This is a genomic window from Candidatus Thiothrix sulfatifontis (genome assembly GCA_022828425.1).
Lineage (GTDB): Bacteria > Pseudomonadota > Gammaproteobacteria > Thiotrichales > Thiotrichaceae > Thiothrix > Thiothrix sulfatifontis.
This window is the reverse complement of sequence record CP094685.1, coordinates 2,179,606-2,294,948: the sequence shown is the minus strand read 5'-3', so window position 1 is coordinate 2,294,948 and position 115,343 is coordinate 2,179,606. Positions and strand designations below refer to the sequence as shown.

77 protein-coding genes and 1 tRNA gene (2 of these 78 only partly in view) are annotated in these 115,343 nt (G+C 51.0%); 25 read left to right on the top strand and 53 right to left on the bottom strand.

What is annotated here, in order from left to right; all coding sequences use genetic code 11:
- Positions 1 to 60 precede the first annotated feature (60 nt).
- Positions 61 to 516, top strand: coding sequence for an RNA polymerase-binding protein DksA (gene dksA, locus L3K52_11545; GenBank protein ID UOG90832.1), 456 nt, complete (start codon positions 61 to 63; stop codon positions 514 to 516).
- Positions 517 to 528: 12 nt separating this feature from the next.
- A complete protein-coding gene (gene gluQRS / locus L3K52_11540; protein ID UOG90831.1) occupies positions 529 to 1,323 on the top strand; it encodes a tRNA glutamyl-Q(34) synthetase GluQRS in 795 nt (264 codons plus the stop codon).
- On the opposite strand, the gene L3K52_11535 is transcribed toward gluQRS, so the two are convergent.
- From L3K52_11535 to wrbA, 4 genes are read right to left on the bottom strand one after another with little or no spacing between them, the layout of a single operon-like run.
- A complete protein-coding gene (locus L3K52_11535; protein ID UOG90830.1) occupies positions 1,311 to 1,604 on the bottom strand; it encodes a 4a-hydroxytetrahydrobiopterin dehydratase in 294 nt (97 codons plus the stop codon). The genes gluQRS and L3K52_11535 overlap by 13 nt on opposite strands.
- On the bottom strand, positions 1,597 to 2,082 hold the full coding sequence (gene ispF, locus L3K52_11530) for a 2-C-methyl-D-erythritol 2,4-cyclodiphosphate synthase (protein UOG93999.1): 486 nt from the start codon (positions 2,080 to 2,082) through the stop codon (positions 1,597 to 1,599). The genes L3K52_11535 and ispF overlap by 8 nt, the downstream gene beginning before the upstream one ends.
- Complete coding sequence (locus L3K52_11525; GenBank protein ID UOG90829.1) at positions 2,079 to 2,441, bottom strand: DUF2069 domain-containing protein; 363 nt, start codon at positions 2,439 to 2,441, stop codon at positions 2,079 to 2,081. The genes ispF and L3K52_11525 overlap by 4 nt, the downstream gene beginning before the upstream one ends.
- Positions 2,438 to 3,025, bottom strand: coding sequence for an NAD(P)H:quinone oxidoreductase (wrbA, locus tag L3K52_11520; protein ID UOG90828.1), 588 nt, complete (start codon positions 3,023 to 3,025; stop codon positions 2,438 to 2,440). The genes L3K52_11525 and wrbA overlap by 4 nt, the downstream gene beginning before the upstream one ends.
- A gap of 225 nt (positions 3,026 to 3,250) precedes the next feature.
- Here wrbA and L3K52_11515 point away from each other — a divergent pair, with 225 nt between their 5' ends.
- Positions 3,251 to 15,154: a right-handed parallel beta-helix repeat-containing protein gene (locus L3K52_11515; protein UOG90827.1), complete on the top strand. Its 11,904-nt coding sequence runs from the start codon at positions 3,251 to 3,253 to the stop codon at positions 15,152 to 15,154.
- A 71-nt stretch (positions 15,155 to 15,225) separates the two neighbouring features.
- Here the strand turns inward: L3K52_11515 and L3K52_11510 are convergent, their stop codons facing one another.
- Both L3K52_11510 and L3K52_11505 read right to left on the bottom strand, forming a co-directional pair.
- Positions 15,226 to 16,566 carry a DUF1566 domain-containing protein gene (locus L3K52_11510; protein ID UOG90826.1) on the bottom strand — a complete coding sequence of 447 codons (1,341 nt, stop codon included), beginning with the start codon at positions 16,564 to 16,566 and terminating at the stop codon, positions 15,226 to 15,228.
- 41 nt (positions 16,567 to 16,607) lie between these two features.
- Complete coding sequence (locus L3K52_11505; GenBank protein ID UOG90825.1) at positions 16,608 to 17,915, bottom strand: DUF1566 domain-containing protein; 1,308 nt, start codon at positions 17,913 to 17,915, stop codon at positions 16,608 to 16,610.
- 179 nt (positions 17,916 to 18,094) lie between these two features.
- On the opposite strand from L3K52_11505, the gene metG reads away from it, so the two are divergent.
- Both metG and L3K52_11495 read left to right on the top strand, forming a co-directional pair.
- Positions 18,095 to 20,152, top strand: coding sequence for a methionine--tRNA ligase (gene metG, locus L3K52_11500; protein UOG90824.1), 2,058 nt, complete (start codon positions 18,095 to 18,097; stop codon positions 20,150 to 20,152).
- A 25-nt stretch (positions 20,153 to 20,177) separates the two neighbouring features.
- Positions 20,178 to 22,439 carry a DUF349 domain-containing protein gene (locus L3K52_11495; GenBank protein ID UOG90823.1) on the top strand — a complete coding sequence of 754 codons (2,262 nt, stop codon included), beginning with the start codon at positions 20,178 to 20,180 and terminating at the stop codon, positions 22,437 to 22,439.
- On the opposite strand, the gene L3K52_11490 is transcribed toward L3K52_11495, so the two are convergent.
- The 6 genes from L3K52_11490 to L3K52_11465 all read right to left on the bottom strand — a co-directional run bounded on the left by L3K52_11490 (position 22,408) and on the right by L3K52_11465 (position 28,925).
- The gene (locus L3K52_11490; GenBank protein ID UOG90822.1) at positions 22,408 to 23,328 is read right to left on the bottom strand and encodes a recombination-associated protein RdgC; all 921 of its coding nucleotides are present in this window, start codon (positions 23,326 to 23,328) and stop codon (positions 22,408 to 22,410) included. The two genes, L3K52_11495 and L3K52_11490, sit on opposite strands and share 32 nt — an antisense overlap.
- A 58-nt stretch (positions 23,329 to 23,386) precedes the next feature.
- Positions 23,387 to 24,529, bottom strand: a complete 1,143-nt coding sequence (locus L3K52_11485; GenBank protein ID UOG90821.1) for a DUF1501 domain-containing protein — start codon at positions 24,527 to 24,529, stop codon at positions 23,387 to 23,389.
- A 25-nt stretch (positions 24,530 to 24,554) separates the two neighbouring features.
- Positions 24,555 to 25,844, bottom strand: coding sequence for a DUF1800 domain-containing protein (locus L3K52_11480; GenBank protein ID UOG90820.1), 1,290 nt, complete (start codon positions 25,842 to 25,844; stop codon positions 24,555 to 24,557).
- A gap of 90 nt (positions 25,845 to 25,934) precedes the next feature.
- Positions 25,935 to 26,954 (bottom strand): hypothetical protein, encoded by a 1,020-nt coding sequence (locus tag L3K52_11475; GenBank protein ID UOG90819.1) that lies wholly within the window; start codon positions 26,952 to 26,954, stop codon positions 25,935 to 25,937.
- Between the two features lie 9 nt (positions 26,955 to 26,963).
- A complete protein-coding gene (locus L3K52_11470; protein UOG90818.1) occupies positions 26,964 to 28,049 on the bottom strand; it encodes a homoserine O-succinyltransferase in 1,086 nt (361 codons plus the stop codon).
- Positions 28,050 to 28,076: 27 nt separating this feature from the next.
- Positions 28,077 to 28,925 carry an ATPase gene (locus L3K52_11465; protein ID UOG90817.1) on the bottom strand — a complete coding sequence of 283 codons (849 nt, stop codon included), beginning with the start codon at positions 28,923 to 28,925 and terminating at the stop codon, positions 28,077 to 28,079.
- A 133-nt stretch (positions 28,926 to 29,058) separates the two neighbouring features.
- Here L3K52_11465 and L3K52_11460 point away from each other — a divergent pair, with 133 nt between their 5' ends.
- The 4 genes from L3K52_11460 to L3K52_11445 all read left to right on the top strand — a co-directional run bounded on the left by L3K52_11460 (position 29,059) and on the right by L3K52_11445 (position 35,728).
- Positions 29,059 to 29,382: a hypothetical protein gene (locus tag L3K52_11460; GenBank protein UOG90816.1), complete on the top strand. Its 324-nt coding sequence runs from the start codon at positions 29,059 to 29,061 to the stop codon at positions 29,380 to 29,382.
- Positions 29,369 to 29,890, top strand: coding sequence for a hypothetical protein (locus L3K52_11455; protein UOG90815.1), 522 nt, complete (start codon positions 29,369 to 29,371; stop codon positions 29,888 to 29,890). Before L3K52_11460 ends, L3K52_11455 begins: the two co-directional genes overlap by 14 nt.
- A gap of 14 nt (positions 29,891 to 29,904) precedes the next feature.
- Positions 29,905 to 30,936, top strand: coding sequence for a tRNA dihydrouridine synthase DusB (gene dusB, locus L3K52_11450; protein ID UOG90814.1), 1,032 nt, complete (start codon positions 29,905 to 29,907; stop codon positions 30,934 to 30,936).
- 196 nt (positions 30,937 to 31,132) lie between these two features.
- On the top strand, positions 31,133 to 35,728 hold the full coding sequence (locus tag L3K52_11445) for an AAA domain-containing protein (GenBank protein ID UOG90813.1): 4,596 nt from the start codon (positions 31,133 to 31,135) through the stop codon (positions 35,726 to 35,728).
- 10 nt (positions 35,729 to 35,738) lie between these two features.
- On the opposite strand, the gene L3K52_11440 is transcribed toward L3K52_11445, so the two are convergent.
- Positions 35,739 to 38,501 carry a 2-oxoglutarate dehydrogenase E1 component gene (locus L3K52_11440; protein UOG90812.1) on the bottom strand — a complete coding sequence of 921 codons (2,763 nt, stop codon included), beginning with the start codon at positions 38,499 to 38,501 and terminating at the stop codon, positions 35,739 to 35,741.
- A gap of 101 nt (positions 38,502 to 38,602) precedes the next feature.
- Between L3K52_11440 and L3K52_11435 the strand changes: the two genes are divergently transcribed.
- The 3 genes from L3K52_11435 to hflD all read left to right on the top strand — a co-directional run bounded on the left by L3K52_11435 (position 38,603) and on the right by hflD (position 40,871).
- Positions 38,603 to 39,061 (top strand): NUDIX hydrolase, encoded by a 459-nt coding sequence (locus L3K52_11435; GenBank protein UOG90811.1) that lies wholly within the window; start codon positions 38,603 to 38,605, stop codon positions 39,059 to 39,061.
- Complete coding sequence (mnmA, locus tag L3K52_11430) at positions 39,054 to 40,166, top strand: tRNA 2-thiouridine(34) synthase MnmA (GenBank protein ID UOG90810.1); 1,113 nt, start codon at positions 39,054 to 39,056, stop codon at positions 40,164 to 40,166. The genes L3K52_11435 and mnmA overlap by 8 nt, the downstream gene beginning before the upstream one ends.
- A 72-nt stretch (positions 40,167 to 40,238) precedes the next feature.
- Positions 40,239 to 40,871, top strand: a complete 633-nt coding sequence (hflD, locus tag L3K52_11425) for a high frequency lysogenization protein HflD (protein UOG90809.1) — start codon at positions 40,239 to 40,241, stop codon at positions 40,869 to 40,871.
- Here the strand turns inward: hflD and pyrF are convergent.
- From pyrF to aroA, 6 genes are all read right to left on the bottom strand, one after another.
- Positions 40,868 to 41,560: an orotidine-5'-phosphate decarboxylase gene (gene pyrF, locus L3K52_11420; protein ID UOG90808.1), complete on the bottom strand. Its 693-nt coding sequence runs from the start codon at positions 41,558 to 41,560 to the stop codon at positions 40,868 to 40,870. The genes hflD and pyrF overlap by 4 nt on opposite strands.
- Positions 41,561 to 41,577: 17 nt before the next feature.
- Positions 41,578 to 42,729: a hypothetical protein gene (locus L3K52_11415; GenBank protein ID UOG90807.1), complete on the bottom strand. Its 1,152-nt coding sequence runs from the start codon at positions 42,727 to 42,729 to the stop codon at positions 41,578 to 41,580.
- Positions 42,730 to 42,793: 64 nt separating this feature from the next.
- Entirely contained in the window at positions 42,794 to 43,099 is a 306-nt protein-coding gene (locus L3K52_11410; GenBank protein UOG90806.1) for an integration host factor subunit beta, read from the bottom strand.
- Between the two features lie 140 nt (positions 43,100 to 43,239).
- Positions 43,240 to 44,907, bottom strand: a complete 1,668-nt coding sequence (gene rpsA, locus L3K52_11405; GenBank protein ID UOG90805.1) for a 30S ribosomal protein S1 — start codon at positions 44,905 to 44,907, stop codon at positions 43,240 to 43,242.
- Between the two features lie 124 nt (positions 44,908 to 45,031).
- A complete protein-coding gene (gene cmk, locus L3K52_11400) occupies positions 45,032 to 45,685 on the bottom strand; it encodes a (d)CMP kinase (GenBank protein ID UOG90804.1) in 654 nt (217 codons plus the stop codon).
- Positions 45,682 to 47,004, bottom strand: a complete 1,323-nt coding sequence (gene aroA / locus L3K52_11395; protein ID UOG90803.1) for a 3-phosphoshikimate 1-carboxyvinyltransferase — start codon at positions 47,002 to 47,004, stop codon at positions 45,682 to 45,684. The genes cmk and aroA overlap by 4 nt, the downstream gene beginning before the upstream one ends.
- A gap of 155 nt (positions 47,005 to 47,159) precedes the next feature.
- Between aroA and L3K52_11390 the strand changes: the two genes are divergently transcribed.
- Positions 47,160 to 48,098 (top strand): lysophospholipase, encoded by a 939-nt coding sequence (locus L3K52_11390; protein ID UOG90802.1) that lies wholly within the window; start codon positions 47,160 to 47,162, stop codon positions 48,096 to 48,098.
- 23 nt (positions 48,099 to 48,121) lie between these two features.
- On the opposite strand, the gene L3K52_11385 is transcribed toward L3K52_11390, so the two are convergent.
- The 8 genes from L3K52_11385 to L3K52_11350 all read right to left on the bottom strand — a co-directional run bounded on the left by L3K52_11385 (position 48,122) and on the right by L3K52_11350 (position 54,734).
- Positions 48,122 to 48,985: a prephenate dehydrogenase/arogenate dehydrogenase family protein gene (locus L3K52_11385; protein ID UOG90801.1), complete on the bottom strand. Its 864-nt coding sequence runs from the start codon at positions 48,983 to 48,985 to the stop codon at positions 48,122 to 48,124.
- Positions 48,982 to 50,112: a histidinol-phosphate transaminase gene (hisC, locus tag L3K52_11380; GenBank protein UOG90800.1), complete on the bottom strand. Its 1,131-nt coding sequence runs from the start codon at positions 50,110 to 50,112 to the stop codon at positions 48,982 to 48,984. Before hisC ends, L3K52_11385 begins: the two co-directional genes overlap by 4 nt.
- Positions 50,113 to 50,198: 86 nt before the next feature.
- On the bottom strand, positions 50,199 to 51,545 hold the full coding sequence (locus L3K52_11375; protein ID UOG90799.1) for a DEAD/DEAH box helicase: 1,347 nt from the start codon (positions 51,543 to 51,545) through the stop codon (positions 50,199 to 50,201).
- A gap of 7 nt (positions 51,546 to 51,552) precedes the next feature.
- On the bottom strand, positions 51,553 to 52,038 hold the full coding sequence (locus L3K52_11370) for a CYTH domain-containing protein (protein ID UOG90798.1): 486 nt from the start codon (positions 52,036 to 52,038) through the stop codon (positions 51,553 to 51,555).
- On the bottom strand, positions 52,038 to 53,003 hold the full coding sequence (locus L3K52_11365; GenBank protein UOG93998.1) for a ketoacyl-ACP synthase III: 966 nt from the start codon (positions 53,001 to 53,003) through the stop codon (positions 52,038 to 52,040). Before L3K52_11365 ends, L3K52_11370 begins: the two co-directional genes overlap by 1 nt.
- Positions 53,003 to 54,031 carry a phosphate acyltransferase PlsX gene (plsX, locus tag L3K52_11360; protein ID UOG90797.1) on the bottom strand — a complete coding sequence of 343 codons (1,029 nt, stop codon included), beginning with the start codon at positions 54,029 to 54,031 and terminating at the stop codon, positions 53,003 to 53,005. The genes L3K52_11365 and plsX overlap by 1 nt, the downstream gene beginning before the upstream one ends.
- A gap of 85 nt (positions 54,032 to 54,116) precedes the next feature.
- Entirely contained in the window at positions 54,117 to 54,311 is a 195-nt protein-coding gene (rpmF, locus tag L3K52_11355; GenBank protein ID UOG90796.1) for a 50S ribosomal protein L32, read from the bottom strand.
- Between the two features lie 6 nt (positions 54,312 to 54,317).
- The gene (locus L3K52_11350) at positions 54,318 to 54,734 is read right to left on the bottom strand and encodes a DUF177 domain-containing protein (GenBank protein ID UOG90795.1); all 417 of its coding nucleotides are present in this window, start codon (positions 54,732 to 54,734) and stop codon (positions 54,318 to 54,320) included.
- Positions 54,735 to 54,937: 203 nt separating this feature from the next.
- Between L3K52_11350 and L3K52_11345 the strand changes: the two genes are divergently transcribed.
- Positions 54,938 to 55,525: a Maf family nucleotide pyrophosphatase gene (locus tag L3K52_11345; GenBank protein UOG90794.1), complete on the top strand. Its 588-nt coding sequence runs from the start codon at positions 54,938 to 54,940 to the stop codon at positions 55,523 to 55,525.
- Here the strand turns inward: L3K52_11345 and aroE are convergent.
- The 5 genes from aroE to gnd all read right to left on the bottom strand — a co-directional run bounded on the left by aroE (position 55,511) and on the right by gnd (position 61,006).
- Complete coding sequence (gene aroE, locus L3K52_11340; protein ID UOG90793.1) at positions 55,511 to 56,338, bottom strand: shikimate dehydrogenase; 828 nt, start codon at positions 56,336 to 56,338, stop codon at positions 55,511 to 55,513. The two genes, L3K52_11345 and aroE, sit on opposite strands and share 15 nt — an antisense overlap.
- The gene (hemB, locus tag L3K52_11335) at positions 56,331 to 57,338 is read right to left on the bottom strand and encodes a porphobilinogen synthase (GenBank protein UOG90792.1); all 1,008 of its coding nucleotides are present in this window, start codon (positions 57,336 to 57,338) and stop codon (positions 56,331 to 56,333) included. Before hemB ends, aroE begins: the two co-directional genes overlap by 8 nt.
- Positions 57,339 to 57,399: 61 nt before the next feature.
- On the bottom strand, positions 57,400 to 58,050 hold the full coding sequence (pgl, locus tag L3K52_11330; protein UOG90791.1) for a 6-phosphogluconolactonase: 651 nt from the start codon (positions 58,048 to 58,050) through the stop codon (positions 57,400 to 57,402).
- Complete coding sequence (gene zwf / locus L3K52_11325) at positions 58,050 to 59,549, bottom strand: glucose-6-phosphate dehydrogenase (protein ID UOG90790.1); 1,500 nt, start codon at positions 59,547 to 59,549, stop codon at positions 58,050 to 58,052. The genes pgl and zwf overlap by 1 nt, the downstream gene beginning before the upstream one ends.
- Positions 59,546 to 61,006: a decarboxylating NADP(+)-dependent phosphogluconate dehydrogenase gene (gene gnd / locus L3K52_11320; GenBank protein UOG90789.1), complete on the bottom strand. Its 1,461-nt coding sequence runs from the start codon at positions 61,004 to 61,006 to the stop codon at positions 59,546 to 59,548. Before gnd ends, zwf begins: the two co-directional genes overlap by 4 nt.
- A 157-nt stretch (positions 61,007 to 61,163) precedes the next feature.
- Here gnd and L3K52_11315 point away from each other — a divergent pair, with 157 nt between their 5' ends.
- Positions 61,164 to 62,708: an ATP-binding protein gene (locus L3K52_11315; protein ID UOG90788.1), complete on the top strand. Its 1,545-nt coding sequence runs from the start codon at positions 61,164 to 61,166 to the stop codon at positions 62,706 to 62,708.
- A gap of 13 nt (positions 62,709 to 62,721) precedes the next feature.
- Here L3K52_11315 and L3K52_11310 read toward each other — a convergent pair whose 3' ends face one another.
- From L3K52_11310 to L3K52_11300, 3 genes are read right to left on the bottom strand one after another with little or no spacing between them, the layout of a single operon-like run.
- The gene (locus L3K52_11310) at positions 62,722 to 66,798 is read right to left on the bottom strand and encodes a carboxypeptidase regulatory-like domain-containing protein (protein ID UOG90787.1); all 4,077 of its coding nucleotides are present in this window, start codon (positions 66,796 to 66,798) and stop codon (positions 62,722 to 62,724) included.
- Between the two features lie 36 nt (positions 66,799 to 66,834).
- Positions 66,835 to 67,986 (bottom strand): S-layer homology domain-containing protein, encoded by a 1,152-nt coding sequence (locus tag L3K52_11305; GenBank protein UOG90786.1) that lies wholly within the window; start codon positions 67,984 to 67,986, stop codon positions 66,835 to 66,837.
- A 5-nt stretch (positions 67,987 to 67,991) separates the two neighbouring features.
- The gene (locus L3K52_11300) at positions 67,992 to 69,710 is read right to left on the bottom strand and encodes an S-layer homology domain-containing protein (protein ID UOG90785.1); all 1,719 of its coding nucleotides are present in this window, start codon (positions 69,708 to 69,710) and stop codon (positions 67,992 to 67,994) included.
- A gap of 149 nt (positions 69,711 to 69,859) precedes the next feature.
- Between L3K52_11300 and L3K52_11295 the strand changes: the two genes are divergently transcribed.
- The gene (locus L3K52_11295; protein ID UOG90784.1) at positions 69,860 to 70,510 is read left to right on the top strand and encodes a helix-turn-helix domain-containing protein; all 651 of its coding nucleotides are present in this window, start codon (positions 69,860 to 69,862) and stop codon (positions 70,508 to 70,510) included.
- 9 nt (positions 70,511 to 70,519) lie between these two features.
- Here the strand turns inward: L3K52_11295 and L3K52_11290 are convergent, their stop codons facing one another.
- From L3K52_11290 to L3K52_11275, 4 genes are all read right to left on the bottom strand, one after another.
- Complete coding sequence (locus tag L3K52_11290) at positions 70,520 to 73,000, bottom strand: S8 family serine peptidase (GenBank protein ID UOG90783.1); 2,481 nt, start codon at positions 72,998 to 73,000, stop codon at positions 70,520 to 70,522.
- Positions 73,001 to 73,086: 86 nt separating this feature from the next.
- On the bottom strand, positions 73,087 to 76,335 hold the full coding sequence (locus tag L3K52_11285; protein ID UOG90782.1) for a M12 family metallo-peptidase: 3,249 nt from the start codon (positions 76,333 to 76,335) through the stop codon (positions 73,087 to 73,089).
- 113 nt (positions 76,336 to 76,448) lie between these two features.
- Positions 76,449 to 81,023 (bottom strand): cellulase family glycosylhydrolase, encoded by a 4,575-nt coding sequence (locus tag L3K52_11280; protein ID UOG90781.1) that lies wholly within the window; start codon positions 81,021 to 81,023, stop codon positions 76,449 to 76,451.
- A gap of 54 nt (positions 81,024 to 81,077) precedes the next feature.
- A complete protein-coding gene (locus tag L3K52_11275) occupies positions 81,078 to 85,091 on the bottom strand; it encodes a hypothetical protein (protein ID UOG90780.1) in 4,014 nt (1,337 codons plus the stop codon).
- A gap of 396 nt (positions 85,092 to 85,487) precedes the next feature.
- Between L3K52_11275 and L3K52_11270 the strand changes: the two genes are divergently transcribed.
- A complete protein-coding gene (locus L3K52_11270) occupies positions 85,488 to 85,736 on the top strand; it encodes a prevent-host-death family protein (GenBank protein ID UOG90779.1) in 249 nt (82 codons plus the stop codon).
- On the top strand, positions 85,733 to 86,113 hold the full coding sequence (locus L3K52_11265) for a type II toxin-antitoxin system death-on-curing family toxin (protein UOG90778.1): 381 nt from the start codon (positions 85,733 to 85,735) through the stop codon (positions 86,111 to 86,113). Before L3K52_11270 ends, L3K52_11265 begins: the two co-directional genes overlap by 4 nt.
- Positions 86,114 to 86,204: 91 nt before the next feature.
- On the opposite strand, the gene L3K52_11260 is transcribed toward L3K52_11265, so the two are convergent.
- From L3K52_11260 to hrcA, 8 genes are all read right to left on the bottom strand, one after another.
- Positions 86,205 to 86,390 carry a hypothetical protein gene (locus L3K52_11260; protein ID UOG90777.1) on the bottom strand — a complete coding sequence of 62 codons (186 nt, stop codon included), beginning with the start codon at positions 86,388 to 86,390 and terminating at the stop codon, positions 86,205 to 86,207.
- Between the two features lie 82 nt (positions 86,391 to 86,472).
- Positions 86,473 to 86,850, bottom strand: coding sequence for a hypothetical protein (locus tag L3K52_11255; GenBank protein ID UOG90776.1), 378 nt, complete (start codon positions 86,848 to 86,850; stop codon positions 86,473 to 86,475).
- A 163-nt stretch (positions 86,851 to 87,013) separates the two neighbouring features.
- Positions 87,014 to 87,577: a DUF1566 domain-containing protein gene (locus tag L3K52_11250; GenBank protein ID UOG90775.1), complete on the bottom strand. Its 564-nt coding sequence runs from the start codon at positions 87,575 to 87,577 to the stop codon at positions 87,014 to 87,016.
- A 29-nt stretch (positions 87,578 to 87,606) separates the two neighbouring features.
- Positions 87,607 to 90,258, bottom strand: coding sequence for a DUF1566 domain-containing protein (locus tag L3K52_11245; protein ID UOG90774.1), 2,652 nt, complete (start codon positions 90,256 to 90,258; stop codon positions 87,607 to 87,609).
- A gap of 71 nt (positions 90,259 to 90,329) precedes the next feature.
- Positions 90,330 to 94,232 carry a glycoside hydrolase family 9 protein gene (locus tag L3K52_11240; protein ID UOG90773.1) on the bottom strand — a complete coding sequence of 1,301 codons (3,903 nt, stop codon included), beginning with the start codon at positions 94,230 to 94,232 and terminating at the stop codon, positions 90,330 to 90,332.
- Positions 94,233 to 94,247: 15 nt separating this feature from the next.
- Positions 94,248 to 102,218: a hypothetical protein gene (locus L3K52_11235; GenBank protein ID UOG90772.1), complete on the bottom strand. Its 7,971-nt coding sequence runs from the start codon at positions 102,216 to 102,218 to the stop codon at positions 94,248 to 94,250.
- A gap of 117 nt (positions 102,219 to 102,335) precedes the next feature.
- Entirely contained in the window at positions 102,336 to 102,971 is a 636-nt protein-coding gene (locus L3K52_11230) for a hypothetical protein (GenBank protein ID UOG90771.1), read from the bottom strand.
- A gap of 20 nt (positions 102,972 to 102,991) precedes the next feature.
- Positions 102,992 to 104,050 carry a heat-inducible transcriptional repressor HrcA gene (gene hrcA, locus L3K52_11225; GenBank protein ID UOG90770.1) on the bottom strand — a complete coding sequence of 353 codons (1,059 nt, stop codon included), beginning with the start codon at positions 104,048 to 104,050 and terminating at the stop codon, positions 102,992 to 102,994.
- A gap of 104 nt (positions 104,051 to 104,154) precedes the next feature.
- On the opposite strand from hrcA, the gene L3K52_11220 reads away from it, so the two are divergent.
- Both L3K52_11220 and recN read left to right on the top strand, forming a co-directional pair.
- Complete coding sequence (locus L3K52_11220; GenBank protein ID UOG90769.1) at positions 104,155 to 105,021, top strand: NAD(+) kinase; 867 nt, start codon at positions 104,155 to 104,157, stop codon at positions 105,019 to 105,021.
- 3 nt (positions 105,022 to 105,024) lie between these two features.
- Positions 105,025 to 106,695, top strand: a complete 1,671-nt coding sequence (gene recN / locus L3K52_11215; protein ID UOG90768.1) for a DNA repair protein RecN — start codon at positions 105,025 to 105,027, stop codon at positions 106,693 to 106,695.
- Here recN and L3K52_11210 read toward each other — a convergent pair.
- Entirely contained in the window at positions 106,679 to 107,644 is a 966-nt protein-coding gene (locus L3K52_11210) for a DUF523 and DUF1722 domain-containing protein (protein ID UOG90767.1), read from the bottom strand. The genes recN and L3K52_11210 overlap by 17 nt on opposite strands.
- Positions 107,644 to 108,216, bottom strand: coding sequence for a redoxin domain-containing protein (locus tag L3K52_11205; GenBank protein UOG90766.1), 573 nt, complete (start codon positions 108,214 to 108,216; stop codon positions 107,644 to 107,646). The genes L3K52_11210 and L3K52_11205 overlap by 1 nt, the downstream gene beginning before the upstream one ends.
- 161 nt (positions 108,217 to 108,377) lie before the next feature.
- On the opposite strand from L3K52_11205, the gene L3K52_11200 reads away from it, so the two are divergent.
- The 3 genes from L3K52_11200 (at position 108,378) to L3K52_11190 (ending at position 110,720) form a co-directional block, all read left to right on the top strand.
- Entirely contained in the window at positions 108,378 to 109,418 is a 1,041-nt protein-coding gene (locus L3K52_11200) for an agmatine deiminase family protein (GenBank protein ID UOG90765.1), read from the top strand.
- Positions 109,415 to 110,302, top strand: coding sequence for a carbon-nitrogen hydrolase (locus L3K52_11195; protein ID UOG90764.1), 888 nt, complete (start codon positions 109,415 to 109,417; stop codon positions 110,300 to 110,302). The genes L3K52_11200 and L3K52_11195 overlap by 4 nt, the downstream gene beginning before the upstream one ends.
- A gap of 145 nt (positions 110,303 to 110,447) precedes the next feature.
- A complete protein-coding gene (locus L3K52_11190; GenBank protein ID UOG90763.1) occupies positions 110,448 to 110,720 on the top strand; it encodes a hypothetical protein in 273 nt (90 codons plus the stop codon).
- 59 nt (positions 110,721 to 110,779) lie between these two features.
- Here L3K52_11190 and L3K52_11185 read toward each other — a convergent pair whose 3' ends face one another.
- Complete coding sequence (locus L3K52_11185) at positions 110,780 to 111,955, bottom strand: pyridoxal phosphate-dependent aminotransferase (GenBank protein UOG90762.1); 1,176 nt, start codon at positions 111,953 to 111,955, stop codon at positions 110,780 to 110,782.
- A 95-nt stretch (positions 111,956 to 112,050) separates the two neighbouring features.
- Positions 112,051 to 113,220, bottom strand: coding sequence for a lytic murein transglycosylase (locus tag L3K52_11180; GenBank protein UOG90761.1), 1,170 nt, complete (start codon positions 113,218 to 113,220; stop codon positions 112,051 to 112,053).
- Between the two features lie 148 nt (positions 113,221 to 113,368).
- On the opposite strand from L3K52_11180, the gene L3K52_11175 reads away from it, so the two are divergent.
- Positions 113,369 to 113,455 (top strand) — tRNA-Leu (locus L3K52_11175).
- A 1-nt stretch (position 113,456) separates the two neighbouring features.
- Here the strand turns inward: L3K52_11175 and L3K52_11170 are convergent.
- Positions 113,457 to 114,323, bottom strand: a complete 867-nt coding sequence (locus L3K52_11170; protein UOG90760.1) for a PfkB family carbohydrate kinase — start codon at positions 114,321 to 114,323, stop codon at positions 113,457 to 113,459.
- A gap of 85 nt (positions 114,324 to 114,408) precedes the next feature.
- Here L3K52_11170 and L3K52_11165 point away from each other — a divergent pair, with 85 nt between their 5' ends.
- Positions 114,409 to 115,343, top strand: the 5' portion of a protein-coding gene (locus L3K52_11165; GenBank protein UOG90759.1) for a serine protease. It continues 10 nt past the right edge of the window; 935 of the gene's 945 nt are visible here — the first part of the coding sequence; its start codon is at positions 114,409 to 114,411; its stop codon lies beyond the right edge, outside the window.
- A protein-coding gene (locus tag L3K52_11160) for a hypothetical protein (GenBank protein UOG90758.1) crosses the window boundary here: on the bottom strand, positions 115,328 to 115,343 show its end. The gene runs 1,352 nt beyond the window's last position; 16 of the gene's 1,368 nt are visible here — the last part of the coding sequence; its start codon lies beyond the right edge, outside the window; it ends in the stop codon at positions 115,328 to 115,330. The two genes, L3K52_11165 and L3K52_11160, sit on opposite strands and share 26 nt — an antisense overlap.

Sequence of the window (115,343 nt, the reverse complement as noted above, 5' to 3'; positions counted from 1 at the left end):
AACGCAAAACGTTTCTACAACAAAATAGCTGATCATCGCCACTCACTGTTGGAGATAACAATGGCAACTGATAATGTAAACTACCTGAGCAGAAAAGCCGCTCTACCCGTCGACGGTATCGAACCCTACACCCCCGAACCCGGCGAAGAGTACATGAACGAAAAGCAACTGGCACATTTTCGTCATATTTTGGTCGCATGGAAAAAATCCCTGATGGAAGAAGTGGATCGCACTGTCGATCACATGAAAGAAGATGCCACTAACTTTTCCGACCCAGCCGACCGCGCCACTCAGGAAGAAGAATTCGCGCTGGAACTGCGTGCCCGTGACCGTGAACGCAAATTGATTCGTAAAATCGAGAAAACCATCACACGACTGGATGATGATGACTACGGTTACTGCGATGCCTGCGGGGTTGAAATCGGCTTGCAGCGTTTAGAAGTCCGCCCGACCGCCGAACTTTGCATCGACTGCAAAACCACGCAAGAAATCAAGGAAAAGCAAATGGCGGTCTGAGGACACCCAGCCTTGCTTACCGTTGGCAGGTTTGCCCCATCCCCTACCGGCCCATTGCATTTTGGCTCTCTGGTCGCCGCAACCGCCAGTTATCTGGCGGCACGGCAAGCCCAAGGGCGTTGGCTGCTACGTATCGAAGACCTTGACAAGCCACGTGAACAGCCGGGCGCAACCAACAGCATTATTCAAACCTTGGATGCCTACGGCTTTGAATGGGATGGTGACATTCTTTACCAAAGTCAGCGCCAAGATGCTTACCGCGCAGCACTCGCGCGTTTAGGAACGCACACTTATTCCTGCACCCGTTCGCGCAAAGGCTTGCCAACGTTGCCCGCTATCCGCGTGCGCACACCGGATTATCCCATTTGTTTCCATGATGGCATTCAAGGCAATTATTGTCAGTGCCTAAGCCGTGACGTGGGTGATTTTGTACTGCTACGCGCTGATGGCCTGTTTGCTTATCAATTAGCGGTGGTGGTCGATGATGCTTTTCAGGGGGTGACTCAAGTGGTGCGCGGTGTCGATTTACTGGATAACACTCCCCGGCAAATCTGGTTGCAACAATTGTTGCAGTTACCGCAACCGCATTACGCACACGTACCGTTAGTATTAAATGAATTCGGGCAAAAACTGAGCAAACAGAACCTTGCACCTGCACTGAATACTAGCGAACGCTTGCAAACTCTGGTTACAGCGCTACGCTTTCTCAAACAACCCTGCCCCGACGCGCACGAATTCTCACACCTTAGCGCGTGCTGGGACTGGGCGATTAAACACTGGGATATAAGCCGGTGTCAGACCGGATAGCCCGCTAAACGGTTGATGGTTTGCGCCAATTCAATATCGCGGTGAGTAATGCCACCTGCGTCGTGGGTGGTAAGGCTGATGGCTAAGGTTTTGTACACATTGCACCACTCCGGGTGATGGTTCATGCGTTCCGCCACCAGCGCCACTTGTGACATAAAACCAAAGGCTTCGACAAAATCGGCAAAATTCAGCACGCGGTGTAATTTATTGTCGCGCAATACCCAACCCGGCAAACCTTCCAAAATTACCGTCAGCGCTTCATTGTCTAATTTTTCAATCATGGTTTACTGCTCCTAATAACACCACGGCATGAGCGGCGATGCCCTCTTTGCGGCCGGTGAACCCTAATTTTTCGGTAGTAGTGGCTTTCACATTGACTTGCCCCAATGCACAGCCGAGATCTGCCGCAAGGTGTTCGCGCATGGTCAAAATGTGCGGCGCCATTTTAGGCGATTGCGCAATGATCGTGCTATCCAGATTGATCACGCCATAGCCTTGACTGCGCACCAAGCCAACTACATGCCGCAATAAAATGCGGCTGTCAATATTGGCGTATTCGGCGGCGGTATCCGGGAAATGTTGCCCAATGTCCCCCAAAGCGACGGCTCCCAGCAAGGCATCGCAAATCGCGTGCAATAATACATCGCCATCCGAATGCGCTTTAAACGCGTGCGTATGCGGAATTTTAACACCGCCCAGCACCAGATGATCGCCGCTGGTGAAAGCGTGTACATCGTAACCGTGTCCAATGCGCATTATGCCGCGTCACCTTTATTGCGTTTACCGAGGATTTTAGCCGTCATGAACGCCCCCGCGTACAAACCAACACTGAGGAAAATCAACGCATAGCCGTAAGCGCGTTCCTGTGGGTCTAATACCACCCAAATCCCCAGCAGCAGATACAGCAACGACATTAACACGGCGAATACATGCGTTTGCACATTGCCCTGCAAAATACCACGCACCAACAATACCAACGGCGCAATTAACAGCGGTATTTCTAACCATAATGGTACGTGTTGCACACCAGCCAGCAGGCTATTCCACACCACGATCAAACCGATTAAACCCAACAAGCTAAATAAAGTCAGATTGCGCCACAGGGGAAGTTTATTCATAGTTGGTGTGCCAGTTGTGCCAGACGCTTGCCGAGGGCAAAACACAGGCGTTTTTCTTCATCCGTCAGCGGGCGATTGCTGTCACTGCCGGAAACGTGCGTCGCGCCATACGGTGTGCCACCGCTCTGAGTGCTAATCAAATCCGATTCAGAATACGGCAAGCCGGTGATCAACATGCCGTGGTGCAAGAGCGGTAACATCATCGACAACAATGTGCTCTCTTGGCCGCCATGCAAGCTGGAGGTGGAAGTGAAAACGCCAGCAGGTTTGCCAATGAGTGTACCCGACAACCAGAGGCTGCTGGTTTTTTCGAGGAAATATTTCAGCGGTGCCGCCATATTGCCGAAACGTCCAGGGCTGCCTAGCGCCAGTGCATCGCACTGCTTCAAATCATCCAACGTCACGTAGGGCGCTCCACTGGCGGGAATGGTATCCGCGACCGCTTCGCACACTTCGGAAATTTCCGGCACCGTGCGCAACATCGCTTGGACATCGGCGACACTTTCTACACCGCGTGCCATCTGTTGCGCCATGCTGGAAACGCCACCGTGACGGCTGTAATACAAAATCAGGACAGTTTTCATAAGCGTGTCAGTACCTTTGCCATTTGCTCTGCAATCTAGCGGGATGCGGGCTTGGGTGCAAGTAGGTATGCAAGAAACACTATTACGGCTCAAAGATGCGCCAAACGCCACCATCATTATTGATTAAAGTTATGATGGTGCTAAAATAATTATAATCAATAATAAAAATTACGTTAGAAAAACCAATTAAAGCCGAAAAATCATAATGATAACGGAACTAGAATAATGAATACTTCAATGCCTGAATGCCGCCATGCCAATGGATCGCTTGGTTTTTCCTTACAAATTTTGTTTGCGTTATTGTTACTGACGGTGCTGACAGGGCAAGCATTTGCCGCCAACTGTACCGCGACTTACACGCAAACCAACACGGGCGGTAGCAACAATTACACCCTAACGTCGGGGCAATCACTCAAAATCGCCAGCGGTACGTATACCGGCACGGTAGAATTCGGCAGCGGTGCCAGCATTTGTGTGGAAACAGGAGCGACGTTCGCAGGCAGCCTTAATAACCCTGCTGGTACGCTGACTAATTACGGCACTACTACCTTGGCGGGAGCTGCATTCAACGCTGGTACAGTCATTGACAACTCCGGCACATTCACTTTCACCGGCAACCCGAATACTAACGGCGCAACCACGTTCCACAATCGAGCCAATGCGACCATGAGTGCCCCGACCTTTCAATTGGGCAGTAATTCCACTTTCACTAACGATGGCATCGTCAACGCAACAGGGGATCTCAATACCACGCTTGGCACTATCCTGACCAACAATTACCGCATAGAGGTGGATGGCAATTTCAATCCAGATGGTACGTTCACTAATAATGGGCGGGCATATGCCAAAAACTTCATCAACATGAATTCCAGTGCGACCATTATCAATAATTGCACACTTGTGTCTTATAACGGGTTTAACAGCAACAACCCGAACGTGACCAATAACGGAACGATCCTGATCACCAAACCCAACAACAAGTGGCAGCATAATGGTTCGGGGGTATTCCGTAACGGCTCGAATGCCAAGGTTGCGGGTTACGATTTCATCAATAGTGCTACCGTTACGGGTAGTGGAGCCATGATCTTCTCTGGCTCAACCACTAATCAGGGAGCTTTCACGGGTAATAGCGCTAGCGACAAAATTAATTTTTACGATGAAACACAGACAGGTTCACAGTTTTTTGACTTTCAAAATACCGCACCGACCAATACTGTGCGTACAATATTTACCCGCCCGACAGAACTGGATGCACCGACCACCTGTACCGCCAGTTACAAAGCGTTTGCGAATCCGTCGACGACCGGCACCATCAGCGGCACGGTTTACACCGATAGCAACACTAACAATGCTTTTGATTCCGCCACCGAATCCGGCATTGGTTCCATTACCGTTTCTTTGCTGAATAACGCGACGGGTGTCACTATTGCCATCACCAGCACCGCAGCCGATGGTTCTTACAGTTTCGGCGACTTAGACCCCGCCCTTACTTACAAAATTAGCGCAGACACCACCGATGCCGACCTGCCAGTAGGCGCAACCATTGGCACAAGCAACCCCTTAGCAAGCGTTACCGTGGCAGCAAACAGCACAACTGCCAACCAGAATTTTGGGTTTGATGCCCCGGCAACTGGCGTTTGCCCAGCCGGTATGTATGTCGCGACTCAATCAGGAAACGCTGTCAACGCTACCAGCACCGGCGCTGTGAACAACACCACAGCAGCAATCGGCGCACTAGCAAGCAGCGGCGCTAGTGCTACCACATCCAATTCAGCCAAACTGAATGGCGCTGGCGGAACCTTGATACTCGACTTGGGAACGACGATTCCCGGCGGTAGCAGCGTTTCATTGTCCATGGCGCGTACCAAGTCCTCATCCCGTGCGGCTGTCAGCACTTCTTTGAATAATTCCAGTTATTCCGCAGTCTCAACATTGAGCAGTGCATCCACTTCCAACGGCGTTCTGGCTTACAAGGCATACACCATCCCTGCGGGTGGCGCCCGCTATATCCGTCTGGTTTACAGCGGGTCAGCCATGTGGGTGAATGGCGTGTCCTACACACAGGTTTGCCAGACTTACGGGGCTATCAGCGGCACAGTTTACACTGACAGCAATACCAACAATGCCTTGGATGCCGCAGAAACCAAGTTACCCAATATCGCCGTTAGGGTATACAACAGCGCTAAAACCACGCTGCTGAAAACAGCAACCACGAATGCCAGCGGTGTTTACACAGCTCCGGGGCTGACGGTAGGCACTTATCAGGTGGAGGTGGAGACCACCGATGCCGACCTGCCATCCGGTTCCAGTATTGGCACGACCAATCCATTAGCCAGCGTTACCGTGGCAGCAAACAGCGTAACGGCTGACCAGAACTTTGGCTTTGATCAGTCCGCACCTGTGTTGGCCTGTTCGCCGCCACCGCCAACCACCACCGGCATCAACGCCAGCATTACTTGGAACCACAACCCGTATACGCCATCCAGCCAAGTGCTGGGCGGTCATCCTGTCCCTGCGATTTTAAACACCGGCTTGATAGCATCGGCTGCTAACGAAATGAGTTCCAATCTGACCACTGGCCCGACAGATTGGGAGTTATATACAGAAGCCGCCACTGTACCCTCAACCCTGGCACAAGCCATCAGTGGCAACAAATATTTCCAATACAGCTTTACCACGCAAGCGTCCTTGACCAGCGAACACATCCTCTACGGTGTGGCAATGTCAACGTTAGCGCCAACCAATACTTGGCAGCACAGCGGCAAGTACAAGATGCAAATTCAGCTTGATGATAATCCGGCGTTCACTTCGCCTGCCATCGTCAAGAACATGATTCAAATTGATGAGGATAATCCAACAGTGGGGGGGAATGTAAGCGAAGGCCCTCTGTATGAAAATTTCTACATCAGCCACTATGATTTGGATACGCCGGTCAACTTATCATCTAACAAAACGTATTATTTACGTTTCTACCTTTATGATGTTGCCAAAGCCGGGGTCGCTAACGGCGTTGCCAACCGCATCATCTTTGATGACTTGCTGCTTAAAACCATGGACTGCGACGCAAGCCCCACCACCTTGCTAAGTGTCAGCGATGCGGTAGTAAAAGAAGGCAATAGCGGCCTCAGTTACCTGAATTTCCCGGTGCAATTGAGTGCTGCGGCACCAGCCGGAGGCGTCAGTTTCAACTACACCACCACGGATGGCACGGCAACCCTAGCCAATAACGACTATCAAGCAAAAACGGGTACGCTGACCATTCCAATCGGTGCCAATGGCAGCGTCATTTCCGTGCCAGTAGTCGGCGATACCACGGTTGAGCCGAATGAAAAAATCAGCCTGAATATCACCAATGTGATCAATGCCCAATACATGAACGGCTCATACCCGCAACCACCGCAAGGCAGCATTATTGACGACGACGCAGTTGGCGCTTGTAATGCCAGCAGCGGTCACTTTGGGGGCATTGTTTTCCAAGACTATAACCAGAATGGTACCCGTGAAAGCGGTGAAGTAGGGCTTGCTGGCATTACGGTGACTGCCTACAACAGCAGCAATACCGCTGCGACCACCACAACTGATGCTGACGGCTGGTACAAGTTCACGGGATTAACCAATGGTGCGTCATACCGATTGGAATTCACCAACTTGTCCGCTGGAATTGAAGTGGGCACTTCTGGCACAAATGCCAATAGTAACGCGCGATTTGTCACGGTTAATGCCACCTGTGATGCAAATCTTGGCGTTTATAACCCTGTGGATTATTGCCAAGCTGACCCGAAATTGCTGACGGCTCGCTATATCAACGGTGACAATTTAGCCAGCGGCACGAACATGGCAGGTAGCTTTGCTGCACTGCTGTCTTTTAATTACAATGATTCCGGTATCGCCCCGCCGACGTTAAAGCAGGATGCACTGGGATCGCAAGTAGGCAGTATCTGGGGCTTGGCCTACAACCGCCACAACAAGAAAGCTTTTGCAGCGGCGATGCTCAGGCGTCATGTTGGCCTCGGCCCGCTGGGAATCGGCGGCCTGTATGTCGTCAATTACTCCGGTACAAACCCGGTCGTCAGCAATTTCCTCAACTTAGATGCACTCCCCGGAATTGATGTTGGCTCAATTGGCAGCAATAGCGACCGCAACTTGCCGGGCGACCCTTATTCGCCCAGCCATGACCCGACCATGTTCGACAAAGTGGGTAAGGAAGGTTTAGGTGACATTGAGTTATCAGACGATGGCAACACGCTCTATGTCAGCAACTTGTATTCACGCAAAATCATCAAAGTTGACCTGACCGCTTATAATGCCAATGGCACGGTTCCGACCACTGCCAGCGAAATTAGCTTGCCTGCGGTCAGTTGCACCAAGGGAGTGGCACGCCCCTTTGCGCTGAAATATTACCGAGGCAAATTGCACGCGGGCATCACCTGTACGGGTGAAAATGGTGGCAGCAGCGCTGATCTGAAAGCCTCCATCCACGCCTATGACGGCACAAACTGGACGGAAAAGCTAAACGTTCCGCTGAATTACCCAAGGTGGCACGCTGACCACATGCGAGCGTCTGAATACTCACGGTACAATATTCCATGGGTTAGCAGCCTGTCGGCATTGACGTTGGGCGATCATGGCTCGGCTGACTGGGCGGATGATGCGCAACTCATGCTTAGTGGCATTGAATTTGATACCAATGGCGACATGCTGCTCGGCTTCATTGACCGTACTGGCCTGCAATTTGGGCAATACAATTACGGTACCGATACCAGTTCTACACGTTTCTACGGCGTGTTCTCCAACGGCGAATTGCTGAAGGCCAGTTACAATGCCACCACGGGCGCTTACACCCTGGAAAATGCGGGTACGGCTAACGGTATTGCTGGTGAAGGGGTAAAAACTGGCACTGACCCTGCTTGGCCTTACGCTGGCCCTGGCGGAGGTGAGTTTTATGGCGGTGAAAAATTTGTGGGGCATACCGAAAACGCATTCGGTGCCTTAGCACTTATACCGGGTAAGCAAGAAGTTGCCCTGAACGCAATGAACCCGTTCAATATCACTACCGGCGGCACGATTTGGTTAAACAACCAGACCGGAACCCGTACCAGCGGCGCCCAGCTTTACGGCGAAGACAACCGTTTCCTCGGTAAAGCGGTAGGGCTTGGCGACCTAGAGGTGCTGTGTGACCCTGCTCCCACCGAAATCGGCAATCGCGTGTGGTTGGATGCAGATAAAGATGGTTTGCAAGACGCAGGCGAAGCAGGCATCGCCAATATCAATGTCACGCTGACTTGCGGCACGGATAACGCTACGGCTGCAACCAATGCCCAAGGCGAATACTACTTCTCAAACAAAGCAGGCGGCAATGCCACCTTTATGGGCAGCGGTGAAAGCTGTAGCTTGAGCGTCAGCAATACGCAAGCAAGCCTCAGCACCTACAGCTTAACCACGCAGAACGCTGATGGTAAAACAGACAACAATAGCCAAACCGACATCCGCGATTCCGATGCTGCGGTCAGTGGCAGCAATGCCACCATCAGTTTTACCCTCGGCAACGCAGGGCAAAATAACCACGGGTTAGACTTCGGGTATCAAGCGAATACCAGCACAGAGCCACCCGCATCATGGACAAGTCAGCGCATCATTAACGACTGCCACGGCACTTCCTCCTACAACCCCAATGGCGCAGACGGCGCAGAAAATGCGCCATGCCAAAGCTACTCACAGGATATTTACGAAAACTGGGATTCGCTTGTTGCAGGTGCAGGCGACACCGACATTGAGCAGTGCCGCTTGGGTTACTACGATGGCACTGAACAATATTATTTCTTTGCATGGCAATTCCGTGAAAACTGGAACTATGACAATACCGGGGAAAGCCGTGAGTATCATTTGGAACTGGATACTGACCATGATTCAGCTTCACCAGAAACACCCGCGCGTAGTGATTTACTGATCCGGGTACAACCGCGCAGCACTTATCAAGGCAATACGTGGCACGCTGTTGGCAATGACGATGCCATCATTTACAAGGATACTAACAATGATGTGGGTTGTGCGAATCCGGGGAAAAAAGACACCACAGGTTGCTCCACAGGATATGAAGCTGACTATCCCATCAACCAAGGGGATGCGTTTGTTCGCATTTTAAACGGGCAGGTGGAATTGGCTATCAAGGCGGGTGTTGTCGACGGGCTGAATAATGTCAAAGCACGCTGCTATGCTTCACAAACTAGCACTCTTTCCAAAGACAAACTGGATTGGCACGATCAAAATGATGCATCGGACTTGAGCAGCCATACTTTTGATTCGACAGGTTTTGCGGAAGTAGGGCCAAATGTAAGCAATAAAAGTATTTCCGGCAAAGTGTTTGAAGACAAAAACTACGGTGGCGGCGCAGGTCGCCCATTCGGTACGGCGGGTACAGCAGGCGTCCGTGGTGCAACCGTGGAATTGCGCGATGCCAGCAATGCCGTACTTGGAAGCACAACGACAGCCACGGACGGCAGTTACACGTTCACCAACATTCCTGGCGGCAACTACAGCGTGCAAGTTGTTGCTACCAGCGTCAATTCCACCCGCATTGGTTCTAACGGCACGGAACTGGGGGTCATGACCTACCGCACCAACGGCATCGCAGCAGGTGAAACAACCAACGGTGTTGGCGGGCAAGCCGTGCAACCCGTGACAGTGGCAGCCAGCAACCTCAGCGGGGTGGATTTCGGCTTCAACTTCGATACCATCGTGAATGCCAATGACAGCGGGCAAGGTTCATTGCGCCAATTCATCCTCAACGCTAACCTGTTTGATGACGCCAGCTCGCTGGTACAACAAGGGCGCACCGCAGGCAAAGAAAACGCCATTTTCGAGCTGTCCACCAGCGACCCGAACTACAATGCCACCCACCAATACTGGAGCATTGCCGTACAAAGCGAGCTACCCTTCGTATACGATAATATTATCATTGATGCCTCAACCCAACCGACGCGAACAACTGCGCCCGGTTTCACTTTCGCCAACCGCCCAGTCATTGAACTGAATGGCATTAACGCCGGGCAAGGGGTTAGAGGGCTTACATTGAATGGTGGCAACGAAGGTAGTACGGTCAGATACCTCGCGATTAACCGCTTTAAGGGCGCAGGTCTTAAGGTGTATACATCTAAAAACAATCTGATCGAAGCCAACAACATCGGTACTGACCCAATGGGTTCTGCCACTAACATGGGCAACGGCGAATACGGTATCTACGTGATCAGTCCAGCGGGACTCAGCACCATCAGGAATAACATCATTGCCCACAATGCCAAGCATGGTATTACCGTGTGGAACTATAATAACGAGGGTACAACAACCGCCGCCACGATTTCGGGTAACAACATCTATGCTAACGGTGGATTAGGTATCGACCTCGGCATTAGTGATGCCAATAGTGGCGTGACAATCAACGATGCTAACGACACGGATACGGGCGCGAATAGCTTGCTCAACTTCCCTGTTCTCGCGAATGTATCCGCTTCGGGTGGCAACCTCACCCTCAAAGGGTGTGCGCCTGCGGGAGCAACCATTGAGCTGTTTGAAGCCGATGTCAGTGCTGGCGGTAAAGCGACACCCGGCGACAATAAACTGGGTAAAACCAAGGACTACGGCGAAGGCCAAATCTACCTCACCAAGGCAGTAGAAGGCAGTGCAGCCGACACGGATACTGCCAACTGTGCATTGGCAACCGATGTCGACGGCAACACCCAAACCGGCATGAAAGCGTTCAGTATCACGGTGCCCGCCCCTGTTGGTTTGGTTGAAGGGGATCGATTGACCGCAACAGCAACCGTTACAAATGTTGGTACCTCTGAGTTTTCACCTGTATACGCTTACAGCGCAGGTTGTTCATTGATGGTCACTGTTACAGCAGATACCGACACCCCCGCTAACAATTCCGGTTCATTGCGGGATGCGATTGAATGCGCAAACACCACACCGGAAGCTGACACCATCACGTTCAATATCCCGAACACGCAACCCGGCTACACCAACCCTGACGGCATTGCCAGCAATGGCGATGAATACTGGTCGATTCAACCGACCACACCATTGCCGGGCATCACCACCCCATTGGTGATTGATGGCTCGACGCAACCGGGCACTACTTGCCCGCAACCAAGGGTTGAAATTGATGGCAGTTCCGCCGGTGCAGAGGCTGACGGTATTGGTCTGTATGCCTCGAACAGCACCATTAAAGGCTTGATCATTAACGATTTCAGCCGTTACGGTATTCGCCTGTCACGCTTCCCAATCACCTTCCCAGTCGGTAATACCTTGCAAACCAATAACAGCGTGCAATGCAGTTACATCGGGGTAAATGCCAGCGGTTTGGTGGCAAAGCCAAACCTACAAGGTGGTATTGCCGCTGAAGGTGACAGCATGAAGATCGGCGGGACAACTGCTGCTGAGCGCAACATTATTTCCGGTAACGGTGCGTTTGGTATCTATTTCTACGGCGGTGGTTCCACCAATGGCACGGTACAAGGCAACTACATCGGGGTGGGAGCCAATGGAACCACCGCCATTGGCAATCAAGGCTTCGGTATCGGTTATTACAATACCGATGGTGGCGGGTTAATCGGCGGTACGGCAGGCATCACCGTTAATGGGGCATGTACTGGTACGTGCAACCTTATTGCCCACAATACCAGCGCAGGCATCGGCTTCTTCTATACCGGCCCCGCCGGGCGCAATGTACGCATCAGTGGCAACGCCATCCATTCCAACGGTGGCATCGGCATTGACCTGGAGCGGAGCAGTGACCCGTGGGTCTTGGATGGGGTCAACCCGAATGATGCCGGTGACAGTGATTCAGCCTATGCCCCGAATGGCCTGCAAAACTATCCCATCCTGAACTACGCCAACCTTAGCGGCGCTACCACGGATATTTCCGGCACGCTGAACAGTATTGCCAATGCGACGTTCACGTTGGAATTCTTTGCCAACACCACTGCGGATGCCACAGGTTACGGGGAAGGTGAGCGTTATCTCGGCAATACGACCGTTACCACCGACGGCAGCGGCAATGCGACATTCACGGCCTCCTTACCAGCCGTTGACAGCGGCACCTACATCACGGCAACAGCCACGGATGCAGGTAACAACACGTCTGAGTTCTCAACGGCTATTGCAGCGGCTGTCCTGAAGGATATTGCTGGTAAAATCTACGAAGACGTGAATTACGGCGGCGGCAACGGGCGTGCTTTCAATGCAGCAACGGCTGGCATGACGGGCATCAATGGTGCCAGTATTGAACTGCGTGACTCCAGCAATAATGTGTTCGCCACCACCACGTCGACAGCCGACGGTAGCTATACCTTCACTAATATTCCAGTGGGTGCATACAGTGTGCAAGTGGTGAATGCCAGCGTGCGCTCGACCCGCTCCGGTTCAAACGGTTCGGAACGCGGGGTGATCACCTACCGTACTGACGGCGTGAACAATGTGAGTACCGCGAGTACGGCATTCAGCCAAGCCATTACGTTAAGTAATGCCAACCTCAGCAATGTCAACTTCGGCTTCAACTTCGACACCGTAACCAATACCAACGACAGCGGCGCGGGTTCACTCCGTCAGTTCTTGCTGAACGCCAATCTGTTGGGGGGTGATGCGACACTGGCACAAGTCGGACGCACCGCAGGCAAAGAAAACGCCATTTTAGAAATGTCCACCAGCGATCCAAATTACGCCACAGGTTACTGGAGCATTCCGCTACAAAGCGCTCTACCCAACATTACCGGGCCAATTGTGCTGGACGGCTCAGCGCCATCCGGTTCCAACGGCAACCCCATCTTGGAGTTGAAAGGCACCAACGCTGGTAGCGCCAACGGTTTGACCCTGAGCAATGGCGCAAGCCGCAGCATTATCCGCGAACTGGCAATCAACGGTTTTGCGGGTGCTGGCATCCAGCTCGACAGTTCCCGCAACAATATCCTGCAAGGCAACCACATCGGCGCAACGCCGACGGGTACAGCACGTGCCAATGGCGGCGCTGGCATCCTATTAACTGGTGACAGCCCCAGCGATAACCAAATCGGTGGCGTCAGTAATGGCGCAGGCAACCTGATTGCCAATAACGGCGGAGACGGCATTGCGGTGGGGGGGTTCATGGCCGCTCGCAACAGCATTCTTGGTAATAGCATTTACGCGAATACTGGGTTAGGCATTGATTTGATCGGTGGTGTGGAGAACAGCGCCGGTGTAACCGCCAACGATATTGGTGATGCGGACAATGGCCCCAACAACCTGCTCAATTACCCAGATGTCAAAGTGAACTCCTTCGGTGCTAATGGTACCAAGATTGTGACCTATGACTTCAACTTGGATGTGGCGGCAGGTGATTACCGTCTCGAATTCTTCACCAGTGCCGCCAAAGATGCATCCGGCAATGGCGAAGGCCAAACCTTGATTGGCAGCAAAGACCTCAGTCACCCCGGCACTGGCAGCTTGAATTTCAAAGGCACGCTCAACAGTACCGTCACCGTGGCGCAAGGTGCTTACATCAGCGTTACGCTGACACAGAAAATTGACGCAAGCACGTATGGTTCCACCTCGGAGTTTTCCGGCATAAAAGATGGCATTAGCATCCAAGTCTGTGACAGCCTGATTGATGACACGACCAGTGGTGCCGATATGGTCATTGACGAAACCAATATAACGACAGTGATCAAGTTATTGGAAGCCAAAGATGCCAACGGCAACCCGATCACTTACGTCGTCAGTGGCGGTAGCGACGGTAATTTCTTCACGATTACCAACCCGGCTCCCGGTGCGACCTTAGACTGTGCAACGGTTAAGTTTGTGATCAACAGTGTCATCATTGTCAAATCGGCTGGTGACACTGAAATTGACACCCGTGCAGAGCTGCCACCGAGTTTGACCTTGCCACCCGGCAATTACGAATCACCGATGGATAGCGATAAAGATAACGTCTATGACTTGGAAATCACGGCAACCACCGTGGATGGTGCAAAATACGTGCGCGATGTCAGCGTGCGGGTAATGAATACCAATGAAGCGCCTACGATCACTTCAACCACCAGTCTGAGCGTGACCGAAGACACCAGTAAAACGGTATTGACAGTGGCAGCGCAAGATTCCGATGCCAATGACAAATTGAACTACCGTATCAGCGGCGGCGCAGACGGTGCCCATTTTGAAATAGAACCCAGCACCGGCTTATTGCGTTTCCGCGTTATGCCTGATTATGACGCGCCGATGGATGCTAACCGCGATAACGTTTACGAAGTGGAGATTGCCGTTACCGATACCGGCGGTTTAAGCAGCAGTAAACTGTTCAAAGTGAGTGTCGTCAACAACACCGCAGATGATGGTGTGACGGTGAGCGTGCGTGCCATGTTACAAGGTGCTTATGATAGCAAAACGGCATTGATGGTAGACACCTTGAATACCTTAGGCTTATTGCCCAATACACAACCGTATCAGGCGGATCCATTTAAATACGCGGGTACGGAAACACTCAGCACGGTGGTTCAAGAAATGGCGGGCAACGATGCGGTCGTCGATTGGATACTGGTTGAATTGCGTACTGGTCTTGATACCGTGGCAGCCAGCCGAGCGCTGATTCTGCAACGGGATGGCGATGTCGTGGATTCGCAAACCGGCTCTAACCTGTTGCACTTTGCCAAGGTTAAAGCCGGTAACTACTACGTGAGTGTGCGTCACCGCAATCATCTCGGCATGGTAAGCGCCAGCCCTATCAGCTTGAGTAGCACCGCGAAAGCGCTTAATTTCGCTTCAAACGCCATGGTGGTCAGCGGCGATGAAACCCGCATTATTACTGGCACGGTAGCACTAATGTGGGCTGGCGATATTAATGTAAGCAACACCTTAAGCGCTAATGGCCCGAACAATGATGTTACCAGCCTGCTAGGGCGCGTGATTACTGCTGGCGATAATACGCAAAGCAATACCAACCATATCCTAACCGGCTATATCAGCACCGACATCAACTTTGATGGCAAAACGCTGTTTACCGGGCCGGGCAATGACACCACGCTGTTGGTGGGTAATATCCTGCTGCACCCGCTCAATAATGGTTTCGCGGCAAACTACATTGTGAAAGGTGGGTTGCAATAAGCCATACGCCATAAGAAAGGGCGTCCTGTGTAAAACAGGACGCCCCCTAGCGCGTTAAAAGCTCAATATATTTAGAAACTACTAATCAGTCGGGTATAACAAATCCAATTATTAGTCGGATAAGTCGACAGACCATCTGGCACTTCGCCGTAATGACGCAATGCCACCATACTGCCACCGCGTGGGTTATCAGCACTGATTGGTAAACCGTAATCGACACCTTGGTAATTACACTCAATGCGCCCATCGGCACTTTGATTCACGGGAGTTCCCGGTGCGTACCCACAATCCGTTGCAGTTCTCGCCAAATTCTCAGAACAGTAAGCTGCCTTATTAGCTTGACTGACCGTATCCGGGAAAAATTTCAAGTCAATGTTGGGACGTTGCCCATTGTCATTCACTTGGACTAGGTTCAACAGCTCCTCCATGGTTGGCAAACGCCATTGCGATCTGCCACACAAGCCACCGGAATCATTCACTGCATTTACATAACTGTAGGCGTCACAATTGCCAAGCACCTGACACAATATTGCGCCAGTGCTGTCCCTAGTGCTGGCATAACCAGCCGAATTGTGGAAATGCCGGTAGCGCCAGTCACTATCACGTAGCCCGTTATCGTTCGTTTTGGATTCCCACACTTTCCCGGTAGCATTTTCCTTAACACACGCCCATGACGGAGCAGAAGCAGGCAGCACATTGCCTGCACTGTCAAGCTTCGTATAGCGTTTGGAAGCCTCTGCCAATTTAACTTCAGCCCTGACTTGTTCCGCCGCTTTTTGCGTAGCATCCCGCGCTTGTTCTGCCGCCGTTCGTGCCGCTTTCACACTAAGTGCTGCCGCTTGCACTTGCTGTAACAACGCCTGAATGCCTTCGAGTGTTGTCGCAATGCTGGCATCGCTTACAGCCGTCGTGACTAAGGCATTCTGTGCCAGCGCTTGATCCGCTGCTTGTTTAGCCTGATCCGCAAATGCCTGTGTTTCGGCTAATGCGCCAGCCGCCTCTGGGTAACTTGAGCCTTCCTGTTTAGCAAGCAATAACGAATAGCCCGCAATCGAATTAGCCGATTGTGTTGCTTTGGTGTCGGTTTCCACTTGAACAGCAATATCTTTGATTTGTTGACGAGCCATCACCATATTGGCTTGGCGATCCTCTTCTGCCTTAGCGTCAGCAGCCGCTTTATCGGCTGCTGCTTTAGTAAGTGCTGCCGCTGTTGCAGCATCCGCCGCTGCTTTATCGGCGGCGGCCTGTGCTGCAATCGCGGCTTGCGCCGCCAATTCTTCTGCGGAAGGCCCGCTGCTGCCACCACAAGCAGTGAGCAATGAAGACATTACAATGCCCGCCAATAGTAACTGCCCTTGTTTTGCAGCCGTGCTTTTATTAAGCGTATGAACGTTAATTTTGTTCATATTCATGATTCATGACCTATAAATGAGTAATGTAGAGTTAGCCTAAATTAACGAGAACTCACCATACGGGTGTAACAAATCCAGTTAGATGCATTACCAGGGTTGTCCACCAAACCATCTTTGATTTCCCCGTAATAACGCAAAGGAATCAAAATACTGTTTTCCAAGTTTTCCTTGGTTTGGATACCGTTTAATAACGGCAAGCCATAATCAACACCTTGGTAGTTGTGTTCGGCATCAGCCCCCGTGTTGGTATTCATCGCGCAATAAGCAGCAACATAGGGTTTATAGACAATATCGGGGAAAACTTCCTGATTAATATGCGGGGGTGTACCGCCCCCATTGATTTGCGCAATACTGCCCAGCTCACTTTTCAACGGAATACGCCAGGAATTTCTGCCACATAATCCCGCACCATTCACCGCATTCATGTAAGAATAAGCATCACACGTATCCAACCCACGGCATAATACTTGACCTGTCGTATCCACTGTATTGCCATAACCACCATAGTTATGCATGTGACGGTAACGCCAATCTTTATCCCGGAAACTGCCATCATCGGTTTTGGTCTCCCAAACCAAGCCGGTCTGCTTGTCTTTCAAGCAAGACCATGACGTTGCAGTAAGTGGTAATTCATTACCGCTGACGTCCAATTTGGCGTAACGTCTGGCAGCTTCCGCAAGTTTAACGCCAGCACTGACTTCTGCTGCTGCTTTTTGCGTCGCATCACGTGCTTTTTCCGCAGCGACACGGGCTTCTTTGGTACTGAGCGCTGCATTTTTAGCTTGTTCGGCAAACGCTGTCACTTCTGCAAGGCTTAGGGCAGTTTCCGCATTGGTTGCCGCTGCCGTCGCCAAAGCTTTCTGTTTCAGTGCTTGCTCAACAGCCTGCTTGGCTTGATCAGCAAATGCTTGTGTTTCGGCTAATGCTTCAGCGACTTCTGGGTAAGCAGCGCCCTGCTGTTTGGCTTGTAATAGCGCGTATCCGGCACTAGAACTGGCTGTCTGTGCTGCTTTGGTATCGGTTTCTACCTGCTTTACACTGTCTTGAGTTTCTTTACGCGCTGCTGTTAGCGCAGCTTGGCGCTCCTCCTCTGCCTTGGCATCTGCCGCCGCTTTATCGGCTGCGGCCTGAGCCAATGCTGCCGCTGCTGCTGCATCAGCCGCTGCTTTATTCGCTGCTACTTGGGCAGCAAGCGCCGCTTGAGCAGCCAACTCTTCTGCGGAAGGCCCGCTACTGCCACCACAAGCGGTGAGCAATGATGACATGACGATGCCCGCTAAAAGTAACTGCCCTTGTTTAGCGATAGAGGTTTTATTGAACGTATGAACGCTGACACTGTTCATATTCATGGTTTATTACCTATAAGTGGTTAATTGGGGTTTATGGTTTCAATCAAATATTATATGGTAACTATCACTAAAATATTCATTGAATTTACTAATGGTAGTGTTTCGATGCCAACCAGTGGCACAAACCCCCACAACCTGCTACTTTATCGCGTCTCTATTAGAAGCCTTTAAAGACAGCCATGCAGCCAAGAAAAATCCTCATCACCAGTGCCCTGCCCTACGCCAATGGCCCGATTCATATTGGTCACATGGTCGAATACATCCAGACGGATATTTGGGCGCGTTTTCAACGTTTGCGCGGCAATGAATGTTACTACGTGTGCGCGGATGACACGCACGGCACACCGATCATGCTGCGTGCGCAACAAGAAGGCATTACCCCGGAACAACTGATTGCCCGCATCGGCGCGGAACATCAGCGTGATTTTGCTGGCTTTCGCGTCGGTTTCGACAATTACTACACCACGCACTCTGACGAAAACCGCCACTTCGCCGAATTCATCTACAAAGCGGCGCGTGACAACGGGCATATTGAAAAACGCACCATTCGCCAAGCTTACGATGCGCAAGCGAACATGTTCCTGCCCGACCGTTTCATTAAAGGCGAATGCCCACGTTGTGGCGCGGCGGATCAATACGGCGATAACTGCGAAGCCTGCGGTGCGACTTATTCCCCGACAGATTTGAAAAACGCGGTGTCGGCCATTTCAGGCACGACGCCGATTGAAAAAGAAACCGAACACTATTTCTTTAAGCTGGGGCATTTTGAAACCTTCCTGCGCGAATTTCTTGCCAGTGGCGCGGTACAAAAAGAAATAGCCAATAAGCAAATGGAGTGGTTTGAGTCGGATCAAGGCTTGAGCGATTGGGATGTTTCTCGCGACGCACCTTACTGGGGCTTTAAAATTCCCGACACTGATGACAAATATTTTTACGTGTGGCTGGATGCGCCGATTGGTTATTTAGCCAGCTTCAAAAACCTGTGTGAACGCACCGGACTGGATTTTGATAGCTTCTGGAAACCCGATTCTACCGCCGAGGTGTATCACTTCATCGGTAAAGACATCGCCTATTTCCACACGCTGTTTTGGCCTGCGCTGTTGCATGGCGCGGGTTTCCGCACCCCCAGCGCAGTGCATTGCCACGGCTTTCTGACCGTGAATGGCGCGAAAATGTCCAAATCACGCGGTACATTTATCCAAGCCGAAAGCTACCTCAAGCATTTGAACCCGGAATGGTTACGCTACTATTTCGCCAGCAAACTCAGCAATGGCGTGGATGACATTGACCTTAACCTCGAAGATTTCGTGGCACGGGTCAACAGCGATTTAGTCGGCAAAGTGGTTAATATTGCTTCACGCTGCGCCGGTTTCATCAACAAGCGCTTTGACAACAAACTGGCTGATACGCTGCCTGACAGCGCTTTATATCAGGAGTTTAGCGATGCCTCTGAACGTATCGCCGAACTTTACGAAACCCGCCGCTACGGTCAGGCGATGCGCGAAATCATGGGCTTGGCTGACAAGGCCAACCAATACGTTGACGAACAAAAGCCGTGGGTACTCGCCAAAGACCCAGAACGCCTTGCTGACGTGCAAAACGTTTGCACCCAAGGCATCAATATGTTCCGGGCGATTGTGAGCTACCTCAAGCCAGTTCTCCCACAATTGGCGGTTGACGCAGAAAGCTTCCTCAATGCGGGTGAACTGACTTGGGCAAGCGTTGCAACGCCACTGACTGGCGGCCAAATCACCACATTCAAAGCCCTGATGACCCGTGTTGAACCGGCAATGGTCGAAGCCATGCTCGAAGACAATGCTTCGGCTACGCTCAGCAACCAAACAGATAACCGCTCCCTGAGCGAAGCCGAAGGGAACAGTACTCAACACCTGACCAACGACCCGATCAGCGCCACGATTGACTACGACGATTTCGCCAAAATCGACTTACGCATTACCAAAATCGTCAAAGCCGAACACGTCAAAGGCGCTGATAAGCTGGTACAATTGACCCTTGATCTGGGCGGCGAAACCCGCAACGTGTTTGCCGGGATAAAATCCGCTTACGACCCCGCCGATCTGGAAGGTCGTTACACCGTGATGGTCGCCAACCTTGCCCCCCGTAAAATGCGCTTTGGCGTATCCGAGGGCATGGTGTTGGCAGCAGGCCCCGGCGGTAAAGATTTATTCATCCTGACACCTGACAAGGGTGCAGAACCCGGAATGCGCGTAAAGTAACGCCAACAATAAGACGAAGAATAGTATGTTAGGGAAGTTCTTTAAACCAAAATGGCAACACGCTGATGCCAGTGTCCGCGTAAAATCACTGGCGAGCCTTGCCGGTGACAGCATGGAATTGATCAAGATTGCCCAAAGCGATCCTGACAGTGATGTACGCATGGAAGCCATTACCCGTTTGCACCACATTCCGACCTTGGTGCAAATGGGTCACACAGCGGGTTCGATTGGTGAACGCGCCCGCCAACGTGTCATTGGTTTGGCGGCGACTGATCACCGCCACGACCATTTACTGACGGAAGTCTTTGCTTGGCTACAGAATCCCGCGCTCCTCCGCAGCATTGCGCGTGATTCGATGCGGGGCGTTAAATTGCGTCACCAAGCCATCGCCAAGCTGGACGACCAAGAATTATTGTTCTCCATTGCCAGTAACGACACCTCCAAAGAGATTCAATACAGCGCTGCTGCTCAAATTCATGACTTGGCGCAACTTCAAGCCTTGGAAAAGCTGCACGGCAAAAACAACAAACGCCTGCGTCAATTGCTCAAAGAACGCGAAGACATTGTGCAACATCAGCACAAACAACAAGCCGACATCGACGCACTCTGTGCCGAAGCCGAAACCCTCGGCAACACCCAACGCTGGGCGCAAGAAAAAACCCGCGTCAAAGTACTGGAACAACGTTGGCAAAAAATCAGCAAAACCGCCAATGAAGCCCAACAACAACGCTTCCAACAAGCATTAACCGATTTTCAACAACGCCTGCAAACCTGGGAAACCGAACACACCCAGCAACAACAATTGCAAGCCCAACAAGCCGCTGAACAAGCGCGTTTAGCTGCCGAAGCCCAACAGCAAGCCGAGGCCGCCGCACAAGCCCAACAAGAGCGTCTCGAACAAGAACAGCAACGCGAAGCCGCCGCCCGCAAGAACCGCCAGCAACAACAAGCTCAACAAGAGCAAACCCTAACCGACTTACACCACAGCTTGAAAACACTGGAAGCTTACTTAGAAGCCGAACAATACGGCGAAGCCGTTGAAGTGCATAAAACCCTCAGAGAAAATCTCAAACAGGCCACGCACATCCCCGGCAAAGACCAAGCCTTTTTCCAACGCCGTCTGCAAGCACTCGCCCCCTTTCTGCGGGAAATTCAAGACTGGCGGCGTTGGGGTACGGATCAAGTACGCAAACAATTGATCGAAACAGCGGAACACCTGCGCACTGATGCGGAACTTGACCCACAAGAACGTGCCAAGAAAATCCATTCCTTACGGGAAGAATGGCGCAAGCTGTCCCAGCTCGAACCGGGGCAACAACACACGCTGTGGAAAACCTTTGACAGCAACGCCACCGCCGCTTACGAACCCAGCAAACAATACTTTGCAGAACAAGCGCAACAACGCGCCACGCACCTCGAACAACGCAACACCATTTGCGTCCAACTCGAAGCCTTACATGCCGAGACCGACTGGGGAAATCCCGATTGGCGGGCGCTACAAATCGCGCTCAACGATTCCCGCAAACATTGGAAAGCCGCTGGAACTGTCAGCCACAAAGATTGGAAAAACGTCAATGACCGCTTCAATGCAGCGATGGATGCGCTAGAAGCTCACTTTAAAGCCGAACGCGCCCGCAACTGGCAGGAACGCAGCCAACTGGTCGAACAAGCCAAAGCCCTGCTGGACTCCCCCAACACCGCACAAGCCATTGAGCAAGCCAAAATGCTGCAAACCCAATGGCAGATTAGCCTCAGTTCGCGCCCTTCCGACGAACAACGTTTGTGGAAACAATTCCGTGAACCGATCGACACCCTGTTTGCGCGTGCGCGTGAAGAACGCCAGCAACAACAGCAAGAACGTGATGCGCAATTAGCAGAAACCACCCGTCAGTCTGAAGAACAGCGTCAACGCGAATTGGCACGTCAGCAGCAACAACGCGCCGACTTGGAAGCCCTTGCTGCCCAATCCGCGCAACACAAACAAGCGGACACCAGCGCTGATGCGCAAATTGAAAACCGCAACACAGGTGAATTATTGTGCTTGCAACTGGAAATTCTGTTAGCGCTGGAAAGTCCTGCCGAATTCCAAGCCACGCGCCTCAAATACCAAGTCGCGCAACTCTCAGAAACCATGCGCAGTCGCAAAGAAACCGCGCAACCCAGTGCTCATGCGTTACCTGTTTTAAAACAGTGGTATGCTTTGGGGGGAATGCCCGCGACTGCCCTTGCCAGTCAGACAGCGCGGATCGAGAAAATTAAGCAGGCTCTGGTTCAGGTTCTGCCGTAAAACATTGCATCAAATCGGCTAACATCAGCGTCACTTCACCCGTCATCAGGGTGAATTCGATGTCCAGCTTTTCAGCACGCGATTGCGGGTCGGCATCCTTAAGGTTGTCGGCCAGCACATCCAAAAAGCGTACCTGACGTACCCCTAAATCTTCGGTCAAAACAAAACTGATCTTGTCTGCCCAGATTAAAGCGAGTTTGGATACCGTTTTGCCTGCGGCTAAATTGGCTTGCACTTCCTCCGCCATCAGTTCATGACGTTTAAACGTTGCCACACTTTTTGCTTCGCCCGTCCCTTTTAATTCGCACGCTTCACCTAAAACAAAGGGCGCTGGCAAGGTGTGATCATCCGCCAGCCATTGCGTCATTAGCACTGCCGGACTCCTGTCGGTTTTCGGGGGAGCAACGGGCAAACTGCCCAAAGTATTGCGCAGTAAATGGGTTAAGCGTTCCGCTGGCGTGTTGGACGAGCTGTTAATAATCATCCAGCCATTGGGTAAATCCAGCCAGGCATCCATTTTTTTGGTGCGGGTGAAGGCTTTGGGCAGCAATTCAAATTCGATCTCATCGCGCAAATCTTGTTTTTCGCGCTTACCGATTTTGCGGGCTTCTTTTTCTTCGATGTCGGCAACTAAAGTATCGAGTTCTTCACGCACCACCGAAGCCGGGAGCAGCTTTTCCTGATGCGCCAATGTCAGCAGCATACAGCCGTTAGTCGCCAATACCAGTTGCTCATTGTTGCGCCCAAACGGTGATACCCAACCGCTGGCTTCGCGCAATTCATTGCCGCAGCCCAGAAAGGGTTTGCTTTCAAGGGCTTCGTGTAGCGCTTCGGGCGTGAGATCGAAATCACTGCTCAAACGCAGCAGGTACAGATTCTTGAACCACATGGCAATGCCTTTCTATGCTAATGAGAAAGGCGCGATTATGCCGGAAAGCGCTTCAGACTTAAACAAACGGCAGCGTACCAAACTTAGCCCACGGGCTGGCTTGCCCCAACCAACGTTGGGATACCGTGCCATAGACGGCGCGGAAATCGACCGTATGTTGCACATTGCCATCGCCATCCAAACGGCTAAGATCGGGTGCATCGCCGTAAATACCGCCACGTACCTTGCCGCCCATGACCAATTGCACCGACGCCGTGCCGTGGTCAGTACCTTTGCCGTGGTTTTCTTGCACACGCCGCCCGAATTCGGAATACGTCATCAGCATGACATCGTTCCAGCGCCCGCCGCGTTGCATGGCTTGCGCAAACGAATCCAGCGCCCCAGCGAGTTGATGCAGTAAATTACTCTGTACCGCCATTTGGTTGCTGTGGGTATCAAAACCGTCCAGCGTGACCATGTATACGGCTGCATCGACGCCGGTCAAAATCATCTTGGCAACCGCTTCCAATTCACGCCCTAATTTGCCGGTAGAAAAATTGACACCTAAGGCCATTGGGCGTTGCAATTTAGTGCTTAACTGTTCACCCGCTGCATACAGTTGGTGATGCACATTGGTGATATGCGCCAGCACCGAATTGGTACGCACCGGCTGAATGTCTTCCAGCAGGTTGATTTGACTCAGGAAAGACTGCGGGCTTTGCATCGCAATGGTATTGCAGTTTTTTCCGTTCATCGGCCCGCTGCTGTCACCGATCGCAATGCCGTGCAAACCGGGCTTACAACCGGGTAATAATGAACCTAACCAACCCGTTTCAGCGTATTGACTGGCGTCCACCGCTGTTTCCCAAATATCGCTGGAACGAAAATGCGACAAGGTGCTGTGCGGATAACCCACCCCTTGTACCCACGCCATATTGCCTTTATCCCACCAGGGTTTGAGTGCTTTCAGGTAAGGGTTCAAGCTCTGTGCTTCACCAATGTCGATGAGTTGATGCTTAGGTACTGCAATCGTGGGGCGATGTTGATAATACAGCGGGTCATTGTGAGGAATCAGGGTATTCAACCCATCATTGCCCCCAGCCAGTTTGACTAACACCACAACCCGTTGTTGTGGGCGGGCAGGCACTGCCAATACTTCCGCAGGCAAAGCAGTCAACCAAGGCAGCAAGGCAGCCATTCCCATAAATTCGCGACGGTTCATGTAATCAACATCCGCATAAAGAGTATCAGGACACTTGAAACGCTGGATCAAGCAGCAACGCTCGCACTAAGCGCAGCGCTCCCGGCGCTTGCGGTAGCGGTTTCAAGGGTTTAACGGGTAATAACCATTCGACCAATTGCTCGGCGGGTACATCGGGGAGTTTTACCCCATTGGCGACTTTTTCGTTTAAATTACCGCGTGACAATTTGGAAAGGTAAGCGTTGCGTACCAGTAAGGTTTGGGTACTGATCCAATGTTCCCCCCCCGCCCAGCCTTTAACGTTGGGCGGGTCGAATAATTCCTGCCCCAACAGGCGGCACAGATTCAGCATTTCTTGAGTGGATTCGCGGGGATAAGGCAACATGCGTACCGTGCCAAGCACCAATTCCACCGGCGATTTCACCAAAGTGCCACGGTTTACGCTTGCCCAAAATGCTTCACTGTTCAATACCGTGCGCATTAAGCCTTTGATGTCGTAATTCGATTGCCGTAATTGTTGCGCCCAAGTACCAATCAGCGCTGGGTCGGGGCGATTGCTGACAAACGCCAACCAGAATTTTTCCGTCAAGCGTTCCGCCGTGCGGGGGTGTGCCAGCAACAACTTAACAATATCATCGCCTTTGAAATGCCCGGTTTTGCCCAAAAAGGTCACTGCCCCCTCGGTGTGTTCGTCAGTGCGAATCACAAATTTGCCGGTTTGGTAATCAACGCGCCAGCCGGTAAATGCTTGTGTTGCCGCTTTTACATCGGTTTCACGGTAATGCCCACGTCCGATGGTGAATAATTCTAACAATTCGCGGGCAAAATTTTCATTGGGCTGATTTTTGTTATTTTGATGCCCATCCAAGTACATCAGCATGGCGGGATCACGCGCAATCGCTTGCAGCAATTCCGCAAAACTTCCCAGTGCGTAACGGCGAAATAACAAGTTTTGTTGGTATAACAAACTGGGTTGCAGCGTTTTTTGAATGGAAGAGGTGAAGTGATTGTGCCAAAACAAGGTCATGCGTTCGAGAAATGGCGTTTTGGTGGTCAACATCTGTTCCACCCACCACGCCTGCAAGCCTTTACCCTCATGCTGTGAGATAGCCCACGCGGAATTGCGACTTTTCATATCGTTCAAACGCATCGGTTCTAACTTCAACCAAGGCGTCATCGCCGGAGCAGGTTTCAATGCCTCAGGTGTTGGGTGCAACACTAACTCGACCGCATCTTGAGTAGAGCGTCCTTCCAAGTATTTAATAGCATCCCACTCTGCGCCTAAGCCAGTACGTGATACCAAATGTACCGCATCTTTAAAAGCAAGCAATCCCATAACCTTACTGCGCTAGAAATAATATTAATAATAACGTAACTGAGTAGTAAGTTTAGACCAAATTTTAATCTTAGCAGCAGATTAATAAGATCATTTTACAAGCTTTATGCCGCTAAGCGAAACGAAAAAAGCGATAAACGATACTAGTGAGGCCAAAATACTGATGAATAATTCAGCCGTTTTACGTAGCACCCGCACTGTACCCAACGCACTTTTCCCCAGAAACTTCATGATACCTTTGGTGTTGGTGCCGTATTTTAGGCTGATTTTTTCCAAACGGATTAAATCTTCACCATTTTCCACGTATTTCAATACATGCACAACATCAGCGGTAGAACTGGCCTTACGAATGTTATTCACCTGTTCTGCCGTTTGTTGAAGCGCCCGCGTTGCTTGCGGGTTATAAGCTTTTAATGCGGCTTTGCTGATGCCATCCAGATTTTTTTCGGCGCGCGCTGCCAATAGAAACCCTTTATAGTCGAACACGTCTGAACCCTGCCTGAGCAGAAAACGCTGAAATCCCGGCGTCAGCTTACCCGCACGTGCCGCCAATTTTGTGGTAGAAATACCACCTTTCGCGGGTGAAGCCGCCCCCGCACTCGCCACCGTCGCGGCAGTCAAGCCAACCCCGACCCCTGCCAAGGTGACAATCAGTTCATTAACCGGCTCACCCTTGGCATACAATTGATATTGCCCCCATAAATCGCGGGCATCACCCACCACGGTAAAATCGGCGGTGATTGCACCCGCCACGCCTGCACCACTGCTGGCTTCACCCTCGACAAAACCACTGGCAAAATCATTAACGGTACGACGGGCGGTATTGAGTGGCGATTCCAAACGCTGCAATTCCACCTCAAACTCAGCGGGATCCACTGCGTAACCAAAAGTGTGGGCAAGGCTTAAATACATTCGCGCATCGGTGGGATTATTATTGGCAATGGCTTCCTGCACTTGTTGACGCACGTCTTCCGCGCTGACTTGGTGCAACATCAATTGCGCCACGTCTGCCGCCATTTCGTCGTATTGCCAATAATCCAGCAATGCCTTCAAACTGCCGACTAATAGCACTAATGACACCAGTAAAACGGTAAAATTCCAAATTTTCATTATCTTAGTCTAGCGCATTCCCAGCGTTTGACGTAAGCCTAAGGGGTCATTGGGGTCGACACCTTCCATAAATGGCTTACGGCGGTCGTTATTGGTGATTTGGTAAACCTTGCCGATCCAATTGCTGTAAAACACTTTTGCAGTATCGCGCCAAGTATTGTGCAACATCGGCAACAATAAGGTTTCGGGGAAATCCGGCAAGGGTTTGCCTTGGCGTTTGGCTGCTTCTTGTGCCAGCCGGTATTCGGTGAGAATCGCTTTGGCTTTGGGGCGCAAATAATTTTCGGGGAATGGCGGGTAATCCTCCCGCGCCCCGTCAAACCAACGCAGGGTTTCGCGGCGGTATTCTTTGAGCAAACTCACCTGATCGTATTCTGGGTGCGCTTGCAAAAAAATCATGCGGAACAGATCAGGGCTGACCGCCATGTGCACGCCCGCCTCCTGACTTTCCACCAATATTTGTACGCCCACAGCTTCCAGTTCCGCCCGATCAATCTGATTGAAACGCGAGTGCGGCACGTCAAAGCGCGTATTCAAATCATTCACCAGCGGGTGTTCCGGCATGGTCACGGCATGGCTGTACACGCCCCAACGCTTGAATCCCAGCGGGCGGCGGCGGATTCCCCACAAATGTTGCACCAGCGCATGGCTTGCCAAACACGAACACAACGTAGACGTGACATTTTCCTGCGCCCAGGCCACTACCTCGCACAAACCCTCCCAAAACGGTTCGTCTTCCAGATGTTGCGCGGCAGGGTTTGCGCCGGTAATGATCAGCGCATCCAAACCTTGTTCGCGCAAATCGGCAAACTTTTCGTAGTATTGGTCGAGGTAAGCTTGCGCTTTGGCACTGCGCGGCAAACTTTCCAGCGTGAACGGGTGAATGTGAAATTGCGCAATCAGATTCGATTCACCCACCAGCCGGAAAAACTGGCGTTCGGTCGCTGCCAACGCTGCATCCGGCATCATATTGAGGAAACCGATATGCAGCTCGCGAATATCCTGATTGAAGGCGTAATCTTCGCTCAGGACTGTTTGACCTTCTTGACGCAAGCGTTCAAACGTTGGCAATGCAGTGTGTGCAACTAATGGCATAGGAATCCCTCCCCGTACCTAACAACTTCAAGCATGACGCGCAATCGCCATTTCAATCAAGGCATTGAAATCGGCTTCATCACGCACTTGCGCGGCTTCTTCCGACGTAACCGTGTAGCCGTAGTCGTGTGCAATCGCTTCGTAACGCGGCAAACGCGAATGGAACAAGCGCGGGAATACCCAGCGGGTGAAATCGTCGGGGATCATTTCGGCGGCGTATTGCAGCCCTTGTTCTTGCAGGTATACCGCCAAATGTTCGCGCAGAAAATTCGGGCGGTAATACAACGGCTTCGGGTCACTACGTGCGCGGTCGATGAGCTTTTGCTCTTCGTCTTTCGTGGTGACTTTGATGTACAGAATCAGGGTGTTTTCCGCCAACAAATCAAACACGCTCGGTTCTTCCAACTCGCACAAGCTACCGCCTGCGTCATTAACGAAGTGCGAATAGCCGTAGATTGTTTGGGCTTTGCGGATAAATTCCGGCACATCACGCATCGCTGCAATTTCAGCTTCGCGGTATTGCGCTTGGCGTTGAATGAACGCATCCAGTGGCACGCCGCCGAGTTCGGGATTGCCTAATTTTCCAACGAATGACAGCACAGGCCCCAAATCATTCACGCGAATATTGTTGCGAATGTAGATCCAATCATTGCGCAATAATTCGCGCAAAAACGGCACTTTCATCGCCTGTTCTTTGATCAAATCGAGAATATCTTCATCCAGATAGCACGTACCAATGCGGTAGTCACCGGAATAATGAAACCAGTCATGCTCACGTAACATACTGGAAATATGGGTTTTACCAACACCAGACATGCCCAACAGCGTGACTTTTTTGTGTTCCCATTGGCGGTATTGTTCTACGGTTAAACGCACACTAAATCTCCGTACAGGTGGTTTCTTATAGGGCAGATACTTTACCACAACATCACTGTCCTGCACGCTAGAGGCTTGCAAGTTTTTCGCCTTCACGGTACTTTGCTGTTTTAAGCCTGTCGTTCTGTGCCAAATGAACAAACAAACCCTTATAGAACAACGCATTTACCGGCTACATCAGCGGGTCATCGAAAAACTGCAAGCCAACCCTGAACAGGTAGTGAGTATTGCCCGCGCCAACTTGCAGCGTTACCGTGCCAACAACGGTAATTGGCAGGCTTACACCGATTGGGAGCAAAAGCTCTCCTTGCCCATAACAGACATTATCAACATTCTGGATTCCCACGACGAAAGCGCAGTGCTGGCACGCTCGAATTCTCCTTTTGCCGGATGCCTTTCTGCCCATGAACGCTGGGGAATTCTACGCGAACTTAAGAATACCCATGAAACGTTATGAAATCGAACATTTGATCAGAGCAGCGGGTGCGATCACACAAAGCAATGAAATCATTGTCATTGGTAGCCAGTCGATCCTTGGCAGCTACCCAGAAGCCCCGGCTGCTCTTTTGCAATCACGCGAAGCAGATTTAATCCCTGTCCAGTACCCTGAACGCGCCGACCTGATTGACGGTGTATTGGGTGAATTATCCCCGTTTGACGAAACGTTTGGGTACTACGCTGATGGTGTGGATAAAACGACAGCGATACTTCCCGAAGGCTGGGAAAGCCGCCTGATCAGGATTGCAAACACGAATACCAATAATGTTGTTGGCTTGTTTTTAGAGCCACATGATCTGATGACCAGCAAATTGTATGCTGGACGGGAAAAAGACATGGACTTTGTGGCAACAGCTATTCGTAGCGGCATTGTGGATGCCAATCTGATCAGGGAACGGATAAACAAAGTATCTGGTCAAGATGCTATGCGCGATACTGTGCTGATAAGACTTGAACGGCTTCTTTGACAAGTCTAAACACGATGAAAATTGGCTCTTACACACTTGATAACAACCTGATTGTTGCGCCGATGGCTGGCGTGACGGATCGTCCGTTCCGTACCTTATGCAAACATTTTGGCGCAGGTCATGCCGTCAGCGAAATGATGTCGGTGGATGCGACCTTGTATGCCCAGAAAAAATCCTTGTACCGCGCGGATTTCGACGGGGAACTTGCGCCGATTTCGGCACAGATTGCGGGGTCTGAACCGGAGATGTTGGCGGAAGCGGCGCGTTATCAGGTGGCGAATGGGGCGCAGATTGTGGACATCAATATGGGCTGCCCTGCCCGCAAGGTTTGCCGCAAGCTGGCGGGTTCGGCGCTGTTACAAGATGAGGATTTGGTTAAGCGAATTCTGGATGCGGTGGTGTCTGCGGTGGCTGTGCCGGTGACGCTGAAAACCCGTCTGGGATACGTCAATGGTGAGGAAAATATTCTGCGAGTCGCGGATATGGCGCAACAGGCAGGCATTGCGGCATTGGCGATTCATGGGCGCACTCGCGAGCAAATGTACACAGGTGAGGCGCGTTATGAGCTGATTCGCGAAGTGAAACGTCAGGTCACGATGCCGATTATTGCCAATGGCGACATTGATAGCCCGCAAAAAGCCAAGGCGGTGCTGGAAGCGACCGGGGCGGATGCGATTATGATCGGGCGGGCGGCGCAGGGGCGACCGTGGATTTTTCGGGAAATCGCGCATTATTTGCAAACCGGCGAGGAATTGCCGCCGCCGAGCGTTGCTGAAATTCATGCGGTATTGCTGGGGCATTTGGATGAGCTGTATCAGTTTTACGGGGAATATTCGGGGTGTCGCATCGCCCGCAAGCATATTGCTTGGTATACCAATGGGTTGCATGACAGCAATGCGTTTCGGCAGGCGATGTATGCGCAGGATAGTACAGCGGGGCAAGCGCGGGCGGTGGATGCGTATTTTCAGGCGTTGTTGGTGCGGGATGAACGGCTGAATTATGAATCGAGTTCAGGCCAGAAATCATCAGCCATCAATTGCTCGTAATCCCACGGGAAAATTTCACTTACCACACCTGATACGGCATATTCCAGCAAGTCTGAAAAATCACAAAAATGTAGCAAATCATCTGAATTCTGTGTTTTCTATCACTGAATTATTTTGCCAATAAATGCAGACTTCATCATGTTACTTACTGTTCACAGCAGAATTATAGTGCGATGCAGTAAATGATACTGAGTCCGTGTTCAACCAAGCCATCAACACACAAGTCGATACTATGAATGAAGCAAATAGCCAGCTCCTACAACTCTTTGGTTTTCTTAAAAATTACAATGAATTAAAGAACCAATATCCTAAAAACATTACAGAATATCAGGATGGTTTTCAGCTATTATCTTCTTGGCCTAGACACCCCACCATCTCGATTCATCAAGGAAATGACGATGCTGATGCACTGATTAGCGTCCAACGTCCCAAACGAACGCTATGCCCTCTTCCACCTGCCATCCTCAACGATTGGTTGCAACCGGGTTGGAATTCCATCAGTAGCACGCCTGAAACATTACCCAGCCGCAACGAACAGCGAGCGGATAAAAGCACCATCACGATTCAATTCGATGACGATCCTAACCGCCTCGAAGCCTTCTCAAGATGGAGCAAACAACACGCAGACTGGGTAAGGGCAGAACAACCTGTAGTTGATGCCTACCATCTCTTCGAGCGAGTTCACGGAATATGGTCACGACTGCAAAAAGAAGGCGATCAAATTGAATTGATGCTGGGTTCGGGAATGCTACTTGTTCCTGATCTGAATATTCATCATCCAGTACTGCTACAACGGCTTGAACTCAAGTTCGACACTTCCAAATCAGAATTCACCTTCCATTCGGGGATTGATAAAGCTGAATTGTACAAAGCACTATTGCGCGACATTCCTGATATTGAAGGAAAAACTATTGCTGATCTATCGCAAGAACTTGAAAACTATCCCATAGAGCCATTAGGGGAAATTCCTGCTACGGAAGGTTTTTTACAACGACTTGCTCAGGGTTTGTTCATCAAAGGTGAGTTCCATACACAACGTCCTGTTAATCCACAAAATCCGGTTGTGTACCCTGCTCCCTGTTTATTCTTACGCAAACGCAACCAAGGTCTGAGTCAGATACTCGACAATATTCTGGAAGACCTGCAAGACCCCAATGCCACACCATCCACAGGATTGAAACGCATTATTGGAATTGAGGAAGCCGTTCACGTTTCCCCAGACGTCGAAGGATCTGACAGGCTATCCCATACTTCGCCAACGCTGGTCAACGATATTTTGTTCAGCAAACCCGCGAATGCAGAACAATACGCCATTGCAGACAGGCTGAAACGAACCCATTCTGTGCTAGTGCAAGGCCCGCCCGGAACGGGAAAAACACACACGATTGCCAATTTAGTAGGCTACCTGTTATCACAAGGGAAAACTGTTCTGGTCTGTTCTCATACCAGCAAAGCATTGCGGGTTTTACGCGATAAGCTCGACCCCTCTATCCAATCCTTATGTCTTAGCGTTTTAGACAGTGATGCGGAAAGCCAAGCCCAACTCAGTCAAGCCGCACAGGAAATTGCCGACCGCCTATCGGGACTGGATGCATCAGCCTTACGTCGGGATGCGAACCAACTACGCAACAGACGACAGGAATTATTGCTCAAGCAACAACACTTGCAACAGCAAATACGTGATGCTCGCTACAGTGAAATAGAAGAAGTTGTCGTTGCTGGCAATGGCTACACACCGATTAAGGCAGCTCAACTTGTCAAAGAACATACAGAACGTGATGGCTGGATTCCCGGCACTATTCAAGAAAATCAGCTCTGCCCACTATCTGATACCGAAATGGCAACCCTTTACGCGACTAATCACCAATTGTCGTTGCAAGAAGAACAACAACTGTCAGTCAAGCAGCCAGAACATGCCAAGTTGGTGTCGTCCGCAGACTTTCGCACCCTGACAACTGAACGCTTTCAAATCAAGCAACAGTTAGCGCAACATGTTCCTGAACTATGGGACAACACGAAAACTGCCTCCCGCATTCAACTACAGCAAATCCAGCTACAAATAAGTGAAAGCGTTGCCATACTGAATACCCATGAAAGCTGGTTACAAGAAGTACTGTTTGCGGGTTGGTCTGGTGCTGGTCTGCAAGAGACATGGGAAAAACTGCTGGAAGCGATAGAGGAACTGGAAGCGCAAGCCAAAAAAGTACACTTGATGTTTATTGAACACGCCCCAGAAATTCCTGATAACTGCGACATTATCACCTTGGATGCCATTATTGCTCATTTGGAACAGGGTAAAAAACTCACCGGGCTTTTCGCCAAAATGGGGAAATCATCTTGGTTCAAGTTGATTGAACAATGTAAAACCAACCAACGGCAACCGCAGACTATCGAAGAGTTCCATGCGTTACGCGCAAAAACGCAGCTTCAACAGCAATACAATACACTGGCAAAATACTGGAAACACACGGTATCTACAGCCGGGGGTGCAGAATTTGAAACATTAGGTGATCGCCCGGAACGTACTGCACCGAACTACCTTGAACTCATCCGCAAACACCTCAACTGGCGTAGTCATGTCTGGAATTCGCTACAACAAGAGATTCAAGCAACAGGTTTTAAGTGGGACAAATGGTTAGAATCCTGCCCTATCGTACACACGCAATACGGTGAACTGGAACGCATCAAACTGGCAACCACACCACAACTTGCCAGCTTGTTTACCGCCAAAACTGCGTTATTGTTGCAATCTGAATTATCCAAACACGTTGAAATACAGGCAACTTATCTCAGCCAATTTCAGCAAAGTGAAATAGCCATTGACCTGACCAGAGCACAACAAACATGGGATGCTGACAGTTACGAAACTTTGTGGAAGCGATTAGCACAACTTGAAGGTTTACAGGGTATCTATCAACAACGCCATTCACTGTTGGCAAGATTAAAACCTGTCGCCCCCGACTGGGCAAAATCCATCGTACTGCGCTCTTCTCCCCATGACTCATCAACCCCGCCAGGAAGTGCGTCAACCGCTTGGCTTTGGTTGCAACTTCAGCAAATTCTCGAAAAACGTGCAGACTTATCTATTCCTGCATTGCAGCAAGAATTGGATACGGCTGAAAGTGAAATAGCCCAATTAGCCGCTCAAATCATTGAAAAAGAAACATGGGCTGCACAAGGTGATCGCACCAAACTTTCCACCCAGCAGGCACTAATGGGATTTGTGCAAACCATAAGAAAAATCGGCAAAGGTAAAGGAAAGAATGCTCCTGCGCTCCTGAAAAATGCGCGTGACCTTCTATTTGCCGCTCGCAAAGCTGTACCTGTTTGGATCATGCCACTTCACCGAGTTTACGAAAACTTCGATCCACGCAATACTCAGTTTGATGTAGTCATCATTGATGAGTCCAGTCAAAGCGATATGATGGCACTTGCAGCACTTTACATGGGAAAGGAACATGTGATAGTTGGGGACAAAGAGCAAGTCACTCCAGATGCTATTGGACAGCAAATCACCAGCATAAATAGTTTGATCGCCACAGATTTGCAAGGTATTCCCCTAAATCACCTATATGATGGGCAAACCTCAATTTACGATCTTGCTGAAACAGCATTCGGTGGAGTTATATCGCTAAAAGAACACTTTCGCTGTGTACCGGAGATTATTCAGTTCAGCAATCACCTGTCTTACCACAACAAAATCAGGCCATTGCGTGAACCTTTATCATCGCCCATACACCCAGCACTCATTTCACAACGGGTAGAGGGTAAGCGCAGTGAAAACGGGAAAATTAATGCAGTCGAAGCCGATACCATTGCATCAATGATCATTGCCGCCATTCATCACCCTGCTTACGCGCGGAATGACAATGGGCAAACCACCACCTTTGGTGTCATTACTCTGTTAGGCAGTGAGCAAAGTGAATACATCGACAATATTCTTCGGAATCGTCTTGAATTGGATTTGTACAACAAACACAAAATACTGTGTGGAAACCCTGCACAATTTCAAGGCGATGAACGCGATGTGATCTTTTTGTCTATGGTTGATAGCCCACCTGATGATGGTGTACTACGCATGATGGAGTTCGGCAAAAATGATATGTACAAAAAACGCTACAATGTAGCGGTAAGCCGAGCGCGTAATCAGTTATGGTTGGTGCATTCTATCGACCCAGAAAATCATTTGAAATCAGGCGACATCAGGCAGCGGCTCATTCAACACGTTCGCAATCCACAAGCACTAATGCGTGAAATTGAAGTAGAAGGGCAACGTACTGATTCCCCATTTGAAAAATCAGTCCTGACGGATTTAGTGAACGCGGGCTATCGAGTCAAGACACAGTGGCAAGTTGGCGCGTACCGCATTGATATAGTAGTAGAAGGCAAAGCTCGCCGATTAGCGATTGAGTGCGATGGTGAAAAATACCATACACCTGACAATCTACAACAAGACATAGAACGCCAAGCCATACTGGAACGTTTAGGTTGGACATTTGTACGTATTCGCGGTAGCCAATATTACCGAACGCCTGAAAAAGCCATTCAAGCTGTCTTTGCTAGGCTTAATGAGCTAGGCATCGAAAAGTTAGGCGTGGAAGATACAACAACGTCAGCAACGAATCTTGATAACGATGCAATCATTCAAGATATTCGGCGAACAGCAGATGCCATCCGCCGAGAGTGGGAGCTTGAACGAGCCGCTGAACAACAGCAAAAACGAGCAGCAGCGAATCGCAACACTACTACAAAACAAAAAACACATATTGTGCAGGCGGAGTTAAGTTTCTGAAATACTGAACCTAATCCCCATTCAACCCCAACGCCTCGCGCACCAACGCCTGCTGCTGACGTTGGTGCATATACAACGATCCCACCGCAGGCGCTGCCATCGCCGGGCGGCTCACGCACACCACTTCGGTATAATCATACGCCTCAAAACGGTGTTTAATCCCATTCCACGCGCCTTGATTGACCGGCTCTTCCTGACACCAAATCACGGTTTTGACGTTCGGGTAATACTCCATCACATCCACCAATTCTTGCGCAGGGAACGGGTAAAGCTGTTCCAAGCGAATAATGGCCGTATCCGTCAGCGCGTGTTTGCGGCGTTCTTCCAGCAAATCGTAAAACACCTTGCCGCTGCACAAAATCACCCGCTTAACCTGCTCTTTCGCCTCCACATCGATGATGTCCACATCATCCAGCACTACTTCAAACTGCCCCAAAGTGAAATCTTCCAGCGGGCTAACCGCCAGTGGATGGCGCAATAAACTTTTCGGGGTAAACACAATCAAGGGCTTGCGGTACTTGCGCATCATTTGCCGCCGCAGCATGTGGAATACCTGCGCGGGGTTGGACGGAATACAAATATGCATATTTTCCTGCGCCGCCATTTGCACAAAGCGTTCCAGACGCGCCGAGGAGTGTTCCGGCCCCTGCCCTTCCAAACCGTGTGGCAGGAACATCACCAAGCCGCACAAACGCTGCCATTTCTGCTCACCGGAACTGATGAACTGGTCAATTACCACCTGCGCCCCGTTCACGAAGTCGCCGAATTGCGCCTCCCAAATCACCAGCGTATCCGGTTCCGCCGTGGCATAACCGTATTCAAACGCCAATACTGCCTCTTCGGAGAGCACCGAGTCGATCACGGTAAATTTGGCTTGGAAATCCGTGGTGTGTTGCACAGGAATCCACTGTTCGCGGCGCTGCTGATGGTGCAATACCGCGTGCCGGTGTGAAAACGTGCCGCGCCCGCAATCTTGCCCCGACAAACGCACGTCAAAGCCCTCTTCCACCAAGGTCGCATACGCTAAATTTTCGCCAAAACCCCAGTCGGCCAGTTGTTCACCACGCCCCATTGCCGCCCGCGCTTCCAGCACTTTGAACACACGCGGATGCACCACAAAATCAGCCGGAATATTGCTGATCCAACCCGCACTAATGCTGTGAATGCGTTCTGCGGAACACGTCGTATCAATGTGCTGCCGCCAAGGTTGCCCAACGAAGGCTTTCCAATGCGTTTGCAATTCCGCTGGCAAACCCGTGCGCGTCTGGCTATTGCAACAAGTGACCCCGCCATTGGAGAGCTTGGTGCGGTAAGCGTCGATCAAGCCTTTCGCCCCGCCTTCACTCACGACACCCGCTTCCGCAAGGCGCATCGCGTATTTGGCACGGGTCGTCGGTAAGCTACGAATCGTGCTGTACATCACCGGCTGGGTCATGTTCGGTTCATCGGCTTCGTTATGCCCCAAACGGCGGTAACACACCAAGTCGATTACCACGTCTTTCTGGAACAACTGGCGGTATTCGAGCGCCACTTGCGTGACATAGACCACAGCTTCGGGGTCATCGCCATTGACGTGGAAAATCGGTGCATTGATCATTTTCGCCACGTCGGTCGGGTAATACGTCGAACGGCTATCCGACACCGTGCTGGTGGTGAAACCAATCTGGTTATTGATCACAATGTGAATCGTGCCGCGAGTACGGTAGCCACGGGTTTGCGCCATGTTAAAGGTTTCCATTACCACGCCCTGCCCTGCAAACGCCGCATCGCCGTGGATCGAAATGCCCAATACTTGGTCGCCGTCTTTGTCTTCGCGCCGGTCTTGGCGGGCGCGTACCGAACCTTCCATTACCGGGCTGACAATTTCCAAATGCGAGGGGTTGAACGCTAACACCAAGTGCATCGGGCCACCTTCGGTGCTGACGTTGCCAGAAAAACCTTTGTGGTATTTGACGTCGCCGGTGTATGTTTCCTCAACCTTGCCCTCAAATTCGCCAAACAAATCGCCCGCAGGCTTGCACAGCACATTGGTCAGCACGTTTAAACGCCCGCGATGCGCCATGCCGATGACGATTTCCTGCAAACCTTGCTTGCCACCTTCGTGGATCAGGGTTTGCAAGAGCGGAATCAAGCTTTCGCCACCTTCCAATCCGAAGCGCTTTTGCCCAACGTAACGGCGGTGCAAATATTGTTCAAAACCTTCCGCTGCGGTGAGTTGTTCGAGGATTTTGCGGCGTTCGGGGTGAGTCAGTTTGCCGCGCCCCATGTTCGGTTCAATGCGTTGTTGCAGCCAGCGTTTTTCTTGCACATCCAAAATATGCATGTATTCAAAACCGATGGTGCGCAAATACGTTTCGCGTAGTGCGTGGACGATATTGCCGAGCGTCGGTTTCGCGGTGAGATTAAAAGTGCCGGGGTCGAATACCGTATCAGGGTTAACATTTTCCAGCCCGTGGTGTTCCAGCATCAATTGCGGTACGCCCACTTTGTAAGCGTAATCCCCCAAGGGGTTAGTGTTGGCTTCCAGATGCCCCAAGTAACGGTAGGCATTAATCATGCGCGATACGTGCAATTGTTCGCTGCGTTGTGCCAAGGCTTTGCCGTTGCCATGGTTCGCATTAGGCGCAAAGCTGCTGGTAACAGGCTCGGCATCCAAGCGCTGAAAATAGGCTTGCCATTGCGGGTCTATGCTGTGGGGGTCTTGCTGATAGCGCTCATACAATTGTTCGAGAAAAAGCGCGTGTTCGCCGTCGAGGAAAGATTCATCCATCATACACATACCCTGATTATCGGTTTATTTTAACGGGTGCATTATAGACCAATGCAGGGTAGTTATGTGTAGAATACGCATTTTCGCCCCGAAGGATGCCCACTATGGTTTGGAAACCCCGCGTCACCGTCGCCAGTGTTATTGAACACGATAACCGCTTTCTGATGGTGGAAGAAATGCACTATGGGCAACTGACCATCAATCAACCGGCAGGACACATGGAACACGGCGAAAGCTTGCTGGATGCAGTACGCCGCGAAACGTTGGAAGAAACCGGCTGGCATTTTGAACCAACCGCTCTGCTGGGCATTTTTCACCTGCAACGCGATGACCCTGACCGCGTGTATTTGCGCTTCACCTTCACCGGCACGCTGCTTGAACCTGTCCCCGGCTACCAAATCGACGCGGATATTACCGCCGTGCATTGGTTGACTCGCGAACAAATCCGCAACCAGCAACCGCGTATCTGGCGCAGCGATTTGGTGGGGCGCTCGCTCGAACTGTACGAATCCGGGGTACGTCATTCGCTGGATAGCCTGCACTATTTCACCGCCAATGACTAACGCCACGCAAAAAGTCATCGTCGGTATGTCCGGCGGCGTTGATTCCTCGGTTGCCGCGCTATTGCTGCTCGAACAAGGCTACCAAGTGGAAGGCTTGTTCATGAAAAACTGGGAAGAGGACGACACCGAAGACTATTGCTCAGCGGCGGTTGACCTTGCGGATGCGCAAGCCGTTGCCGACCAATTAGGCATCGTATTGCACACCCGCAATTTTGCCAGCGAATACTGGGAGCGCGTTTTCACCTACTTTTTGGAAGAATACCGCGCCGGGCGCACCCCCAACCCCGACATCATGTGCAACAAGGAAATCAAGTTCAAAGCCTTCTTGGAACTTGCATTGGAATTGGGCGCGGACTACATCGCCACCGGACACTACGCTCGCATTGCGCGTGACCCCGACGGCACGGCGCGAATGCTCAAAGGCGTGGACGCCAATAAAGACCAAACCTATTTCCTCTACACCCTGCAACAACACCAATTGCAACGCAGCCTGTTTCCTGTCGGGGAATTGCAGAAAAGCAAGGTGCGCGAATTGGCAGAAACCGCCGGATTCACCACTGCTCGCAAAAAAGACAGCACTGGCATTTGTTTCATTGGTGAACGTAAATTCCGCGATTTCCTGCAACGCTTTCTGCCCGCACAACCCGGCAATATCGTCACACCCGAAAATGAGATCATCGGCAAACACCACGGCTTAATGTATTACACCCTCGGTCAACGCCAAGGCTTGGGCATCGGTGGGCGCAAAGATGCGGATGAAACCCCTTGGTTTGTGGTCGACAAAGACATGGCAAATAACCGCCTGATCGTGACCCAAGGGCATCAACACGAATTACTGATGAAACACTTTCTGTTAGCTTCGCAGTTGCATTGGGTAGCGGGTCATGCGCCGAGCCAGCAGTTTGAATGCAAAGCCAAAATCCGCTACCGCCAGACGGAAGAAACTTGTCACGTCAGCTTAAAACCGGATGGCAGCAGTGCAGTGTGTTTTCCCCATCCGCAACGCGCGATTACCCCCGGACAATCCATTGTGTTTTATCAGGATGACGTCTGTTTGGGCGGCGGCATTATTGACGCCATGGCAAGCGACTGCCCTAATCCTTAAGGGCTAACTTGAATTATTTGCATAAACCCTTATTCTCACCACACATAGTCAAATCGGATTTAACAAAAACCTGTGGAAGCCAATAACCGTAACCGAACCCTTGCCCTCGCTGCGCTGTTCCAGTGTGTCGAAGGTGTCACGCAAATTGCCGCGCGCGGCAATGTCGATAGCGAACTGTTTGAAGCCTGCATCAACAGTATCTTGACAGACGACGACGCCACCCCCGAAGCCCTCTACGGTGGTATCGACAAACTCAGAACCGGCTTTCGCGTGCTGATGTACCAACTCGGCGCGAGCAATCTAAACCCTGATGGCAAACCCAAAGACATCGAAGCCACCCGTTACGCGGTTAATTTGCTGTATCTGGAAAAGAAACTCGCCAACGACCCGGATATGTTCCAGTCCTTGCTCAAAAATATCGAAAATGCCCAGCAACAACTGGACTTTTTTGCCATGACTCACCCCAATATGATTGCGCGACTCGCAGAAATCTACAGCACTACGGTGAGCAAACTGGGGCCGCGCATTATGATTAAAGGCGACCAAAACTACCTTGCCAACCCTGAGAATGCGGCAAAAATTCGCGCGTTGTTACTGGCAGGCATTCGTGCCGCCTTATTGTGGCGGCAAGCGGGTGGGAATCGCTGGAAGCTCATCTTCTCGCGGGGCGCAATGCAAAAAGAGGCGCAACGGTTTTTGAACTAAGACCCCAGTTCAAGATTAATCGCGGCAATCACCGCAACCGGATCAACCGCTTGGGTAATCGGTCGCCCCACCACCACATAACTGACGCCAGCTTCCCGCGCTTGAGCCGGTGTCATGACGCGGGATTGATCGCCCTGATCACTCCCCGTCGGGCGAATACCGGGCGTTACCAGCAAGAAATCATTCCCTAAACGTTGGCGTAACATTGCCGCTTCCTGTGCCGAACACACCACGCCATCCAAACCACTGTCCGCCGTCAATTGCGCCAAATGTTGCACCTGTTGGGCAGGTTCGACCGTGATACCCGTGCCGGACAATTGCGCCTTATCCATCGACGTTAATACCGTCACCGCAATCAACTTGGGTGGGTTAGCAACCCCCTGCAACGCTTCACGCGCCGCTTGCATCATCTTAGTGCCACCGGATGCATGAACATTAAGCATCCACACCCCCAAACCCGCCGCCGCTTTACACGCCGATGCTACTGTATTGGGAATATCGTGAAATTTTAGATCCAGAAACACGTCAAAGCCACGCGCGGTTAATTGACGCACCAACGCAGGGCCTGCGGCGACAAACAACTCAAAACCGACTTTGAGCTTGCATTGTGACGGGGTAAGTGGCGCAACAAACGCCAATGCTTGTTCCGCTGTGGCAAAATCGAGGGCAATAATCAAACGGCTAGACATGCAATCATCCTGACAAATTAAACGTTGCTGACCGTATCCCAATGGTGACACGCGGGACAGCGCCATAAGTAACCGTGCATTTTATACCCACACTGGGCGCACTGGAAATCCGGTTGGCTGGCAGCCAAACGCTGCAAAGCCGTTTGCAATTGAGCAATATCGCACAGTTTTTCTTCTTGCCACAATGCCGACAACACATCGGTAGCGTGTGCCAAAGTATTGAGGCTGGGTTTGCCTTTGGTTAAATACTCCCCGACTTGCACGCGCATATCGGACAGTTTTCCCAATTTGTGCGCCAATTGCAGCAAATAACCAAACAGCTTCGCGTCTTGGGTTTTCGCAAAAGTCTGTTGAATAAACTGATACAAGCTTTCCAATTCGTCTTTCTGATTAAACTTATTGACCAATTGATTGAATAACATCCCAATCAAGCGCGTGTCTTTTTCAATTGCCTGACGGTAAAAATTCAAGGCTTCCTCGCGCTGATTGCGGGCATAAGCCAGATCAGCGTTGAGCACCAGCACTCTGGAAGCAGCGGGATAACTTTTCGCGGCTTTCTTAATGGTTTCTTCCGCACGGAACAAGTTTTGCTTTTGCAATTCCTGTACCGCCAGTTCGCAATAATAATGCGCAATCAAGCGGCTGTGATCAACTTTGCTGCGCTGCTGCGCTAATTGGGCAATCTCAATCGCCTTATTCCACTCATGCAATTGTTCGTAAATATTACGCAATGGCTCACACGCATCGGCGTGCTTCGGGTCATCTTTAAGCAATTCACTGAACACGCTTTCGGCACGATCCAGCAAGCCCGCCGCAAAAAAGTCTTCGCCCAATGCCAACATTGCTGCCGTGCGTTGCGCTTTGCTCAAATCGGAGCGTGCCACTAAATTTTGGTGAATGCGTAATGCGCGATTAATTTCACCGCGATTGCGGAACAAATTGCCCAGCAATAGAAAAGTATTCGCGGTGTGTTCATCCACTTCGGCGTAATTGAGGAACACATCCAACGCTTTATCGGGTTCTTCGCTCAACAGGTAGTTAATGCCTTGCACAAAACGTTGCGGAACATCCTGACGCTGTTGTTCTTGATGTTCTTTGTAACGCTTACGCGCCGCGTGCCAACCGGAATAAAACGCGATGGGCAGGAGTAAAAATAGAATTTCTTGCATAGTGCCTTAGATGTAAAAAAGGAGGCTGTGTGCCTCCCCTTTCTATTACCACAATATAGGAATATTAATCCTGAACCGGGTAACTAACACGCGATTCATTCACGCGCTCGCGCAATTCCTTGCCCGGCTTGAAATGAGGCACGTGTTTTGGCGGTAACGCCACCTGATCACCCGTTTTAGGATTACGGCCTTTACGCGCTGCGCGATGGTGCAGGGAAAAACTGCCAAAACCTCGGACTTCAATGCGCCCGCCACTCGACAGTGATTCGCTCATTTTATCGAGCAACAGTTTAACCGAAGATTCCACATCGCGGGTGCTAAGATGGCTTTGCTTGCGTGACAGAATATCAATGATTTCAGATTTGGTCATCCATTCCACTCCTGAACAAACGACGGATTGTCATAATCGTTGTTGCAGCTTTCCAGTCTTGGAAAACAGTGCAGATAGAACATCTGCACCGCCTGAACTATAGGTCATCCCTGACCTGCGTGCCATCCTGATGGGGAATATTATTCGCCCATCTGTTCCTTGAAGATGTCACCCAGTGACGTACCCGTGCTGGTAGAACGCCCGGTGTATTCACGCATCAAACGTGATTCATCTTCATCATCCTTCGCCTTGATAGACAGGTTGATGGCGCGAGTCTTGCGATCAACACCCATGAATTTGGCTTCAACGGTGTCGCCTTCTTTCAGCAGGGTGCGCGCATCTTCAACGCGGTCGCGCGACAATTCGGACGCACGCAAAATGCCTTCGATGCCTTCGCCTAGGTCGATTTTCGCGGCTTTAGGTGTCACTTCAACCACAGTACCTTTCACGACGCTGCCTTTAGAATGGGCTGCCACGAAATTGGAGAACGGGTCTTGTTCCATCTGCTTGATGCCGAGGGAAATGCGCTCACGCTCAGGGTCAACAGCCAATACAACCGCTTCCACTTCGTCGCCTTTCTTGTAGCTACGCACGGCTTCTTCGCCGGGAACGTTCCAAGAAATGTCAGACAAGTGCACCAGACCGTCGATGCCGCCATCCAAACCGATGAAGATACCGAAGTCAGTAATCGACTTGATCTTACCGGAAACGCGGTCGCCTTTGTTGCGAGTACCGGCGAATTCATCCCATGGGTTGACTTGGCATTGCTTCATACCCAGTGAAATGCGGCGGCGTTCTGCGTCGATGTCGAGGATCATGACTTCGGTTTCGTCGCCCAGTGCCACAACTTTGGCAGGGTTGACGTTTTTGTTGGTCCAATCCATTTCGGAAACGTGTACCAAACCTTCAACACCGTCTTCAATTTCCACGAAGCAGCCGTAATCGGTCAAGTTGCTGACCTTACCAAAGATGCGCGTGCCAGCCGGGTAACGGCGAACCAAATCTTGCCAAGGGTCTTCACCCAATTGCTTCAGACCCAGTGAAACGCGGTTCTTATCGCGGTCGAACTTGAGGACTTTAACGTCAATTTCGTCACCGATATTAACCACTTCAGAAGGATGCTTGACGCGCTTCCAAGCCATATCGGTAATGTGCAACAGACCGTCGATGCCGCCGAGGTCGAGGAACGCACCGTAATCGGTGAGGTTCTTGACCACGCCTTTGATGACTTGACCTTCTTGCAGGTTTTCCATCAGCGCGTCGCGTTCTGCACTGTATTCTTCTTCAACGACTGCACGGCGTGAAACCACGACGTTGTTGCGCTTCTGATCCAGCTTGATGAGCTTGAATTCCAGTTCCTTGTTTTCCAAGTAGGAAGTGTCGCGGACTGGGCGTACATCCACCAGTGAACCCGGCAAGAATGCACGAATATCACCCAACTCAACCACGAAACCACCCTTAACTTTGCCGGTGATGATACCTGTGATGATTTCTTCGTTGGTGAAGGCTTCTTCCAAAATTTCCCAAGCACGCAGGCGGCGGGCTTTTTCACGGGAAAGGCGCGTCTCACCGAAACCGTCTTCGACGGTATCCAGCGCTACTTCGACCAAATCGCCGACTTTAACGTTGATTTCGCCGCGTTCATTTCTGAACTGCTCAGCAGGAATAACACCTTCGGATTTCAAGCCAGCACTCACGATAATGAAATCGGAGCGGACTTCGAGAACTGTTGCATTTAGCAGAGCGCCGGGTTGCATTTGGGTGTAAGAAAGGCTCTCTTCAAACAGTTCAGCAAAACTTTCAGTCATGAATAAAAATACCTGTTAATAAAATGATTTATCGTCACTCGCATCCTGCATTGACGGGTTAAAACGCAAAAAGCCCAGACGTCCTGTCAGGGCTCCCAAGAAAATACTGTATTCAGTGCAATGCTTAAGCGATGTAATGCAATACGGTAGCAAATACTTCTGCTTCATCCAACGAACTGGTATCAATTACCAAGGCGTCAGGGGCAGGTTTTAGAGGAGCTACCGGACGATTGCTGTCGCGTTCATCGCGAGCATTGATCTCTTGAATTAAGTCACACAGTTTAGCACTAAGTCCTTGTTGGCTCAACTGTTTCAGGCGACGTTCCGCACGAATTTCGGCACTGGCGGTGAGATAAAACTTATGGGTGGCGGTAGGAAACACTACGGTCCCCATATCGCGCCCATCGGCGACCAAACCGGGAAGCTGGCAAAACTGACGTTGCAGCTCCAATAATGCCGCTCGTACCGCAGGCAGCGCTGCGATTTGCGAGGTTGCACTGGCACAAGTTTCATTGCGAATCTCGCTGGTGATAATGTCACCGTCCAGCCATGCTTCGCCATTTTTGAATTCGATATTCAAGGTGGGAATTATCGTGGCCAGTATGGTTTCGTCTTGCAAATTTAGCTGGCGACGCAAGGCCGCCACCGCTGCCACCCGGTAGATCGCCCCGCTATCAAGCATGTGCCAACCGAGCTTATCCGCCAGCAGACACGCGATCGTGCCTTTGCCAGCACCGGCGGGGCCATCAATCGTGATCACGGGAATAGGCGTATTCATACGGTGGTGATCCTCACGCCCGCGTTTGCCGCCAGTGCCACAAAGCCGGGGAACGAGGTATTCACATTGGCGCAATCATTGATGGTAATCGGCTGAGTAGCGCGTAAAGCTGCCATGGCAAACGCCATTGCAATGCGGTGGTCGCCGTGGCTGTCGATCGTGCCGCCGCTGAACACACCGGGGTTGATGATAATGCCATCAGGCGTGGGTTGCGCAGCCACCCCGCAGGCAAGCAAGCCATCCGCCATTACCTGAATCCGGTCGCTTTCTTTGACGCGCAATTCTTCCGCGCCCGTCAGCACGGTCTGCCCTTCGGCAAACGCTGCCGCAATAAACAGCACTGGAAATTCGTCGATTGCCAGCGGCACTAAGGCTTCAGGAATCTGGATACCGTGCAATTGTGCCGCACGCACCCGAATATCCGCCACAGGTTCGCCGCCAACTTCGCGCTCGTTCAAGATTTCGAGGTTTGCACCCATCAAGCGCAAAATGTCGATCACGCCGGTGCGGGTCGGATTCATGCCAACATGCTCGATCGTCAGGTCAGAACCGGGGGCAATGCTTGCGCCCACCATGAAAAAGGCGGCGGAGGAAATATCGGAGGGTACGTCGATGTCTGTGGCGGTGAGTTTGCCGCCACCTTGCAAGCTGATGCGATTGCCATCAGTTTTCACGGCATAACCGAAGCCGCGTAACATGCGTTCAGTGTGATCGCGAGTCGGTGCGGGTTCGGTAACAGAGGTTTCGCCTTGCGCATACAAACCCGCCAGCAACAATGATGATTTCACCTGGGCACTGGCTACCGGCATGTCGTAATGGATCCCATGCAATGGGCTGCCGCCGTGTACTAATAATGGCGGCGTGCCGGTGGCGGTCGCTTCAATGTTCGCGCCCATGCTGGCTAACGGCACGGTCACGCGCTTCATCGGACGTTTGGACAGTGAAGCATCGCCCGTCATGCGCACATCAAAGGCTTGCCCGCTCATCAGGCCGGACATTAGACGCATGGATGTGCCGGAATTGCCCATATTCAAATCGTGCGCGGGCGCTGTTAAACCGTGCAGCCCGACTCCGTGGATGGTCACTTTGCCATCATCGGTGGGGCCGTCGATGCTAACGCCCATGCTGCGAAACGCATTCAGGGTACACAGGCAATCTTCACCTTGCAGAAAGCCGCTGACGTGGGTGGTGCCTTCCGCCAGTGAACCGAGCATGATGGAACGGTGTGAAATGGATTTATCACCCGGAACGCGCACCTTGCCTTGCAAACTGCCACCGGGTTGGACGTTGAATTGTAGGTTGTTGCTGGAATGGCTCACGCGGGTTTTCCTATATCGGGTGTAATGGTGCGAAAAATCAGATTAACATTCAAACATACGGCATAGACTTTGCCAAGTTGCAACCGGCTATTTGCAAACAATCTTCACAGTGAGGTATGGCATAATTGCATTTTAACGGCTGGAAACCCTGTTAGATGATGAATTTACTGCTCTCCAGCGGCGCGATGCTGGTGCTACTCCTCGTAATCACTGGCTTATCTGCCTGTACGCCCGCCAGCATTCCGCTCAAGGCCATGCAAACAAAACCTGCGATTGTGCAACAACCCGTGTTGCGCACCAGCGATGGTACCGAACTGGTCATGACCCATTGGCCAGCACAAGGCACGCCCAAGGCGACATTATTGCTCATCCACGGGCTAAATGAGTACGCCGGAGCCTTTGACGAAATGTGTGAAACACTGGCACAAAAAGGCATCGAAGTATGGGCATATGACCAGCGTGGCTTCGGGCGTTCACCGCATCGCGGCTTGTGGTCAAGCGCAGAACGCATGGCACAGGATGCCCGCGAAGCCGTTAGCCAGTTGCGCACCGCGAATCCACGCCAACGCTTGTATGTGCTAGGTTTTTCGATGGGCGGTGCAGTCACATTATTGTCAGCAAAACAGGGAGGGCTGGATGTTGACGGTATTATCCTCGCCGCCCCTGCGGTATGGACGCGCTCTACCCAACCATTCTATCAACGTTGGTCACACCAACTGGCAGTGCGGCTGATACCGGGCTGGAAACCGACTGGCGCAAGCCTTGAAATTCGCCCCACTGACAATAAAGTCATGCTGCGCCGCATCTGGAAAAGCCCGTGGATGATCAAAGGCGCCCGCATCGACACGCTGAATGGCGTCGTCGATTTAATGGACAAAGCCTATGCTGCTGCGGATAGCCTTAGCGTGCCAGTTTTGCTACTGTATGGCGATAAAGATCAAATCATTCCCAAAAAACCGATTGAACGCCTGTGGCAACGCCTATCGAAATCCGGCAACACCCGGTTTATCCGTTACCCGCAAGGCTGGCACATGCTAGGGCGGGATTTGAACGGCGACGAAGTAATCACCGACATCGTGCAATGGATGCAATGATCAGAGTGCGGAGAATAGTTGCCTCAAATCGAGGCAATATAACTGTCACGGGCTTGCTTGGCACTTGCCATACGCTGCTGAAGTGCTTCAGCATCCTGCGCGTCGATCAGCGCAGCAAATTCGTCTAAATTACGCTGAAAAACGGCAATCACCTCAAGGATAGCCGTTTTGTTGGTCAGGCAAATGTCGCGCCACATCACCGGGTCACTCGACGCAATCCGTGTAAAATCACGGAATCCGCCCGCTGCATAACGCAAAATATCTTCCCGCTGCGGCATCCTCAACAGCGTATCCACCAACGAAAATGCCAGCAAATGAGGCAAGTGACTGGTCGCTGCCAAGACCTGATCATGCAATTCCACCGGCATTTGTTCCAACAATGCCCCCGTGACGCGCCACATGGCTTCCACCTTGGCAACCGCATCCGCATCCGTGTGCGCCTGTGGTGTCAAAATCACCCGACGGTTGAGGTACAAATCAGGAATTGCCGCTTCCACCCCGCTTTTTTCACGCCCCGCAATCGGATGCCCCGGCACGAACCGGGTGAAATCTGCGCCGAACACTTGCGCCACTTCCGCCACAATACTGCCTTTGGTGCTGCCTGCATCGGTGAGAATTGCACCCGCTGGCAACGCGGGTTTGATTTGCTGCAACAAGTGGCGCATTGCGCCCATCGGCACTGCCAATAACACCATGTCGGCATCGCGAACCGCCTCTGCCGGGTCAAGGCTGAAGCTGTCAATCACACCCAGCTCCACCGCTTTTTGCAAATGTTCCGCGTTGCGGCTGCAACCGACGATCATTTGACAAGCATTCGCTTGACGCAAAGCCAAAGCCAGCGACCCGCCAATCAACCCGACGCCGAAGATAACCAATTTTTTAATCACGCGTTAAGAACCTTCTGCAAGGCATTGATACAACGCTTGTTTTGAGTTTCAGTACCCACGGTAATGCGCAAATGTTGCGGCAAACCGTAACCCCCAATCGGGCGCACAATCACCCCTTCACGCAACAAGGCCTCGTACAGCGGTGCTGCCGGACGCTGCGTATTAATGGTAATAAAATTGCCCACAGTCGGTATGTATTCCCAAGCATTCTCAGCACAGGCCGCAAACCATTGCTGCAAACCAGCGGTATTCGTTGCAACGCTATTCTGAATGAAGTCCTCATCAGCCAATGCCGCTTGTGCCGCTGCTAATCCCAATGAGTTGACATTAAAAGCCTGACGCACCCGATTCAAAGTATCCGCAATCACCGGGCTAGACGCTGAATAGCCAACCCGCACTCCTGCCAAGCCGTAAATCTTGGAAAACGTGCGCGTCACAATCAAATTCGGAAATTCTGCCAGCCACGCCAGTGCATTCGGGAAAGTCGGGTCGGTGACGTATTCGGTGTAAGCTTCGTCAATCACCACAATGACGTCGTGCGGCACAGTGCGCATAAAATGGTACAGATCTTCCCGATTCAACCAAGTCCCCGTGGGATTATTAGGATTGGCGATGAAGACGACGCGCGTTTTCTCATCAATTTTCGCCGCTAGATTCGGCAGATTATGGCCGTAAGGCATGGTGTGATGATCGGGCGAATGTGCTTTGGCGATGCGCAATTCTGCGCCCACCGCTTGCGTCACAATCCGGTAGACCGCAAACGCATATTCTGAAAGTACCGCAGCACGGCTATTATCCAAAAACACCCGTGCAATTATATCCAACACGTCGTTAGAACCGTTACCTAAAGTAATCTGTGAACTGTGCAGGCCAAACTTATCCGCAATCGCCGCCTTTAACTGGTAGCCGCTGCCATCGGGATAAAGTTCCAGCGATTTAAGAGCCGCCGCCAGCGCTGCTTGCGCTTTGGGGCTTGCGCCGAGTGGATTTTCGTTGGAGGCCAGTTTGAGGATATTGCTAATCCCCAGTTCGCGCTCCAGCTCTTCGATGGGTTTACCGGGCTGATAGGGTTGCAAAGCTTGCACGCCCGTTACCGCCAGTGTTTTGAAATCAACAGTCGTTTGCATGATTGGCCTGAATAAGCAAAAAATCAGTCAAGCATTCAATCACAGCCAGCCGCGCTTGCCAAGAGCAGCGGCTGACAATACGGGGTTTACGCGACCGCTTTCGGCTTATTCGGGCGACGGCGACGCGGCTTGCTCGCCGCTGCACCTTCCGCTTTCTTTACCGGCGGCAAACCAGCCGCCTTGCGGACATCACTTTTCTGCGAGCTACTCCGGCGATTTGCTGGGCGATGCTGTGCAGGGCGCGGACGATCCGCCTCCGCATCTTTCGCAATCTCGGCGGCAGTCAACGCCCGCGTCGGCGCAACGCTGATCGTCGGCAACGGTTCACGCGGCAATTGCTGCTTGATGAGCTTTTCGATGCCTTTGAGGAAACCGTATTCTTCCGGCTCAACCAAAGAAATCGCTTCACCCGTCGCGCCCGCACGCCCGGTACGCCCAATGCGATGCACGTAATCTTCCGACACGTTCGGCAACTCGAAGTTGATCACGTGTGGCAATTGCTCAATATCCAAGCCACGAGCGGCGATGTCAGTCGCTACCAGCACGCGAATATTGCCTTGCTTGAAATCAGCCAACGCTTTGGTACGTGCACCTTGGCTTTTGTTGCCGTGAATCGCCGCCGCCGTTACGCCATCGCGTTCTAGCTTTTCAGCCAAACGGTTTGCGCCGTGTTTAGTACGCGAGAATACCAGCACTTGTTCCCACTGATTTTCACGGATTAAGTGGCTCAACAACGCGGTTTTACGCGCTTTATCCACCAAGAAAACCGATTGCGTCACGGTATTCGCCGCTGCGTTGCGTGGGCTAACCGAGATTTGCACAGGGTTATTCAATAAACCCTTGGTCAGTGCCACGATGTCATCGGAGAAGGTCGCGGAGAACATCAAGGTTTGGCGACGCTTCGGCAACAACGCCAGAATCTTGCGGATGTCGCGGATAAAACCCATGTCCAACATGCGATCCGCTTCGTCCAGCACCAGCATTTCCACTTGGGAAAACTTCACCGCGTTTTGGTCGTACAAATCCAGCAAACGCCCCGGTGTTGCTACCAGAATGTCTAAGCCACGGCGTAACGCCATCATTTGCGGGTTAGCACTCACGCCGCCGAACACGACGGTAGAGGTCAGCGGCAGATTTTTGCCGTAATCGCGCACGCTTTCGCCGACTTGAGCCGCCAGTTCGCGGGTCGGGGTCAGCACTAAAGCGCGGATGTGGTTGGATTTGGGCGCATTGCCGTTCGCCGAGAGCAAATGCAGCATCGGTAAAGTGAAACCAGCGGTTTTACCCGTACCCGTTTGCGCCGCCGCCATAATGTCGCGACCAGACAGGACAGCAGGAATACCTTGTGCTTGAATAGGAGTGGGGGTGTCGTAACCCTGTTCGCTGATGGCACGCAACAGCGGCTCGGACAAGCCGAGTTCAGAAAATAGCATTGTGTAATTAACCTCGTTCCTCAGCCGACCAGCGGCTGTAGGGATATTGCGTAAGACGGACGTTGTAATAGCGTTCCAAATGCGAAACGTCTGCACCTGCCCAGTGGGGCATGGGGATTACATCATCCGGTGCATCGAGTTCGACTTCCGCGACAATTAAGCCTGCGTTGTCACCGTGGAATTCATCTATTTCCCACAGTTTGCCGCCAAACTCGATGAAATGGCGGGTCTTTTCAATCAGCGGGCGTTCGCACAACTGATCTAACAATTCCGTCGCGTCAGGCAACGGGATTTCGTATTCGTATTCCGGGCGTTGGATGCCCAAGGTCATGCCTTTGATATTGAGCGTGGCGGTGTCATCGGCAATGCGTACCCGCACAGAGGCACGTTTGCTGCTGCTCAAATAGCCTTGGCGGAAAGATTCGGAGCGGCTGATTAAGGCTCGCCACGCATCCGATACCAGCAAAAATTTACGTTCGATTTCTGTTGCCATTAGAACCTGATTAGGGCTGAACCCCAGGTAAAGCCGCCACCGAAGGCTTCCAGCAAAATGATTTCGCCGCGCTTGATACGCCCGTCACGCACGGCGGTATCCAATGCCAACGGCACGGAGGCGGAGGACGTATTGCCATGCGTTTCGACCGTGACTACGACGTGATCCATCGACATATCCAATTTTTTCGCGGTGGCTTGAATAATGCGGATATTGGCTTGATGCGGCACTAACCAATTCACATCGGCTTTGGTCATGCCATTCGCTTCAAGGGTTTCATCCACAATCCGCCCTAAAGTATTGACGGCTACCTTGAAAACTTCGTTGCCACGCATTTGCATCAAGGCACCTTCAGCCCGCAACATTTCCATATTCCTTGAAATGCCTGCGTTCACGCTCAACAAATGTTCGTAAGCGCCATCCGCATGAATGTGGGTAGACAAAATGCCTGCTTCATCACTGGCTTCTAACACCACCGCACCCGCACCATCGCCGAATAAAATACAAGTACCGCGATCCGTCCAATCCAAAATTTTGGACATCGCTTCTGCACCCACCACCAGAGCGCATTTGCTCGCGCCGCTGCGCACAAACTTATCTGCCACGCTCAAGGCGAAGACGAAGCCGGAACACGCGGCTTGCACATCAAATGCTGCGCCGCCGTTGCGGATGCCCAAATTATTTTGCAATAAGCACGCGGTACTAGGGAAAACCAAATCTGGCGTGGACGTACCAACAATAATCAAATCAACGTCTTCAGGGCGTTTGCCTGCCATCTCCAACGCGCGGCGGGCAGCGTGTTCTGCCATGTCGGAAGCGCTTTCCATATCCACAATGTGACGTTCCCGAATGCCGGTACGTTCAAAAATCCACTCATCAGTGGTATCCACCATCTTTTCAAGATCGTGATTGGTCAGGATTTTTTCAGGCAAATAACTGCCAGTACCAGCAATACGAGAATAGATCATGCGCTCTGCCTCTGTGTGTGCAAACTTTCTAGTTGTTTATGAATACGTTGTGGGACATTGCTGATAACAGCACTGCGTGCAATACCGATAGCATTAGCAAATGCCAAACTGTCCGCACCACCGTGGCTTTTGACCACAATACCCTGCAACCCTAGCAAACTTGCCCCATTATAGCGCCTAGGGTCAAATTTGCGGCGGAATGCTTTCAATACCGGCATGGAAATTAATGCGGCTAATTTCGTAAACAGATTGGCGCTATAACCGGCTTTGAGCTGGGCAGAAACCATTTTCGCCAAGCCCTCACTGGTTTTCAGCGCCACATTGCCGACAAACCCGTCACAGACCACCACATCCACATCGCTTTGGTAAATGTCATCGCCTTCCACATACCCAATGTAATTCAGTGGGCAACCTTGTAGTAAGGCATTCGCGGCTTTTACCTGCTCATTTCCCTTAATGGCCTCTTGCCCAATATTGAGCAGACCGACCTTAGGGTTGGCTTTGTTATCAATGGCTTTGACTAATTCTGATCCCATGAGGGCGAACTGGTATAAATGTTCAGCTTCAGAATCCACATTTGCGCCTAAATCAAGCATGTGCGTATGCCCGTGCATGGAAGGAATCGCGGTGCAAATCGCGGGGCGGTCAATACCGGGCAGGGTTTTCAGCACAAAACGTGCCGTTGCCATGAGCGCACCCGTGTTACCGGCGCTGACAGCAGCATTGGCTTCGCCCGCTTTCACCAGATTAATGGCTACCCGCATGGAGGAGTCTTTTTTGTTTTTGAGGGCAACGGCGGGGGACTCATCCATTTGCACCACTTGCGAGGCGTGATGAATGCGCAAATTAGGCGTGGATAACGCTTGATGCTGTTCCAGCAAGGCGTTGATTTGGACTTCATCACCGACCAAGATCAACGCAAGATCTTGGTATTGTTTCAAAGCGTTCAGAGCGGCTGGCACTACTACTGACAAGCCGTGATCACCACCCATCGCATCCAATGCGATGCGATACTGTTCAGCCATGCTATCCCCTTTCTTGAAAAAAAATCGCGGGTCAAGCCCGCGATTTTCGTTGATTGTGTTGAGAAGCAGCGTAACGTGTTACCACTTACGCTTCGTCATCCACTTCAACGGCTGTTTTGATGATCTGACGACCACGATAGAAACCGTCTTTCGTCATGTGATGACGCAGGTGCGTTTCACCTGAAGTCGCATCCACTGACAACGTAGGGTTTTTCAGGGAATCGTGTGAACGGCGCATACCGCGTTTTGAACGAGTCATTCGAGCTTGACCGACTGCCATAGTCTGTTACTCCGGTTTTTTCCAATTTTTTAACACTGCAAAGGGATTTTTTTTGGCGCTCGCCGCAACATCCTCTTGCTCATTTTCTGTAACAGGCTCATCCGACGGCAAGGCTTCAATCAACTTGCGCAACGGTTCACACTGTTCGTGCTTTGCCACTAAAGGCAGAGCCAGAAGAATTTCATCTTCAACGAAATCCTGTATAAACAGCCGTTCATCCTCGATCAACCAAGCCTCTAAGCCTTCTTGTTCGGGGCGTTCATCCGACTCAAACGTTGTCAGTGCTACTTGTACGGGCGCATCAAGGGCAATAGTCACGGGCTGCATACAACGTTGGCATTCCAACACGATATTGCCACGGATATGCCCTTTGATCATTGGGCGACCACCTGCACTGCGGGTGAAGTCCAATGTGACGGCCATATCCTCCGTTCCATCTAAAGCAAGCGCCGCCAAACGCGGTAATTGCTGCAACGGCACAACACCGGTTAAGCATCTTCCTTGCTCAACCAGTTTAAAGGGATTAACGTCTACGGGTAGTCTGTTCAACATAAGCGCGGGATTATATGAATCCAGCCTATAATGTGTAAAGAAATTTCTGTTTTTTTATTGGGATACTTTAAACGATGACGCGAACTTTGATCCTTGGCTCGACCTCCCCCTACCGCCGCGAACTGATGCAACGCCTGCATTGCCCCTTTAACACTGCCGCCCCCGACATCGACGAAACCCGTCTGGACGGTGAAAGTGCGCGTGAGATGGTGTTGCGCTTATCCTTGCAGAAAGCCCAAGCGGTCGCGGCGCAACACCCGGATGCATTGATTATTGGTTCGGATCAGTGTGCGGTTTTACACGAGCAAGTGATCGGCAAACCGGGTAATCATGAGAATGCCATGCAGCAATTACAAAACTCATCGGGGCAAACGGTCGCGTTCCTGACGGGCTTGTGCCTGTATGACAGCCGTGATGGGTTGTATCAGTTGGATGTTGTGCCATTTGCGGTGGATTTTCGTGAATTGAACGATGCTGAAATTGATGCGTACCTGCGCAAAGATCAGCCGTACAACTGTGCAGGGAGTTTCCGTTCGGAAAGTTTGGGAATTACTTTATTTAAGCGTATGCACGGCGACGACCCCAGCGCCTTGATGGGGTTGCCGCTGATTCGTTTGAGTGAAATGCTCAAACAGGCGGGCGTGGATTTACTGGCGGCTTAATTCTTCCCGCAATTGTGCCAACACCGGCGCGGTGTCAGGACGCACACCGCGCCAGATGCAGAATGCTTCTGCCGCTTGCTCGACCAACATCCCCAGCCCATCCAAGGCTTGAGCAGCGCCTTGCGCCCTGCCCCATACCACAAATGCCGTGGGCTTGGCGCTGTACATCATGTCGTAAGTGCAACCATTCTCTGCTAAGCAACCATCAGGCAGTGGTGGTAACTCACCCTGCAAGCTGGCAGCCGTGCCGTTGATAATCAGGTCAAACTGCCCGCTGATGTCCGCAAAGCCACCACCGGACACTTGCCCGAATTCGGCGAAATCGTGCGCTAATTCCACCGCTTTCTCGGCAGTCCGGTTAGCGATGAACAAGTTGACGGGTTGCGCTTCTAGCAACGGTTGCAATACGCCGCGCACTGCACCACCCGCTCCCAACAGCAGAATACGTTTACCCTGCAAGCAGATACCGTGGTTTTGCTGCAAATCGCGCACGATGCCGATGCCGTCGGTATTATGTCCGACCATCGTGCCATCATCGCGGAAAGCCAGCGTATTCACGGCTTTGGCGCGGGCGGCGTAATCGCTGAGTTCGTCCACCAGCTCCCACGCTTCTTGCTTGAAAGGGACGGTGATATTACAACCTTTGCCGCCCGCCACGAGGAAAAACATTACGTCTTGCGCGAATTCTTCCGGCTCGGCACAGATTGCGCCGTATTCCACCGCTTCGCCGGTTTGTGCGCCGAATAGGGTGTGGATGCGCGGGGATTTGCTGTGGGCAATGGGGTTGCCGAAGACGGCGTAGTTGTCAGTCATGCTTCAACCACTCCGCCACTTGCTTGGCGTAATACGTCAAAATGCCATCCGCACCCGCCCGCTTCATCCCCAACAATGCTTCCATCACACACGCTTTTTCATTAATCCAACCATTCATGCCCGCCGCTTTGAACATCGCGTATTCGCCGCTGACTTGATAGACGTAAGTGGGCGCTTTGAACTCTTCTTTGATGCGGCGCACGATGTCGAGGTAGGGCATTCCCGGCTTAATCATCACCATATCCGCGCCTTCTTGCAGGTCGAGCGCGACTTCCCACAAGGCTTCGTCGGAATTGGCAGGGTCCATCTGGTAGCTGTATTTATTGCCACCCTTCAAATTCGCCGCCGAACCGACCGCATCGCGAAACGGGCCATAAAAGCTGGAAGCGTATTTCGCGGAATACGCCAAGATGCGCGTGTTCAAATGCCCATGCTGTTCCAACACGTCACGGATTTCGCCAATACGCCCATCCATCATATCCGACGGTGCAACCACATCCGCGCCAGCTTCGGCGTGGGAAAGCGCTTGCTTAGTCAACGCCGACACCGTTTCATCGTTGAGGATATAACCGTTTTCATCCATCAAACCGTCTTGCCCGTGCGAGGTGAACGGGTCAAGCGCCACATCGGTAATCACACCCAATTCCGGCACAGCCGCTTTGATCGCCCGTACCGCGCGTTGCGCTAAACCATCGGGATTCCACGCCTCTTCCGCCTTATCCGTTTTCGCGGATTGCGGTGTCACGGGGAAAATCGCCATCGCCGGAATACCCAGCTTGAACGCTGCTTCCGCTTCTTTCACCAGCAGATCAATGCTAATGCGCTCCACACCGGGCATGGAGGCAATGGCTTCGCGCTGATTTTCGCCTTCCATCACAAACACTGGCCAAATCAAATCATTGGCAGTCAGCACGTTTTCGCGCATTAAACGGCGGGAAAAATCATCACGGCGCATCCTGCGCATACGGGTGTAAGGGTACATTCCGGGGTAAATAGCCATTGCAAGCCCTATCAGTGAATAAAAGATCGCTTATTTTGCCCGTTTGTCGGGGGAATGCCAACTATTGACCGTAAGCGGCAATATCCACCAACAAGCAAGCATCCTCCCGCACCGCCAACGCAATCGGCAAACGCGCCCCGCTACGCCATTGCGCCAACGCCTCAACCTTACCCGCCCCCGTGACCAACACCAATTGCTGCCGACACGCCTGCAACGCCGCCACACTCAAACTCACCCGCTCCGGCGGCGGCTTCGGCGCATCAAACACGGTCTGTGTTAACGCGGCGGGATCATCCACAAACCCCGGAAACAAACTCGCCGTATGCCCATCTTCCCCCATCCCCAACATCACCACATCAAACGGCAATTTCTCACTAATCGTCTGCGCATACGCCACCGCCGCCGCTGCCGCCCCCAACTCCGCCGGAATCGGAAACCGCCGCGCCGTTGGCAAGCTCATCCGCGAATTACGCTCGACATGCTCAACTGGCAAACACCGCTCATCCCCCCAAAAAATCTCCCACCGATCCCAATCCTGCAACGTATCCGCCAGCAAAACATACGCCCGCTGCGGCGTACCGCCCCCCGCCAGTACCAAGCGAAACACCCCGCGCTCACGAATCGCCACCGCTGCCGCCGCTGCAATCCACTCACACGCCCGCTGCGCCACCGCCTCCGCATCCACCAACACTTCTGTATTCGCTGGTAACATTACTCACCTCCATTGCACGACAAGGTATGCCGCCACGCGCGATCCGAATCCCCAAAAATCTTTTCCGCCGCCTTCGGCCCCCAACCACCTGCGGGGTATTGCAACGGCAACTGCTCATCATCAGCCCAACGCTGCATCACCGGATCAACCACCGTCCACGCGGCTTTCACCTCGTCATAGCGCAAAAACAACGAACGGTCGCCCTTGATCACATCCAGCAACAATTCCTCATACGCCTCTGCCTTGCGCTCACCCGGCGTACTCACCGACGCATCCATCACAATCTGGCGCGTGTGCATTTCCAGCCCCGGCACTTTCGCGGAAATTTCCATGCGCACCGCGTCTTCTGGCTGAATCCCAATCAGCAACCAATTCGGATGCGGCTGATACACCCCGCTGCCCTTAAACAACTGCATCGGCGGCTGCTTAAAACGTACTGCCACCAACGACCGCCGCTCTTTCAAGCGCTTGCCCGTGCGCAAATAAAACGGCACATCCTTCCAACGCCAATTGTCGATATACAGCTTCATCGCCGCATAAGATTCGGTATGGCTACCCGCTGCCACCCCCATTTCCTGCAAATAACCGGGGACAGCCTCACCCTTCACCTCGCCCGCCGCGTATTGCCCGCGTATCGCATGAGTCGCAAGCGCCTCCAAATTCACCGGACGAATGGATTGCAACACTTTGACCTTTTCATTGCGCAAGGCTTCCGCTTCCAACGACACGGGTGGTTCCATTGCCAGCAACGCCATCACTTGCAGCAAATGGCTTTGAATCATGTCGCGCACCGCCCCGCCGCTCTTGTCGTAATAGCTGGCACGCCCGTCCACCCCTACCGTTTCCGCGTGGGTAATCTGAATGTGGTCAATGTGATAACGATTCCACAACGGCTCTAGAATCAGGTTAGCGAAACGCAGCACCAGCAAATTTTGCACCGCCTCTTTGCCCACGTAATGGTCAATGCGGTAAATCTGCTCTTCCTTAAGGTGCTCGCTGAGGCTGTGCTGCAACGTCCGCGCCGATTCCAAATCGTGACCAAATGGCTTTTCGATCACCATGCGCCGAAAGCCTTGCGCCTCATCCAACAATTGCGCCGCTGCCAACCTTTCCGTGACAGTGACATACAAATCCGGGCTGACCGAGAGGTAGAAAATCACATTATTGGCGCATTCACCATCGCTCTGAATCCACGCGCCCAAGGCTTGGTAAAACGTCGCCTCCGTCAAACTTCCCGCCAAATAATCCAGCCGCTGGATAAACCCCTCCAACGCCGCATCGTCAGCCACACCTTGCTTTACCAATTGCTGGCGCACTTCTGCCTGCCAAGAAACCTGCGTAAACGGGGTGCGCCCGCAGCCGAGGATTTCCACATCATCCGCCAAATGCCCCATGCAATGCAGTTGGTAAAGTGCTGGCAATAACTTGTGCACCGCCAAATTGCCCGTCGCCCCAAAAATAACGTAAGCGTGCGAAATTCCCACACAACCACAACTCATAGCTGCTCCTCCGCACCCTGTGCGCTGAGCGCAGTCGAAGCGCCCCAATGCGTATGAAAATGCAGTGCCGGGTCGCGGTCAATCCGCTGGTAGGTATGCGCCCCGAAATAATCCCGTTGCGCTTGCAAAATATTCGCCGAACCCTCTGCACAACGATAACCATCAAAAAATGCCAGCGCCGACGACAACGCGGGAGCAGGCACACCCTGCATCACCGCTAACGCCACCGCTTTACGCCAACCACTGGCAGCTTGCTTGAGTTCCACTGCAAAAAACGGGTCTTGCAACAGACTTTGCGGCACTGGTTCACGTTCAAAGCTGGCTTTAATGTCACCCAAGAAACGGCTGCGAATAATGCAACCCGCCCGCCACAGCAAGGCAATGTCGCCATACGGCAAATGCCAGCCGTATTGTTGGGCAGCGGTTTGCATCAGCATGAAACCTTGCGCATACGACACCAGCTTCGCCGCATACAACGCATCGTGGATGGCATCGAGATAGGCGTGCCGCTGTTCTGCCGCCACAGGTGCTGCTAAACCGCCCAAGATTTGGGAGGCAGCGACACGCTCATCCTTACGCGCCGACAACATCCGCGCATGAACCGCTTCACCAATCAACGTCAGTGGCACGGCGTGTTCGAGTGCGTCTTGCGCCGTCCACAACCCCGTGCCTTTTTGCCCGGCACGGTCGAGGATTTTGGTAACGAGTGGGCTACCGTCCACGTCTTTCTGGCGCAAAATCTGGCTGGTAATGTCGATCAAATACGATTCGAGCTTGCCTTGATTCCACGCGGCAAACGTATCCGCCATTGCATCGCAATCCATTCCCAGCGCGTGTTGCATCAGGTGGCAGGCTTCGGCAATCAATTGCATATCGCCGTATTCGATGCCGTTGTGCACCATTTTGACGTAATGCCCCGAACCGCCTTCGCCCAGCCATTGGCAGCAGGGAACACCATCGACTTTGGAAGCAACGGCTTGGAACATGGCGCGAATGTCCGACCATGCTTCCACCGCGCCACCGGGCATGAGAGAAGGGCCATGCCGTGCGCCCTCTTCCCCGCCGGATACGCCCATGCCGACAAAACGAAGGCTTTTCGCCGTCAACTCCTGCCAACGGCGCGTAGTGTCTTTGTAGTTGGAATTGCCACCATCGATAATAATGTCGTTGGGGTTGAGCAGCGGTAGCAATTGTTCGATCACCGCATCGACCGCCCGCCCTGCCGTGACCATCAGCATAATAATGCGTGGCTGCGCCAGTTGGTTGACGAATTCGGGTAAGGTTTGCGCGGCTTGGATCGTGCGACCCTGTGCCTGTTGCGCCATGAAGTGTTCGGTGAGGGTGTAAGTGCGGTTGTAAACGCTTAAGGAATAGCCGTGGTCATTCAGGTTGAGCGCGAGGTTTGACCCCATTACGCCGAGACCGATTAAACCGATGTTGCTGGGAGTGGTGTCCATGCCTACCTCGTTGTCATGTTAAGTATGGTGGTGGGTAGGTGTAGGATAGCAGAGCGTAGGAGGGATGCCCACCGAAGGTAGAAGGCATCCGTTTTTACACCCTGCCTCAGCGCTTCCGCTATACTTAAACCTTGTTCTCAGCTTGCAAGCATCTTGTATGAAAAAACTCCCCATCGGCATCAGCACCCTCAGCAGCATCCTCAACGACGGCTGCGTCTACGTGGACAAAACCGCCCTGATTCACCAACTGGTGACAACCAGCCGCTATCACTTCCTCTCCCGCCCGCGCCGCTTCGGTAAATCCCTGCTGGTTGACACCCTCAAAGAACTCTTCGAGGGCAACGAATCATTGTTCCAAGGCTTAGCCATTCACCCGCTATGGGACTGGACAAAAAAACACCCCGTCATCCACATCACCTTCAACGACGGCGTGCATACCGACCGGGCGCAACTGGATAACCGTATCCGCGCACAGTTGCACGACAATGCCAAACGCCTAGAAATCGAACTACCCGGAACGGATGACATTCCCCTGCAATTTTCCCGCCTACTTGAGCGAGCTGTTGAACACTACGGGCAACCTGCGGTAGTGCTGATCGACGAATACGACAAACCCATTCTCGACCAAATTCTGGACAGCCAACGCGCCGCCGAATTGCGTGACGGTTTGAAAAACCTCTATTCGGTACTGAAAGGGCGCGACACCCTGCTGCGCTTTGTACTATTGACCGGCGTATCCAAATTTTCCCAAGTCTCACTTTTCAGCGGGTTAAACAACCTCAACGACATCACACTGGATGCGCGTTACAGCGCCTTGTGCGGCTACACCCAAAGTGAACTGGAACACCATTTTCATGACCATCTAAAAGGCGCGGATATGGCACGCGTGAGGGCATGGTATAACGGCTACAACTGGTTAGGAGAATCCGTTTACAATCCGTTTGACATCTTGTTATTTGTCGATAAAGGGCAACAATTTCGCAGCTACTGGTTTGAAACAGCTACCCCCAGCTTTCTGCTGACCTTGCTCAAAACCGGACATTACTACCTGCCACAACTGGAATACCTCGAAGTCCAAGAATCCAGCCTTGGCAGTATTGACATCGACAATATCCCCGCCGAAGTGCTGCTATTCCAAACCGGCTACCTCACCATCCACGAAACCCTGCAAATGGGCAACCAATTGGGTCTCGTCTTAGGCTACCCCAACCTTGAAGTCAAACTCAGTTTGACTACCCATTTGCTAAGCTATCTCACCCCAACCAACAGTCGCGCCCCGCAAACCAGCATACAAATCTACCGCCTACTGGCAAAAGCAGACATGGACGGGCTACGGGATACGTTCAAACGCTTCTTCGCCAGCATCCCCCACGATTGGTATCGCAATAATAGTATTGACCAGTACGAAGGCTATTACGCCAGCCTGTTCTACGCCCACGTGGTCGCTTGTGGTGCGACCACCATTGCGGAAGATGTCACCGCCACCGGACAAATTGACCTAACCGCGATCGTGGACAACAAGGTATTTATTTTCGAGTTCAAAGCCATCGACACTGAACAAAGCAGCGGCACAGCATTGGCACAAATCAAAACCAAACGCTACGCCGATAAATACCGCGACGGACGCGCGTTATATCTGGTCGGCATCGAATTCAGCAAACAAACCCGCAATATCGTCGGGTTTGAGTGTGAGAACAGCTAACACATGATCAAAATCACTCCATCAAGAGTTGCATGATTATTGGGAGAACATGGATCGCTGGGTTATCAGGGGCGGCAGTACCTGCTTTGCCAACACAATGAACAAAGTACTTGGATTGCTTGGAGGAATTTTGCCATGCCCATGTTTCATTACCGTATATCACATAGTAATTACCTGATATGTCTGGATTTGGTGTACTCGACCATAGTCCTGTCTCTTGTGTCAGAACCTTAAAGCCTGCGTGTTCTGTCAAAATGCTGAGAGGCGTATCGGTAAGTTGATAGGCATTCCTCAATTCTTCAATAGTTGGCAACCTTGTTCCCCTGTCTTTGCAATATTTATTGGCATCATCAAAATTCATTGCTGATGTACTAATATTTCCAATGAACTGAAGCGCTTCGGATGCTGCCGATACATCTACCGTAAACTGTTTGAGGATGTAATCACTGCCTGCCTTGTCGCGAATAATGCCGGTTTTCACACCTGCCGCTGTCGGCATACAACTAGCAGTAAACTGGTTAACCAAATCACCGACACCGGGCAATGGTGGTAGCGTGCCTGATGGCGGTGGTGGTGGCGGAGCAGTCGGGGGAGCTACAGCATTATTCAGAGCACTCTTCGGCGACAATTGGGGATAGCCACCATCTGCCCGTATTTGCATGTCTTCACAGCCTGACAAAGTAACGTCTATGCTACCTGTTAAGTTTTTCCCTGTAATCACCAGTTCCAGTCGTTTTCCAACAATCGCTGTATTGGGTGTCACAGAACTGATGGTTGCGGTCACGGGGTATGATTTGGCATTGTTCGGGTCAGTGCCAGCATCATATTCCTGCTTATTGGTGAAGCTATCCTTATCAGCATCTTGCGTTGCATCTGTTGAATTCAGAGAATCAAAACCGTGTTGTGCTTCCCACGTATCAGGCATTCCGTCGTTGTCATCATCGGGATCAGCGTTGTTACCGATGCCATTACCATCCGTATCCAGCCACTCTTTCGGGTCATTGGGGAAAGCATCTTTGTCATCGGGATAACCATCACCGTCAGTATCAAAAGCGGTAAGCTGCAAAATAATTTCAATTTGAGGCTTAGGGGCATTGGCTGTCAGTGTTATTTCTGTTGACTTAGAAGAAATATCATCTTTTTTAGCTTGCAGTGTGTATACGCCAGCCTCCAAACCACCAAAATCGAAACTACCATAGTTATCTGTTAATGTACTGGTAGATAACTTTCCGCCAAGTATTACTTGGGCATTAACCCAAGGTTCTCCACCATCAGACAACACATAACCTGTTATCCTCATTTCTGGAACAACTGCAATTGAACGGGTTATCACTCCGTCATTGGCATTACCATCAAGATTCATGGACTGTACGCGAATAGTGAGATTCCCATAAATATCAGGCACACTCCACTCAACCTCCCATCGGTTATTTTTATCTATTGGTATATTTCTTTCAATAAGGTTCCAAGTTACCCCATCAAATGAATATTCAAGCATAACCTCTCGAATACCATAGTTTGCACGAGATGTGTCACCGCCATCTTGAGCTATACCAGAAAGCACGAGACTGCTACCACCACGCACTTGGCTAAGCGGTGCATTAAGCGAAACAGTTGGTTTATTCAATGATGGTGTTACCTGTGTGATTTGCAACAAGGCAGTCTCAGAAACTTCAATACCCAAATTATTACCGACATAGGCAACAATTCTATAAACACCACTTGTAGTTCCTGATGAATAACGATCAGGCGCAATCCAACGCACTTTACTAAATGGAGTTTCTCCAGCAGGTGTCAAGTCTACAAACGTTCCACCATCAGCACGCCATGCAGCGAACAGGTTTTTATGATTCGTTATTTTGTTTGAGTCAATGCAAGAGTCACTTCCTCCTGAAATACCAATTTGTAAGTCAACGGAATACAACTCTGCCTCGTCAATAGTTTGCACACCTTCTCTTACCCTTTGGATAACAATATTGGGTGCAATAACGTTGTGGCAAACAGGTTGCTCATAGCGAATTCCAATTTCTCCATCGTTAAAATCACTTTGGAAAAAATCATTTCCATCAATAAGCGGTTTATTTATTTGTCGACTTTTAATATTAGCTGATTTATCCATCAGCCTATGCAATATTACAAAAACATCTTCACGGTTAAGTTTTATATCTGGCCTATAGGTATTTTGATCACCATCACCTTTAATTAAACCATTTTCCAATGCACTATAAATGTAACCTGCTGCTGGATGAGAGAATGGCACATCATCAAATTCCACATCAACAGCAAATGCTTTTAGAGGCGATAAATTCCAACTTTCCAAGATAGCTTTCAAAGCCCATGCACGGCTAATATTACTCGATGGTTTAAATAAAGGGTTCATGCCCTGCTCATAACCACGATCAAATACTGAAACAAGATCATCAAATTGCAAACGTGATAAGTATGCGACCTCATCATAATACCATACAGAAGCATCATTAATATCTAGAAAAGTTGATTGTAGATTACCGCCAGCCCAAGTCTCAAATTGTATATCCGCCTTGGACTTTCCACCACCTAATGCTCGATAAAGCATAGTGGCTAACTCAGCACGATTAATTGAGGTTGTTCCACGTAAGTCATAGCTAGTTGGATTATCAACAATCTCTTGTGTGACCATAAAATCTGCTGCATCCTGCGCCCAATCTGAAACATTTATATATTTTGATTTTGATACATTAACCGTAAACGAACCAAGGGCATTGGCGGGTGACGGATGCTGTACTGTCTTTGCCCATATTCCAACAGTATAGACACCCGGTGTGCTGAAAGTGGCTGTGCTGAAAGTGAAGTTACTCAGTGAGAAAGAAGCGGCATTCACATTGTCACGGTTCATTGCCGTTTTGTTGCTAGTGCTGATGCCTGGCCCTGTTACCGCTGCCGTTACCGAACTCAAACTGTCACCACTGCCTGCATTGACTGTACCTACCAGCCTATAGCTTTCACCCGCTTTCAGCGTCTGGTTGCCAGACAGACCACTCACCGAGGGAGTCGCGCTTGCGACCGTAACCGTAAACGAACCAAGGGCATTGGCGGGTGACGGATGCTGTACTGTCTTTGCCCATATTCCAACAGTATAGACACCCGGTGTGCTGAAAGTGGCTGTGCTGAAAGTGAAGTTACTCAGTGAGAAAGAAGCGGCATTCACATTGTCACGGTTCATTGCCGTTTTGTTGCTAGTGCTGATGCCTGGCCCTGTTACCGCTGCCGTTACCGAACTCAAACTGTCACCACTGCCTGCATTGACTGTACCTACCAGCCTATAGCTTTCACCCGCTTTCAGCGTCTGGTTGCCAGACAGACCACTCACCGAGGGAGTCGCGCTTGCGACCGTAACCGTAAACGAACCAAGGGCATTGGCGGGTGACGGATGCTGTACTGTCTTTGCCCATATTCCAACAGTATAGACACCCGGTGTGCTGAAAGTGGCTGTGCTGAAAGTGAAGTTACTCAGTGAGAAAGAAGCGGCATTCACATTGTCACGGTTCATTGCCGTTTTGTTGCTAGTGCTGATGCCTGGCCCTGTTACCGCTGCCGTTACCGAACTCAAACTGTCACCACTGCCTGCATTGACTGTACCTACCAGCCTATAGCTTTCACCCGCTTTCAGCGTCTGGTTGCCAGACAGACCACTCACGGTGGGTGCCGCACTAGAAACTCTAATGGGACCAGCCCATGCCCAACCACCATCGTTACTTTCATACCTGATATAGAAATCTTTGGGGTAGCCAGTATAAGCTGCCAAATCATGATTAAGGGCTATTGATGAAGAATCCGCATAAATTGTACCCGAAGTGCGATTTACTCCATAAGTTTCTGGGCTTCCTGTTTTGAGATACATTGTCCCTGTCGAACTAAAAGTTCCAGTTTGCTTTGAAGCTGTAATGTATAAATATGTGCCACTAATTCTTGCATCCATACGCAGAATGTTACTACCCCAATAGCTAGAGCCAGTAGTCGTAGAAGAGCGGTCAATGTTATAACTTGCATAAGACCCAACTGGCAGCATTATCAGCCAGACCAATAGAATCAATCTAATGTAAATAATCATGGCACTCAACCTCTTTAATACGAACGACGACATACTTTACTCACAATATTCAAACCCACATTCCTCACCCATACATCCACCCCAACCAATCCCCAACAAACCATCGCTATAGCAATTAGGAACTTTTCTGTTGCGACTAAAATCAAAATGGGTTTTTCCCAGTGTACATCCACAAGGATTAACCTTTTCTTCATTCAGAGCATCAAAAACACCAGCAAACTCATATATACCATCACCGCCAGCTATGTAAACATCTCCATTTAAATAGCCATTTTCTTTCAACAACGCTATCGACAAGCTACCTTTTGTCGATCCTATTTTACGGTCAACAAAAACAGACTTGAAAACAGTTTCCAGAATATCCAGTCCCTGCATTTTCCCTCTAGTCAAAACATCTTCAACTGCACCATTGATAAGAGTCTCAGAAAACCCATCTAAAATATAGTCTTCCATGTAGAAATAAGAAGTAATTGCGATCATCATATATTTTCGAATATCATCATTACCTCTTAATTCTTCCGAGAAACCAGAATTAAAAGAAATCACCAAGGCATTTGAATAACCACTGGATTTAAGAGTTACATTTTTATCCTTAAAAACTTTAAGTACATTTTTTTCATATACTTGCCTTATAATTCTCACCGCTTCTTCTCTAGTAATCTTTTGATTAATGTCACTCTTGATATAATAATTGCTTCTACTAGCTTCAAGCATATAAATATCCCACCAGTTCCTAAATACCCCGATAGGTCTTTCAAATTTGAATGCCTCAAGCACAATCTTTAGAGCTTGAATATAGCTTATATTTTCGTGAGGATTAAATTTATTATCAGAGTAGCCATTTACAATACTTTCATTTTTTGCAACACAAACATAACTGTGAAACCAATCAGTATTTTTCACATCAGAAAAGCAATCATTGACTTCTGATGAAAAGTGATCGAGACCTCTTGATGCAATTAAAACTATTTTCATAAACTCCGCCCTCGTAATTTCTTTTTTTGGACGAAAAGTTCGATCTGAGTACCCTCTAGCCCACCCCATAGAAGAAGTAAATCTAACATCTGAACAATATTCATAGTTTTTGCTTATATCAGAATATTGACTGACATACTCTCCTTCGCAAATTCCTGCCCAAGAGTCAGAGCAGCAGAATAATAAAATTAATATGATGTAGTATTTCTTCATAAAGCTCACTGAGGGAAGGTCTTATCTAACAATGCTACAGCCTCGGCTCTTGTCAGCAACGCTGATGGTCTTGCGCAAGGTGCTGCCTTGGGTGTGCAAATATTAGGATTATTATAACCATCCACCCACCTATACTTTTTTGCAATACAAATTGGGACATTAAACCAATCATTCCCTGAAACATCAGAAAACTTATCATTTTCTCTAAAATCACATGACTCTTTATTCTTGTCTTTAGCTCTTACTATCAGTGCTATAGCCTCACTTCTACTTATTGCCCGATAAGGCTCAAAACTGCTTCTTAACCCATCCAACAATCCTTTTTCAAAAGCTATATTGATATAGTCAAAAAACCATTCATTATTTTTTACATCAATATAAGGATTGGATTTGCAGGACGTTGGTTCACAACTCAATCCAGAGAACTTAACTAGCAGCCTCAGGAATTCAGCTCTGGTGATAGAATTGTTTGGCTTAAAAAAACGAAGTCCGACCAAATCAGGATAACCATTTATGTAACCATTTAAATAAAAAATACTAGCTTGCTTACCAAACCAAGACTGGGGTTCAATATCCACAAAAGGAAAGTTGGCCTCGCTCAACTTCTTACCATTATTCTCAAATACTTCAAGCGAAAATGAATCAAATATAAATTCCTGCGGTAATTCAAAATGCATTGTTTTGCCATCAACCCTTGATATTCTTGCTGCATCAATGTTAGCCATCAGACATCCCATTTCGTATACATGCCCTTTATTATCTTTTGAACATTTGGATAATCTGATATTTACACCATCTGGAATATTAAATCCAATTGCTTTTATAAAAAAATCTCTGGAATCGGCATTAGTTCCATCATTCTTTATGACAGATATTGCAGGAAAAGGTGGATCAGAAATCCACAAACGACTAGAGCCACTCCCTTTGTAGTTTTTCCCGGAATTCCGGGTCAAATCAGGTGTCGTTTCAGAATATACATCATCTTTGCTATTTTTATAGATTATTTGAGGATAATAAGAGGATGAATTTATTCCATTAGCAACATCCGTGGATGCGTACAAATCATAAGGATCAAAAGCCTTAACACCTACATGATCTTTGCATAATGAGTACAGATCCTCTGGAAAACAAGCATTTTTATAACTGCCCGCAAAAACATTAAAATGCACATGAGTCCAAGACGTATTACTTTTTCCACACGTACCGATTTTACCTCCTCTTTTAACAGGAAACCAGCTTGCTGTATTTGCTTGGTCATTCACACTATGTCTAATTCCAGTTCTTTTAGGTATTTCACCGACTACTGATTCCAGATGACCATACAATGTATAAATGTACTCACCATTTTCATTCTTTTCATTGTGTTTGATAATAACTATAGTCCCTGCACCAGCAGTATCAGCAACTGCCAATCCATCAGCCGCTGCAATAACATTGGTTCCCAAGGAACACATGATGTCTATTGAGCCATGCGGCTTTCCATTATCCGACGTAACGTACTGCCAACCGTTTCCTATGATATGTTGGCCTTCAAAAGGAAAGGAGAGGAACTTGGGAAGTTCTGCATGAACATTACCAACCAAAAAGAATGCGCAAAAAAACCATATCCGGCTTCTTGAACTCCCGAATATCATGTCAGATTCAGTTCTTCGACGTATCCTCCAGTTTGAGAGAACGGTCTCTAACCAATCTCCCAAGCTTTGGGTGTTTTCATGGTGTGACATGCGCAACCCTTCCGATAAACGGTGATTATTGGTACTTGACAATTCGATGCTAACCCATTTCTTTTACTTATTGGACAAAAGGTTTACTTGTAGGCTTAAACTGTGTAGTTGACTACTCAATCCCGTCCACCACAGCAAGAGACCTAACCATGCAAACAGAATTTGGCATATTCCTACGCCGGAAAATCCTTGAAAAATCAATATCAATCAGTAAATTCGCAGAAGAAGTAGGACTCAGCCGCAAAGCCGTCCACAATCTGCTAGACGGCAGCGTAGAAGAAGCCAAGTTCAAGACGCTGATCAACATCGCTAATGGACTCGACATACATCCAATGGAACTGATCAGTGCCTACTTCCGCTACGCTGACTTTGCCTGCCACACCGGCACAGAATGCCGTACATCCAGTTCCACCACTGGGGACGACATCGGCTTCGTCAAGGATGTGACCTTTCCCGATGGCACAATGGTTTCCATCAACACCACCTTCGTCAAAAAATGGCTAATTCAGAACACCGGCACAGTCCACTGGCAAGGGCGCAGCCTCATCTGCATTGACGACCTCCTGCAAGTACGCCACCCCGACGGCACAATCGTAAAACACGGTCTCAAATCCCCCCAAAACCATTACCCACTACCTGACACCCCACCCAACGGACAAATCGAAATCGCCATCACCTTCACCGCCCCCAACTACCCCAGCACCGTCATCTCCCACTGGAAAATGGTCGACTCCCAAGGCAACTACTGCTTCCCCATCAATGCCCCACTCACCTGCATGATTAAGGTATTTTCACTATGATCGGCACCCTCACTCCATCAAAAGCTGCATAATGATCGGAAGAATAGAGATCGCCGGATTATTGGAGGGATTGAAGGGATAATCTGAAGAATCATTAGGCTTAGTTCCCTGCTGAAACTCTTGCAAATTCGTAAAGCCATCACCATCCGAATCCAGCAAAGCATCACTGGCATCACGCGGATTCAAACCATACTGAAGTTCCCACGAATCCGGCATTCCATCGTTATCATCGTCTTCATCCAAGCTATCGGGAATAAGGTCGCCATCGTAATCCAGCGATTGCAAGGCATGTAACAGATTGACGCGACCGTAACCATAATAGTCATTGCGATTATTAACATAGGCATAAGTACCTATTTTTTCAGCCGTATTACGCAATCTCTCGCGGATATTAGCAGCAGTCAGGGTCGGGTCAAATGCAATGATATTGACGACAATACCGGCTACCAGCGGTGTAGCGGCGGAAGTTCCGCCAAAGCTGTTGGTGTATTCAGTAGCAGAATACCCATCTGCCCCTAAACGATCAGTGGTGGTAATACGCTGATTCTGGTTACTGGATGGCGCAACTACATCCAGCTCTACCCCAAAGGTGCTGTAATCACTGCGTTCTTCCATCCCGCTGATAGCGCCATCCGTACTTGCACCCACAGCAATGGTGTCTGGATTAGAAGCAGGATAAGCCAGCGCATTATTGTGCCCGTATTGTCCGGGGGTGTACTGATGAACCAATTGTCCATCCACATAAAATTGAAACCAATCGTAGTTCATTTCAGAAGAAACCCATGCCCAATAGCTGAGTTCACCGGCTTGAACTTGGCGAGTAATCCGTAGTTGCGTGCTTTGATTATGGGAAATGTTGCCTGATTTAACAGATTTACCGTCTGTGCCGCGTATATGCACACCATCCGCCACAATTGCCCAGCCCGCAGTGCCACTGGTAATGAATCCTGTGGGGACATTACCGACTATCTCACTATCAAAGTCGATCGTTTCACCATCAGGCCAGACAATATCATCCAACCAGACACTGTTATCTCCTTGGGTGAGGTAAGCGTCGTTAAGGAAAACCCACTCAAAGGTATGTTCACCAGCAGACAGGTTAGATAGCGTGAATTTCGCCCATCCGCTAGCATTATTACCGGCAGCAAACAGGACAGGTGTACCCTTGTTACCTCGGCGAGCAGCGCTAATATTGCCACTCACGGCATCGGCAATGGCGGAATCCAAGGTACTTTCGCAACCGTCGATGCTCCAGCTATTGTTGACGACATCGGCGTATTTGCCCGCATAACGTATGCTGTCGGCAATATCCGTGCAATTATAGCCCCAACGAATCGGCAAAATGCGGGCATTAACAGCACTACCTGTAACGCCATTGCCATTGTTGCCCTTGGCTCCGGCAACACCCGCAACCGCAGTCCCATGATTGTCAGACACGGATGCGGGGTTTGGATTGTTGTCGTGATCATAAAAATCCCATCCCTGATAATCATCAATATAACTATTGCCATCATCGTCAATGCCATTGGATTCTTTGCCATTGCCGCTCTCACCCGGATTATTCCAGATAGGTAAATCAGGGTGGGTGGTTTGGATGCTATCGTCGATAATCGCAATAACCGTATTGTCGCCTTTACTGATTTCCCAGCCCTCAGGGGCATCAATGTCCGCATCCGGTAATGCGCCACTCTGCCCTGTATTATGCAAATGCCATTGATTGGGATAGAGCGGGTCATTAGGCACAAACCCCATGCTTACCGGGTGAGTCAGCATCAACGGCTCAGCCCATTCGATAAAATCAAGCTGTGCCAGATTTCTGGTTAGTTGAAAGACCGCAGCGGCATCGGTAACACTTTCTCCTAAAGTGAGTTGATATTCCCCTTGGCTAAAACGCAGTGGCGTCACTGCTGTTATATCAAAACGGCTGCGCAAAGTTGCCAAGTTAGCCGCTTCGTTAGCGCTGTCAGCAAACTGGATAACAATATCCCGCGCAATGGCTACACCTGTTTTGGCGAAACCTTTATCTGTTTGCAATACAGGGGAAATGAACGAACCTGTCCCGGCAGTACTTTTCATGCGCTTGAACAGATCATCCCGGTTGACGGGCGATTTTGGCGTAAAGACCAGTTCGCGGGTAAATGCCGTGCCTTTTTCCTGATAGAAATCGTTGCCATGCTGTGATAGCAAGTTTTGTGACAGGGTATTAGTAACAGCTTTCCCCGGAGGAGGCATTAAAACATATTGATTACTCCCATGCTTAAACTGAATTTTAGAACCATTCGGACGGTAGTAATAGAATTCCTTATCGGCTGTTTGGCTAACGGCTGGTAATACAATCGGCGGGGGCTTTGTTGGTTTAATAGACGGCGGGATTGTCTTACCAAATACCGCAGTTGTGGTATTAGCGTTATCATTTGGTTGGGCAGCCACGTATGCAGTACTCACCAACAATAATACTGCAAAGATAAACGGCAGCTTATGCCCGTGCATGATAATCCCCTGTTAGTGCATATACTCACTCAAGGGCAAGCTCCGTAATAATAAGGAGCTTGCCTCTGTGAGTTTTCCTTTATGATTTAATCCAACAACATATCCATAATAATTGGAATAATGTTCACCGCACTCGGATTATTGACACCATCAGATGGATCGGTTGGATTTTTACCTTGCTGGTATTCCTGAAGATTGGTTAATCCGTCACCATCGGTATCCAAGGCAGCATCACTGGCATGTAACGTATCGAAATCGTACTCAGTTTCCCATGTGTCCGGCATCCCATCATTGTCGTCATCGTCGTCACACTCGTTACCCTTAGAATCGCCATCAGTATTAATTTGATCAGGATTGGACTCTGTAGGACAATTATCTGATGCATCGGAAATTCCATCACCATCCTGATCTGCAACATTTTCTGATAATGCGAAAGTACCGTAAGCCGTTAAACCAGAACTCGTTGCAAATACAGCTTCTCCACTACCCCCACGCGCTGAAGTGGTTTGGGATGTCCACGAACCGCCGGTTTGCAAGTAAACATTTGGCGTGGTGTTACCATTGCTTTCAGCAGCTCGATAGTAAAACCGCGTTGCTGATGTTTGATTGGTGGTCGGTGTTACTAGGTAGCAGCGATTAACGCCTGTAGCAGGAGGACCCGACGCAGCGCACTTCTGATTACCTTTTACCTCAACTGTAGTGCTACCCATGCTGCCTGAACTAGGCGTTATTTCAACACCAAAATATTTATCAGATGTTCCGGCTGCATTCTTAATGCGGGCAAACTCAGTTGTCGTACTATTTGCGGTTGTCTTGGTTTGTTTAATCCCACCATTATTAGTCACACCTCCCTCGACAGTAACAGCATGAGTAGAAAAGTCTGCGGTAGCACCATTAGATGTTTGTAAGTTATTTCCAAAATTAACATTCCCATTGAATGTGGTTGTGCCTGAAATAACCTGAACATTATGGAATGTGATTCCGGCTGACCCTGCCAGTGAAACATTATCCATATATGACCAGTCGACACCATCATGATGGAATCCTATGTAATAAGTACCGCTAGAAGGAACCGTGAAAGTAAAATTTGCTGAACCAGTAGCGGTTCTTGTACCAATCAAAGTAGTCATGTTGACCGAGTTTGCATTAGACCCATAATAAACCCGCAATATATCTGAATTTGAACCATCTTGGTTAAAATCAAACGTTAAAGTATATGTTACACCACTATTTAATGAAACGGCATTTGAATGTAGCCATCCATTTCCGGCAGCAACTGCCACGCCACTACTACCTAATTGACCACCATACCAAGGACCTTGTTCTGTCCAGCTAGAAGGCAAATAAGCTGTATTACAACAACCTTGCCCATCTCCTTCACTAAAATCTTCATTCAATACAGAAGAATTGGTGATCTTGTTAACTGCTTGACTAGAACCATCAAATATGACGGTGCTAGTGCCTTTCTGAAATCCTGTTGGGGTATTTTCTTGCCAATTGCCTGCAACATTAATTGTGAAGGTGGCGGCATTAAGGGTTGCTCCAGCACTGATTTGGAGGTTGCCATCAATATTCAGGTTGCTTTCCAACGTTACTTCGCTGGTGTCTGCACCACTGCCGATTTGTACATTCCTGAAAGCTGATGAAGATGTAATGCCAATACCAATGGAGCCACTGAGAATGACTGTGCCACCCGTTGCATTGAATCCTCCGGCATCTTCCCAGCTCCAACCGACAGTGAGTGTTCCCCCACTCATATTCAAAGTTGCACCGTTAGCAATCACCAGCTCACGCGCATTCACTGAGCCAGTTGAAACAGTCGGATAACGCCCAAGACCACTGGGTATATAAACATTATCATAAGAGCGTGGTACTCGATTCACTGCGGTAGTTGAACCGGGAGCGCCTTCATTAATTGTCCAGTTCCCTGCGGTTGACCAGTCTGAGCTGACTGCACCAGTCCAGGTCAAACGGCTATCACGAAACTTAGCAGTGGTGGCTGCTTTTGTATTGAAATTTGTTCCATTATCTGCATCACACTCAACTGCTGGGTTTGCCTGCCCCTCAGCACAACTGGTACTCGTGCCACTAGGAACGCCAGTTGGAACATCATTATAATTAACATTGGGGTTAGAAAAATGTGCAATCCTATCGCAAGTGCCTATGCCTAATGCATTACAACGATTGCCGTATGACATAATGGTGCGGAAACTGTTAACGCCATCAATATGCACATAACCATGCCCAATACTAGCCGGAGTTGTGTCACTATCCATATACCAATCATGACGACTACCCATATTGTGGCCTAACTCATGAGCAAAAACGGATTGTCCAAATGAACAGGCATTCATGGCTGAAAATCCATAATCTTCCCAGCCAACATTATTATTTATAGTTTGTAACCAAGCTAAACCACCGCATGATGAACTTACATAAGGTGTAAAAAACACAACAAGATCCGCATGATATTCATTACGCTTGCCATGCAGCCCCGAAATACTTCCATCAGTTGCGGCATCAAGAGCAGTACCCAAATCGCTATTCGTATGGTTAAAACCATCCACACCACCAACCAGCCAAACCCGCTGATTAATATTGCTATTTTCATAAGCCTGATTGGTATAGGCAATGAATAGCTCTGCATAAGCTTGTGCATTTGCTGGTGTTACCTTTCCGCCACTGTCATCTTGGTCATAAGCCACGTAGACATCAATGATTGAGCCATCATCATTGGAAATGGCGACAGAACCGCCTGCCAGTGTATTAATCTTCGTTTGAATATTTTCAGGTATGCGTATATCACTTTCACCAGAGAGGATGGCTATATCCCTGATCTGTTCAATAACGTGCAGATCATTTCCTACCGGACGGATTGAGAATTTGCCACGTCGTGGGATTTCAGCAGAACCGTAAACAAAACTGCCTTTCTGAATAACGAAAATAACCGTGCTTCCCGGAATATTTTCCACTTCCCCAACCCAAGTCGTGCTGCCTGAATCGTTGTGATAACGCTTCTTCTGTTTGACTTGAAAAATACTGTCATCGAAAAGATTCAGGGTAATGGTTTCCTGACTGATCAATGCAGGCGGTTGTTGCAAATCGCTAGGGGTAGTGATCGGTTGTTTACCGAGGAGCTGTCCAACATCAATCTGAACTGCACGGCTGCGTAAAGCAGCATCTGAAGCATCAACCTGAACGCTAGGTGTAGCAACGACCGTAAACAGTCCAGTTATTGTGGGGTCTGTTGCAGCGTGTAGCGGTACTGAACAAACAAGTGCGAAAAAAAGAATCGCCATGAGGCGTGGTAGTGATGCAAACCATTTGATTGCCATGATAAAGCCGTCCCCCTGTATATGCTCTGGAAAATAAGTAGCTGCAACACTCTTTTTGTTACATACAGGTCATTAATTATACTTTTAACTGCAAGCAAATAATGTGATGACAATCACTCTAGCAAAAGTTGCATAATGATCGGCATAACGCGAACCGCCGGATTGTTCGCGCTGGCATCCGCAGGATCGTTGGGGTCGCGGCCCGCGTCGATTTCGGCCTTGTCGTTCATGCCGTCGCCGTCGCTGTCCTGATTCAGCGGGTTGGTGTTGTGGGTGTTGACTTCTTCGCCGTCCTTGAGACCATCGCCGTCACTGTCAGGGTTCAATGGGTCTGTGTCCAGCCGGTATTCATCCAGATTAATGAGACCATCGCTATCATTGTCGGCAACTGCGTCAGCGGCATTGCTGGAATCCAGCCCGTTTTCCAGTTCCCACAAGTCCGGCAGACCGTCGTTGTCGTCATCCTCATCCTGCTGGTTCGGCAGACCATCATTATCGCTGTCCAGTTCAGCGGCATGGGTATCCTGCCAGACCAGTTCACCCAAACGGGTCAGGTTGGATGGATGGGCATGACAGGCGTCAATGGCGGCTCCGCTGCCCTGTGATGTAGCGTCTGTGGTCAGGTCGTTATTGTCACTGGCCGCCCATGTCCAGACCAGCCGTCCGATGTGCTGGTACTGTGGTCGTTGCAGCAGTGTATGCAGCGCTTCGGTGGCTTTGCCGGTGTTGTCCGCGTAACCGAATTCGCCAATTAGTAGTGGGGAGCGGGTCGTTGCCTGCACACGGTCGAAATAGTCTTGTAAACGTGCCGCCGGATCAGCCCCGTAGTTCCACTGGTCATACACATGGATCGTGCCGCCCAGTTGCGGGTCAGCAGCAAAAAAATCGGCATTGGAGAGCAGCGCACTTGCCTCGCTGGCAACTGGTTGGTCGCCATTCCAGTTAGGGCCGGTATCCTGCCCCCAAGCGTTGCCGGAAGCAAAAATCGGCATGTTGGGGGCAATGCTGCGCACCGCCGCCCGCATGGCCGCGTATTCCGCCTGCCAGCGGCTGAAATCATGTGCCGGAATGCCCTGATCCGCGTTACCCACCCCCTGATAGGTTCCCGGTTCATTGTGCAGGTCGATCCAGACATAGGGGTTGTCCTTGAACTTGCGGGCGAAGTCGGTGATGAAGGTCGTGTAATCTTCCAGATGCGTCCCTTCGAAATATTTACCCAGCAGGTCGTGGACATCGAACAGCACCACGATGCCGCGTGCGGTGTAAGCTTCGATCAGCGCGCGTATGTCGTAAGTACGCAAACCGCCGCTATTGGTCGGGTCGAAAATCAGCGGCTGGTCGAGGTAGACGATGTGGTCTTTCCACTGGTCGGTCGTAGTGTCTGGCAGTATCCAAGCGTGCAGGCGTACCGTGTTGAAGTTCCAGCATCCAGCGATGCGTTCAATACTGTCGGCATCGCCTTGCCAGGGGAAGATGTTAACTCCCTTGGGTACAAACAGGTTGCCTTGCGGGTCGAAAATCCGGTTGCCCACCATGTGAAAATGCGAGCCGGTCGGGGCTGCATCCAACCGCCGGTCTGGCGTGTGGTAAAAATTCACGTTGTCGATCAGCAAGTCGTAAGGCGTTTCCGCGTGATTGCCGTCAGCCTGCACCGCGACCGCCAGCAGATCCGGATTGCCCGGCGTGTTGAACGGCTCAACCGCGATATCCAGTTCATGCCGCTGGTCATTAATGATGAAATAGCGGTAATAGACCTTGCCGCCCCGGATTTCACCCTCCAGCCGCAGCTTGTGCCAGCTATTAATCGCCAGTTCCTGCTGAATATTGAGTGAAACCCAGCGTTCGGCATCCGGCTTGTTGGCATCCCAATAACGCCATTGCGGACCACCCGAACCGACATTCATCCACTGTAGAGCCCATTCATGACGTTTTTCATCTTGCCACTGATTCATGGTGAATTCGAGGGCCTGCACTTTGGAAGGTGAACCCTGATTGTTGAAACTGGTTTCCGGCATGAAAAAATTCAGCGACAGGCTGAAATACTTTGCGTCCGGATCGGCTGGCAGGTTGCGGTAACAATGGATGTTGGAATAAGGGTCGCCGCCGGTTAGACCGCAGCGCAGGGCTTTGCCTGCTGGAGAATGTGCTGTGGTATTTTCAATGACCCACCCAGGATTGCCCTCTGCGTAGCCACCCCATTGGGAAGCATCTTCTTCAAGGTTGGTGGAAGGCACGACAGGAGCTGCGTCATACGACACCCTTATCCGCCAACTGGATGTCAAATCCGCAACAGGTCGCTTGATACTAAAGGCATAGTCAATTTTTCTCCGTGAATTCTGATACCCCTGGTAGTAGCTGTTGCTGGTCGCCGCATCAATATCGAGAGCAACCCAAGCTCCATCCAGATAGCGCTCAACCTTGAGCGATTTACCGATAGTGGCATCCTTGACAACGATGGGTACATGCCCCAGCCCTCCGGACTGGATGGTCAGGTCGGCGATGATGGCGGAAGAACCATTATGGACAGCAGCCACTTCCACGGGGAAATTCTTCAGGAGCGTTCCGCTGTGGACTGTGACCTGCATCTTGTTGTTGTAGCGATATTCGTCAAAAACGGCCTGCCATGGCGTGGTGTAGGCGGTCAGCCGGTTACGGAATTCGTCATCACTACCCCAGTAATTGCTGGCTTGCTTAGGAGGCAAGATGAATTCAAACTCGCCTTCCACCACATCACCGGCCCGGAAGGATCGCGAGACGGATTCCCCGGCTAGGTCGAAGAACATCCGGTTTGATCCCCAGGTGCGTCCATACTGGTGCATGAATACGGGAAAGTCCTGACCGTTCAGGGTAGAACTTCGCTGGATGATGCCCCGGTTGGCTTTGGGAGTGGGCGTGGAGCCAGCTGCGGTAGAGCCAGCGGCAGTCAAGTCGTCGATGGCCAGCCAGCGGTTGGCGAAGTTGAAACTCCCCTTGTAGGTATTGCCGCCAGGGTTACTAGACAACTGTTCCAGCAAGCCGGTTTCATCCCCTACATAAAATGTATCAAATGCCGGTCCCGTATACCAGTCGGCGGCCATCTGGTAAAAAACCAAGCGCTTGGGACTGGTGACATCCTGCAGGAATTCGTAGCGGTAATCATGCAGCCGTCGCTGGTAATCGTTAGTGGATACAAGCCTTGAGGTGTAGTCAAAGCGGATCCTGTTATCATCGGTAACGCCTGAATACATCACCTGTGTCATGTTCGGTCCAGTCCACACATAAGCGGTTTTGAGCCGTTTTCCCCAGCGGTATTGGTTATTAGCATCGAAATAAACCAGAAAATCTCCGCCACCGACATTTTCAGTCCAGTTGTGCCGACCTCCGTTTGCCATACTGGGGGTGAACGCAGGGCGGATATCGCCCATGAATGCTGAGCCGAGGTGTTGGGTCGGATCATAGGTCATCGATTCGCCCCATGCCCCTAGCGCGGATTCATCCCATTTCCAGTTGCCGCCCCAGCCAATCAGGCTTAACTGCGAATGTGAAGCAGCGCCCACGCCAGCCCAGTAGCCAAACACGACTTTCAGCTTGAACCGTCTTGTTTCGCCAGCAGCCAAGGTGAAATAGGTTGAACCCCGCAGCCATCGCCCCCTGTGTATGGCTTTTATGCCAGTGTCACCATTGATATGCCAGTTTTTGGAAACCTGCACCGGAATGCCGATGGGCTTGCCGTCGGTTTCGTCGCTCAGAAGCATGACCGTGCCGGTAATAGCACGGGGAACGTTTTCCTCGAAAACCAGCGGTATGTCCAGCGGGTTTTCGGTCGGGTTGGTGACTTCAAGCAGGAATTCGTCAACCCGGTTAATGTGGTCTGGATACCTTACGTCAGCGATGGGCAGGTTGACCTTCAACGCCTGGGTAGCGGTGTCAAATTGTGTGGTGAGGCTTTTATTGGTTTGCAGGTCTACGGCTTTGTTGACAATCGCTGTTGGGTTCAGGGGTGCTGCTTCTAGGTCTTCATGCGGCCTGACACCAAGGGTTGCGGAAATGCCATTTACATCGCTGCTGTAATGCTTGCCTGCTGGAGAAGTCAACTGGATGACTGTCCGGTCTATGTCGACGGCGCTGCCTTCCTGGTTGGAAAAGTCCAGTTTGAAAACGAGCTGCTCAGGCCATGCGGAGATTTCCAGACGACCAGGCACATTCAATTGTGTGCCGTCTGCTGCGGTAAACACCAAGCCGTAATCGTCGTAGCGTTGCAGGAACTGACCGCTTTCGATCAAGCGTACAGGCGATTCATTGCCGTTTTGCACGATGCCCGATGTCGCCGTGTATTCAATCCCATTCTGATAAGCCTTCAATGTCAGTGATGCTGGGGTGAATTGGGTGACATCTTCGTGAAGTGCGCTGACATAATCCGAACCATCTAGGGCATCGTAGCCGGTTAGCTTGATTTTGTTACAGTCCAAGGCAAGGCTGTAGTAGCCGGTTTGCACGACCAGGATGGCATTATCGCGTGCATACTGATTGGCCCATGATTGCGGTCTGCGGCCCGTTTCCCGCGTGGGATAGCCGTTTTCCCAATAGAGGTAGGTATAGTGCCGATTGTCCTGCAACAGGGTATTGCTTGTGTCTTGGGCGAATGCCGCGTGGCATAGCAATGCCATGCCCATGTAAACGCAGATGAGATAACCGGTCAGACTGCTCATTTTTTCTCTTCTAGACATTGGTTTGACCATAATGGTGTTCCTTCGTGCTTACAGTTACTGGTTCAACAGTTCCATGATGATGGGGAGGATTTTGGCAGCATTACTGGTGGTGTCCGCAGGGTCATTAGGGTTGCGTCCTTGTAGGTATTCCTCTAGGTTGCTGCTGCCGTCGCCATCCTTATCTTGCGTAGCGTCGCTGGTGTTCAGCGGATTCAAGCCGTATTGGATTTCCCACGCATCAGGCATTCCATCATTATCATCGTCAAGGTCAGCATTGTTACCTATACCATCGCCATCCGTATCCAACCACTCTGTTGGGTCAGCGGGGAATGCATCCAAGACATTCATAACGCCATCAGCGTCCCGATCCTGATTATTGTTCGTCAGGTAGGCTTGCAGTGCTGCATATTTAGCAGAAGACGTTTGCTCCACATGCTCCAACGCCCCCCACGCTCCGTAACGCCCCGGCGTGCCAATATCCGTAAAATGCATGAATAAATTACCACCCAGTTGTTTCCAAGTATTCAGGTACTGGGTATATAGCTCTCCCATGCGCGGGTCGCGGTTAGCGCTGGCAAACAGATTGATCACGCCAGTACTCAATGTTCCCCAAATATCGGCAATGTGTTGCCCACCTTCGTAAGACACCAATTGCAAACCGTGTTGCTGCGCCAGTTGCTGGTTATTGCTGATCCAACCTGAAGCTTCCTGAAGCGCTCCGCCCGCAGGACTATTGCTGAGAATGCCGCCGTGCTGCAATTCCGTAAACAGCTTGCTTAGGCCACCATCAGCGTCGGCGAGCCAACCTTCCACTTGGGATTTCGCCGTGCGGTCGCCCAGATAGCCGCCAAAATAAGGGGCTATCGCCAGTGCATCAATACCGTAGTTGCGGCACGGGCCTTGCTGCCACAAGGGGCAATTGAGTGCTTGTTCTGCCGGATATGTCCACGCCGCTTGTCCCCCCAATACGCACACCACCCGGTTGGCATCGCTGCCGAATACCTCTTTCCAGATGTGGCACATTTCGGCGGTGCGTTTGCCGTACCAGTTCATACGCACGGTATGATCGTCCGCCACCGTGTCAGGCCATAAGGCACGACCTTGCTGAAGGGCGTAAGTGCTTTGTGCGAAAATGGTATTCCAGACTTCGTTAGAATATTCCACATACACCTTCTGGTGCGGCGGCAAGTCGTCACGCACCTGTGTGGCAAATTGGCGCATATAATCATCGTCAGCTTGGTGTGGCAGGGTAAACCACGGTGTTTTATCGAGTGTATTTGCCAATTGCAGCATGATTTCCAGTGGAATACCGGTTTGTTTGCCGTAGTGAGCGTAACGCGCATCCGTCGGTAATGGGCGCTCACTCCAACGTTCTTGAGTGTTGGCATTGATCGACATCCAATCCATAAAGCGCAACACCTGAAAGGGGCGAGTACGTTCAAGGAAATCCGGGTTGAAAACATGCTGCGCATAAGTCGTTTCATACGCTTCCGGGATAATACGGATATTGCGCAAGTAATTGCCGGTACGGTTGGGGTCGGTCGCGGTCAAGGTCATGAGGATTGCCGTGCCATTGTTGGTATCCGGCACGATATTAATGACATCACGCCCCGCTGTGGATTCTGCCGCCAACTTGTGAGCAGAAAAGCTGTAACTCAGTGTGCCTTCACCCTCGTACAACACCACATAACGCCCGCCCTTGAATTCTGGGTACATGGCCCAGTAAGTAGAAGCGCGGGTGAAAATGGGCGCATCTTCGGGTTTAGGCAGGGATTTCACCCAGCCATTGGCATCAAGGTCAAGCTGTGCCTGTTCGCCCGTGTCCCATTGTCCGGTACAGCCGGGGTCAGGTGTGGCTACCCAATAGGCGCACTGTGTTATCCAAGTACGCGACATTTTGAATAGGTCAAGGAATGGCATTTGGGAACTCCAGTCTGATAGACCGCTGAGGTTGGTTCCCATCACGGGCGCTGCACCGTCCCGCACGTTGGGGTTGGTGTTTGCGAGATACTCGTCTTGGTTGCTGATACCGTCGCCATCCTTATCAGCAGTGGCATCGCTGGCATCCTCTGGGTTGAGACCGTAATGGCGTTCCCAGTCATCCGGCATGGTATCGTTGTCGCTGTCCTCCTGCGTCAATGTGAATTGCAGAGTGGCGGCAACCGCACGGGCATTGCCATTAATAGTACCGATCGTGACCGCAAGGGTTTCGCTGGCTTCGATCAAATTATCGTCGATACTATCCAGACGTATGCTCGCGCTGGTTGCCCCGGCCGGAATGGTGAGGGTTGGCGTAACTGCTCGGTAATCCCCACCGCTAGTTGCAGTACCGGCAAACTGTAGGTTAAGAACGACTGGCGTGGGTAACGCCTTATCCAGATAGGCAGTGAGCGTGATACTGCCACCTTTTTCGGACATCTGCGTTACGGATGCTCCCAGTGTCACCACTGCTTCGTAATCCGTTCCATTGAGGTAATCCAACAAAGCATCGTATTTGGGGGAATTGGTTTGCAGGACATGTTCCAGCACACCCCAGCTACCCCATTTGCTGGGGATGCCGATGTCGCTGAAATTCATCATCAGGCCGCCACCGCCTGCTTCCCAACCCTTCAGGTAGTCAAGGTACAGCGCCCCCATGCGTGGGTCGCGGTTGGCCTTGATCAACAGGTTGGTAATAGCGCTGTCATTTTCCACCCCGCCGACACCAACCAGATGTTGCCCGCCTTCATACGCAAGCAGTTGCAGACCACGGTTGCTGGTCAGTGTGTGATAATTGTCTATCCAGCGCATGGCTTCTGCCAACGCCCCACCAGCAGAGCCACCACTGAGCACACCGCCGCTTTTCAGTTCGGCAAACAACTTGTCCAACCCGCCATCGGCTTCACGTGTCCAAGCGTTGACTTGCGTTTGGTTGCCTGACAGACCGATGTAATAGCCGAAGTAGGGTGCAATGGTAATGGCATCAATACCGTGGGCGCTGCATGGTTTATGTTCCCATAGCGAACAATCGAGTGCGGCGGAGGCTGTCCAAGTATTGGCGGCCTGTGCACCCAGCACGCAGGTCACACGGCTGGATTGTGCGCCAAAGGCCGTTTTCCAGATGTCGCACATTTCAGCGCTGCGTTTGCCGTACCAATTGATGACTTTGGTGTAGTCGCTATCCGTCCCACCCGGCCAGAGGGTGTTGGCTTGCTCGCGGATCCACGCATGTTGGCTGAATTGAGTGTTCCAGACTTCATTGGAATATTCCACATAGACCGGCAAGGTTGGGTCGAGCGTATCACGTACCAAGGCGGCAAACTGGCGCATGTAATCGTCATCGGCCTTGTGTGGCATGTTGAACCACGCCGGTTTGCGGGTTGCGTTCGCCAGTTGCACCATCACTTCGGCGGGCGCACCGATGACTTTGCCGTAAGTGGCATAGGTGGCGGCACTGGCAGGTCGCCTGTCTGCCCAATGTTCCTGCTCGTTACCATTGGTGTTCTGCCAGTCCATAAAGCGCAATGCCTGGAAGGGCTGGATACGAGCCAAGAATTCAGGGTTGAACGTGTTGCTTTGGTAGCTTGCCTCATCGGCTTCACGAATCAGGCGCAGGTTACGCAGGTAGTTGCCGCTCTTGTTGGGGTCGGTAGCGGTGATCTGGATATGGATCAAGCCACGGTTGATGTCGATGTCCAGCACATCCCGCCCGGCGGTGGACTCGGCATTCAGCTTTTGTACGCCTAGTTTATATTGCAACGTGCCTTCACCCTCATACAGCAACAGATAACGCCCTGGGGGGAAGCTTTTGGGTACATCCAACACCGTTCCGGCAATAGAATAACCGGGTTCGGCTGGTGCGGGCAGGGATTTCACCCAGCCATCGGCATCCAGATCCAGTTTGGCGTTTTCGTTGGTTTCCCAGCGTCCGTTGCAATCAGAATCGCGGCTATTGTCGCATTGGGTCAGCCAAGGGCGTGACTGCTTGAACAGGTTGGTGAACGGGCGTTGGGTTGACCAGTCGGAAATGCCGCCGAGGTTCGTGCCGAGACGCAACCTTTGTTCCGCCCACGCAGATTGAAATGGCAATAGTGTTAGCACTATAAGCAATAGGACAACATTCCACTGTTTTTTCATTGTTTAACCGTCGTGAGTTCAAGTTACAGGTGCAGTCTTGCCTACGAGTGCAGGGTTTCGATGACGTGTTCATGGTTAGCGAAATAGTCATCCTAATGACTGATATTACATCATTTTATGATTGTATTCAGCAATACTCATTTTTCATCTGAAATGGGGGGATTCGCAGGCTCATCCCGCCCTACAAAATATCAATCGAGTGTAACCCTTTCGGTTACTTACACTGCTTTTTTCAGCGTGAAATCGGTATGAATAGCCGTGTAAGGTGTGCTAGCGTTTGCCTCTTGTTAAAATCACACAAAAGTGTGATAATTTAATCACATTTAAGTACACATTATCGGTGGCATTATGCAAACCCTGCTTACCCGCAAAACCATCTCCATGACCGAGTTACGTGAACCCGCCAAAGTATTCAATCAGGCTGGGGATAGCCCTATCGCTATTTTGAACCGCAATCAGGTAATCGGCTATTTTGTCCCCGTGGCTGCGGTTGAAAATATCCAGACCCGCGCCGCAGGGCTGGATGCCACCAAACAGGCTTTTGCCCAACAAAAAGCACGGATTGCCCCTGCTTTGGCTTATCTTCGGGATAAATGATGGAGTTCGTGCTGCTAACGGTGGAGGATGTGGAATACCTCCACGAACAAGTGCTGTATCCGGGTGAACTGGCGGGGTCGGCTGGTGATAAGTCGCTGGCTGGCGTATTGGCAAGAGTGGAAAACCGTCTGGCTTACGGGATGATTAGCGATGCCTATGAACTGGCGGCTACCTATGCCGTGGTCTTGGTCGTCGGTGACGTATTCAACGATGGTAATAAGCGCACCGCTTTTACCTGCATGAATATCAGTCTAGCCCTGAACGGCATTGAACCCACCTTTGATGTAATGGAAGCCGCTGATCTGATCATTGAAGCCGCCCAAGGTCGGGTGGATGAAGCCGCTTTAGCAGAATGGCTACGCCAAACTGCTACTTGAACTACACCGCGAGGCACGAAACCCACCATTCCCCAACGCCATCAACACAACCACACGCTGAAGATGGTGGGATTCACAGGCTCATCCCACCCTACGTGTTCGCTGCCAGCCAGCTTAACGCCTTTGCCAAGGCTTCCTCTGCGCTGGAGGCATTGCCGACCAACGCCCAGCCTGCATACGCGACGTAGGCATCCTTACTGTAGCTGTTCCATTTCACGTCGTAGCGTTTGCCGTTACGGGGGGAGGTGACAGAACCGATGATGACGGCTGATGACATAGTGTGTACTCCTGTTTTGCAAAATTTAATAACCAAAATCGTGGTTTTCCCCGAATGTATCGAGGTATCTGAAGTAATCGACTTAATTACACTCACTCATTGCCAGTGAGCGATGTGTGAAATCACGAGTTTCATCAGGCTTCATCATTATCACCTCCCCACAGTTATATGGTGATCCCTCTGATGTCCAGGTTATCTTTATCTTAAGTCGAGTAAATGAATTACTTCCCTTGTCAAAATACATTTCTGAAGTTTCGCCTGCCCAAGGCGAGAGGGAAGATGTTCCTGTAACGAGTGTCCCTTCGGAACAATCTGCATTTGTACCATTTGTCTCATTAGCTGATTGACACACGTTTTCAAACAAAACCCACCCACTCTCCTTCATCCATCCGGGCAAATCATCAGCACAAGAAACACCTGATAACATCAAAAAAACAACAAAAGTCATCAACTTATACATAAAATTATCTCCATTCTATTCGATAAAGCCAGAAGTCCCACTTCTTATGCTCATCTCACTGTAATTTAAAGAACAACTTCGTTTCAGGTTGCAGTATTAGAGTCTGACCCTTTAGATTCTGGTGTGGTACTCCTGTTGGTTGAAATGAAGGCAAAAAGCAAAATTACTGACCGTCAACGTGCGATCCGCTACGAACTAAACGAACATAATGTTGGTCATTCTTTGGACTCCAATTACGGCTTAAAAATGCCCACTCGACCGTACCATACCTAAAATCAACACCCCATACTAGTTCACCATTCCCCCTAGCAGGGGATGCCGACCAAAACTCACCCGAATGAGTATTTGGAAATACTACCCAGTTAACAGCAGGAAACTCACATTGTTGTTCCACTATAGATGCAAGTTCTTTGATATTAGGTACGCGCCAGTCCGTATATCCAGCAAAACCACCTGTCGCATTAATCGTTTGTACTCGCTCTAAGGCTGCTTCCCAGTTATAACGTTGACGGCTACCACCACTACAATCATTTTCAACTTGCCCTTCGCTGCATTTTTTCCATATCAGATCAGTTTTAGTATCCGTAACGGTACCATCACCATTATCAGTAAACTGGCTAGAAGGAGTACTCGGGGGAATACTTTCCGGCTTGCACGTCGCATTACCAATAGTTGGCAACAATGACAGTGAGTAGGTTAACAATGCCAGTTGAATTATCTTAAACATAAAATTCACTCCAAGTTTTATAACAAGAATTACTGTCCACCTCGAACTAATCGGACAAAACCATCGTTATGTTTGTAACCCCAATTACCATAGCGACCATGAAGATCTTCACCCGCTGACTCGGAAAAATTAATACCTATCGCAACACGAGGATTATTAACAAACGGGGAGGATGACCAAAATGCTGATCGTACAGTATTTCTAAAAAAATCATCATCAAGTAAAAAGTACTTATATAAAACAATAGAACGTAATTCATTCCTAGTTGGCATCCGCCAGTCTGTAGCCCCGCACCAGCCCACTGCATTCACCCGATCAACATATGCCTTGGTATTACAGTAGGTAGCTGGATTGCCTGCGGTATGCCCATAGCAAATGGTGTCACTACCGCTGGAGTTATAGTCACTCGGTTTCTGATAACCTACAAACCCGCCATTCTTCGTTCCATCCGGCTCATACCAAGTGTAACGATCATCCTTGTCATGCAATCCACCATCATCGGTTTTTACCTCCCAAATTAGCCCAGTGACGTTATCTTTCACACATGACCATTCGCGGGGATAAGCGGGCAGTGCCTCACCCGTACTGCTGATTTTGGTGAAGCTGAAGCCAGCATGACCATCACTGCCATCGTTGTGGGTAACATCACGCCCAGTGTGACCATCCTGCCCCGTGCCTGCCACCCGTAAGGTCGGTGGTATCGGGTCGCCCTCGGCATCGCTGAACAGGTTGCAGTCCTGACTGTTGCTATGGGTATGCCCGCTGACGGTGTTGCCGCTGGCGTCATAGGCGTAGTCACCGCAAAGGGTAATGCCAGTGTCGTTGAGCTTGCCCGTTGGGGTTGGTTGCACCACAACATTCTTCCTCACCAACACATTCACCGTATCCGTCGCCGTGCCGCCATGCCCATCACTCACCGTCAGGGTGAAAATCAGCGTAGTGTCAGCATCGACTGCCGGAGCGGTGAAGGAAGGCGTGGCGGTGGTTGCACCCGTCAGAGTGGCGGTCACGCCGCTGCTATCCGTTTGTGCCCAACTGTAGGTCACGGTGTCGCCATCCGGGTCTGTGCCTCTGCCACCGAGCGTGACATTAGCGTTTTCGTTAGCTTCCTGATCTACGCCCGCATCTGCCGTTGGTGCTTGGTTACTGTCACCGAAAAATGGGACATCAACGGGAGTGTAGCGACCAGTAGTAGTACCATCACCCAATTGACCATAATAGTTATTCCCCCAACATTTCACCCTACTACCGATCACGGCACAAGTATGCAACCATCCGGCACTAACAGCAGCCACATTACTACCAGACGCAATAACTTGGACTGGACGGTGGCGTTCAATAGTTGTACCGTCCCCTAACTGACCGACTATGTTCCCCCCCCAACACCGCACACCTGTACTGACCACTGCACAAACATACGTACTTCCCACTGTAATAGCGGTCACATCACTATTTTCTGCAATGGTCTGGACTGGACTGTGGCGTTCAATCGTACTTCCATCACCCAATTGACCAAGGCGATTATCGCCCCAACATTGCACACCACCGTTCAATAAGGCACAAGTCTGAAACCACCCAGAATCAATAGAAAGCACCCCGCTATTAGAAGCAATTGCCTGCACTGGACTATAATGATCAATATTAGTACCATCACCCAACTGACCATGATAGTTGTCGCCCCAACACTTTACCCCCCCGTGTACGATGGCACAGGTATGATAGTCCCCTGTAGTTACGGCTGTTACCCCACTGCTCGACGCCATTGCTTGCACGGGAATGTTGCGATCAGTAGCAGTGCCATCACCCAGTTGACCATATGCGTTATTCCCCCAACACTTTACCCCACCATTGATTACAACACAGGTGTGATCCATACCTGTATCAATGGCAACCACGCCACTACCCGGCGCAATTACTTGCACTGGAACTAAACGATCAGTGGCAGTACCATCTCCCAGTTGACCTTCCAAGTTGCTCCCCCAACACCACACGCCCCCCTTGACCACTGCACAAGTGTGGTTAAGCCCCGCACTGACAGCACTGACATCGCTAGACGGTGCGATAGCTTGCACTGGGCTATGGCGTTCAGCGACAGTACCATCACCTAATTGTCCACGCCCATTCCATCCCCAGCATTGCACCCCTCCATTAACCAACGCACAAGAATGAGATCCTCCCATAGCTAATACCAGTTCATCGTTAGGTGTGATACTGATATTTTTAACCACAACGCTGACCGAATCCTTCGCCGTTGCTCCATGATTGTCAGTCACCGTCAATTCAAACGTGAGGGTTTCATCCGCCACCACTTCCGGTGCAGTAAAGGTGGGTTTGGCAGTGTTTGCCCCTGATAGCGTAACCGTTGCCCCCGCTGTTTGCACCCATGCATAGCTGGCGATACTACCATCACTGTCAGCGCTGGCACTGCCATCAAGATTCACCTCAACCTTTTCATTGACTGTCTGGTCACTACCTGCATTCGCATTTGGCGTTTTATTGGAAGTGTCATCCAGCAACATGCTTACGATGATGTTGACTACCGCTGCTTTTTCCTGTTCCGTCAACGGGTTATCTTCCGCCGCTACACGGAAACTGGCAAAGGGTAAGATGAAGACACACATGACCAATAAAGTAGACAATATCGCTCTATTGCTACGCCAGCTATTTGATGAGCAAGCCATTGATAAATTCCTGATATAAAAAACAGTCAATCAATTTTTTATATAGTATCGTCAAGTAGACTTAAAAACCATTACTGATTCAATAAATTCATAATGATAGGGATAACAACAGTAGCGGTATTGTCGGTAGCACCATCTGCCGGATTGTTAGGGTCACGCCCTGCATCCACTTCCTGCTTATCCGACATACCGTCGCCATCGCTATCCGGGGTCGTTGGATTCGCGTTGTACTGGTATTCGTCCAGATTGGATAATCCATCACCATCGGCATCTGCTGCCGCATCACTCGCATCCAGCGGCTTCAACCCGTACCGTGTTTCCCAACTATCCGGCATCCCGTCGTTATCATCATCCGTGTCCTGATCATCTGGGATGCTATCACCGTCAGTATCCACGACAACGCTGCCCCCCAGCGGTTCTGCCATCAGCCCAAAGACCCCCACCGCAATCGCCATTTCCTGAATGGTGAATTCAGACATTTCCACCAGATCCGATTCATCGGTATAGCGCCGTAAAATCGGGTAAGGATCGTCCGTATTGAACATCGTGGGGTAATTATTCGCGTCTTCCTGTGCTTTGCGCTGCGGGGTCTTGCCATTGCTCATGTGTGCAAAAATGCCAAAGATCGGAATACCGGGAACAGGTTCATCAACCCCATCGTGGATGGAAACCGTGTGCAGCGGGTTTTGCGGGTAACGCTTGCCAATGCCGGTAATAAAGCTAAATGCCAATGGGTTAGCGCCCAATTGTGCATCCAAATTCAGGGCGGCGGTATCGCGGTATTTCTCATCACCGGTCAGCGCCCATGCCTGCAACAGCGGAAAGGCGTACATCGTGCTTTGGGTAAATGTCCCCCATCCCAGCCAATCCGGTACATCCAGCCTTGCCCCGTTCTGATAAGGGCTGGCGAGGGTTTGGATGCGATTATTGTTGGCATCCAAAATAATTTTATTGCGAATTTCCTGCTGAATAGCCGCATTAGTATTAGCTGCCGGAGTGCGCAGATAAGCCCAGTAAGCCCGTTTGTAGAAATGCTGCCATTCATGCCAGCCCCAAGTATGACTATTGTTTGCCCACCAGTTTTCAAAATGTTGGCGGAAAGCGCTTTCCCCGGTAGTACGGTACAGTTCAGCAGCCGCCCATAAGCGGTTGTCGGAGTCATCCGCATCGTTGTATTCACCCGAACAATTATTGGCTACGTTTTTAAAGCCACCTTGCGGCGTGTTGTTAGGGTGGGCTTGCAGGAAACTCCAAGCCAAGCGAGCGCGTTGCAAATAAGTGGCAGCCAAGGCACTGTCATAGGGTTGCCACACCCGTGCAGCACTGGCAAACAGCGCTGCTGCCAAGGCAGTGTCATGGGTGGTTTTAGCGTAAATATGGCGCGGCGCGGTTTCCTTGTGCGGCATGTCGCCGAACCAGCATTCTGACGTGACCTTGTGGTAAACGCCGCCATCACTCGCCTGAAGGCGGACAATCCAATCCAATTCCCAGCGGGCTTCATCCAGCAAATCCGGTATACCGTTGCGGCTTTCAGGAATGTTCCAAGCATTGTCACGGAAATGCTCCGGCTGCATGTCGTAAGCCGTCAGCAGATACCAAAGTGCTGTTGCAGCGGTTGGCATGTATTTGCCGTAATCCCCGGCATCGTGCCAGCCACCATGCACATCCTTGAAACCACCAATCGGTTCATTGTTGTACAGCGGTGAGTTAATGAGCGTAGCATTGTAAACACCGTCAATTTTGCGTCCATTTTCATCGTATTCATGGCTAAGCGGGCGGGTAAAACGGGCTTCGGCGTAGGGTTCGGTCAAGGCTGTGCCGCTGCGTTGGTAAAACAGGCCGCGAGCAGTCGTGTAGGCAGCGTGATTCAGCACATCCTTGCCGATTTTAAAGGTATCCGAGATGCCAAGCCCCGGAACGTAAGCATGGTATTCCCCGGCTGTGGTGAGGGCACTGAAATCAAACTGGTAAACATCTTCGCCAGACAAATGCCAATTGGCATGGCGTAACGTCAGGGGTATCTCCAGCACGGTTTGACCGTTCTGCACGTTCTGGATAGCAACAGTCGGCAATGGCGTTGGCAGGCGCAATGCCCCGTATGGCAGGGCGAACATGCCGTAGATAGTGGCATTCAGGTTATCCCCAGCCTGCCAATCATTGCCTGTCTTCGTAATCAGCGCCCCATTGCTGGTACTGCCCCAGGACTGGCGGGAATTCTGCCGTGCCAAAGCACGCAAATCATTACTGGTAGAGGCATTGGTAAAGGCATTGACAGCCGTGAACGGGTTACTGCCAAACCCGGTTTTGTACCACAGGGTTCCATTATCGCCAGCCACCCAGATGCTACCACTGTGATTCCAGGTCAGCGCATGTAAATCGGCAGTCCCCGCTGGCTTGTCCGTCCACTCCTTCCAACGGTTGTATTGATGGAACAGAATCGTACCGTTTGCACCCACTGCCCACAAATCATCGGCCTTGGAACCCCCAATGGCGTGCAAATTGACTGTTGTGCCACTGGTTTCTGCCGCCCAACTGACCCCGTTCCAGCGGATGATTGTGCCGTTGTCACCGACTGCCCAGGCGCTCTTGTCAGTTTCTGCCCATACGCCACGTAAGGTTGATGCGGTGGGGCTGGTAACGGTTTCCCATACACTGCCCTTGTAACGCAAGATGCTGCCGTTTGCACCGACGATCCAGCCCTGATTCAGTGGGTCGAAGGCTATTGCCAGCAAATCAGTGCTAACGGGAGAGACGACTTGTTGCCACTGTTTCCCATCCCAGTGCAGGATAACTCCGCCATCGCCCACTGCCCATGCTGAATCTTCGCGGGTGGCGGCAATCGCACGCAGTGGGGTCGTCACGGGTGTGGTTTGTTCTTGCCAGCCAGATTGCTGGTCATGGAATAGGATTTTGCCATTGTCGCCGACTGCCCAAACACCACCGCCCAAATCGCCGAAATACCCACCCACATAACCAACCTTAGGGCGTTCCGGCAGATAACCGACCTGATTGACCTTGATATTCTGGTTAAGTTGTTGCTGGTCAGCGTAGGTGAAACGGTATGGTATGGGTGTAATGGCATTACCAGAACGGTCTTTGACCCCTTGCAGGTTCAAGGTGTACTCCCGCCCGTTCTTGAGCGATTTGGCAAAGTGCAAAAACAGGTCGTAACGGTTTTGCGGTATGCCGCTATTGTCAAATCGCTGGATACGGTAGTGCATTCCAGTATCAACAGGTGAGGTTGCTGTACTGTAATCGCTGTCGTCCAGACTACTGAGGCTGTAATTGCTCAAAGCGCGGATACTGGCTGCATCATAGGCTTCGCTGAACGTCAGGCGCAGGACAGTACTGCTTTCTGCGGCTGGCGCTTGCTTTCCAGCGGTGATGAGTGTTGGCGGGGTAGTATCACGCAAGGCGATATTATCCACATAGCAGGTACGATTCTGTTCATCCATTGCCCAAGCGAGGGTTTCCACATTGCCCAATGTCCATTCGGGTGTGGAAAGGGTAGCCAGTGGGATTTGTACTTTGCGCCAGGTGTTGTCGATGACGCCGCCGTCGATGTGGTTGAGAAGATTGACGGTATTGCTGCTGCGATTCCAGGTACTGAGATGAAAAGCGGGCGGTTCAACATAACCACTGGGGCAGCGGAAATAGAATTCCAGCACATCATGGGCAGAAAAATCACGCCGCGAACCACCACCGCAGTAGAGCCGGTAGGCTGGCCCGTGCCATTTATCGGGGGTCAGACGTAGTGCTTGACTGCCATTTAGCCCTTCGCCGGGTGCTGTTTGCAGGTAGAACAGGCAGCGGTTGGAGCCGTCGCTGGCATTTTCGACCAGAACGGGAACAGAGCCGGGTTCACCGTCATAGATCAGTTGGTCGCCAATACCGTAGTAAGGCGAGTCATCAGCCAGTGTGGCGATGGGTAGCACCATCAGCAGTAAAATTGATAGCCATCTGTGTTTAATCATGGTTTTACTAAAACGTTAGTTAAGAAGCATATCGACGATAATGGGAATAACGTGAGCTGCATTATGATTGCCCGCATCCGAAGCATCGTTGGGATTGCGCCCGTTCTTGATTTCATTCCCGTCATTCATACCGTCGCCGTCCGTGTCATTTCTTTTGGGATTAGTACCGTATTGCAACTCTTGTAGATTGGTTAAGCCATCGTTATCCGCATCAATAAGAGCATCAATGGCATTCAGTGGATTCAAATCGTATTGAATTTCCCAAACATCCGGTATCCCATCGCCGTCATCATCAGTGTCTTGGTCATCAGGAGTTTGATCACCATCCGTATCAATCACCGTGGCAAACGATGCGGGCTGATAACGGTTTGCTGTTTTCGTAAAAACTAACCGTTTCCACACACCAGCGATTTTCAGATCAAAGCAAGGGGCATTACTGCCGCAATCCCCTTTCTGCAAACTAATCTCCTGCAATTGTTCAGCCTTAGGGGCTGCTTGCAGGAGGAACACCCGCACATCCTCACTCACCGGACTCAGTGGTTTGAAACGCGCCCGCTGGCGCTGGATCGTGGTATTAATGCGTGTTTTATAGTTAATGATTTCAGGATCAATGCTGAACTCACCCGCCTGCCATGAGGCGGCAGCAATACGCCCCACCACAGTGGAGGCGGCAGTACGATCAAGACGCGCACATTCGGGTTTCAGCCGCAAGCTATGGGTGTTTTCTAGGCTCATGGCCACATTCTGGCGCGAGAAAGAGCAACTGCTGGCAGCGTCGGTATCGACGGCGGTATGCCAGTATTCCTGCACATCCGCACTGCCCCGCTCCGCTTTCACCGCAAACGCATCCGCTACCAGAAAATTGCCATCCCCCAAGGGCATCATCCAGCGGTCGAAGTAGCGCAACCAGCCCAGTTCAGCATCATTCGCGCCATACACGGCTTGCGCATCCAGATGTAGCCCGGTCAGATTGCCGATACTGGCTTGTACCAGTGTGCCACGCTCGCCGTAAATCTGGCTGCTGTTGATGGTGGCATTCTGGTATTTCCCATTGGTATAGCCTGTCTGGGTGGCATCTTCTACAACCAGGGTGTTCGTGCCCAATGGCAAATTATCAAACAACTGGATATTACCGTCGTTCAATAAATAGGGTTTTCCTTGGGCAGTGAGGGCAATTTCCCCGTAGCCGAAGTCATACAACAGGCGATTACCGTAAGCTGACCAAATCAAGCCACCAAAATCCAGTTCTCGGTGTGGAAAATCAGCCGGTGTACCGCTCACCGCAAGATAGGTTTGATCGGCTTGTTTAAAGCGCAAGCCTTCCTGTTGTGCCAGCGGATTGCTACCCGGTAAATACTGCCGTAGCGAGCCGGTAACGGCATTCGCAAACAGGCTAACCTGACTACCGGCTTGTGTGGTGCGCTGGCATTGCCCGACTAGATTGATCCAGTTACGCGCCATGGAAGGTTGTACCGCCCAAGGGTCATCCAAGCCCTTCACGAACCACTTATTGCTAAAATAATCCAGTATTTTGCAGGTATCGAGTGTGGCTTGCCCGACGGGCTTTATCCCGGTCATTTCTTCCCATAACAGCATGTGCAAGGGGTCGAGCGTGTACCAGCCGAGTTTTTCCCAGGAATCCCCGAAATCCACCATTGCGCCATCAGGAGCCATGAAGTCCAGAAACCAATTCGCCGTTTTGGCGACACGTTCCCAGCGCACGCTATCCAGCGGCACGCCAAAGCCCTGCATCATCAGGTTGTTGATTTCACGCAAACTGGAATAGGAAACATTGGTGTATTCAACAATGCCTTCCATGTATGCGCCATCCGCCAAGTAAAAGTCGCGGTGCAGCCACATACTTTCCAGCACTTTTTCCAGCACATCCGGGGCGCGAGGGTCTTCGTGGTAGTAGGCAATGGCCCAGTAAGCGGCTCCCCTGCCGAGTAACGGTGTCCAGTTATTGCCATTGAAAATCGACCAGTCTTTATCGGCATACTGCTGTAAGTAACAGTCGATCAATGCACCCATCTTGACATCAATACGCGCTTTGTCGGTGGCTGCCAAATCGTTCCAGAACACATCCACGAAAATCGACCAGAACTTCATCTGCTGTTCGGTGCCAATATCGAAGCATTTGTAACCCCAATCCCAGACCACCGCATCGAAACGTTGCATTTCATAGGCAATAAAGGCTGTCTGCAATGCCTGCGTTTCGGCGGCACTGTACAAGCAATTGCCACCTTCCGCATGGCATTGCTTAAGCTGGCGTAACAGGAACATCACCCGCAAGGCGCGGTCAGTATTCCATGTCGAATTAGCGGGTGGGTTCAGGTAAAAAGCGGCATCATCCACGCTTTGCAAGCTGCTAGGCGGCGTTTCCTTACAGGCGCTGTAACCCTTGGTGTGCTTGTCCCACACATTTTTGACATTAAAAACACTGCCCCAATCACTATCGTTTTTGCTGGTGACACAGGTTAAGGCTTCAAAGGGTTGCCAGTAGGTTTGCCATTCGGCTCCATGACCAAGAATGCGTGGGTGTTGTTGCGCAGGTTGATGCAGTGGATTGAGTGCCTTGGCTGTTTTCAGGGCAACAGAATGTAACTCCAAATTTTCATTTTCATGCGGCGTGCAGACCGTCGGGTTATCTTTTTCACAGGCTTTGGTGTACTGGTTGTAAGTGAGCAAGGTGACAATAACTTCATCCGCATTGCGGTAAGCCTCCGGTACTTCGGTCTGAAAAACCTTTTTGGCACTGTAACCGATCTTTTCAATCGGCTCATGAGGGCCGGTAATCAGATAATCCGTGTCACCGGGCTTTGCCCATAGCAGGAATAAACCGGCAGGGATATTGCTTTGCCAGTCTGCGCTGACATCGACCCGGCACTCACCCGTTACAAGGTCAATGTCAGTACTGTAGCAATTAGTCGGTTTGGAACCAAACAGCTTGTACCAAGACAAGGTGTATTCCACGGTGCGGGCAGTGTGACCTTGGGGAATAGGGAAACGGAATTGCGCCCATGCCGGATTCGGGGTCAGCGGATAGTGGATATTATTGAGCGGCCATTTGGTGAGGAATTTGAGTGCCCCATCGTCGGTTTGAGCCTGTACTTTGCAAACATCCTGATTGTTTCCACTGGCACGACCACCGACGCTCACCCGTGTATTAGGCCAGAAAGTAGAAACATCGCACAAAGTCGGGTTGTAAGCCTGCCCAGTCACAGTGGGGTTAATACTGTCGTAATTGACACCGTTGTCCGTTTCGGGACGCACTTGTTGTAAGGGTGTAGTGGGGATAGCGGGGAGTGCCGCTTTCGGCAAACTAACCGTGCTGGTATTTAAATTACCGATATGCACCGTTGCTGCTGTGCGGATTGCATCCAAACCATCTTCTGTCCAAGCATGGGGTTTGTCATGCCCCACTTCCATCGCATCCACTACGCCTTGTAGCCAAGTTTGGGCGGCACGCTTTTCTACCGAATCGTTGGCGGTAGCAATGCTTTGTTCCAGCAACAACAGGTAGCGGTAATCATCCACCGCCTCACGGTAACGTTGCAGCTCCAGTGTCTGGCGCAAGTGACCATCAGCGTGGGTAAACACATCCGACATATCGTCTTCGCGTCCATCCAGATCGTACCAAGGGTCAACATGCACCGAACTCCACATGAACTGCATGTGTCCCTTACAGCCAAATTCTCGGCTAAGTTTGTACTGGTAAACCCCTCGGAGGTAACGGTTACGCAAGTTGTAGGTCGCACATTCACTGCCTTGGTTGATGACGTGCCGAATACCAGCCTCGTTATGGTGCGTCAGATAAATCCGGTCAACCACCCCGGCGAGAGCGGCGCGGGCATCCTTGGCGGGGTCGGTCAGGCTGGAAAAAACGCCTGTACGGCTGGTCGGATCAGCCTGTTTAAAGGCTTGCGCGGCTGCCAGTGAATTCTGGATGGCATCACCAGCCGGTTCATCCCCGACGATATGCAATAAGGGTGGCCAATTGTTTGCCGTACTGTGCGTCTTGATAGCACCCAGCACATCCGCTAATACTGAGGGGTAAGGTTTACCGTATTGTCCACTGGTATCTGGCGTTGAATACGTGGCTAACCCGGCAATGCCGATGCCGCCGTAGGTATTGATTTCATTCCCATAATAACCTTTAACAGCTTGCATGGTTTTGTCCGCCTGCGTGAAATCCATCACCACCTGACCGCTGTTATACCCTTTGAATTGCGGGCCACCAATACCGCCGGATACGCCCGTCATGCCGTAAGCGTGCAATAGCTTGACGGATTCCAGCATTTCGGTTGCCTGCTTGGCGGCGACTTCCGGGAATTGGCTGCCGGGGTATTGTGGTGCGATCCCCAAATAGCCCAACGGCACATCAGCGGCAGGCAGGCGATAAGGCCGCACATCTACCGATACGGGAATCACCTGACTTTGCCCCCCAGCAAAAGTCAGCGTGAGGTTGCCATTAACGGTGCCAGCCGCCAAGCCATCAGGCGCATGAACATCGAACCACAAACGCCGTGATTGGTTGGCTGGCAGTGCCAATGGCATCTGTAACGGGTCAAGAATACGCGGTTTACTCATGGAAACCGAACCGTCTTGCGTGATGCGAGAGAGCTTGTTGCGTACCTGATTGGCAGTGGTTTCAAGCCCCGGCAAATTCAGTGCAGCACCCGTGAGTTGCAGGTTGTCGTGGGCGTATAGGCTCAGGGTTAGCGGTTCATATTCACCCTGTGCCAAGCCGATGCTGAGTCGACTGACCTGTTCGGCAGCCTCCGGCCAGTCGGTAGCGTACACGTCAAGCATCGGACTGCGGTGGAATACCGATAATTTACCGTCTAGTGCATTGCCCGCTGGTTTCGCATATGACGGTAACGGCGGATTGACCTGTTTGTATTCGTAGCCGAATTCACGCTTCAATTGTCCCCAGAGTTCCGCGAGGAAGGCTTGCCCTTTGTCGGCTTCGGTGGTGGGATAGATGACCAACGCCGAGAGTGCCAGTGCGTAAGGGCTTTCATGCCCTTCAAAACGGATGTTTAGTTGACCATCGCTGACCGTGGCATTGAATTCCAGCGGTTGGTAACGAGAGGGAATGTAACGTTGCCAAATGTCATCGCCCGGTAAATCTTCCACGTCATCGTGCCGATAATATTTTGCCCAGAAGTCAGTGGCGGTCTTATTGTCATCCAGCACTTTTTGCCCTTCGGCATAGACAGCCCGGTGTGCGTAATTGGGGTAATACTCCCAGTAACCGGGGTCTTCCAGCATCATCCACACACGGTAGTTGCCATTTGGCAGGTCAAAATCCAACCCACCACTGTTCAGGGAAATCCAGTCACGAAACAGGTTTTCGGGGTGGCGGCGGTCTTCCGTGCGTTTGATCTCAGCATCTGCTGAAAAGCCGTAGCCACGCTCACTACGGTAAGACGTGGACGAATACAACGGGGTGAATTCGTGGAACAAAGGACTATCCATTGTCCCCGCATCGAGCTTTATCAATGTTGGAAAGTCGTTGCGGTAAGCCGCTTGCGGTTCTAGCCGTACATCGTCAATGGTTAAGGCAACATTGGGGCTGGAAGACGCCAGTACCAAACGGGTGATGTGTTCCAGATCCAGACGGCGACGCTCCTTGATGACGGACTTTTCACCCACGAAAATTTGCAAGGGTACATGGATCGTGGTGCGCCCCGGTGGCACGACCGTGTACCAATTGACCCGCGACCAGTAGTCGGTGGTTTTAGTATCACGGATTTCGACATAGAACTCCTGCGGTTCAGCCGACGGATTATCCACTTCAAAGCGTAACCAGTCGTAACCCCGCCAGTCCGCAGGGATACCGTTGGCATTCCAGCCATCTAGGTATTTGCCGGGTTGCAGCAAGGCGGATTGTTGACCGTTAAGGGCTATCGGTGTGTAGCTCCAACCACTTGGGATAAAGGGTGGCGTTTTACCTGCTTCAAAATCGGCTAATAACTTGGGGGCAGCCGCGTGTTGCGGTTTCAGGCTATTAATGTCGACGTTTTGTAAGCGTTGACAGAGCGATTTCTGGGCAAAGCTGGTATCAGTGCAATAGCCGTACAGCAAGATGTCTTCAAAACCCACAGGCGGTTGGTAATCGAGTGGCTTTAGGTCGGTAGCCCCAAGGGTAAAACGTTCCGGGATAGCGGCACAGGCTTCCACCGCTGTGACACTGACATCATCGACAAAGAATGCTCCAGGAGCGTAGTTGAAGAAATAAAGCGTGGCTTCATCATCTTCTGCAACGGTAAAAATCTGCTCCATTTGCCGCCAACCATTATTACCCGCCAGCAAAGCGTGTTGAATAGTCGCTCGTTTGCCGAATTCCATGTAGAGGGAAGTCGTTAACCCCCACAGGCCGGGGCGGATGTCTGCTGAAGCGACATTGGCTCGCAGGCGGTAAGTACCCGCAGGCAAAGTCAAGTGCTGGTGAATAGCCGCTTTCGCCGGACTATACCCTTGCAGCAGCGCAGCACGACTCCCTGTGAAAGCCGCCAACTCAGAATGGGTTAACTGCATGTCCCCTTCCCAACGGTAATCTTTCCAGCCGGGAATATGCAGGGCATCACTGCCAGTCTGTTCCATGCTGCCATTAGCCAGCAGTTCTGTGCCGGGATTACCAGTCAAGCGTACCGGAAGCTGAATCTGAGTAGTATGACCGGTACTGTCACTGACGCTCAGGTTAACGGTCGCCAGCCCACACGCATTACCTTGTGGTGTCAGTGTCAGCACAGTGCCGCTCAAGCTGGCAAGCAGATTAGAGCCAGTAACACTCTCAATCTGCCAAGTCAGCCCGCTGCCTTGTTCCAGATCAACCGCTAGGTTATGTAGATCGAAACTCCAGATACCCGCACTTAGCGGGCGGCTAATTTCCACAAAATGGGCAGGATCAAACAATGGTGCAAGATTGTAATCGAGTCGGTAAACCCGGCGGCTATAAGCCGGTAGCGTATCACTCAAACCCTCCACTGCCGTTTGCAAGCTATGGTTTTCAAAAGGTGTTTCAACAGGCATACCCGCAGCCAATCCTGACAACTTAGCATTGAAAACCTGCTCGGTAGGGGTATCGTTTTTCACCACAATTAGCAGCTTGCTATCCGTGGTGATGTGAATAGATTCGTCCAGTGCAGCATTGGTAAACAGATTATTGAGCGGAACAGCTTGCTTGGCGACTGCATCCAGCGGACGCGGGTCGAGACGATCAGCCAAGCCATCAGCGTCTGAATCCGCTACAGCGGGATCGGTGCCAATCAAAGTTTCCTCTTCATTGAGCAAACCATCACCATCCTGGTCATGATGAATGGTCAAACCTTCAAACGTATAGCGATAGGTTTCATTGTAATTGGCATCGACATAGACGTTGATGTGGGCAGGTTCATCCAACAAAAAGGTATCGGGTTGCGCGGTGTTGATTTGCCGCCACTGCTGGTTTTGATCGAGGATAAAGCCACTGACTACGCCCGCTTTACGTACTAGGCGCAGCTTGCCAGCGGTTGTGCGCTGCGGAAAACTACCGCCCGTACTATGGCTGTGGTCGTCCGATTGGGTAAACCACGTATAATTAATACCGGAGTGGATTTTGTGCTGGATGCTGACATGACGACCCGTCAGTTTATTCTGGTCAAAGCCACCACCCGTCAGGCGCAAGTTCACAGTAGGTTGATAATAATTGGCCTTAAACAAGCTGAGGCTGGAATATTCTAGGATGACTTCCAGATCACCTGTGTAACTGGCATTGCTGAGAATGCCAGTATGTGTGACGCGATTACTTGCAGTACGCTCGAACACAAGTTGACCATCCGTGATACTGAGACCTACTGTCCCCAACAAAGAAAAATCATGGAGTTCATCAGCGTCAGTGAATGGATAAGCCGATGCTTGAACAAATGTAACCGCAGAGACCAAACTGACAACTAGGCAAAACAGCAGCAAGGAAAATGCTTTTTTCCAAGGATGTAACATTGCAGACCTGACCTATGGAACTTATTATTGAGCTAGATCATTATTTAATCATAAATCAGCACATACATATGTGACATATATCACTCAATTATTTTTATTTATAAAAATGGTGCGTGCTTATGGCGCAGTGGTGATAACTGCATCCCCCAAAATCCCCATCAAAATACCAAACACTTCACCCGTATCATCGGGGATGGTGTGCGTGCGAATATGCTTGGCAATGTATTTGCGCTGCCGATCGAGCGTGCCGAACTTCCAAATATCGCCCAATGTCACCGCGCCGTAAAGAATGGTCGAAGCGGTGGCTTCATACTTATCCAGCGCAATCAATTCCGCTGCCAATTGGTTGAAACCGCTATCCACGTCTTTCTTTTTCGCTTCAATCACAATCAGCTCTTGGGGCGCACGCAGCAAATAATCCAACGAACCGCCGAGCTTGTCATCAATCTCCAACGCATATTCCACGTTGATTCTCGCGGTGGTATGCCGCGCAATTTCCGTGATCAGGGGTGCAATCAGAAATTCGCGTTTCGCCATTTCAGAATTCATGCTGATACGCGCCAGAATCGTCTCGTACAGCTCGTTCAAGCGTTGCACAATGGCGGGATCAAACGTGGTGGACTGTGGCAAAACCAAGCGTTCCATCCCAAACGTATACCCAAATTCAGCCACAATCTCATCGGTTGGCGCGGTCATATTAAAATAATCGCTGAAGGTATAGCGCCGATTTTCCTTGAAAATAGAGTGTTTCATAGGGTATCCGTTAGGTTGGCTCAATGGCGCGATTTCAACGCCAGACTCAGTAATTTCGCGGTAATATCAACAACAGGAATCACCCGTTCATACGGAATGCGTTTGGGGCCAATCACGCCGAGTACGCCCAATTGCTCGCCATCGACTTCATAGGGCGCTGTCACCAGACTGCATTCGTCGAACACCGCTTGACCGGATTCGCGCCCGATGAAGATTTTCACGCCATCCGCCTGCAAGCATTTATCCAGCAAGCCCAGAATATCGCGCTTGCGGGTGAAGGCGGCAAACAATTCGCGCAATTTGGTAATATCGGACAAATCGTCGTAACCCATCAAGTTGGTTTCGCCCGCAATCACGCAATCTTCATCTTGTGGCTTATCACCCAAATCCGCGACCGTTTTTTCGCCCAGCTCAATCGCGGAAAGCATCATGCGATTCATGTCTTCGCGGTGTTCGCGCATCTCTTCCAGCAAGGCGGCGCGGGCTTGCTGCAAATCTTTGCCAATCAAACGTTCGTTGAGGAAATTGGCGGCTTGTTGCAATTCAGAGGAACTCACATCTGCGTCGAGCTGGATAATGCGGTTTTGCACTTCGTTACGATTCATCACCAGAATGGCGAGGACTTGCCGACTCGATAAGCTCAGAAATTCAATCTGGCGGATGGACGACGGATTGCGGCGCGGCAAACTCACCACGCCGGTCAGTTGAGTAATGCCGGAGAGCAAGCTGGAGGCGGATTGGATTAAGGCGGCGGGGTCACGTTCCGCTTTCAACTGCCCTTGCAGAATGTGCATGGCGTGTTGTTCGAGCGGCTTGATATTGACCAAGGCATCCACAAAGAGGCGGTAGCCCTGCGAGGTGGGAATGCGCCCTGCCGAGGTGTGCGGCGCACGGATGTAACCCATATCCTCCAAATCCGCCATCACATTGCGGATGGTGGCGGCGCTTAAATCCAAGCCGCTGCTGCGGGCAAGGTTGCGCGAACCAACGGGCTGTCCGTCTTGGATATAGCTTTCCACCAACACTTTGAGGATGTGGCGGGCGCGTTCGTTCAGTTCTGGGTGCTGGCGTATTGTCATGCCATCATTTATAGGGGCAAAGCATCACAGATACAAGCCTGTTTAACTTGCATTTTATTCCCAGCTTTGCCAGCCTTACCACTTTACTCACACAAGCATCGGTTATGAACCCGTTTTCTCACATCGGTCTGTTTACCAAACCCAACGATACCCGCGTCGATAAGACGCTGTTTCAGTTGCACGAATTCCTGTTGGAACGCGGTTATCACGTCCATTGCGACCGTGACGCAGGCATTATTTTAGGCTTGCCCACCATGCCCTCCGACCTGCTGGCGCGGCAAATTGATCTTGCCATTGTCGTCGGCGGCGACGGCACATTGCTCTCCACTGGGCGTTTAGTCGCCGATCACCAAGTGCCGCTGATTGGCATCAACTTGGGGCGCGTCGGTTTTCTGGTGGATATTTCACCTGATGAAATGCTCACCCAATTGGAACAAATGTTAGCGGGGCAATACCAAGAAGAAGCCCGTTTCGTGCTCCACGCCGACGTTATCCGTGAAGAGGAAATCATCGGCAGCGGCGAAGCACTCAACGACGTGGTGCTGCATGTGCGCAATGAAGTGCGCATGATCGAATTCACCACCCGCATTGACGGACACTTTGTAAACACCCAACGCGCCGATGGCATTATTATTACCACGCCAACCGGCTCAACCGCCTACGCACTTTCCAGTGGCGGCCCCATTTTGCACCCGGCCCTACAAGCCTTGGCACTGGTGCCGATTTGCCCCCATACCCTGAGTGACCGCCCCTTGGTCATCAGCAATCAAAGCGTGATCGACATTCAATTGTGCGAAGACCGCGATATTCCCGCCCGCGTCTCTTTCGATGGGCACAACAATATTGAGCTAGAATCCGGCGATGCCTTGCGCATTCATACCCGCCCAGAAAAAGTACGTTTGTTACACCCGCAAAGCTACGATTATTACCATATTTTGCGTGAAAAACTGCATTGGGGAGTGCAACCGTAAGCCATGCTGACACACATCCACATCCGCGATTTTGCGATTATCGACACACTGGAACTCGAACTGCATTCCGGCATGACGGCCTTGACCGGCGAAACCGGCGCGGGCAAATCCATCCTGCTCGATGCCATCGGCTTGGTGCTTGGCGATAAAGCCGACAGCAGCACGGTACGCCACGGTGCAGACAAAGCCGAAATCACCCTGAGCGTCGACATTACCCAAACCCCTTCCGCTCGCGTGTGGCTGGAAGCGCAAGGCATGGAAGGCGCGGATGACACCTGCATCCTCCGCCGCGTCATTTCTGCGCAAGGCAAATCACGCGCCTGGATCAACGGCTCCCCCGCCAACCTCACCCAATTGCGCGAACTCGGTGAACAATTGGTCGACATCCACGGTCAGCACGAACACCAGTCGCTGATGAAAAAGGACGCGCAACGCCAGATGCTGGATGCTTTCGCCGACAACGATACGTTGCTGGACAACACCCGCCGCGCATGGTCAGCATGGAAAAAATTGCACGAACGCGTCACCTTGTTAAGCAGTCAAAACCAGCAGCACCAAGAACGTATTGACTTATTGCGTTTCCAATCGCGAGAACTCGAAGCCCTCGCCTTGCAACCCAACGAAGCCGACGAACTTGACGAAGAACTCAACCGCCTCGCCAATGCCGCTCAACTCCGTGCCACTGCCGCGCAAGGCTACGCGCAACTCTACGATGACGAACCTTCACTCTGTTCCGCTTTAGGTCGCCTGATTCATGATCTCACCCAACAAGTGCGGGTCGATGCGCACTTAGAGCCATCGCTAGAATTACTCACCAGTGCCCAAATTCAACTGCAAGAAGCCGCTGCGCAATTGCGCGATTACGCCGAAAGCCTTGATCTCGACCCAGAACGCCTGCAAGCGGTCGAAAATCGCATTGCCGACATTCGCAGCCTTGCCCGCAAATACCGCACCGAACCGCCCGAACTCCCCGCACGTTTAGCGCATATCCAGCAAGAATTGGCGCAACTTGGCGGCGGCGATTACGACCTCGATGCGCTCGAACAACAATTACAAGCGGCGACTGAGACTTACCGCGAACAAGCCAGTCTGCTGAGCCAAGCGCGGCAGCAAGCTGCGCAACAACTTTCCGCCGGGGTTTCGCAAGCCATGCAACAACTGGGAATGCAGGGTGGCAAATTTGCGATTCAAGTGGTTCACGATGCCGCCAATGCTTTTCAGGCAACGGGCATGGATAGCATTGACTTCACCGTCAGCGCCAACCCCGGTCAACCGCTGAAACCGTTGATGAAAGTCGCATCCGGCGGCGAACTCTCGCGCATTAGTCTCGCGATTCAAATGATTGCCGCGCAAAAAGTTACCCTGCCTGCCTTGATTTTTGACGAAGTGGATACCGGCATTGGCGGCGGCATTGCCGAAGTGGTCGGCAAACAACTGCGCAACCTCGGCACGAATCGCCAAGTCTTGTGCGTCACGCATTTACCGCAAGTCGCCTCGCAAGCACACCAGCATTACAAAGTAACCAAGATCAAAGGGGCAGAATACACCAGCACTGGCATTATGAATCTGACCAAGGCACAACGCGTGGAAGAAGTGGCACGCATGATTGGCGGAATGGAAATCACACCCGCGACCCGGGCGTTAGCAAAAGAGATGCTTACAACTGGTTCCTAAGCATCAGCTCTTTAGGGTGTGGATTCAGGTAATGTTGGCGTTCAATGTAAGGCTGCGGGTGTCGCCGGAAATGGTGTTTCAATAATGTAATCGGCACCACTAACGGCACATAACCGTGCCTGTATTGGTGGATGGTATCCAGCATTTCCTGCCGATCTGCCGCGTCAATGCAGCCTTTCAAATAGCCCATCAAATGCATCAACACATTGGCGTGTTGCCCGCGTGTTACCCGTTTTGCCAACGTTGTCATGAGTAAGCGGAAATAGTCGGCTGCCAATGCGGGCAAATCGTCTACAACCCCAACTTGGGCGACCATTTGCCCTAATTCACGCGCACTGTCTTGATCGTGCGCCATCAGCACGTATTTGTGATCAGCGTGAAAATCAACCAAATCGCCCGGCGTTAAGCCTGCCGCCAACAATTGCTGCCAGCGGTGATACACAAAAATCCGCCCAATGAAATTTTCGCGCAGCACCGGATCGCACAAACGTCCTTCCTCCTCAACAGGTAGGAAGGGAAATTTTGCGCGTAATGCCTGCGCAAAAATACCAACGCCATCGCGATCTGGCGGCAGATTCTGCTTCACCATCGTGTAAACTTTCACCCGTTCCATGCCGCAACTGGGCGAATTTTTCTTGAGGATGTAGCCGTGGATGCCGGTTAACTGCGGTAGCGATTGTTCAAAATAACGGGATAACGCCTCTGTATGATCAATCGTTGGGTCTTTTACATTGACGGCACGCAACGAACCGTCGTTGCGCACCAAATGCAGGGTTGGGCGCGGCACACCCAAACCGATACCCACTTCTGGGCAGAGCGGCACAAAATCAAAATACAAGCCAAGCGTGCCGGTAATATAGCCGTCATGCTTGTGCCCGCCATCAAAACGCACTTGCTGACCCAACAAGCAAGCGCTAATCCCAATTTTGATTTTGTCTTCATGCTGCATTAAGGCAAGTTCGCTTCAATTAATTTCACCAGTTTATCACTTTGTGGGGTTACAAAGCTGGAAAAACTGCCGATTAACTCGCCTTTAGTATTCAGCACATACTTATGGAAATTCCAAGCAGGGTATTCACCCGCCATCTCACCCACGGTTTTGTAAATCGGAGAGGCGTTATCTTTGGTCACTTGGGTTTTCGCAAACATCGGAAACTTCACTGAATACGTTTGTTCGCAAAAATCCTTAATCTCTTTTTCCGTACCGGGGTCTTGTTGCGCAAAATCGTTGGAAGGGAAGCCCAACACCACCAAACCGCGATCTTTGTAATCGCTGTACAGCTTTTCCAGCCCTTCAAATTGCGGGGTAAAACCGCATTTGCTGGCGGTGTTCACCATAATGACAACTTTGCCCTTATAGGTTTCGCATAAATTGATTTCTTTATCCGAACCCAATTCACGCAAGGTGAAATTCAGTGCTGCGGGGCAACCATTGTCAGTAGCAGGCCCGGCAACGGGTGCGGCCATTGCGCTACTGGCGGCAAACAGGCTAATTGCCAAGCCAAAAATTTGCTTAATCATGATTATTTGCTCTCTTAACAGTGGTAAATACAAGTATTGTCCCACCTTTGTTGCACTTTGCTTAAATAGCTACAAGCAAATAGGGGGAAAACAACAGTCGCCCTGCGCAAAACAGCTTTGTATAATCGCCGTTTTATTGATTAATGATGTGACCCAACTTGATGCAACACCGTGACTTTCTCGCCGAATGGCATCCCCAATGGGGCGTTTTACTGGCATGGCCGCACCCCAACACCGACTGGGCAGACAATCTGGAGGCTGCTGAAACCTGTTACGCCGAAATCGTCAGTGCCATCAGCCACCGCGAAAACGTGCTATTGCTCTGTCACGATGCACCGCATCAGGCACACATTGCCACCGTATTAAGCACGCAAACCTACCGACCAGAACGGGTACATTTCGTGCAAGTTCCTTACAACGATACGTGGGCACGGGACTTCGGATTCATCACCGTGATGCGCGATGGCAAACCCTTATTGCTGGATTTCACCTTCAATGCTTGGGGCGGCAAATTCGGCGCGGCGCAAGACAATGCGGTTAATCGACAACTCGCCGCGCTCCCCTTGCTGCAACACAATGCCTTGGAAGCGCACACGCTGGTGATGGAAGGCGGCAGCCTCGAAACGGATGGGCAAGGCACGTTGCTGACCACCGAAATTTGCCTGCTCAACCCCAACCGCAACCCAACATTGGATAGAACCGCAATCGAAGCCGAATTGCGCCAAGCACTCGGTGTTACCCGCATTTTATGGCTGGCACACGGGCATTTGGAAGGCGATGATACCGATGCGCACATCGACACGCTGGCACGCTTTGCTGACGCTGAGAGTATCGTGTACATGAGTTGCAGCGATTCAGCCGATTCGCATTACCCCGCGTTGCAAGCGATGCAAGCGGAATTGCAAGCCTTGCGCCAAGCCAATGGCGAACCGTACCGGCTGTTCCCGATCCCCATGCCAGCAGCGATTTGTGAAGAGGGGCGGCGTTTGCCCGCCAGTTACGTCAACTTTCTGATCATTAATGGCGCGGTATTGTTGCCCGTGTATGCCGATGAATGTTTTGATCCGGTCGCCATCGAACAAATGCGAGCCGCCTTCCCGCAGCATGAAATTATCCCGATTGATTGCCGCGCGTTGATTGCCCAAAACGGCAGTCTCCACTGTATCACCATGCAAATTCCGCAAGAGGTCGTTAGCGTATGAGTCGTCAATTAAGCGTCGCCGTGGTGCAACACAGCAATACGGCGGATTACACCGCCAATCTGGAACAGAGCATCGCCGGAATTCGCCGCGCTGCTGCGCAAGGCGCACAGTTGGTGATGTTGCAGGAATTGCATACCGGGCTGTATTTCTGCCAAGTCGAAGACACCGATTATTTTGATCTTGCCGAAACCATCCCCGGCCCTAGCACCGCCACCTTGGGTACACTCGCTGCCGAATTGGGTATTGTGATCGTGTGTTCCTTGTTTGAAAAACGCGCCACGGGCTTGTATCACAATACTGCCGTGGTGCTGGATACCGATGGCAGCATTGCGGGGAAGTACCGCAAAATGCACATCCCCGATGACCCCGGCTATTACGAAAAATTCTACTTTACCCCCGGCGATCTGGGTTTCACCCCGATCAAAACCCGCTTGGCAACGTTAGGCGTGTTGGTCTGTTGGGATCAGTGGTATCCCGAAGCCGCACGGCTGATGGCACTCGCTGGCGCAGAATTGCTGCTCTACCCCACTGCGATTGGCTGGAACCCGCAAGATACGCCAGAAGAGCAAGCACGGCAGCGCGAAGCGTGGATTACGATTCAACGCTCGCACGCCGTTGCCAACAATATCCCGGTATTAAGCGCCAATCGCATTGGCTTTGAAGGCGACCCCAGCGGGCAAACCGCAGGCAGTCAATTTTGGGGGTCGAGCATGATTGTCGGCTGGCAAGGCGAATTGCTGGCACAAGCCGATACCGCCACCCCTGCCGAACTGGTCGTCACCCTGGATTTAGACCGCACCGAGCAAGTCAGACGCTGGTGGCCTTACCTGCGTGACCGGCGGATTGATGCGTATGCCGACTTGGTGCGCCGCTACCGCGATTGATCACTAGATTCATAAGTTTATTGATAAAAAGCAAAGTTTCCTCTATGAATGTGAACCTGCTCACATCACAATGTGACTAATCAGCGCAATAATAATTTTTATTGGAATCGCTGATTTGGTTGGAACACCAATAGAGGGGCTTATTATGTTGAGTCAACACCGCAAAGTTGTTGTGTTAGGCGCGTTATTCATCGCAATGTCACTGACAGCACTACCCGCTGAGGCACGCTTGAAAAACACCACGATGACGCACAACACCGCACACACAGCTTTTGAATTACCCTACTTGTACGAAAAATTGCGCACATTATTGGGCAACAAACTCTACAAAGATTTATTGCAAAATGACGAATTTATCATCTTGCAGGATTTGGTCATGACGCATTTAGAAAATCAATACCCCGTGTCAGGCAAATAGAAAGGGCGAGAACTTCCCGCCCTTCATTAGCCACTATTAGCTGCCAATTGCTTGGCAAATTAAACGGAAGCGATGCGCCCCAAGGCATTCTCCAGATTCGCCATGCTGGTCGCAAACGAAATGCGGATATGCCCGTCTAGGCCGAACGCCGAACCCGGCACTACCGCCACGCCGGTTTTATCCAACAAATAGCTGGCGAGAGCGGTGTCGTTTTCCAGCCCCAAACGCTGGATCATGCCTGCTACGTTCGGAAAACTGTAGAACGTGCCATCGGCTGGCAAACAATCCACCCCATCCATGGCATTAAACGCTTTCAGCACAAACGCATGGCGCTGTTCAAACGCGCTGACCATGGTTTGAATAAAACCCTGATCGCCATCCAAGGCCACCACCGCCGCGTATTGCGAAATCGAGGTAGGATTCGAGGTGCTTTGTGACTGGATGATCGTCATGGCCTCAATCAGTTTTTCCGGGCCGCCTGCATAACCAATCCGCCAGCCTGTCATCGAGTAAGCTTTGGAAACCCCATTTAACACAATGGTACGGTCGTACAAATCCGGGCAAACATTCAGAATATTGACGAACTTTCTGCCTTCAAACAGCACATGCTCGTACATGTCGTCAGTCGCAATCAAGACATGAGGGTGACGCCGCAATACCTCACCGAGTGCTGCCAATTCTTCACCCGTATACGCCACCCCGGTCGGGTTTGAAGGGCTATTGATCACAAATAAGCGCGTTTTCTGGGTAATCGCCGCTTCTAATTTGGCGGCGGATAGCTTGAAGTTTTCTGTTTGATCAGCCACAACAATGATCGGCACGCCATCGGCTAATAACACCATATCGGGGTACGATACCCAATAGGGCGCGGGAATAATCACCTCATCCCCCGCATTCAGCAGCGCTTGGCAAAGGTTATAAAAACTCTGTTTGCCGCCGCACGACACCAAAATCTGTTTTGGGGTGAAATCCAAGCCGTTATCGCGTTTGAATTTACGGATAATCGCCTGTTTCAAAGCAGGTGTACCGTCTACCGCTGTATAGCGGGTTTGGCCGGTTTGAATGGCTTCGATCCCCGCCTGCTTAATGTGCTCAGGCGTATCAAAATCGGGTTCGCCAGCTCCCAAACCGATAATATCGCGGCCTGATGCTTTAAGCTGCGCTGCCAATGCGGTGATGGCAAGTGTAGGCGAAGGTTTGACGCGCCCAACGCGCTGTGAAAGTTGTATATCCACTGAAACTAACCGTATTGCATGTTATCCATAAACTCGGCAAGCGTTACCCGTTGCCGTACCTGTATACCTATTTTGCGGTGGGTAATGTTACTGCATTACAGACGTGCCAGCAATTCAGTATCCGGGTAGCCATCCACCGGCAACCCTAATTTTTGTTGCACCTGACGCACAGCTTCGCGGGTTTCCTCACCGATAATGCCATCGACTTTGGAAATAGCCTGTCCCTGTGCTTGCAATTTCGCTTGCAACTGTTGGGTTTGCGCGACTGATAACACATTAACGGGCGCATTGCCTTGGCGCAGCACCGGCGCACCTGCCAACCGCGTGGCAAAATAGCCCGCAGTCGTGGCATACACCGTTGATTCATTCCATTGCAGAAATACCTCGAAATTCGGAAAGGCAAGGAATGCGGGGCCATGTCTACCCATCGGCAGCAACAAAGCCGCCGCACCAGTGCCACTTAACGGGCTGCCATCGGCATCTTGGACACCTTGCACCGCCCAATCTTCCAGCGGCAAACGGTTATTCAAACGCGCCAGCGACCAATCCATCTCGGTGGGAACTTTCACCTCTTGGAGCCAAGGTTCACCCGCTTGCCAGCCATTAACTTTGAGCAAATTCGCCGCAGACGCCAAGGCATCGGCACTGGAATGAATCAAATCACGGTGCTTATCGCCATCAAAATCCACCGCATAGCGGTCATAACTGGATGCCATGAATTGCAGTTGCCCTACCTCCCCTGCCCAAGCACCACGCATTTTTGCGGGGGTCAAATCACCTTTTTGCACCAATTGCAATGCACTGAGCAATTCAGCACGAAACATATCGGGGCGGCGGCAATCGTGTGCCAGCGTCACCAGCGAACGTAGCGTGGAAAAATCGCCCGTGACTGCTCCAAAATCGGTTTCCAAACCCCACAGCGCCACCAAAATTTCAGCCGGTACGCCGTATTCCCGCTCGATGCGCTTCAGCAAAGCCGCGTGTTTTTTTAGATGCGTGCGCCCCAACCCCAAACGGTTCGCGCTGACCTTCTTGGTGGCAAAGGTGAGGAAATCTTGAGCGAACACTTGCTGCGAACGGTCACGCTTAATCACAGTGGAATCAGGTTTGAGGTTCTTTAGTACGTCTGCGGGCAAACCGGCGGCTGTGGCTTCTTGCTGGAAATCTATCATCCAACGCTTAAAATCCGGCGGGGTACAATCGGCTTGCACGATTGCACCTGAGAACATTCCCATAGTAAACAACACGGTTTTTAAATACTGCATGGTGCGGCTGATTCCTTTTAGCGTTCCAATAATATAACGCATTATAGCAGGCTGACAGTTATGGCGCTGGAAACAACAAAATGCTAACAAAATACTGGCAGCAATCGATAGAGTTAGGTAGTATTGGCGCCCTACCTAAGTTCTTCCTGCCCGGATGGTGAAATCGGTAGACACAAGAGACTTAAAATCTCTCGCTGGTAACAGCGTGCCGGTTCGAGTCCGGCTCCGGGCACCATTCATTTCGTTAGAAATCCACTCAATCCTTGCTGTTGCACTTTCCGCCCTGCCATCTTCACCGCATAACGCAGCGCCTCTTCCAGCAATTGCCCCGTTGCCAACGCATGAATCAGGCAAGCGTTAAACACATCGCCCGCCCCCAACGTATCCACCACCTCAACCGCCAACGCTGGCGCATGAAAGACCATTCCAAGCTGATCAATTGCCCACGCACCTTCCGCTCCCCACGTGCACGTCATCCACACTTTGCCGTGTTTGGCTTGCCGATCACGCAAAAAACTTTCCGCATCCTGAAACCCGTGCGCCTGCGCATACGCACGCGGAAACATCACCAGATCAACCTGCGGAATCAAATCTTCCAAGCCATCCCGCACTTTTTCGATTTCCAGCGATACCGGCTGGTCGAAAATATTGTCATGAGCATAAGCCAGCATCGCAGCGAGCTCAGCCACGTTACGCCCTTCAAAGTGCAACCAATCATAATGTGAAACCGGGATTCGGCAAAAATCCGCTGCCGTCAATTCCACCAAATCGCGGTGATGCACAATCGTGCGACTGCCATTTTGCTGATTCAGGGTGATGTAAGACACGGGGGATTTACCCGCTTGCCGCACCGCGTATTCCAAACCAATGGATTTTTCGCCCAATGCGCTAAAAATGTGATCGCCGTCATTGTCTTGCGCAATTAATCCGCAAAAATCACAGCGGTGCAGGTGAGCCGCCAACACTTGCGTCACATTCGCCGCATTGCCGCCAGTCTCGCGCCACTGCTGCACCGCACGCATTTCCTCGTCTTCTTGTGGGTAATGCTCAACCACATTGACAATATCCAGCGTGGCATTGCCGGTTACTAAAATAAAACTCATAAATTTTTTCATCCTTATGCAGTATTTTTTAAAATCCCGTGGTCGTAATCAGTGGGCAAAATGATAACGTCACAGGGGATTTATAATGTACAAATTATTAGGGCTGCTACTTCTGGCACTCATGCCGCTGCAAACACTCAACGCTAACGAATTGACCATGCGCATTGTCGGCGGGAATCCAGTTGGGCAAAACGCTTGGCCTTCGGTCGTTGCCATCAAAACCACCCGCGATGGGCAAATACTCTGCGGTGGTAATCTGATTCATCCCCTGTGGGTATTGACTGCCGCGCATTGTATCAGGGGCGAAGCGGAAGGCTTGTATTATGAATACGGCACGCCCGACTTGGTGGCTTTTTCAGGGGCAACCGGGTTAGATTCTCCGAATGGGCGGCACATGCAAATCCAGCGAATTGTGGTTCACCCCAATTATAACATGAGCAATGGCGCGAATGACCTAGCGCTGTTGATGCTGGCAGCCCCCTTAGAAGGCGCAACCATGCCCATTTACGCCGATAATCCGCCGCCCGGCACTGCCGCAACCGTGGTTGGTTGGGGCGCACGCGCTGCCAAGGCCAATAACGGCTATCCCGGCAATTATCCCACGCAAATGCAGCAAGTCACGGTTCCAATCGTTCCCAATGAAATCTGCAATGCCCCGACCTCTTACGGTGGCAAAATTCAATCCAGCATGTTGTGCGCAGGCTACCCACAAGGCGGGCGCGATGCTTGCGTAGGCGACAGCGGCGGCCCCCTGATGGTGCAACAAAACGGGGTTTACCGTCAGGTCGGCATTGTCAGCCAAGGGGAAGGTTGCGCGATGCCGGGGAAATACGGCATTTACACCCGTGTTGCCAGTTATGCCACTTGGATTCAGCAATTTGCGCCGCCGCCGTATGCACAAGCACCTGTTGCAGCACTGAATGACCCACGCGCCAGCTATCCGGGCGGGGCGGGCGTATTGGAAGGCGGTTGGTTAGCCCTGCTGTTTCCCGCGCTGGTGTTGTTCAGGAAGAAGACTTT

Excerpts from the sequence above, each read along its gene's own strand:
- dksA (UOG90832.1), top strand. The coding sequence starts at position 61 with ATGGCAACTGATAATGTAAACTACCTGAGCAGAAAAGCCGCTCTACCC.
- L3K52_11535 (UOG90830.1), bottom strand. The coding sequence starts at position 1,604 with ATGATTGAAAAATTAGACAATGAAGCGCTGACGGTAATTTTGGAAGGT.
- L3K52_11525 (UOG90829.1), bottom strand. The coding sequence starts at position 2,441 with ATGAATAAACTTCCCCTGTGGCGCAATCTGACTTTATTTAGCTTGTTG.
- wrbA (UOG90828.1), bottom strand. The coding sequence starts at position 3,025 with ATGAAAACTGTCCTGATTTTGTATTACAGCCGTCACGGTGGCGTTTCC.
- L3K52_11515 (UOG90827.1), top strand. The coding sequence starts at position 3,251 with ATGAATACTTCAATGCCTGAATGCCGCCATGCCAATGGATCGCTTGGT.
- L3K52_11510 (UOG90826.1), bottom strand. The coding sequence starts at position 16,566 with ATGAATATGAACAAAATTAACGTTCATACGCTTAATAAAAGCACGGCT.
- L3K52_11505 (UOG90825.1), bottom strand. The coding sequence starts at position 17,915 with ATGAATATGAACAGTGTCAGCGTTCATACGTTCAATAAAACCTCTATC.
- metG (UOG90824.1), top strand. The coding sequence starts at position 18,095 with ATGCAGCCAAGAAAAATCCTCATCACCAGTGCCCTGCCCTACGCCAAT.
- L3K52_11495 (UOG90823.1), top strand. The coding sequence starts at position 20,178 with ATGTTAGGGAAGTTCTTTAAACCAAAATGGCAACACGCTGATGCCAGT.
- L3K52_11490 (UOG90822.1), bottom strand. The coding sequence starts at position 23,328 with ATGTGGTTCAAGAATCTGTACCTGCTGCGTTTGAGCAGTGATTTCGAT.
- L3K52_11485 (UOG90821.1), bottom strand. The coding sequence starts at position 24,529 with ATGAACCGTCGCGAATTTATGGGAATGGCTGCCTTGCTGCCTTGGTTG.
- L3K52_11480 (UOG90820.1), bottom strand. The coding sequence starts at position 25,844 with ATGGGATTGCTTGCTTTTAAAGATGCGGTACATTTGGTATCACGTACT.
- L3K52_11475 (UOG90819.1), bottom strand. The coding sequence starts at position 26,954 with ATGAAAATTTGGAATTTTACCGTTTTACTGGTGTCATTAGTGCTATTA.
- L3K52_11470 (UOG90818.1), bottom strand. The coding sequence starts at position 28,049 with ATGCCATTAGTTGCACACACTGCATTGCCAACGTTTGAACGCTTGCGT.
- L3K52_11460 (UOG90816.1), top strand. The coding sequence starts at position 29,059 with ATGAACAAACAAACCCTTATAGAACAACGCATTTACCGGCTACATCAG.
- L3K52_11455 (UOG90815.1), top strand. The coding sequence starts at position 29,369 with ATGAAACGTTATGAAATCGAACATTTGATCAGAGCAGCGGGTGCGATC.
- dusB (UOG90814.1), top strand. The coding sequence starts at position 29,905 with ATGAAAATTGGCTCTTACACACTTGATAACAACCTGATTGTTGCGCCG.
- L3K52_11440 (UOG90812.1), bottom strand. The coding sequence starts at position 38,501 with ATGATGGATGAATCTTTCCTCGACGGCGAACACGCGCTTTTTCTCGAA.
- L3K52_11435 (UOG90811.1), top strand. The coding sequence starts at position 38,603 with ATGGTTTGGAAACCCCGCGTCACCGTCGCCAGTGTTATTGAACACGAT.
- mnmA (UOG90810.1), top strand. The coding sequence starts at position 39,054 with ATGACTAACGCCACGCAAAAAGTCATCGTCGGTATGTCCGGCGGCGTT.
- pyrF (UOG90808.1), bottom strand. The coding sequence starts at position 41,560 with ATGTCTAGCCGTTTGATTATTGCCCTCGATTTTGCCACAGCGGAACAA.
- L3K52_11415 (UOG90807.1), bottom strand. The coding sequence starts at position 42,729 with ATGCAAGAAATTCTATTTTTACTCCTGCCCATCGCGTTTTATTCCGGT.
- L3K52_11410 (UOG90806.1), bottom strand. The coding sequence starts at position 43,099 with ATGACCAAATCTGAAATCATTGATATTCTGTCACGCAAGCAAAGCCAT.
- rpsA (UOG90805.1), bottom strand. The coding sequence starts at position 44,907 with ATGACTGAAAGTTTTGCTGAACTGTTTGAAGAGAGCCTTTCTTACACC.
- cmk (UOG90804.1), bottom strand. The coding sequence starts at position 45,685 with ATGAATACGCCTATTCCCGTGATCACGATTGATGGCCCCGCCGGTGCT.
- L3K52_11390 (UOG90802.1), top strand. The coding sequence starts at position 47,160 with ATGATGAATTTACTGCTCTCCAGCGGCGCGATGCTGGTGCTACTCCTC.
- hisC (UOG90800.1), bottom strand. The coding sequence starts at position 50,112 with ATGCAAACGACTGTTGATTTCAAAACACTGGCGGTAACGGGCGTGCAA.
- L3K52_11375 (UOG90799.1), bottom strand. The coding sequence starts at position 51,545 with ATGCTATTTTCTGAACTCGGCTTGTCCGAGCCGCTGTTGCGTGCCATC.
- L3K52_11370 (UOG90798.1), bottom strand. The coding sequence starts at position 52,038 with ATGGCAACAGAAATCGAACGTAAATTTTTGCTGGTATCGGATGCGTGG.
- plsX (UOG90797.1), bottom strand. The coding sequence starts at position 54,031 with ATGGCTGAACAGTATCGCATCGCATTGGATGCGATGGGTGGTGATCAC.
- rpmF (UOG90796.1), bottom strand. The coding sequence starts at position 54,311 with ATGGCAGTCGGTCAAGCTCGAATGACTCGTTCAAAACGCGGTATGCGC.
- L3K52_11350 (UOG90795.1), bottom strand. The coding sequence starts at position 54,734 with ATGGCCGTCACATTGGACTTCACCCGCAGTGCAGGTGGTCGCCCAATG.
- L3K52_11345 (UOG90794.1), top strand. The coding sequence starts at position 54,938 with ATGACGCGAACTTTGATCCTTGGCTCGACCTCCCCCTACCGCCGCGAA.
- aroE (UOG90793.1), bottom strand. The coding sequence starts at position 56,338 with ATGACTGACAACTACGCCGTCTTCGGCAACCCCATTGCCCACAGCAAA.
- hemB (UOG90792.1), bottom strand. The coding sequence starts at position 57,338 with ATGGCTATTTACCCCGGAATGTACCCTTACACCCGTATGCGCAGGATG.
- pgl (UOG90791.1), bottom strand. The coding sequence starts at position 58,050 with ATGTTACCAGCGAATACAGAAGTGTTGGTGGATGCGGAGGCGGTGGCG.
- zwf (UOG90790.1), bottom strand. The coding sequence starts at position 59,549 with ATGAGTTGTGGTTGTGTGGGAATTTCGCACGCTTACGTTATTTTTGGG.
- gnd (UOG90789.1), bottom strand. The coding sequence starts at position 61,006 with ATGGACACCACTCCCAGCAACATCGGTTTAATCGGTCTCGGCGTAATG.
- L3K52_11315 (UOG90788.1), top strand. The coding sequence starts at position 61,164 with ATGAAAAAACTCCCCATCGGCATCAGCACCCTCAGCAGCATCCTCAAC.
- L3K52_11310 (UOG90787.1), bottom strand. The coding sequence starts at position 66,798 with ATGATTATTTACATTAGATTGATTCTATTGGTCTGGCTGATAATGCTG.
- L3K52_11305 (UOG90786.1), bottom strand. The coding sequence starts at position 67,986 with ATGAAGAAATACTACATCATATTAATTTTATTATTCTGCTGCTCTGAC.
- L3K52_11300 (UOG90785.1), bottom strand. The coding sequence starts at position 69,710 with ATGTCACACCATGAAAACACCCAAAGCTTGGGAGATTGGTTAGAGACC.
- L3K52_11295 (UOG90784.1), top strand. The coding sequence starts at position 69,860 with ATGCAAACAGAATTTGGCATATTCCTACGCCGGAAAATCCTTGAAAAA.
- L3K52_11290 (UOG90783.1), bottom strand. The coding sequence starts at position 73,000 with ATGCACGGGCATAAGCTGCCGTTTATCTTTGCAGTATTATTGTTGGTG.
- L3K52_11285 (UOG90782.1), bottom strand. The coding sequence starts at position 76,335 with ATGGCAATCAAATGGTTTGCATCACTACCACGCCTCATGGCGATTCTT.
- L3K52_11280 (UOG90781.1), bottom strand. The coding sequence starts at position 81,023 with ATGAGCAGTCTGACCGGTTATCTCATCTGCGTTTACATGGGCATGGCA.
- L3K52_11270 (UOG90779.1), top strand. The coding sequence starts at position 85,488 with ATGCAAACCCTGCTTACCCGCAAAACCATCTCCATGACCGAGTTACGT.
- L3K52_11265 (UOG90778.1), top strand. The coding sequence starts at position 85,733 with ATGATGGAGTTCGTGCTGCTAACGGTGGAGGATGTGGAATACCTCCAC.
- L3K52_11260 (UOG90777.1), bottom strand. The coding sequence starts at position 86,390 with ATGTCATCAGCCGTCATCATCGGTTCTGTCACCTCCCCCCGTAACGGC.
- L3K52_11255 (UOG90776.1), bottom strand. The coding sequence starts at position 86,850 with ATGTATAAGTTGATGACTTTTGTTGTTTTTTTGATGTTATCAGGTGTT.
- L3K52_11250 (UOG90775.1), bottom strand. The coding sequence starts at position 87,577 with ATGTTTAAGATAATTCAACTGGCATTGTTAACCTACTCACTGTCATTG.
- L3K52_11245 (UOG90774.1), bottom strand. The coding sequence starts at position 90,258 with ATGGCTTGCTCATCAAATAGCTGGCGTAGCAATAGAGCGATATTGTCT.
- L3K52_11240 (UOG90773.1), bottom strand. The coding sequence starts at position 94,232 with ATGATTAAACACAGATGGCTATCAATTTTACTGCTGATGGTGCTACCC.
- L3K52_11235 (UOG90772.1), bottom strand. The coding sequence starts at position 102,218 with ATGTTACATCCTTGGAAAAAAGCATTTTCCTTGCTGCTGTTTTGCCTA.
- L3K52_11230 (UOG90771.1), bottom strand. The coding sequence starts at position 102,971 with ATGAAACACTCTATTTTCAAGGAAAATCGGCGCTATACCTTCAGCGAT.
- hrcA (UOG90770.1), bottom strand. The coding sequence starts at position 104,050 with ATGACAATACGCCAGCACCCAGAACTGAACGAACGCGCCCGCCACATC.
- L3K52_11220 (UOG90769.1), top strand. The coding sequence starts at position 104,155 with ATGAACCCGTTTTCTCACATCGGTCTGTTTACCAAACCCAACGATACC.
- recN (UOG90768.1), top strand. The coding sequence starts at position 105,025 with ATGCTGACACACATCCACATCCGCGATTTTGCGATTATCGACACACTG.
- L3K52_11210 (UOG90767.1), bottom strand. The coding sequence starts at position 107,644 with ATGCAGCATGAAGACAAAATCAAAATTGGGATTAGCGCTTGCTTGTTG.
- L3K52_11205 (UOG90766.1), bottom strand. The coding sequence starts at position 108,216 with ATGATTAAGCAAATTTTTGGCTTGGCAATTAGCCTGTTTGCCGCCAGT.
- L3K52_11200 (UOG90765.1), top strand. The coding sequence starts at position 108,378 with ATGCAACACCGTGACTTTCTCGCCGAATGGCATCCCCAATGGGGCGTT.
- L3K52_11195 (UOG90764.1), top strand. The coding sequence starts at position 109,415 with ATGAGTCGTCAATTAAGCGTCGCCGTGGTGCAACACAGCAATACGGCG.
- L3K52_11190 (UOG90763.1), top strand. The coding sequence starts at position 110,448 with ATGTTGAGTCAACACCGCAAAGTTGTTGTGTTAGGCGCGTTATTCATC.
- L3K52_11180 (UOG90761.1), bottom strand. The coding sequence starts at position 113,220 with ATGCAGTATTTAAAAACCGTGTTGTTTACTATGGGAATGTTCTCAGGT.
- L3K52_11170 (UOG90760.1), bottom strand. The coding sequence starts at position 114,323 with ATGAGTTTTATTTTAGTAACCGGCAATGCCACGCTGGATATTGTCAAT.